Origin of the sequence: Mycobacterium sp. SMC-15 (assembly GCF_045310925.1) — a bacterium.
Classification (GTDB): domain Bacteria; phylum Actinomycetota; class Actinomycetes; order Mycobacteriales; family Mycobacteriaceae; genus Mycobacterium.
On sequence record NZ_JBJIAJ010000003.1, the window covers coordinates 57672 to 169434 of the forward strand.

Annotated in this window: 122 protein-coding genes, 1 tRNA gene and 1 pseudogene (2 of these 124 only partly in view); 88 read left to right on the plus strand and 36 right to left on the minus strand. The window is 66.9% G+C overall.

The window, feature by feature from the left end; translation table 11 throughout:
* Both fadD11 and ACJH71_RS05210 read left to right on the plus strand, forming a co-directional pair.
* Positions 1 to 1017, plus strand: partial view of a fatty acid--CoA ligase FadD11 gene (fadD11, locus tag ACJH71_RS05205; RefSeq protein ID WP_406756965.1) — the 3' portion only. Its footprint begins 819 nt before the window's first position; only the last 1017 of its 1836 coding nucleotides appear in the window; the start codon falls outside the window, past its left edge; the stop codon is at positions 1015 to 1017.
* A gap of 71 nt (positions 1018 to 1088) precedes the next feature.
* Positions 1089 to 1568, plus strand: a complete 480-nt coding sequence (locus ACJH71_RS05210; RefSeq protein WP_406757248.1) for a DUF488 family protein — start codon at positions 1089 to 1091, stop codon at positions 1566 to 1568.
* A gap of 6 nt (positions 1569 to 1574) precedes the next feature.
* Here the strand turns inward: ACJH71_RS05210 and ACJH71_RS05215 are convergent, their stop codons facing one another.
* Complete coding sequence (locus tag ACJH71_RS05215; protein WP_406756966.1) at positions 1575 to 1784, minus strand: hypothetical protein; 210 nt, start codon at positions 1782 to 1784, stop codon at positions 1575 to 1577.
* Positions 1785 to 1874: 90 nt separating this feature from the next.
* On the opposite strand from ACJH71_RS05215, the gene ACJH71_RS05220 reads away from it, so the two are divergent.
* The 3 genes from ACJH71_RS05220 (at position 1875) to ACJH71_RS05230 (ending at position 5085) form a co-directional block, all read left to right on the plus strand.
* The gene (locus ACJH71_RS05220; RefSeq protein ID WP_406756967.1) at positions 1875 to 2312 is read left to right on the plus strand and encodes a nitroreductase family deazaflavin-dependent oxidoreductase; all 438 of its coding nucleotides are present in this window, start codon (positions 1875 to 1877) and stop codon (positions 2310 to 2312) included.
* Positions 2313 to 2340: 28 nt separating this feature from the next.
* Positions 2341 to 3654 carry a threonine ammonia-lyase IlvA gene (ilvA, locus tag ACJH71_RS05225; RefSeq protein WP_406756968.1) on the plus strand — a complete coding sequence of 438 codons (1314 nt, stop codon included), beginning with the start codon at positions 2341 to 2343 and terminating at the stop codon, positions 3652 to 3654.
* Between the two features lie 81 nt (positions 3655 to 3735).
* Positions 3736 to 5085, plus strand: a complete 1350-nt coding sequence (locus ACJH71_RS05230; RefSeq protein WP_406756969.1) for a threonine/serine exporter ThrE family protein — start codon at positions 3736 to 3738, stop codon at positions 5083 to 5085.
* A gap of 1 nt (position 5086) precedes the next feature.
* On the opposite strand, the gene glgX is transcribed toward ACJH71_RS05230, so the two are convergent.
* The 3 genes from glgX to ripD form a co-directional block, all read right to left on the minus strand.
* Positions 5087 to 7255, minus strand: coding sequence for a glycogen debranching protein GlgX (gene glgX, locus ACJH71_RS05235; RefSeq protein ID WP_406756970.1), 2169 nt, complete (start codon positions 7253 to 7255; stop codon positions 5087 to 5089).
* A 50-nt stretch (positions 7256 to 7305) separates the two neighbouring features.
* Positions 7306 to 9516 carry an acyltransferase family protein gene (locus tag ACJH71_RS05240; protein ID WP_406756971.1) on the minus strand — a complete coding sequence of 737 codons (2211 nt, stop codon included), beginning with the start codon at positions 9514 to 9516 and terminating at the stop codon, positions 7306 to 7308.
* Positions 9517 to 9587: 71 nt separating this feature from the next.
* Complete coding sequence (gene ripD / locus ACJH71_RS05245; protein WP_406756972.1) at positions 9588 to 10226, minus strand: NlpC/P60 family peptidoglycan-binding protein RipD; 639 nt, start codon at positions 10224 to 10226, stop codon at positions 9588 to 9590.
* A gap of 157 nt (positions 10227 to 10383) precedes the next feature.
* Between ripD and ACJH71_RS05250 the strand changes: the two genes are divergently transcribed.
* From ACJH71_RS05250 to ACJH71_RS05265, 4 genes are read left to right on the plus strand one after another with little or no spacing between them, the layout of a single operon-like run.
* Complete coding sequence (locus ACJH71_RS05250) at positions 10384 to 11676, plus strand: adenosylmethionine--8-amino-7-oxononanoate transaminase (RefSeq protein WP_406756973.1); 1293 nt, start codon at positions 10384 to 10386, stop codon at positions 11674 to 11676.
* A 41-nt stretch (positions 11677 to 11717) separates the two neighbouring features.
* Positions 11718 to 12875: an 8-amino-7-oxononanoate synthase gene (locus ACJH71_RS05255; RefSeq protein WP_406756974.1), complete on the plus strand. Its 1158-nt coding sequence runs from the start codon at positions 11718 to 11720 to the stop codon at positions 12873 to 12875.
* The gene (bioD, locus tag ACJH71_RS05260) at positions 12872 to 13552 is read left to right on the plus strand and encodes a dethiobiotin synthase (RefSeq protein WP_406756975.1); all 681 of its coding nucleotides are present in this window, start codon (positions 12872 to 12874) and stop codon (positions 13550 to 13552) included. Before ACJH71_RS05255 ends, bioD begins: the two co-directional genes overlap by 4 nt.
* A 2-nt stretch (positions 13553 to 13554) precedes the next feature.
* Positions 13555 to 14061 carry a 2'-5' RNA ligase family protein gene (locus ACJH71_RS05265; protein ID WP_406756976.1) on the plus strand — a complete coding sequence of 169 codons (507 nt, stop codon included), beginning with the start codon at positions 13555 to 13557 and terminating at the stop codon, positions 14059 to 14061.
* Here ACJH71_RS05265 and ACJH71_RS05270 read toward each other — a convergent pair.
* Positions 14054 to 14629 (minus strand): TetR/AcrR family transcriptional regulator C-terminal domain-containing protein, encoded by a 576-nt coding sequence (locus ACJH71_RS05270; RefSeq protein WP_406756977.1) that lies wholly within the window; start codon positions 14627 to 14629, stop codon positions 14054 to 14056. The genes ACJH71_RS05265 and ACJH71_RS05270 overlap by 8 nt on opposite strands.
* A gap of 100 nt (positions 14630 to 14729) precedes the next feature.
* Between ACJH71_RS05270 and bioB the strand changes: the two genes are divergently transcribed.
* The 3 genes from bioB to ACJH71_RS05285 are packed head-to-tail and all read left to right on the plus strand — an operon-like array spanning position 14730 to position 16596.
* Positions 14730 to 15728: a biotin synthase BioB gene (gene bioB, locus ACJH71_RS05275; protein ID WP_406756978.1), complete on the plus strand. Its 999-nt coding sequence runs from the start codon at positions 14730 to 14732 to the stop codon at positions 15726 to 15728.
* Positions 15728 to 15967, plus strand: a complete 240-nt coding sequence (locus tag ACJH71_RS05280; protein WP_406757249.1) for a hypothetical protein — start codon at positions 15728 to 15730, stop codon at positions 15965 to 15967. Before bioB ends, ACJH71_RS05280 begins: the two co-directional genes overlap by 1 nt.
* Complete coding sequence (locus ACJH71_RS05285; RefSeq protein ID WP_406756979.1) at positions 15964 to 16596, plus strand: DUF2567 domain-containing protein; 633 nt, start codon at positions 15964 to 15966, stop codon at positions 16594 to 16596. Before ACJH71_RS05280 ends, ACJH71_RS05285 begins: the two co-directional genes overlap by 4 nt.
* Here the strand turns inward: ACJH71_RS05285 and ACJH71_RS05290 are convergent.
* Both ACJH71_RS05290 and ACJH71_RS05295 read right to left on the minus strand, forming a co-directional pair.
* Entirely contained in the window at positions 16562 to 17899 is a 1338-nt protein-coding gene (locus tag ACJH71_RS05290; protein ID WP_406756980.1) for a lipase family protein, read from the minus strand. The two genes, ACJH71_RS05285 and ACJH71_RS05290, sit on opposite strands and share 35 nt — an antisense overlap.
* Before the next feature lie 42 nt (positions 17900 to 17941).
* Positions 17942 to 18634: an NUDIX domain-containing protein gene (locus ACJH71_RS05295; RefSeq protein WP_406756981.1), complete on the minus strand. Its 693-nt coding sequence runs from the start codon at positions 18632 to 18634 to the stop codon at positions 17942 to 17944.
* Positions 18635 to 18679: 45 nt separating this feature from the next.
* Here ACJH71_RS05295 and nadA point away from each other — a divergent pair, with 45 nt between their 5' ends.
* The 3 genes from nadA to nadC are packed head-to-tail and all read left to right on the plus strand — an operon-like array spanning position 18680 to position 22172.
* Entirely contained in the window at positions 18680 to 19732 is a 1053-nt protein-coding gene (gene nadA / locus ACJH71_RS05300; RefSeq protein WP_406756982.1) for a quinolinate synthase NadA, read from the plus strand.
* Positions 19729 to 21318: an L-aspartate oxidase gene (locus ACJH71_RS05305; RefSeq protein ID WP_406756983.1), complete on the plus strand. Its 1590-nt coding sequence runs from the start codon at positions 19729 to 19731 to the stop codon at positions 21316 to 21318. The genes nadA and ACJH71_RS05305 overlap by 4 nt, the downstream gene beginning before the upstream one ends.
* The gene (gene nadC, locus ACJH71_RS05310) at positions 21315 to 22172 is read left to right on the plus strand and encodes a carboxylating nicotinate-nucleotide diphosphorylase (RefSeq protein ID WP_406756984.1); all 858 of its coding nucleotides are present in this window, start codon (positions 21315 to 21317) and stop codon (positions 22170 to 22172) included. Before ACJH71_RS05305 ends, nadC begins: the two co-directional genes overlap by 4 nt.
* Positions 22173 to 22193: 21 nt before the next feature.
* Here nadC and ACJH71_RS05315 read toward each other — a convergent pair whose 3' ends face one another.
* The gene (locus ACJH71_RS05315; RefSeq protein WP_406756985.1) at positions 22194 to 22604 is read right to left on the minus strand and encodes a nitroreductase family deazaflavin-dependent oxidoreductase; all 411 of its coding nucleotides are present in this window, start codon (positions 22602 to 22604) and stop codon (positions 22194 to 22196) included.
* Positions 22605 to 22768: 164 nt separating this feature from the next.
* On the opposite strand from ACJH71_RS05315, the gene hisD reads away from it, so the two are divergent.
* The 11 genes from hisD to ACJH71_RS05370 all read left to right on the plus strand — a co-directional run bounded on the left by hisD (position 22769) and on the right by ACJH71_RS05370 (position 32237).
* Positions 22769 to 24094: a histidinol dehydrogenase gene (gene hisD / locus ACJH71_RS05320; RefSeq protein ID WP_406757250.1), complete on the plus strand. Its 1326-nt coding sequence runs from the start codon at positions 22769 to 22771 to the stop codon at positions 24092 to 24094.
* Positions 24091 to 25239, plus strand: coding sequence for a histidinol-phosphate transaminase (locus tag ACJH71_RS05325; RefSeq protein WP_406756986.1), 1149 nt, complete (start codon positions 24091 to 24093; stop codon positions 25237 to 25239). Before hisD ends, ACJH71_RS05325 begins: the two co-directional genes overlap by 4 nt.
* Positions 25236 to 25844: an imidazoleglycerol-phosphate dehydratase HisB gene (gene hisB / locus ACJH71_RS05330; protein ID WP_406756987.1), complete on the plus strand. Its 609-nt coding sequence runs from the start codon at positions 25236 to 25238 to the stop codon at positions 25842 to 25844. The genes ACJH71_RS05325 and hisB overlap by 4 nt, the downstream gene beginning before the upstream one ends.
* The gene (gene hisH, locus ACJH71_RS05335; RefSeq protein ID WP_406756988.1) at positions 25841 to 26464 is read left to right on the plus strand and encodes an imidazole glycerol phosphate synthase subunit HisH; all 624 of its coding nucleotides are present in this window, start codon (positions 25841 to 25843) and stop codon (positions 26462 to 26464) included. The genes hisB and hisH overlap by 4 nt, the downstream gene beginning before the upstream one ends.
* A 20-nt stretch (positions 26465 to 26484) precedes the next feature.
* Positions 26485 to 27225 carry a bifunctional 1-(5-phosphoribosyl)-5-((5-phosphoribosylamino)methylideneamino)imidazole-4-carboxamide isomerase/phosphoribosylanthranilate isomerase PriA gene (gene priA / locus ACJH71_RS05340; RefSeq protein ID WP_406757251.1) on the plus strand — a complete coding sequence of 247 codons (741 nt, stop codon included), beginning with the start codon at positions 26485 to 26487 and terminating at the stop codon, positions 27223 to 27225.
* A gap of 6 nt (positions 27226 to 27231) precedes the next feature.
* Positions 27232 to 28047 carry an inositol monophosphatase family protein gene (locus ACJH71_RS05345; protein ID WP_406756989.1) on the plus strand — a complete coding sequence of 272 codons (816 nt, stop codon included), beginning with the start codon at positions 27232 to 27234 and terminating at the stop codon, positions 28045 to 28047.
* Between the two features lies 1 nt (position 28048).
* On the plus strand, positions 28049 to 28834 hold the full coding sequence (hisF, locus tag ACJH71_RS05350; protein ID WP_406756990.1) for an imidazole glycerol phosphate synthase subunit HisF: 786 nt from the start codon (positions 28049 to 28051) through the stop codon (positions 28832 to 28834).
* A complete protein-coding gene (gene hisI, locus ACJH71_RS05355) occupies positions 28831 to 29187 on the plus strand; it encodes a phosphoribosyl-AMP cyclohydrolase (protein ID WP_406756991.1) in 357 nt (118 codons plus the stop codon). Before hisF ends, hisI begins: the two co-directional genes overlap by 4 nt.
* A 320-nt stretch (positions 29188 to 29507) precedes the next feature.
* On the plus strand, positions 29508 to 30338 hold the full coding sequence (locus ACJH71_RS05360; protein ID WP_406756992.1) for a hypothetical protein: 831 nt from the start codon (positions 29508 to 29510) through the stop codon (positions 30336 to 30338).
* A 9-nt stretch (positions 30339 to 30347) separates the two neighbouring features.
* Positions 30348 to 31259, plus strand: a complete 912-nt coding sequence (locus ACJH71_RS05365; RefSeq protein ID WP_406756993.1) for a hypothetical protein — start codon at positions 30348 to 30350, stop codon at positions 31257 to 31259.
* A gap of 144 nt (positions 31260 to 31403) precedes the next feature.
* Positions 31404 to 32237, plus strand: coding sequence for a methyltransferase domain-containing protein (locus ACJH71_RS05370; RefSeq protein ID WP_406756994.1), 834 nt, complete (start codon positions 31404 to 31406; stop codon positions 32235 to 32237).
* A gap of 22 nt (positions 32238 to 32259) precedes the next feature.
* Here the strand turns inward: ACJH71_RS05370 and ACJH71_RS05375 are convergent, their stop codons facing one another.
* A complete protein-coding gene (locus ACJH71_RS05375) occupies positions 32260 to 32724 on the minus strand; it encodes a peroxiredoxin (RefSeq protein ID WP_406756995.1) in 465 nt (154 codons plus the stop codon).
* A gap of 107 nt (positions 32725 to 32831) precedes the next feature.
* Between ACJH71_RS05375 and ACJH71_RS05380 the strand changes: the two genes are divergently transcribed.
* The 9 genes from ACJH71_RS05380 to ACJH71_RS05420 all read left to right on the plus strand — a co-directional run bounded on the left by ACJH71_RS05380 (position 32832) and on the right by ACJH71_RS05420 (position 42353).
* Positions 32832 to 34367: an anthranilate synthase component I gene (locus ACJH71_RS05380; protein ID WP_406757252.1), complete on the plus strand. Its 1536-nt coding sequence runs from the start codon at positions 32832 to 32834 to the stop codon at positions 34365 to 34367.
* The gene (locus ACJH71_RS05385) at positions 34360 to 35031 is read left to right on the plus strand and encodes a TIGR02234 family membrane protein (protein WP_406756996.1); all 672 of its coding nucleotides are present in this window, start codon (positions 34360 to 34362) and stop codon (positions 35029 to 35031) included. Before ACJH71_RS05380 ends, ACJH71_RS05385 begins: the two co-directional genes overlap by 8 nt.
* A gap of 82 nt (positions 35032 to 35113) precedes the next feature.
* Positions 35114 to 35932 carry an indole-3-glycerol phosphate synthase TrpC gene (trpC, locus tag ACJH71_RS05390; RefSeq protein ID WP_406756997.1) on the plus strand — a complete coding sequence of 273 codons (819 nt, stop codon included), beginning with the start codon at positions 35114 to 35116 and terminating at the stop codon, positions 35930 to 35932.
* The gene (gene trpB, locus ACJH71_RS05395; RefSeq protein ID WP_406756998.1) at positions 35933 to 37201 is read left to right on the plus strand and encodes a tryptophan synthase subunit beta; all 1269 of its coding nucleotides are present in this window, start codon (positions 35933 to 35935) and stop codon (positions 37199 to 37201) included.
* Between the two features lie 29 nt (positions 37202 to 37230).
* Positions 37231 to 38004: a tryptophan synthase subunit alpha gene (gene trpA / locus ACJH71_RS05400; protein WP_406757253.1), complete on the plus strand. Its 774-nt coding sequence runs from the start codon at positions 37231 to 37233 to the stop codon at positions 38002 to 38004.
* A complete protein-coding gene (gene lgt / locus ACJH71_RS05405) occupies positions 38001 to 39548 on the plus strand; it encodes a prolipoprotein diacylglyceryl transferase (protein ID WP_406756999.1) in 1548 nt (515 codons plus the stop codon). Before trpA ends, lgt begins: the two co-directional genes overlap by 4 nt.
* A gap of 42 nt (positions 39549 to 39590) precedes the next feature.
* Positions 39591 to 39965, plus strand: coding sequence for an NINE protein (locus ACJH71_RS05410; protein ID WP_406757000.1), 375 nt, complete (start codon positions 39591 to 39593; stop codon positions 39963 to 39965).
* 91 nt (positions 39966 to 40056) lie between these two features.
* Positions 40057 to 41475 (plus strand): pyruvate kinase, encoded by a 1419-nt coding sequence (gene pyk / locus ACJH71_RS05415; RefSeq protein ID WP_406757001.1) that lies wholly within the window; start codon positions 40057 to 40059, stop codon positions 41473 to 41475.
* Positions 41475 to 42353 (plus strand): acyl-CoA thioesterase II, encoded by an 879-nt coding sequence (locus ACJH71_RS05420; protein WP_406757002.1) that lies wholly within the window; start codon positions 41475 to 41477, stop codon positions 42351 to 42353. Before pyk ends, ACJH71_RS05420 begins: the two co-directional genes overlap by 1 nt.
* 26 nt (positions 42354 to 42379) lie before the next feature.
* Here ACJH71_RS05420 and ACJH71_RS05425 read toward each other — a convergent pair whose 3' ends face one another.
* The 4 genes from ACJH71_RS05425 to ACJH71_RS05440 all read right to left on the minus strand — a co-directional run bounded on the left by ACJH71_RS05425 (position 42380) and on the right by ACJH71_RS05440 (position 46328).
* Positions 42380 to 42946 (minus strand): DUF4190 domain-containing protein, encoded by a 567-nt coding sequence (locus ACJH71_RS05425; RefSeq protein ID WP_406757003.1) that lies wholly within the window; start codon positions 42944 to 42946, stop codon positions 42380 to 42382.
* A gap of 100 nt (positions 42947 to 43046) precedes the next feature.
* Positions 43047 to 43655 carry an HdeD family acid-resistance protein gene (locus ACJH71_RS05430; RefSeq protein WP_406757254.1) on the minus strand — a complete coding sequence of 203 codons (609 nt, stop codon included), beginning with the start codon at positions 43653 to 43655 and terminating at the stop codon, positions 43047 to 43049.
* Positions 43656 to 43687: 32 nt separating this feature from the next.
* Entirely contained in the window at positions 43688 to 44941 is a 1254-nt protein-coding gene (locus ACJH71_RS05435) for an alpha/beta hydrolase fold domain-containing protein (protein ID WP_406757004.1), read from the minus strand.
* A gap of 76 nt (positions 44942 to 45017) precedes the next feature.
* Positions 45018 to 46328: an adenylate/guanylate cyclase domain-containing protein gene (locus tag ACJH71_RS05440; protein WP_406757005.1), complete on the minus strand. Its 1311-nt coding sequence runs from the start codon at positions 46326 to 46328 to the stop codon at positions 45018 to 45020.
* Positions 46329 to 46404: 76 nt separating this feature from the next.
* Here ACJH71_RS05440 and ACJH71_RS05445 point away from each other — a divergent pair, with 76 nt between their 5' ends.
* On the plus strand, positions 46405 to 46731 hold the full coding sequence (locus ACJH71_RS05445; protein ID WP_406757006.1) for a YnfA family protein: 327 nt from the start codon (positions 46405 to 46407) through the stop codon (positions 46729 to 46731).
* A gap of 6 nt (positions 46732 to 46737) precedes the next feature.
* On the opposite strand, the gene ACJH71_RS05450 is transcribed toward ACJH71_RS05445, so the two are convergent.
* The gene (locus tag ACJH71_RS05450; protein ID WP_406757007.1) at positions 46738 to 47301 is read right to left on the minus strand and encodes a hypothetical protein; all 564 of its coding nucleotides are present in this window, start codon (positions 47299 to 47301) and stop codon (positions 46738 to 46740) included.
* A 280-nt stretch (positions 47302 to 47581) separates the two neighbouring features.
* Between ACJH71_RS05450 and ACJH71_RS05455 the strand changes: the two genes are divergently transcribed.
* The 3 genes from ACJH71_RS05455 (at position 47582) to ACJH71_RS05465 (ending at position 48893) form a co-directional block, all read left to right on the plus strand.
* Positions 47582 to 47896 carry a hypothetical protein gene (locus ACJH71_RS05455; RefSeq protein ID WP_406757008.1) on the plus strand — a complete coding sequence of 105 codons (315 nt, stop codon included), beginning with the start codon at positions 47582 to 47584 and terminating at the stop codon, positions 47894 to 47896.
* A gap of 25 nt (positions 47897 to 47921) precedes the next feature.
* On the plus strand, positions 47922 to 48329 hold the full coding sequence (locus tag ACJH71_RS05460) for a PASTA domain-containing protein (RefSeq protein ID WP_406757009.1): 408 nt from the start codon (positions 47922 to 47924) through the stop codon (positions 48327 to 48329).
* Positions 48330 to 48431: 102 nt separating this feature from the next.
* The gene (locus tag ACJH71_RS05465) at positions 48432 to 48893 is read left to right on the plus strand and encodes a hypothetical protein (protein ID WP_406757010.1); all 462 of its coding nucleotides are present in this window, start codon (positions 48432 to 48434) and stop codon (positions 48891 to 48893) included.
* 360 nt (positions 48894 to 49253) lie between these two features.
* Here the strand turns inward: ACJH71_RS05465 and ACJH71_RS05470 are convergent.
* A tRNA-Leu gene (locus ACJH71_RS05470) sits at positions 49254 to 49330 on the minus strand.
* Positions 49331 to 49410: 80 nt separating this feature from the next.
* Between ACJH71_RS05470 and ACJH71_RS05475 the strand changes: the two genes are divergently transcribed.
* The 10 genes from ACJH71_RS05475 (at position 49411) to ACJH71_RS05520 (ending at position 59132) form a co-directional block, all read left to right on the plus strand.
* On the plus strand, positions 49411 to 50034 hold the full coding sequence (locus tag ACJH71_RS05475; protein WP_406757011.1) for an ANTAR domain-containing response regulator: 624 nt from the start codon (positions 49411 to 49413) through the stop codon (positions 50032 to 50034).
* A gap of 61 nt (positions 50035 to 50095) precedes the next feature.
* A complete protein-coding gene (gene pafA / locus ACJH71_RS05480) occupies positions 50096 to 51454 on the plus strand; it encodes a Pup--protein ligase (RefSeq protein WP_406757012.1) in 1359 nt (452 codons plus the stop codon).
* Positions 51455 to 51464: 10 nt separating this feature from the next.
* Positions 51465 to 51956, plus strand: a complete 492-nt coding sequence (locus tag ACJH71_RS05485; RefSeq protein WP_406757013.1) for a hypothetical protein — start codon at positions 51465 to 51467, stop codon at positions 51954 to 51956.
* A gap of 37 nt (positions 51957 to 51993) precedes the next feature.
* On the plus strand, positions 51994 to 52989 hold the full coding sequence (locus ACJH71_RS05490; RefSeq protein ID WP_406757014.1) for a helix-turn-helix transcriptional regulator: 996 nt from the start codon (positions 51994 to 51996) through the stop codon (positions 52987 to 52989).
* Entirely contained in the window at positions 52986 to 53936 is a 951-nt protein-coding gene (locus ACJH71_RS05495; protein ID WP_406757015.1) for a helix-turn-helix transcriptional regulator, read from the plus strand. The genes ACJH71_RS05490 and ACJH71_RS05495 overlap by 4 nt, the downstream gene beginning before the upstream one ends.
* On the plus strand, positions 53933 to 54163 hold the full coding sequence (locus tag ACJH71_RS05500; protein WP_406757016.1) for a DUF2510 domain-containing protein: 231 nt from the start codon (positions 53933 to 53935) through the stop codon (positions 54161 to 54163). Before ACJH71_RS05495 ends, ACJH71_RS05500 begins: the two co-directional genes overlap by 4 nt.
* A 99-nt stretch (positions 54164 to 54262) precedes the next feature.
* Entirely contained in the window at positions 54263 to 54493 is a 231-nt protein-coding gene (tatA, locus tag ACJH71_RS05505) for a Sec-independent protein translocase subunit TatA (protein WP_406757017.1), read from the plus strand.
* A 39-nt stretch (positions 54494 to 54532) separates the two neighbouring features.
* Positions 54533 to 55441, plus strand: a complete 909-nt coding sequence (gene tatC / locus ACJH71_RS05510) for a twin-arginine translocase subunit TatC (protein ID WP_406757018.1) — start codon at positions 54533 to 54535, stop codon at positions 55439 to 55441.
* A gap of 135 nt (positions 55442 to 55576) precedes the next feature.
* A complete protein-coding gene (locus ACJH71_RS05515; protein WP_406757019.1) occupies positions 55577 to 58342 on the plus strand; it encodes a DEAD/DEAH box helicase in 2766 nt (921 codons plus the stop codon).
* 73 nt (positions 58343 to 58415) lie between these two features.
* Positions 58416 to 59132, plus strand: a complete 717-nt coding sequence (locus tag ACJH71_RS05520; RefSeq protein ID WP_406757020.1) for a DUF4333 domain-containing protein — start codon at positions 58416 to 58418, stop codon at positions 59130 to 59132.
* An 11-nt stretch (positions 59133 to 59143) separates the two neighbouring features.
* Here the strand turns inward: ACJH71_RS05520 and ACJH71_RS05525 are convergent, their stop codons facing one another.
* On the minus strand, positions 59144 to 60097 hold the full coding sequence (locus tag ACJH71_RS05525; protein WP_406757021.1) for a 5'-3' exonuclease H3TH domain-containing protein: 954 nt from the start codon (positions 60095 to 60097) through the stop codon (positions 59144 to 59146).
* A 32-nt stretch (positions 60098 to 60129) separates the two neighbouring features.
* On the opposite strand from ACJH71_RS05525, the gene ACJH71_RS05530 reads away from it, so the two are divergent.
* Entirely contained in the window at positions 60130 to 61263 is a 1134-nt protein-coding gene (locus ACJH71_RS05530) for a M24 family metallopeptidase (protein ID WP_406757255.1), read from the plus strand.
* Here the strand turns inward: ACJH71_RS05530 and ACJH71_RS05535 are convergent, their stop codons facing one another.
* Complete coding sequence (locus ACJH71_RS05535) at positions 61264 to 61677, minus strand: F420-dependent biliverdin reductase (RefSeq protein ID WP_406757022.1); 414 nt, start codon at positions 61675 to 61677, stop codon at positions 61264 to 61266. It abuts the gene before it with no gap.
* Positions 61678 to 61712: 35 nt separating this feature from the next.
* Here ACJH71_RS05535 and ACJH71_RS05540 point away from each other — a divergent pair, with 35 nt between their 5' ends.
* The 4 genes from ACJH71_RS05540 (at position 61713) to ric (ending at position 64176) form a co-directional block, all read left to right on the plus strand.
* Positions 61713 to 62462: an SDR family NAD(P)-dependent oxidoreductase gene (locus ACJH71_RS05540; protein ID WP_406757023.1), complete on the plus strand. Its 750-nt coding sequence runs from the start codon at positions 61713 to 61715 to the stop codon at positions 62460 to 62462.
* 143 nt (positions 62463 to 62605) lie between these two features.
* On the plus strand, positions 62606 to 62923 hold the full coding sequence (locus ACJH71_RS05545) for a hypothetical protein (RefSeq protein WP_406757024.1): 318 nt from the start codon (positions 62606 to 62608) through the stop codon (positions 62921 to 62923).
* Between the two features lie 75 nt (positions 62924 to 62998).
* Positions 62999 to 63397, plus strand: coding sequence for a PPOX class F420-dependent oxidoreductase (locus ACJH71_RS05550; RefSeq protein WP_406757025.1), 399 nt, complete (start codon positions 62999 to 63001; stop codon positions 63395 to 63397).
* An 80-nt stretch (positions 63398 to 63477) separates the two neighbouring features.
* Complete coding sequence (gene ric / locus ACJH71_RS05555; protein ID WP_406757026.1) at positions 63478 to 64176, plus strand: iron-sulfur cluster repair di-iron protein; 699 nt, start codon at positions 63478 to 63480, stop codon at positions 64174 to 64176.
* 4 nt (positions 64177 to 64180) lie between these two features.
* Here the strand turns inward: ric and ACJH71_RS05560 are convergent, their stop codons facing one another.
* Entirely contained in the window at positions 64181 to 64882 is a 702-nt protein-coding gene (locus ACJH71_RS05560; RefSeq protein WP_406757256.1) for a dienelactone hydrolase family protein, read from the minus strand.
* Positions 64883 to 64958: 76 nt separating this feature from the next.
* On the opposite strand from ACJH71_RS05560, the gene ACJH71_RS05565 reads away from it, so the two are divergent.
* The 4 genes from ACJH71_RS05565 to ACJH71_RS05580 all read left to right on the plus strand — a co-directional run bounded on the left by ACJH71_RS05565 (position 64959) and on the right by ACJH71_RS05580 (position 69650).
* Complete coding sequence (locus ACJH71_RS05565; protein ID WP_406757027.1) at positions 64959 to 65459, plus strand: FxsA family protein; 501 nt, start codon at positions 64959 to 64961, stop codon at positions 65457 to 65459.
* Between the two features lie 115 nt (positions 65460 to 65574).
* The gene (locus ACJH71_RS05570; RefSeq protein WP_406757257.1) at positions 65575 to 67107 is read left to right on the plus strand and encodes an amidohydrolase; all 1533 of its coding nucleotides are present in this window, start codon (positions 65575 to 65577) and stop codon (positions 67105 to 67107) included.
* Positions 67100 to 68905 (plus strand): apolipoprotein N-acyltransferase, encoded by a 1806-nt coding sequence (gene lnt / locus ACJH71_RS05575; protein WP_406757028.1) that lies wholly within the window; start codon positions 67100 to 67102, stop codon positions 68903 to 68905. Before ACJH71_RS05570 ends, lnt begins: the two co-directional genes overlap by 8 nt.
* Positions 68898 to 69650 carry a polyprenol monophosphomannose synthase gene (locus ACJH71_RS05580; protein WP_406757029.1) on the plus strand — a complete coding sequence of 251 codons (753 nt, stop codon included), beginning with the start codon at positions 68898 to 68900 and terminating at the stop codon, positions 69648 to 69650. The genes lnt and ACJH71_RS05580 overlap by 8 nt, the downstream gene beginning before the upstream one ends.
* A 51-nt stretch (positions 69651 to 69701) precedes the next feature.
* Here ACJH71_RS05580 and ACJH71_RS05585 read toward each other — a convergent pair whose 3' ends face one another.
* Positions 69702 to 70037, minus strand: coding sequence for an RNA polymerase-binding protein RbpA (locus tag ACJH71_RS05585; protein ID WP_046284032.1), 336 nt, complete (start codon positions 70035 to 70037; stop codon positions 69702 to 69704).
* 140 nt (positions 70038 to 70177) lie between these two features.
* Here ACJH71_RS05585 and ACJH71_RS05590 point away from each other — a divergent pair, with 140 nt between their 5' ends.
* On the plus strand, positions 70178 to 70516 hold the full coding sequence (locus tag ACJH71_RS05590) for a hypothetical protein (protein WP_406757030.1): 339 nt from the start codon (positions 70178 to 70180) through the stop codon (positions 70514 to 70516).
* A 3-nt stretch (positions 70517 to 70519) separates the two neighbouring features.
* Here the strand turns inward: ACJH71_RS05590 and ACJH71_RS05595 are convergent, their stop codons facing one another.
* Positions 70520 to 71227: a hypothetical protein gene (locus ACJH71_RS05595; RefSeq protein WP_406757031.1), complete on the minus strand. Its 708-nt coding sequence runs from the start codon at positions 71225 to 71227 to the stop codon at positions 70520 to 70522.
* Positions 71228 to 71380: 153 nt separating this feature from the next.
* On the opposite strand from ACJH71_RS05595, the gene ACJH71_RS05600 reads away from it, so the two are divergent.
* Complete coding sequence (locus ACJH71_RS05600; protein ID WP_406757032.1) at positions 71381 to 72889, plus strand: carboxylesterase/lipase family protein; 1509 nt, start codon at positions 71381 to 71383, stop codon at positions 72887 to 72889.
* Positions 72890 to 72892: 3 nt separating this feature from the next.
* On the opposite strand, the gene ACJH71_RS05605 is transcribed toward ACJH71_RS05600, so the two are convergent.
* Positions 72893 to 73423 (minus strand): RDD family protein, encoded by a 531-nt coding sequence (locus tag ACJH71_RS05605; protein ID WP_406757033.1) that lies wholly within the window; start codon positions 73421 to 73423, stop codon positions 72893 to 72895.
* 92 nt (positions 73424 to 73515) lie between these two features.
* On the opposite strand from ACJH71_RS05605, the pseudogene ACJH71_RS05610 reads away from it, so the two are divergent.
* The 4 genes and pseudogenes from ACJH71_RS05610 to ACJH71_RS05625 all read left to right on the plus strand — a co-directional run.
* A pseudogene (locus ACJH71_RS05610) lies at positions 73516 to 73830 on the plus strand (DUF2784 domain-containing protein); the annotation flags it as partial.
* Positions 73831 to 73884: 54 nt separating this feature from the next.
* Positions 73885 to 74457: an isochorismatase family protein gene (locus ACJH71_RS05615; RefSeq protein WP_406757258.1), complete on the plus strand. Its 573-nt coding sequence runs from the start codon at positions 73885 to 73887 to the stop codon at positions 74455 to 74457.
* On the plus strand, positions 74457 to 75257 hold the full coding sequence (locus tag ACJH71_RS05620) for a nuclear transport factor 2 family protein (RefSeq protein ID WP_406757034.1): 801 nt from the start codon (positions 74457 to 74459) through the stop codon (positions 75255 to 75257). The genes ACJH71_RS05615 and ACJH71_RS05620 overlap by 1 nt, the downstream gene beginning before the upstream one ends.
* Before the next feature lie 32 nt (positions 75258 to 75289).
* The gene (locus ACJH71_RS05625; protein ID WP_406757035.1) at positions 75290 to 75733 is read left to right on the plus strand and encodes a molybdopterin-binding protein; all 444 of its coding nucleotides are present in this window, start codon (positions 75290 to 75292) and stop codon (positions 75731 to 75733) included.
* 1 nt (position 75734) lies between these two features.
* On the opposite strand, the gene ACJH71_RS05630 is transcribed toward ACJH71_RS05625, so the two are convergent.
* Entirely contained in the window at positions 75735 to 76088 is a 354-nt protein-coding gene (locus ACJH71_RS05630; protein WP_406757036.1) for a DoxX family protein, read from the minus strand.
* Between the two features lie 72 nt (positions 76089 to 76160).
* Here ACJH71_RS05630 and ACJH71_RS05635 point away from each other — a divergent pair, with 72 nt between their 5' ends.
* From ACJH71_RS05635 to ACJH71_RS05665, 7 genes are all read left to right on the plus strand, one after another.
* Positions 76161 to 77048: a sigma-70 family RNA polymerase sigma factor gene (locus tag ACJH71_RS05635; RefSeq protein WP_406757037.1), complete on the plus strand. Its 888-nt coding sequence runs from the start codon at positions 76161 to 76163 to the stop codon at positions 77046 to 77048.
* 187 nt (positions 77049 to 77235) lie between these two features.
* Entirely contained in the window at positions 77236 to 77898 is a 663-nt protein-coding gene (locus tag ACJH71_RS05640; RefSeq protein ID WP_406757259.1) for an ATP-binding cassette domain-containing protein, read from the plus strand.
* 2 nt (positions 77899 to 77900) lie between these two features.
* Positions 77901 to 79814: a YhgE/Pip family protein gene (locus ACJH71_RS05645; protein WP_406757038.1), complete on the plus strand. Its 1914-nt coding sequence runs from the start codon at positions 77901 to 77903 to the stop codon at positions 79812 to 79814.
* A gap of 11 nt (positions 79815 to 79825) precedes the next feature.
* Positions 79826 to 81166 (plus strand): ABC transporter substrate-binding protein, encoded by a 1341-nt coding sequence (locus ACJH71_RS05650; protein WP_406757039.1) that lies wholly within the window; start codon positions 79826 to 79828, stop codon positions 81164 to 81166.
* Entirely contained in the window at positions 81163 to 82047 is an 885-nt protein-coding gene (locus tag ACJH71_RS05655) for a carbohydrate ABC transporter permease (RefSeq protein WP_406757040.1), read from the plus strand. Before ACJH71_RS05650 ends, ACJH71_RS05655 begins: the two co-directional genes overlap by 4 nt.
* A complete protein-coding gene (locus tag ACJH71_RS05660) occupies positions 82044 to 82883 on the plus strand; it encodes a carbohydrate ABC transporter permease (protein ID WP_406757041.1) in 840 nt (279 codons plus the stop codon). Before ACJH71_RS05655 ends, ACJH71_RS05660 begins: the two co-directional genes overlap by 4 nt.
* Positions 82884 to 82896: 13 nt before the next feature.
* A complete protein-coding gene (locus ACJH71_RS05665; protein WP_406757042.1) occupies positions 82897 to 83961 on the plus strand; it encodes an ABC transporter ATP-binding protein in 1065 nt (354 codons plus the stop codon).
* On the opposite strand, the gene ACJH71_RS05670 is transcribed toward ACJH71_RS05665, so the two are convergent.
* The 3 genes from ACJH71_RS05670 to ACJH71_RS05680 form a co-directional block, all read right to left on the minus strand.
* On the minus strand, positions 83845 to 84957 hold the full coding sequence (locus ACJH71_RS05670) for a tellurite resistance/C4-dicarboxylate transporter family protein (RefSeq protein ID WP_406757260.1): 1113 nt from the start codon (positions 84955 to 84957) through the stop codon (positions 83845 to 83847). The genes ACJH71_RS05665 and ACJH71_RS05670 overlap by 117 nt on opposite strands.
* Positions 84958 to 85162: 205 nt before the next feature.
* A complete protein-coding gene (acnA, locus tag ACJH71_RS05675) occupies positions 85163 to 87961 on the minus strand; it encodes an aconitate hydratase AcnA (protein WP_406757043.1) in 2799 nt (932 codons plus the stop codon).
* A gap of 83 nt (positions 87962 to 88044) precedes the next feature.
* Positions 88045 to 88377 carry a DUF732 domain-containing protein gene (locus ACJH71_RS05680; RefSeq protein ID WP_065041259.1) on the minus strand — a complete coding sequence of 111 codons (333 nt, stop codon included), beginning with the start codon at positions 88375 to 88377 and terminating at the stop codon, positions 88045 to 88047.
* A 200-nt stretch (positions 88378 to 88577) separates the two neighbouring features.
* Between ACJH71_RS05680 and ACJH71_RS05685 the strand changes: the two genes are divergently transcribed.
* Positions 88578 to 89213, plus strand: a complete 636-nt coding sequence (locus ACJH71_RS05685) for a hypothetical protein (protein WP_406757044.1) — start codon at positions 88578 to 88580, stop codon at positions 89211 to 89213.
* Positions 89210 to 89998 (plus strand): enoyl-CoA hydratase/isomerase family protein, encoded by a 789-nt coding sequence (locus ACJH71_RS05690; protein WP_406757261.1) that lies wholly within the window; start codon positions 89210 to 89212, stop codon positions 89996 to 89998. The genes ACJH71_RS05685 and ACJH71_RS05690 overlap by 4 nt, the downstream gene beginning before the upstream one ends.
* Here ACJH71_RS05690 and ACJH71_RS05695 read toward each other — a convergent pair.
* On the minus strand, positions 89995 to 90819 hold the full coding sequence (locus ACJH71_RS05695) for an SDR family oxidoreductase (RefSeq protein WP_406757262.1): 825 nt from the start codon (positions 90817 to 90819) through the stop codon (positions 89995 to 89997). The genes ACJH71_RS05690 and ACJH71_RS05695 overlap by 4 nt on opposite strands.
* Before the next feature lie 140 nt (positions 90820 to 90959).
* A complete protein-coding gene (locus tag ACJH71_RS05700) occupies positions 90960 to 91589 on the minus strand; it encodes a TetR/AcrR family transcriptional regulator (RefSeq protein WP_406757045.1) in 630 nt (209 codons plus the stop codon).
* A gap of 56 nt (positions 91590 to 91645) precedes the next feature.
* Between ACJH71_RS05700 and ACJH71_RS05705 the strand changes: the two genes are divergently transcribed.
* Positions 91646 to 92854: an oxygenase MpaB family protein gene (locus ACJH71_RS05705; RefSeq protein ID WP_406757046.1), complete on the plus strand. Its 1209-nt coding sequence runs from the start codon at positions 91646 to 91648 to the stop codon at positions 92852 to 92854.
* Here ACJH71_RS05705 and ACJH71_RS05710 read toward each other — a convergent pair.
* From ACJH71_RS05710 to ACJH71_RS05735, 6 genes are all read right to left on the minus strand, one after another.
* Positions 92851 to 95079, minus strand: coding sequence for a heavy metal translocating P-type ATPase (locus ACJH71_RS05710; protein ID WP_406757263.1), 2229 nt, complete (start codon positions 95077 to 95079; stop codon positions 92851 to 92853). The two genes, ACJH71_RS05705 and ACJH71_RS05710, sit on opposite strands and share 4 nt — an antisense overlap.
* Before the next feature lie 82 nt (positions 95080 to 95161).
* Complete coding sequence (locus tag ACJH71_RS05715) at positions 95162 to 95443, minus strand: DUF1490 family protein (RefSeq protein WP_406757047.1); 282 nt, start codon at positions 95441 to 95443, stop codon at positions 95162 to 95164.
* Between the two features lie 51 nt (positions 95444 to 95494).
* The gene (locus ACJH71_RS05720) at positions 95495 to 95851 is read right to left on the minus strand and encodes an ArsR/SmtB family transcription factor (RefSeq protein WP_406757048.1); all 357 of its coding nucleotides are present in this window, start codon (positions 95849 to 95851) and stop codon (positions 95495 to 95497) included.
* A 591-nt stretch (positions 95852 to 96442) separates the two neighbouring features.
* Complete coding sequence (locus ACJH71_RS05725) at positions 96443 to 97411, minus strand: acyl-ACP desaturase (protein WP_406757049.1); 969 nt, start codon at positions 97409 to 97411, stop codon at positions 96443 to 96445.
* Between the two features lie 154 nt (positions 97412 to 97565).
* Positions 97566 to 98318: a class I SAM-dependent methyltransferase gene (locus ACJH71_RS05730; RefSeq protein WP_406757050.1), complete on the minus strand. Its 753-nt coding sequence runs from the start codon at positions 98316 to 98318 to the stop codon at positions 97566 to 97568.
* 294 nt (positions 98319 to 98612) lie between these two features.
* Positions 98613 to 99284, minus strand: coding sequence for a TetR/AcrR family transcriptional regulator (locus ACJH71_RS05735; RefSeq protein ID WP_406757051.1), 672 nt, complete (start codon positions 99282 to 99284; stop codon positions 98613 to 98615).
* Positions 99285 to 99386: 102 nt separating this feature from the next.
* Here ACJH71_RS05735 and ACJH71_RS05740 point away from each other — a divergent pair, with 102 nt between their 5' ends.
* From ACJH71_RS05740 to ACJH71_RS05770, 7 genes are all read left to right on the plus strand, one after another.
* Positions 99387 to 99917 (plus strand): hypothetical protein, encoded by a 531-nt coding sequence (locus ACJH71_RS05740; RefSeq protein ID WP_406757052.1) that lies wholly within the window; start codon positions 99387 to 99389, stop codon positions 99915 to 99917.
* Positions 99918 to 100838: 921 nt separating this feature from the next.
* A complete protein-coding gene (locus ACJH71_RS05745) occupies positions 100839 to 102944 on the plus strand; it encodes a P-loop NTPase fold protein (protein WP_406757264.1) in 2106 nt (701 codons plus the stop codon).
* Between the two features lie 660 nt (positions 102945 to 103604).
* Positions 103605 to 104162 (plus strand): hypothetical protein, encoded by a 558-nt coding sequence (locus tag ACJH71_RS05750; RefSeq protein ID WP_406757053.1) that lies wholly within the window; start codon positions 103605 to 103607, stop codon positions 104160 to 104162.
* A gap of 75 nt (positions 104163 to 104237) precedes the next feature.
* Positions 104238 to 104447, plus strand: coding sequence for a hypothetical protein (locus ACJH71_RS05755; protein WP_406757054.1), 210 nt, complete (start codon positions 104238 to 104240; stop codon positions 104445 to 104447).
* Between the two features lie 128 nt (positions 104448 to 104575).
* A complete protein-coding gene (locus ACJH71_RS05760; protein WP_406757265.1) occupies positions 104576 to 104860 on the plus strand; it encodes an alpha/beta hydrolase fold domain-containing protein in 285 nt (94 codons plus the stop codon).
* A gap of 42 nt (positions 104861 to 104902) precedes the next feature.
* Positions 104903 to 105103 carry a hypothetical protein gene (locus ACJH71_RS05765; RefSeq protein WP_406757055.1) on the plus strand — a complete coding sequence of 67 codons (201 nt, stop codon included), beginning with the start codon at positions 104903 to 104905 and terminating at the stop codon, positions 105101 to 105103.
* Positions 105104 to 105319: 216 nt separating this feature from the next.
* Positions 105320 to 105871: a YaeQ family protein gene (locus tag ACJH71_RS05770; RefSeq protein ID WP_406757056.1), complete on the plus strand. Its 552-nt coding sequence runs from the start codon at positions 105320 to 105322 to the stop codon at positions 105869 to 105871.
* Between the two features lie 24 nt (positions 105872 to 105895).
* On the opposite strand, the gene ACJH71_RS05775 is transcribed toward ACJH71_RS05770, so the two are convergent.
* Positions 105896 to 106042 carry a hypothetical protein gene (locus tag ACJH71_RS05775; RefSeq protein WP_406757057.1) on the minus strand — a complete coding sequence of 49 codons (147 nt, stop codon included), beginning with the start codon at positions 106040 to 106042 and terminating at the stop codon, positions 105896 to 105898.
* 50 nt (positions 106043 to 106092) lie between these two features.
* Here ACJH71_RS05775 and ACJH71_RS05780 point away from each other — a divergent pair, with 50 nt between their 5' ends.
* The gene (locus ACJH71_RS05780; RefSeq protein WP_406757058.1) at positions 106093 to 106659 is read left to right on the plus strand and encodes a dihydrofolate reductase family protein; all 567 of its coding nucleotides are present in this window, start codon (positions 106093 to 106095) and stop codon (positions 106657 to 106659) included.
* Between the two features lie 9 nt (positions 106660 to 106668).
* Here ACJH71_RS05780 and ACJH71_RS05785 read toward each other — a convergent pair whose 3' ends face one another.
* Positions 106669 to 107097 (minus strand): cellulose-binding domain-containing protein, encoded by a 429-nt coding sequence (locus tag ACJH71_RS05785; RefSeq protein WP_406757059.1) that lies wholly within the window; start codon positions 107095 to 107097, stop codon positions 106669 to 106671.
* 213 nt (positions 107098 to 107310) lie between these two features.
* On the opposite strand from ACJH71_RS05785, the gene ACJH71_RS05790 reads away from it, so the two are divergent.
* The 4 genes from ACJH71_RS05790 (at position 107311) to ACJH71_RS05805 (ending at position 110386) form a co-directional block, all read left to right on the plus strand.
* Positions 107311 to 107937: a TetR/AcrR family transcriptional regulator gene (locus tag ACJH71_RS05790; RefSeq protein WP_406757060.1), complete on the plus strand. Its 627-nt coding sequence runs from the start codon at positions 107311 to 107313 to the stop codon at positions 107935 to 107937.
* Positions 107934 to 109178 carry a glycosyltransferase gene (locus tag ACJH71_RS05795; RefSeq protein ID WP_406757061.1) on the plus strand — a complete coding sequence of 415 codons (1245 nt, stop codon included), beginning with the start codon at positions 107934 to 107936 and terminating at the stop codon, positions 109176 to 109178. The genes ACJH71_RS05790 and ACJH71_RS05795 overlap by 4 nt, the downstream gene beginning before the upstream one ends.
* Positions 109179 to 109189: 11 nt before the next feature.
* Entirely contained in the window at positions 109190 to 109438 is a 249-nt protein-coding gene (locus ACJH71_RS05800; protein ID WP_406757062.1) for a F0F1 ATP synthase subunit C, read from the plus strand.
* A gap of 147 nt (positions 109439 to 109585) precedes the next feature.
* The gene (locus ACJH71_RS05805) at positions 109586 to 110386 is read left to right on the plus strand and encodes an alpha/beta fold hydrolase (RefSeq protein ID WP_406757063.1); all 801 of its coding nucleotides are present in this window, start codon (positions 109586 to 109588) and stop codon (positions 110384 to 110386) included.
* Positions 110387 to 110418: 32 nt separating this feature from the next.
* Here the strand turns inward: ACJH71_RS05805 and ACJH71_RS05810 are convergent, their stop codons facing one another.
* Positions 110419 to 111057 (minus strand): O-methyltransferase, encoded by a 639-nt coding sequence (locus tag ACJH71_RS05810; protein ID WP_406757064.1) that lies wholly within the window; start codon positions 111055 to 111057, stop codon positions 110419 to 110421.
* A gap of 60 nt (positions 111058 to 111117) precedes the next feature.
* Between ACJH71_RS05810 and ACJH71_RS05815 the strand changes: the two genes are divergently transcribed.
* Together ACJH71_RS05815 and ACJH71_RS05820 are read left to right on the plus strand one after the other, a co-directional pair.
* A complete protein-coding gene (locus ACJH71_RS05815; RefSeq protein WP_406757065.1) occupies positions 111118 to 111723 on the plus strand; it encodes a TetR/AcrR family transcriptional regulator in 606 nt (201 codons plus the stop codon).
* 24 nt (positions 111724 to 111747) lie between these two features.
* Positions 111748 to 111763 carry the 5' portion of an NAD(P)H-dependent flavin oxidoreductase gene (locus ACJH71_RS05820; protein ID WP_406757066.1) on the plus strand. Its footprint extends 908 nt past the window's final position, so the window shows 16 of its 924 coding nt (coding positions 1–16); the start codon lies at positions 111748 to 111750; its stop codon lies off the right edge, out of view.

A 111763-nucleotide genomic window follows, 5' to 3' on the forward strand; every position in this document is an offset into this window, starting at 1 on the left:
TTTGCTGTCGCGGGGGAGTCGGACGACAATCGTCGCGCCGCTTTGCAGTGGGCGCTGTCAGTCGGCGCGAAACGGTCCGCGGCGCAACTGGCCGGAGAGCGCGTACCCGACGCGCTGGCCGCGGAGTGGGCACAGGCCGACGAGCTGGTGCTCTCGGCGCTTCGGGCCAAGCTGGGCCTGGACGAGCTGCGGTGGGCGGTGTCCGGCGCGGCGCCGATTCCCAAGGAGACCATCGCGTTCTTCGCCGGCCTCGGGATTCCGATCTGCGAGGTCTGGGGCATGTCGGAGCTCAGTTGCGTGGCGTCGACCACCCATCCGCGCGACGCGCGACTCGGTACGGTCGGAAAATTGTTGCCCGGCCTGGAAAGCCGCATCGCCGACGACGGCGAATTTCTGGTCCGGGGGCCCCTGGTGATGCGGGGCTACCGCAAGGAGCCGGCCAAGACCGCCGAGGCGATCGACGCGGACGGATGGCTGCACACCGGGGACATCCTCGAGGAGGATGCGGACGGCTATCTGCGAGTGGTCGACCGCAAGAAAGAGCTGATCATCAACGCCGCGGGCAAGAACATGTCGCCGGCGAACATCGAGAACGCGATCCTGGCGGCATGCCCGATGATCGGGGCGATGGTCACCATTGGCGATTCCCGGCCCTACAACACCGCACTGATGGTCTTCGACGCCGACTCGGTGGCGCCCTACGCCGCTGCCCATGGCCTGTCGACGGCGACGCCGGGGGCACTGGCCGATGACCCGGGGGTGATCGCACAGATTGCGGCGGGCGTGGCTGCGGGCAACACGAAACTGTCACGGGTCGAACAGATCAAGCGCTTCCGGGTCCTGCCCGCGCTCTGGGAACCCGGTGGCGACGAAGTCACCCTGACCATGAAACTCAAGAGGCGGCCGATCGCGGCGAAATACGCCGAAGAGATCGAACGCCTCTACGCCAGTGAGCCCGGGCCCCATGTGCATCAACCCCAAGCTGCCGAACAGCCTGCGCCCAGCTCCGCGGTCTGAAGGAGAACGCTACGTCGCCAACGGTTTTCACGTTCGGCCACGGTACCGCGGACCGGGCCGAAATCACCGCGCTGCTCTCCGGCGCCGGTGTGCAAGGCCTGGTCGACGTACGCAGCGCTCCGGGGAGCCGGCACAATCCCGAGACCGCACGGGAGGAGATGCAGCGCTGGCTGCCGGAGGCCGGGATCGGCTACCGGTGGGAACCGCGACTCGGCGGCTGGCGGCGGGTCGCCGGCCAGAGTCCGGACATCGGGTTGCGCAACGAATCGTTTCGGTCCTACGCCGGCTACATGCGCTCCGCGGACTTCCAGTCCGGAATCGATGAGCTCGTGGCCCAAGCGGACGCTCAACAGGTCGCGGTGATGTGTGCCGAGACCGTTTGGTGGAGATGCCATCGCAAGTTGATCGCCGACTACCTCACACTGGTGCGCGGATTCGAGGTACAGCACCTGATGCACGACGGCAAGCTGCGCGACCACCGGCCGACTGCCGAAGCCCGAGTTGCCGACGATGTCCTGGTCTATGACGGCACGGCCGTCGGGCCCGAATAGCTGCGCTCAGCGGCGCGAAGGACGTTGCGCGCCCAGCACCAGCCACACGGCGGAGCAGAGACCTGCGGCGGTCAGAACCGCGGCTGCGGCGCTGGACGTCACGGCGCCGACGATCAGCAGGGCGACCAACCCCGTGGCCAGCGCAACCAACTTGTAGGCCGGCCAGGGCACGCCGGCGATGGGCACTTGCTGCCCGAGGAGCTCGGCGGTGGTCATGAATTTAACGGTACGCGATAACCAATTGTTAGGCCAGCCGAAATCTGCAGGTCGGATTGTTATGTCGTGTCACGGGACTACGCTGGCTGCATGCCTCTGAGCGGAGAATATGCACCCAGCCCGTTGGATTGGTCACGCGAGAACGCCGAGAAGTACATGGAGTCCGGTGGCACCGAGGGCATCGAGATGAAGGGCAAGCCGGTCGTGCTGTTGACCACGGTCGGCGCTAAGACCGGCAAACTGCGCAAGATCCCACTGATGCGGGTGGAACACGACGGTGAGTACGCGATCGTCGCGTCGCTGGGCGGGGCCCCGCAGAACCCGGTCTGGTACTACAACGTCGCCGCGAACCCGCGCGTCGAGCTGCAGGACGGACCCGTCAGCGGCGACTACGACGCCCGCGAGGTATTCGGCGAGGAGAAGGCGCAATGGTGGGAACGCGCCGTCGACGCCTTCCCGTACTACGCCGAGTATCAGGAGAAGACCGATCGACAGATTCCGGTGTTCGTGCTGACCCCGGTGGGCTGAACACCCTACTGGGTGACACCATATTGCGGTGTCCGCCGAACTGCGCCAGAACCGAAGTGGCTCCCATTCAGGCCCCGCGCAGGGCCCGTTGAAGGGGCCGTTGACCGCGGCCGACATCGACGCGGCGGCCAAGCGGATCGCCGGCGTGGTCGCCCCCACGCCGTTGCAGTACAGCGACCGGCTCTCGGAGCTGACCGGCGCCAACGTCTACCTCAAGCGCGAAGACCTGCAGTCGGTGCGCTCCTACAAGCTGCGTGGTGCCTACAACCTGCTGGTCCAGCTCAGCGAATCCGAGCTCGCCGCCGGCGTGGTGTGTTCGTCGGCCGGTAATCACGCACAGGGCTTCGCCTACGCCTGCCGGTCGCTGGGTGTTCACGGCCGGGTCTATGTGCCGGCCAAGACCCCGAAGCAGAAGCGTGACCGCATCCGCTATCACGGCGGCGAGTTCATCGAGCTGATCGTCGGCGGCGCGACCTACGACCTGGCTGCGGAGGCGGCCCTGGCCGATGTCGCTCGCACCGGCGCGACGCTGGTGCCGCCCTACGACGACCTGCGGACCATGGCGGGCCAGGGCACCATCGCGGTGGAGATACTCGACCAGCTCGAGACCGAACCGGATCTGGTGGTGGTGCCGGTCGGCGGCGGCGGCTGTATCTCGGGTATCACGACCTACCTGGCCGAGCGGACCACCAAGAGCGCCGTTCTGGGCGTGGAGCCGGCCGGAGCCGCCTCGATGATGGCCGCGCTGGCCGCCGGGGAGCTGGTCAGCCTCGATCACGTCGACCAATTCGTCGACGGTGCGGCCGTGCGGCGCGCCGGGGCGTTGCCGTACGAAGTGCTGTCCGGGGCCGGCGACATGGTGTCGGTGACCACCGTCGATGAAGGTGCGGTCTGCACCGCGATGCTCGACCTGTACCAGAACGAGGGGATCATCGCCGAGCCGGCGGGCGCCCTGTCGGTCGCGGCCCTGCTGGAGGCCGAAGTCGCCCCGGGCTCGACGGTGGTGTGCCTGATCTCCGGGGGCAACAACGACGTCTCCCGGTACGGCGAGATCCTGGAGCGCTCGCTGGTGCATCTGGGCCTCAAGCACTACTTCCTGGTCGACTTTCCCCAGGAGCCCGGCGCTCTGCGGCGCTTCCTCGACGAGGTCCTCGGGCCCAGCGACGACGTCACCCTGTTCGAGTACGTCAAACGCAACAACCGCGAGACCGGTGAAGCCCTGGTCGGCGTGCAACTGGGGTCGGCTGCCGATCTCGACGGACTGCTGGACCGCATGCGTACCTCGGAGATCCACGTCGAGCCCCTGGAGCCCGGCTCTCCGGCATATCGCTACCTGCTCTGAAACGCGGGATCCGCCACAGCAGGTGAGCTCCGGGCGCCGAACGGGTAGCCGACGGTCATGCCGTCAACGGAAACACTGCGCATGGATGAAACCGACGTCCGACGAGTTCTCGATGTCGCTCTGCGATTCGGGCAGCTGCTCTTGGGCTCACAGGCGGGCACCGCCGACGTCGCCTCGAGCATGCTCGCCATCGCCACCGCCTACGGGCTGCCGCAGACCCAGGTCGACATCATGGGCAACTCGATCCGCGTCTCGGTGCCCCGCGGCGTTCCGGGCGCCCCGGTCACCGCGATGTATCTGGTGCCGTCGCGTTCACTGGATTACACCCGGCTGCAGCTGGCCACCGATCTCGCCCAGCGCGTCGTGAACACGACGCCCGATCCCGAGTGGGTGCAACAGCAGCTGGACGTCGTGAGTCGGGCCAATCATCCCTATCCCCGCTGGGTGGCCACCGTCGGCTGGGCGGTCATGGCAGGTGGCTTCGCGGTACTGATCGGCGCCGGGCCGCTGGTGGCCCTGATCTCGGCGGTCACCACCGCCTTGATCGACCGGATTGGCCGCGTACTCAACGGATGGCAGCTGCCACTGCTGTTCCAGCAGGTCGTCGCCGCCGCGGTGGCCACCGGGGTCGCGATCGGCGTGCACGCGGTCGGCTGGCTGCCCGCCGGGACCCCGGTATCACCGGTGGTGGCCGCCAACATCGTGGTGTTGTTGTCCGGGTTGGCTACCGTCGGCTCCGTGCAGGACGCCATCACCGGCTACCAACTGACGGCCGTCTCTCGGGGAATGGACATCCTGCTCATGTCGGTCGGCATCCTGGTCGGCGTCTCGATCGCGGTGCGGATCGGCGGGGCGTTCGGTGTGCAAGTTCGGGTCAGTCCCGAAATGCCGGTCGCGGTGCTCAGCGTTCCGGTGTACCTGTTGGCGGGCGCCACCGGCGCCGCGGCCGCCGCGATCGCGGGCTATGCGCAGCTCAAGGCGGCCCTGGCGGCTGGTCTTGCCGGGGCAACCGCCACGCTGCTGTTCTTCGGACTGCAACTGGTGCAAGCCAATCCGATCGTGAGCTCGTTCGTGGCCGCCGCCGCGACCGGCCTGGTGGGCACCCTCCTCGCGCCGCGGCTGCGGGTCACGCCGCTGGTGATCATCATGGCGGGCATCATCCCGCTGGTCCCCGGGCTGACTCTGTTCCGGGGCTTCGTGCAACTGGTCAACGGGCAACCGAATGCCGGAGGTTCACTCGGGCTGGCGGCCGGGCTTGCCCTGGCACTCGGTGCGGGCGCGGTGTTGGGGCCGCTGTTGGCGCCCTCGGTGCGGCGCGAACTGAGTCGCTATCACTCGCGCGGTCGCCCACAGGCGACGCGTCGCATCCGCAGCCCGTACCGCATCCCGCAGCTGGCCGGCATCCGCTACTTCGGGCGCCGGGCGGCCTAGCTCAGCTGCTCTTGCGCAGGATGGTCAGCGAGCGTCCCGTCACCGTCACGGCCTGGCCGGCGTCGACCACCAGGTCGGTGCTGCCGGCCGGATGGGCGGTGTCGATCACCGCGGACCAGACCTGCGCGTAGTCGGTATTGGGCGTGACGAAGTCCACTGGTGCCTCACCGGCGTTGAAGCACAGCAGAAATGAGTCGTCGATGATCCGCTGCCCGCGCTCATCCGGTTCGGGCAGTGCCTCACCGTTGAGGAAAACCATGACACATCTGCCGAATTCGCTGTCCCAGTCCTGCTGCGTCATCTCGTCTCCGGCCGGTGTGAGCCAGGCGATGTCACGCACCTCGTCGCCGCCGCGGATCGGCCGGCCCTCGAAGAAACGGCGCCGGCGGAACACCGGATGCGCGGTGCGCAGCGTGGTCAGTGCCTGGGTGAAGGCGAGCCGGTCAGCGTTGCTCTCAACCAGCGTCCAGTCCATCCAGGACAGCTCGGAGTCCTGACAGTAGGCGTTGTTGTTGCCCTGCTGGGAGCGGCCCATCTCATCGCCGTTCAAGATCATCGGGGTGCCCTGGCTGATCAGCAGGGTGGCCATGATGTTGCGGACCTGGTGGGCCCGCAACGCCAGGATCTCGAGGTCGTCGGTCGGGCCCTCGACACCGCAGTTCCACGACCGGTTGTGGCTCTCGCCGTCGCGGTTGTCCTCGCCGTTGGCTTCGTTGTGTTTCTCGTTGTAGGACACCAGGTCCGCCAGCGTGAAACCATCGTGGCAGGTGACGAAGTTGATGCTCGCGCTGGGACGCCGCCCGGTCGCCTCGTAGAGGTCCGAGGAGCCGGTCAGCCGGGAGGCGAACTCGCCGAGCGTCTCCGGCTCACCACGCCAGTAGTCGCGCACCGTGTCGCGGTACTTGCCATTCCATTCCGTCCACAGCCCGGGGAAGTTGCCCACCTGATAGCCGCCTTCGCCGACGTCCCAGGGCTCGGCAATCAGCTTCACCTGGCTGACCACCGGATCCTGTTGCACCAGATCGAAGAACGCGGACAGCCGGTCGACATCGTGCAGTTCCCGGGCCAGCGTGGAGGCCAGGTCGAAACGGAAGCCGTCCACGTGCATCTCGGTCACCCAGTAGCGCAACGAGTCCATGATCAGCTGCAGGGTGTGCGGATGCCGGGCATTGAGACTGTTGCCGGTGCCGGTGTAGTCGGTGTAGTGCCGCGGATCGTCTTCGTCGAGCCGGTAGTAGGCGGCGTTGTCCATGCCGCGGAAGTTGAGGGTGGGGCCCAGGTGGTTGCCTTCGGCGGTGTGGTTGTAGACCACGTCGAGGATCACCTCGATGCCGGCCTGGTGGAACGCCCGCACCATCGCCTTGAACTCGGCCACCGCCCCGCCGGCCTGGCGATTTGCCGCGTAGTCGTTGTGCGGCGCGAAGAACCCGAAGGTGTTGTACCCCCAGTAGTTCCGCAGCCCCAGCTCCAGCAGTCGCTGGTCGTGCAGGAACTGGTGGACCGGCATCAACTCGATGGCCGTGACGTTCAGCGACTTGAGGTGCTCGATGATCACCGGATGCGCCAGCCCGGCGTAGGTGCCGCGTAGCTCGGCCGGAATGCCCGGATGGGTCGCGGTCATGCCTTTGACGTGCGCCTCGTAGATGATCGTCCGGTGATACGGGGTGCGCGGTGAGCGGTCGGCCGCCCAGTCGAAGTAGGGGTTGATCACCACGCTGGTCATGGTGTGGCCCAACGAGTCGAGTGCCGGGGGATCGGCACCGTTGTCGGGGTCCGCCAGGTCGTAGGAGAACAGCTGCGGACCGAAGTCGAAGGCGCCGTGAAAGGCCTTCCCGTACGGGTCCAGCAACAGCTTGCTGGGGTCGCAGCGCTGGCCTGCGGCGGGGTTGAACGGTCCGTGCACCCGAAAGCCGTAGTGCTGGCCGGGGCCGATACCGGGCAGGTAGGCGTGCCAGACGTAGCCGTCCACCTCATCGAGGCCGATCCGGGTCTCGGTGTGGTTGCCCTCGTCGATCAGGCAGAGTTCGACGCGCTCGGCGACCTCGGAGAACACCGCGAAGTTGGTGCCGGCTCCGTCGTACACCGCGCCCAGCGGATAGCTGTTTCCGGGCCAGACCGCGGGCGCGGACGGCTCCGGTGTGGGCTCGGACCCCGACTCAGCCGACGACACTGCTCGACTTTATCCGCTTTCTCGGCATCCGCCGTCGAGCATGGCCGGGTTCACCACCAGCCGGTGGCCGCACCCATCTGCCGACCGAGCTCGCCGGTCATGGTGCGCATGTAGGTCGCCGACAGGTGATGAGAGTCGTGGTAGACCAGCACGTTCCCTTCGACCGCGCGGCAGATCTCTTTGTCGCAGACGGCGTCGGAGAGGTCCAACGGCTTGAGCAGCGGGAACTTGCCGACGAAGTCCAGGGTGGGATTGCGCTCGACGAGGACTTCGGAACGCTTGATGCCGCAGGATTCCGCGTCACCGCCGGAGGCCAGGCAGTCCGCCGGCTGGAACGGGTCGCCGTCGCGCACCAGCCACGGGGTGTCGCGGACTCCCAGGATGGGAATGTGGTTGTCCGACAGCTGCTTCCAGATCCCGATATAGGTTCCGGGCATCACGTCGCCCGGTTTGATGTTCCACGGCCGGGTGGCGGTGGTGAACACGAAGTCCGGGTGGTCGGCGATCAACTTGTCCATCGTCTTGCCCACCCACTGGTAGCACTGCGGGTAGGGGGCGTTGTTGCCCATGATCAGCGGGACCTTCTCGGTGGACAGCGGACAGCCCATCTTGAGGTAGGTGACCACCTTGAAGTGGTGCCGCTGGCCGAGGATGTCCAACGCGGGCAGCCAGTGTTCGGCGTGCGATCCGCCGGCCAGTGCGACGGTCCGGGTCGCCTCCTGGTCGCCGTAGGTGCAGTTGATCAGGTCCGGATTGGTGAAGGTGCTGATACAACCGTCCCGGGTGGAGCGCGGCAGGTCCTTCTTGGCCTCCAGGATGGTGGGCCGCATCCGAAGTTTGGGCACCCGCTTGTGCTTCAGCAGCGCGCGGGCGCCGGGGTAGTCATCCTTGCTGAGCTTGACCAGCTCGGTGCCGCTGGCACGCTGCACGGTGACATGTTCGCGCCAGGAGAATGACGTCGCCGTCAGTGCCACCCCCAGCAGCACCACCGTCGAGCCCAGCACCGACGTCGGGCGCCGCCACCAGCCGGCCGCGGGCTTGCGCCACCGCGGGCGCACCACCGGCGCAGCGGCCTGGCCGGCCGGCTTGCGGTAGCGCAGCGGATCCTCGACGAACCGCGTGGTCAGATAGGCCAACACGCCCGACACCAACAGGATCACGGCCCCGTCCAGCAGGCTTGCGTGCCGATGCCCGCTGTAGGACAGCCAGAAGATCAGCAGCGGCCAGTGCCACAGGTACAACGAGTAGGCCATCGAGCCGAGCGTCACCAGCGGCGCCGCCGCCAGCCACCGATTGGGCCACGGCAGTTTGGCGCTGGTACTCGAGCGGGCTTGGCGGTTGGCCCCGGCCAGGATGAACGCCACCGTGGCGCCGACCGGGACCAGCGCCCACGGGCCGGGGAACTCCCGCACTCCCTCGATCAGTGCCCCGCAACTCAGGATCGCCGCCAGCGCGACCGTGGCAACGGCGGTTCGCAGCCACATCGGCCAGCGGATGTAGGGGACCAGAGCGCCGACGAGGGCGCCGATCAGCAACTCCCAGGCGCGGGCGAAGCTGTTGTAGTAGGCCAGCGACTGATTGGCCTGGTGCGCGACGATCGCATACCAGAACGAGGCCACCGTCAGCGCCGTGAGCAGCACGACGAACGCGGCCCGCAGGTGCTTGCCGAGCACCTTGCGGAACAGGAATGCGAAGCCGAACACCAGCAGCAGGAAGCTCAAGTAGAACTGGCCCTGTACCGACATCGACCAGATGTGCTGCAGCGGGCTGACTGCCTCACCGGCCTGCAGGTAATCGGCGGCACTGCGCGCCAATTCCCAGTTCTGGTAGTAGCCGAGGCTGGCCAGGCTCTGGTCGGCGAACGTCTCCCACCGGGTCTGCGGCTGAATCCAGATGGTCAGCAACGCGCAGGCGGCCAGCACGACCACCAGCGCGGGGAGCAGACGGCGGACCAGACGGACCAGGTCGGGGATCGGCGAGAGCGACGAGGTCGGGTTCAGCGCGACTCGCAGCAGTTTGCCGCCGAAGAAGAAACCCGAGAGCGCCAGGAAGACGTCCACGCCGCCGGACACCCGCCCGAACCACACGTGGAACACCGCCACCAATGCGATGGCGACCCCGCGTAGGCCATCAAGGTCGTGGCGGTAGAAGCCCTCCTTGCGGGTACCCAACACGGTGGCCGACCCGGAGGTCGGAACCGACCCGGATGCGGGTTCCGCAACAGGTGTTACCGCCGGTCGAGGCGGGGACAGGGCAATCATGATCGCCCGACAATCTACCTAACCTGCCTGGAGAAACCGCATTCTGCGCGTTGTGACGTCGACCGAGTCGGTCAGGAGCTGAGCACCCGGGTCAGGTAGGGGACCATGTTGGAGGTGCGCGCCGGTGAGACCGAGACCGCGGGGCTGGTGCCCTCGATCATCTGGTTGTTGCCCAGGTACAGCGCGACGCTCTGGGTTCCGCCGGGGCCGTAGCACAGCAGGTCGCCGGGACGGGCCTGGGCGGGCGGGACCTTCTGGCCGACGCTGCACTGCTCACCGGAGGTGCGCGGCATCCTGATGCCGGCACCGGCGAACGCGTACTGGATCAGACCGGATGCGTCGAAACCGACGGTGGTGGTGTCGGGGATGCCCTCGGTGGGAGCCAGCGCCGTGCCCGGCAGGCCCGGGGTGACGCTTCCCGGCAGCAGGGGATTGCCGGGGGTGCTCGGGAGGCTGGCGCGGCCGGTGATGTCGGTCAACGAGCTGCGGGTGGTGGCGGCCCGGGCACGCGCGCTGTTGGTGGGCCCGTTGACGTCACCGCCGCCGTAGACGAAGGGCACGCCGCGCTGTGACAGCGCACGCTGAATCACGCGCTCGACGAGCTGGTTCTGACCGGTCTGCGACAGCGGGTCGGCGTAGGCGGGCGCGGCACTCAGCGCCGGGGCCAGGGCCGCCGTCAATGCGATCGCAGTAGCGCAGACGCGTTTCATTGGGACAACCCCCTTCTCAGCCGATATTCACGGCAGTATCACTCGTCACTTCTGTCACAGAGACTACCGGCGCTTACGCCCCGTCAGCCGTCGCGGAAGAGAAATTGCGCAACCTGTGACCCAACGGTTATGCCGGCGGCCACTACTGTCGTCAGGCATGCCCGCGTTGAGTCCCGACCAGATCAGCGCCATCGACGCCGCACACCTGTGGCACCCCTACAGCACGATCGGCGGGCATTCGCTTGCGCCGACGGTTGCGTTGGGCGCCCGGGGTGCGTACCTGACCCTGGCCCGCGACGATGCGCCGGTCGATGTGCTGGACGCGATGAGCTCGTGGTGGGCTGCGATTCACGGGCACGGCCACCCCGATTTGGACGCCGCGCTCACGGCGCAGGTGGGCACCATGAGCCACGTCATGTTCGGCGGGCTCACCCACGAACCCGCCGCACGACTGGCGCAGCTGCTGGTGGAGATCACCCCGGCAGGCCTGGACACGGTGTTCTTCTCCGACTCGGGTTCGGTGTCGGTGGAGGTCGCGGTCAAGATGGCGCTGCAGTACTGGCGCGCTCGCGGCCGCGGCGCCAAACATCGGCTGATGACGTGGCGCGGTGGCTATCACGGCGACACCTTCGCCCCGATGAGCATCTGCGACCCCGACGGGGGCATGCACTCGCTGTGGCGTGACGTCTTGGCGGCCCAGCTGTTCGCCCCGCAGGTGCCCCGCGACTACGACCCGGCCTACAGTGCCGCATTCGAGGCGCAGCTTCGGCAACACCGCGATGAGGTGGCGGCCGTGGTCGTGGAGCCGGTGGTACAGGGCGCCGGGGGTATGCGCTTTCACGATCCCCGTTACCTGGCGGACCTGCGCGAGTCCTGCACCCGCCATGGCGTGCTGCTGATCTTCGACGAGATCGCCACCGGCTTCGGCCGCACCGGTGAGCTCTTCGCCGCCGACCACGTGGGCGTGAGCCCCGACATCATGTGCGTCGGCAAGGCCCTGACCGGCGGCTACCTCAGCCTGGCCGCCACCCTGTGCAGCTCCGAGATCGCCCACACGATCAGCGGCGGCGAGGCCGGTGCACTGATGCACGGGCCGACGTTCATGGCGAACCCGCTGGCCTGCGCGGTCTCGGTTGCCAGCATCGAGCTGTTGCTGAGCCAGGACTGGCGCGCGATGGTCGCTGCGATCGGCGCCGGGTTGACCACGGCACTGGAACCCGCGCGTGAGCTGCCCGGAGTCGCCGATGTCCGGGTCTGCGGCGCCATCGGCGTGATCGAATGCCGCGGGCCGGTCGACATGGCCGTTGCCACGCAAGCCGCGCTGGACCACGGGGTGTGGCTGCGCCCGTTCCGCAACCTGGTCTATGCGATGCCGCCGTATGTCTGCACGCCCGAGGAGATCGACCGGATCGGCGGTGCGATGGTGGGCGTCGTGCATGCCTTAGCCTGAACAGTGTTCAAGTCGACTCGAGACCGCACAGGGAGCGCCGCGTGACCCGCACCGATGTGTCGCCACTGGCCTGGTTGGCCGAGGTGGAGCAGCGGCGCCGTCAGGCCGGCCTGCGCCGTTCCCTGCGGGTGCGGCCCGTCGTGGCCACCGAACTGGACCTGGCGTCCAACGACTACCTCGGCCTGGCCACCCACCCGGCTGTCGTCGCCGGCGGTGTCGAGGCGCTGCAGACCTGGGGCGGCGGCGCCGGGGGATCGCGCCTGGTGACCGGCAACACCGAACTGCATCAGCAGTTCGAACAGAAACTGGCCGACTTCGTCGGTGCGCCAGCGGGTTTGGTGTTCTCCTCCGGCTACACCGCCAACCTCGGCGCGGTGGTGAGCCTGTCCGGGCCCGGTGCACTGCTGGTGTCCGACACCTACTGTCACGCATCGCTGGTGGACGCCTGCCGGCTGTCGCGGGCGCGGGTCGTCGTCACCGAGCACCGCGACGTGGACGCGGTGGCCGCCGCACTGGCCGGCCGAACCGAGGAACGCGCGGTGGTTCTCACCGAGTCGGTGTTCAGTACCGATGGGGCGCTGGCGCCGCTGCGGCAGCTGCACGAGGTGTGCCGCCGCTACGGCGCATTGCTGATCGTCGATGAGGCACACGCGCTGGGCGTGCGCGGCGACGGGGGCCGCGGGCTGGTGCACGAGGTCGGGCTGGCCGGGGCGCCCGATGTGGTGATCACCACGACGTTGTCCAAGGCCCTGGGCAGTCAGGGCGGCGCGGTGCTGGGGCCGGTCGAGGTTCGCGACCATCTCATCGACGCCGCCCGCACATTCATCTTCGACACCGGTCTGGCGCCGGCGGCACTCGGCGCCGCATCGGCCGCCCTGGATGTGCTGGTCGCCGAGCCGTCCCGCGCCGCCGACGTCTTGCGGCACGCCGGCGTGCTGGCGCAGATCTGCGGGCTGGCCCACCAGCCGGAATCCGCGGTGGTCTCGGTCATTCTCGGGGACGCCGAGGTGGCGGTGGCCGCGGCGAGCGACTGCCTGGATGCCGGGGTGCGGGTGGGCTGTTTCCGGCCGCCCACCGTGCCGGCGGGCACGTCGCGGCTGCGGTTGACCGCGCGGGCGTCGCTGACCGCCGACGATCTGGAGCTGGCGCGACGGGTGCTGCGTGACGTGCTTCGCGAGCACCCCGCCCGCTCGTCATGACCGTCCTGGTCATCACCGGCACCGGCACCGGGGTCGGCAAAACAATCGCCACGGCGGCACTGGCCGGCGCCGCCCGGCAGGCCGGCCTGGACGTGGCGGTGTGCAAACCGGTCCAGACCGGCATCGCCGACGGCGACGACGACTTGGCCGAGGTCGGGCGGCTGTCGGGTGTGACCGAACTGTTCGCCGCCGCCCGCTATCCGGCGCCGCTGGCCCCGTTGGCCGCGGCCGCGCAGGCGGGAATGGCGTTGCCGACCCGGGCGGAGCTGTTGGCGATGATCCGGGCCGCTGACCGGCCGGGACGCCTGACCCTGGTCGAAGGTGCCGGTGGCCTGCTGGTTGAGCTCGCTGCCGACGGCGTCACCCTGCGCGATCTGGCTGTCGACCTCGGCGCCGCTGTGCTGGTGGTGGTCGACGCCGGCCTAGGCACCCTCAACCACACCGCGCTGACCCTGGAATCGCTTGCCGGACAAGGGCTGTCGTGCGCCGGATTGGTGATCGGCAGTTGGCCGGCTCAGCCCGACCCGGCTGCCACCAGCAATCGCGGGGCGCTGGCTCGGCAGGCGCCGGTACGCGCCGTGCTACCGGCAGGGTCGGCCAGGCTGGGCGCTGCGGAGTTTGCCGCTATGAGCGCCGCCGCGTTCGACACCGACTGGGTGCGCACCCTGGCGGGGTAGCGATGGTGCACTCGATCGAGCTGGTCTTCGACGCCGACACCGAGTCCGCGGTCCGGCGGATCTGGACCGACCTGGCCGCCGCCGGGGTGCCCAGCCAGGCCCCAGCCGCCCGTCCCCACGTCACCTTGGTGGTCGCCCAGCGCATCGATCCGCAGGTCGACGCCGCGCTGTCCACGGTTGCCAACCGGCTGCCGATCGACTGCACCCTCGGAGCGACGCTGATCTTCGGCCGCTCGCACGGAGTGCTGGCACGGCTGGTGGTGCCGACTTCAGCACTGCTGGAACTGCACGAACAGGTGTATCGGTTGTGTGCACCCCACCTGATACCCGGGCCGATGCCCAACGTGGCGCCCGGCCAGTGGACGGCGCACACCACGCTGGCCCGCCGGGTGGGTCCGGCCCAGCTGGGCCGGACCCAGCGAATCGCCGGCCGGTCCGATATCAGCGGGCGATTTATCGGCTTGCGACGCTGGGATGGCAATGCACGCACCGAGTACCTGATCAGCTGATGGCTAACCCGGCCCGCATGGTCAGCCCGTCGATCAGCAGTCCCAGGCCGAACGCGAACGCGCTGCTCGGGTCGGCGTCGGTCGTGATCTCAGCGGCCCCGGCGGCGTCCCACTGCAGGCGGGACTGTTCGTCGGCGGTGAACCCCAAGACGTAGTAGACGACCGTGCGGGCGACCTGCTCGGCCTGATCGGGATGCACGCCTGCCGCCGTCGCGGACTCTGCCAGCAGCGCCAGAATTCCGGTGGCCGCCTGGGACTGGCCTGCCGCCATGCTGGCCGACACCAGTTCGGCGCCGTCGGTGTGGGACAGCAGCGCATCGCGCAGGCGTTCGCCCACGCATCGGATCCGCCACTGCCAACTGCCCGGACCGGGGTCGGCGCAGGCGGGAGACAACACGCGGTCGGCGACCGCACCCAATAGTTGCTGCTTGTTGGCGAAATGCCAGTACAGCGCGCTGGGGCTGACGTTGAGCTCGCGCGCGAGCCGGCGCATCGACAGGTCGGCGATGCCGTAGTCGTCCAGGATGGTGGTGGCCGCGGCGACCACGTCAGGTTTGTGCAGCTGCACCCCGCTAGCCTAACCTGAACACCGTTCAAGTCTTGAGGGGAGCACGCGTGACCCGCGGCGGCGACGATGCAGAGCGAAGCGATGAGGAGGGGCGGCGCGCATGACCGACGACATTCTGGCATTGGCCCGGGAGCAGGTACTGGAGCGCGGCGAAGCGTTGCGTCAGGATCAGGTTCTCGAGGTGCTGCAGCTGCCCGACGAGCGCCTCGATGAGCTGCTGGCGTTGGCCCACGAAGTGCGGATGCGGTGGTGCGGCCCGGAGATCGAGGTCGAGGGCATCATCAGCCTGAAAACCGGTGGCTGTCCGGAGGATTGCCACTTCTGCTCGCAGTCGGGACTGTTCTCCTCGCCCGTGCGCAGCGCTTGGCTGGACATTCCCAGCCTGGTCGAGGCGGCCAAGCAGACCGCCAAGACCGGCGCCACCGAGTTCTGCATCGTCGCGGCGGTACGCGGGCCCGACGAGCGACTGCTCGCCCAGGTCGCCGCGGGTATCGAAGCCATCCGCAACGAGGTCGACATCCAGATCGCCTGTTCACTGGGCATGCTGACCCAGAGGCACGTGGACAAGCTGGCCGCGATGGGCGTGCACCGCTACAACCACAACTTGGAGACCGCCCGATCGCACTTTCCCAACGTCGTCACCACCCACACCTGGGAGGAGCGCTGGGAGACCCTGCGCATGGTGGCCAAGGCCGGCATGGAGGTCTGCTCCGGCGGCATCCTCGGCATGGGCGAGACGCTGGAGCAGCGCGCGGAGTTCGCCGCCGATCTGGCCGAGCTGAACCCCGACGAAGTCCCGCTGAACTTCCTCAACCCGCGCCCGGGCACCCCGTTCGGTGATCTGGAGGTGCTGCCGGCCGCCGACGCGCTGCGGGCCGTCGCCGCGTTCCGCCTCGCCCTGCCACGCACCATGCTGCGCTTCGCCGGCGGCCGGGAGATCACCCTGGGAGACCTGGGCGCCAAGCAGGGCATCCTGGGCGGCATCAACGCCATCATCGTCGGCAACTACCTGACCACCCTAGGCCGGCCGGCCGAGACCGACCTGGAACTGCTCGACGACCTGCAGATGCCGATCAAGGCACTCAACGCCACCCTGTGATGGTCCGCGACCTGCCCGTTCCGGTGGGAGCCGGCGTCTACAACGTCTACACCGGCGTGCAGATCGATGATCCGGCCGGCGCAACGCTGCCCACCGCCGCCCAGTTGGGTCTGGAGCCGCCGCGATTCTGCGCCTCCTGCGGGCGCCGGATGAAGGTCCAAGTCCGCCCGGACGGCTGGTGGGCCAACTGTTCGCGGCACGGCCTGGTGGATTCGACCGACCTGGACACGCAGCGGTGACGACCTCCGCCGCCCCGCGGATCACCCGGGGACGTGCGTACGTGATCGTCGCCGCCGGACTGACCGCTGTCGGCCTGCCGATCGGCGCCCTGTGGGCGTGGGTCGCCCCGCCCATCAACGGCGTGGTGGCACTCGCCCGCAGCGGGGAGCGGGTGCAGGCCTATCTGGGCAATGAGGCCGAGCACTTCTTCATCGCGCCGTTCCTGCTGCTCGGCCTGTTGGGCGTGGTGGCGGTAGTAGCGGCCACCCTGGCCTGGCAGTGGCGGGCGCATCGGGGTCCGGGCATGATCGCGGGCCTGTCGGTGGGTCTGAGTGCCGGGGCCGCGCTGGCGGTATTGACCGGCACCGTCCTGGTACACCGCCGATACGGCACCATCGACGTCGATGCCGCACCGGTGAGCCCCGAACACCGGGTGCACTACGTCGCCGAGGGGCCGCCGGTGTTCTTCGGGCACACCCCGCTGCAGATCGCGGCCTCACTGCTGTTGCCGGCGGCCACCGCGGCGCTGGTGTACGGCCTGTGCGCCACGTGGAGCACCCGTGACGATCTCGGCGGCTATCCGCCAGAACCCGGGCAGCGACCGCAGCCGGCGGTCACAGCGGAAGGCGTCGCACCGCCCCGCCGGTGATGACCCGGCTCGCGACCACGCCCAGGCGCACTAATCCGAGGTAGGTCTTGGGGTTCAGCAGCGCCGGCCATCCGCTGCTCACCGGGGCCTGCGGCAGCGGCCGGTTGGCGAACCGGTCCCGCAACCAGTCCAGCACCATGGGTGCCGACAGCGGATGCAGCGTCACGTGCTCGCTGAGCCGATCGCGGTGATAGGTGATCCGCACGCCGCCGGCGGCATAGGTCTCGGCGAGCGTGTCGATGTCGTCCACGGAGATCACCTGGTCGTGGATGGCCTGCAACATCAGCACCGGGACGGCCGGGGTCGCGCCACCCAGTCGGGTGTCGTCGAACACGTGCTGCACGACGGGGTGCTCGATCAGCTGCTCCAGCGGCCGGTCGATGAAGGTGTCCAGGGCGCGGTGGTGCAGGCGCAGCACCGCGGTCGCGGTGGTGACCGATTCCAGCGAGTGCAGCAGCGCACGGCCTTCGACGGTGGCGTGCTCCTCAACGACCTTGTCGAGGTCGGGATACACCCGGGCCAGCGCGGAGATCATGATGGCCGGCAGACCGGACCAGAACGAGCCGTTGAGCCGCTGCAGGGTGTTACCCAGGTCGCCCACCGGTGAGCCCAGTGCGGCGCCGACGATGTTGAGGTCGGGGGCGTAGTCGCCGCAGACTTGGGCCGCCCACGCCGTGGACAGGCCGCCGCCGGAATAGCCCCACAAGCCCACCGGGGCGTCGGGGGACAGGCCCAACTGCTCGGTGCCCAGCGCGGCGCGCAGCCCGTCGAGCACGTAGTAGCCGGGTTCGTACGGTGCCCCCCAATGGCCGAAGCGGCCCTCATGGTCGGGGATCGACACCGCCCAGCCCTGGGACAGGATGGCCGCGATCAGCACGAACTCCAGCTGGGTGAAAGACCCATGCGCGCGGGCGCGGCGGCGCAGCGCGAAGGACGGGAAGCACCGGCCGTCCACCGCGTCGATCGCGCACTGGTACGACACGATCGGACACGGCCGGGTCCGATCCCGGTCGGTGGGCACCACCACGGTTGTCACCGCCACCTGCGGGACGTTGTTGCGGTCGACGCTGCGGTAGAGCAGCTGGGTGGCCTGCAGCTGCTGCGGGATCAGGCCTAAAAAGGCCAGCTCAACGTCGCGGGAGCGCAGCACGGTGCCAGGCACGGCGTGCTGGAAGCCCGCCGGTGGCTCATAGAACGGATCCTCGGCCACCGGCAGCGGGCGCTCGCCGGATTGCAGGGGCTGGTGCGGGGCCTGCCCGATCCACTCGACAGAAGTTTCGCGGGCCAGACTGTCGACGTCCATCCCGGCATTGTTGCTTAAGAAGGCGTTAAGATTCCAGTCGACTCACCCGGGCGGGCGCAACGCAGCGAATTCGTCGGTGACCCGAAGTTCGGACTCGGTGAACCGATATCGGGCCGCCGGACGGCCCCCGCTACGCCCGGAACGGGCGGTGGTACCGGTCGGGGTGATCACCCCACGGCGCACCAGCACGCGCTGCAGGTTGGTCGCATCGACCTGGTAACCCAACACGACACTGTAGATGTCCCGCAGTGTCGACAGGATGAATTCCGTTGGCGCCAAACCGAATCCAATATTCGTATAGGACATCTTGGCGACCAGGCGGCTGTGCGCGTGCGCCACCATGGGGCCATGGTCGAAAGCCATCGGCGGCAAGTCGTCGACGGGATGCCAATGCGTGTCGCCCGGAAGTTCCGGGTCGGCGGGGGAGGGCACCAAGCCCAGAAACGTCGAGGCGATGGTGCGCACGCCGGGCACCCGGCCCGGGTCGGAGAACACAGCCAGCTGCTCAAGGTGGGCGATCTCACGCAAATCGACCTTCTCGGCCAGCTGGCGGCGGGCTGATGCCGTGACATCCTCGTCATTGCGCAGCAAGCCCCCGGGCAGCGACCAGCGCCCCGACTGCGGTTCGCGCGCGCGTTCCCACAGCAGCACGTTCAGTCGGGGCCGGCGCTGGTCAAGCTCGCCAACCTGGAAGACCACAGTGAGCACTTCGTGCTCGGTGCTAGTATGGACCACGTTTTCGATTATAAGTCGAAAACCTGTTTTGAGAAGGAGTCACTCATGACCACCCTCACCGACAGCGGTGTACAGGCAGGCAGCCTGGCCGACCGCATCGTGAACTCGCCGGCCGGTTACAGCGGTATCGAACCCGACGAGGAGTGGGTGGCCGAGGTTCTTCGGCTCAAGAAGGAACGCAACGCGACGATCCTCGCCCACAACTACCAACTGCCGGCTATCCAGGACATCGCCGACCACGTCGGGGACTCGCTGGCGCTGGCGCGGATCGCCGCCACCGCGAACGAGGACACCATCGTGTTCTGCGGCGTGCACTTCATGGCCGAGACCGCCAAGATCCTCTCCCCGGACAAGACGGTGCTGCTACCCGACACCCGGGCGGGCTGTTCGCTGGCCGACTCGATCACGGCCGAGGAACTGCGGGCCTGGCGCGACGAATACCCGGACGCGGTCGTGGTGTCCTATGTGAACACCACGGCGGCGGTCAAGGCGCTGACCGACTACTGCTGCACCTCATCGAATGCCGTCGACGTGGTCAATGCCATCGACCCCGACCGTGAGGTGCTGTTTCTGCCCGATCAGTTCCTGGGCCAGCACGTCAAACGGGTCACCGGCCGCGACAACATCCACATCTGGGCCGGCGAATGCCACGTGCACGCCGCCATCAACGGCGACGAGCTCGCCGAGAAGGCCCGGGCCAACCCCGACGCCGAACTGTTCGTGCATCCCGAATGCGGCTGCGCGACGTCGTCGCTGTATCTGGTCGGCGAGGGCCATTTCCCCGAGGAGCAGGTCAAGATCCTGTCGACCGGCGGGATGCTCGAGGAGGCCGCCCGCACCGGAGCCCGCAAGGTGCTGGTCGCCACCGAGATCGGCATGATCCACCAGCTGCGCAAGGCGGCGCCGCAGGTCGACTTCGAGGCGGTCAACCGCAAGGCGGCCTGCAAGTACATGAAGATGATCACCCCGGCGGCCCTGCTGCGCAGCCTGACCGAGGGCGCCGACGAGATCCACGTCGACCCCGAAACGGCGCGCCTGGCAGCCCGCAGCGTGCAGCGGATGATCTCGATCGGACACTCCGTCCCGGTCAGCAAGTGACCCCTGGTCCCAGCTGGCAGCAGCGAGCCGATGTCGTCGTCATCGGCACGGGCGTCGGCGGGCTGGCGGCAGCGCGGGCCGCGCACCGCGCCGGGCGCGCGGTCGTGGTACTGAGCAAATCCGCCGCGGGCTCGGCGGCAACGGCGACGCACTACGCCCAGGGCGGGATCGCAGTGGTGCTGCCGGGCAATGACGATTCGGTCGCGGACCATGTCGCCGACACCCTGGCCGCCGGCGGCGGATTGTGCGACCGCGACGCGGTGACCTCGATCGTGGCTGACGGCTATCGCGCGGTCTCCGACCTTGCCGCCGCGGGGGCGTCGTTCGACCAGGACGCACAGGGGGACTGGGCGCTCACCCGCGAAGGCGGGCACTCCCGGCGCCGCATCATTCATGCCGGCGGCGACGCCACCGGGGCCGAGGTGCAGCGTGCCCTGGACCACGCCGCGGCCGCTTTGGATGTTCGCGTCGGTCAGGTGGTGCTGCAGATCCTGCGTGACGCCGATCGCGTCACCGGGGTGCTGGTGGCCAATGCCGACGGGATCGGGGTGATCCACGCCCCGTCGGTGGTGCTGGCGACCGGCGGTCTGGGTCATCTGTACCGGGCGACCACCAATCCCGGTGGAGCGACGGGAGACGGGGTGGCCCTGGCGCTGTGGGCCGGAGTCGCGGTCAGCGATCTGGAATTCATCCAGTTCCATCCGACGATGCTGTTCTCGGGCGCCGGCAACGGCAGTGCCACCGGTGGGCGCCGGCCGCTGATCACCGAGGCGGTGCGCGGCGAAGGCGCCAAGCTGATCGACGCCCGCGGCGCCTCGATCACCGCAGGGGTGCACCCGATGGGGGATTTGGCTCCGCGCGACGTGGTGGCGGGCGCTATCGACGCGCGCCTGCGCGAAACCGGCGACGCCTGCGCCTATCTCGATGCTCGCGGGATCGATGGCTTCGAAGAGCGCTTCCCGACCGTGACCGCGGCCTGCCGCAACGCCGGCATCGACCCTGTGCGCCAACCGATTCCGGTGGTCCCGGGCGCGCACTACAGCTGTGGTGGAGTGATCACCGACGTCACCGGCCGCACCGAGTTGCCCGGTCTGTTCGCCGCGGGCGAGGTGGCGCGAACCGGGATGCACGGTGCCAATAGATTGGCTTCCAACAGCCTGCTGGAGGGCCTCGTGGTCGGTGACCGCGCGGGCACTGCGGCTGCGGCACACTGCGCCGCGGTGGGTCAGTCCGACGCCGCGGTACCCGAGCCTGTCCGCCGCGCGGCACTGGACCGCCAGACCCTGCAGGAGGCCATGTCGCGCGACGCCTCGGTGGTCCGCGACGCGCACGGGCTTAGCGGACTGCAGGAGCTGCTGGCCGGCGCCAGTGCGCGCCCGGTCGCCGACCGGGCCGGCGTCGAGGACGCTGCGCTGACCCTGGCTGCCCGGGTGGTCGCAGCGGCGGCGTCGGCCCGTGCCGAGAGCCGAGGCTGCCATCACCGGGCTGACCACCCGGCCGCCGACCCCGGTCAGGCCCGCAGTTCCACCATCCGGCTGCGCGACGGGGTGGTCGCGCTCGACACACCCGCGGGAGTCGCATCGTGAAGCTGTCCGAGACCGAACTCGACGAGGCCCGCCAGGTCATCGCCCGCGCGCTCGACGAGGATCTGCGCTACGGGCCCGATGTCACCACCGCTGCGACGGTTCCCGCCGGCGTGATGGCCGAAGCGGCCATGGTCACTCGGGCGCCCGGGGTGATCGCCGGGGTCGATCTGGCTCTTCTGGTGCTCGACGAGGTCCTCGGGGCCGACGGCTACCGGGTGTTGGACCGCGTCACCGACGGTGCACGACTTGCGGCCGGCGCACCGGTGCTGACCCTGAAGGCCGACACCCGTGGCCTTCTGACCGCCGAACGCACCATGCTCAACCTGGTCTGCCACCTATCCGGGATCGCCACCGCCACCGCGGCCTGGGTCGACGCCGTCGACGGCACGTCGGCGCGCATCCGCGACACCCGCAAGACGCTGCCCGGCCTGCGGGTGCTGCAGAAGTACGCGGTACGGGTCGGCGGCGGGGTGAATCACCGGATGGGTCTGGGCGATGCCGCGCTGATCAAGGACAACCATGTGGCCGCGGCGGGTTCGGTGGCTGCGGCGCTGCGGGCGGTCCGAGCCGCGGCGCCCGACGTGCCCTGCGAGGTCGAGGTGGATTCACTCGAGCAGTTCGACGAGGTGCTCGCCGAGGGGCCCGAGCTGGTGTTGCTGGACAACTTCGAGGTCTGGCAGACCCAGATGGCGGCGCAGCGGCGCGACTCCCGGGCACCCGGCGTGCTGCTGGAGTCATCGGGTGGGCTCACCCTGGACTGCGCGGGCGCCTACGCCGCCACCGGGGTCGACTACCTGGCCGTGGGGGGCCTCACCCATTCGGTGCAGGTGCTCGACATCGGCTTAGACATGTAAGACATGTAGCCGCTGAAGGCCTCAGCTGATATCGGTGACGAGCACCGCCACCTTGCGGTTCTGCACCCGCAGCAGGAATGGCAGCGAGGTATCGCCCGAGCCGGCCGGCAGGATCCGCGGATTGACCAGATGCAGTTCACTGCGGGACAGCCGGACGTCGGCCTCTCCGGCGGCCAGCACGTTCTTGACCCAGTCGGTCTTGCCGTGGCCGAGCGCGATCGCCAGCAGGCCGTCTTTGCGGTAGGTGGTCACCACCGTCTCATAGGGCTTGCCGGACTTGCGCCCCCGATGGGTGATCACCGACGTGCCCGGAATGAACTTGGACAGCGGCTTGACCACCGGGTTCACATACTTGATCTGCAGCCGATCCACCCATGCCGGGAACACCGCCGGCAGCGTGGACGGGTCAGCGGCACCCTTGTCGGAAGCCATGGCAACTCCGTTCCTCGTGGGACGTGACGCGCATGTCGGCGATCGGTGTTCGCCGACGTCACACTGCGCACCACCCTAGCCGCGAGCCCCTACGCGGCGGGTCGTCCCGGCGCTGCGATATTGACTTGAGCCCCTCTGGGAGAATGGGCGGTGTGAACACCGGCCTGATGGCACGCATCGACCTGCGCGGCACCGAACAGTCGGACCTATCCAAGGCCGAGCTGCGTGCCGCTCTGCCACGCGGTGGTGTGGACGTGGAGGCGGTGCTGCCGAGGGTGCGCCCGATCGTCGAGGCGGTCGCCGAGCGTGGGGCCGCCGCGGCGCTGGAGTTCGGCGAATCGTTCGACCGGATCCGACCGGCCACGATCCGGGTGCCGGATACGGCGCTGGAGCGTGCGCTAGCCGAGTTGGACCCCGCCGTCCGTGCCGCTCTGGAGGTGGCGATCAGCCGCGCCCGGGCGGTCCACTCCGATCAGCGGCGCACCGACACCACCACCACGCTGGCCCCGGGCGCCACCGTTACCGAACGCTGGCTTCCGGTAGAGCGGGTGGGCCTGTACGTGCCGGGCGGTAACGCGGTCTACCCGTCCAGCGTGGTGATGAACGTCGTCCCGGCCCAGATCGCCGGTGTCGAGTCCCTGGTAATCGCCAGTCCGCCCCAGGCCGCCTTCGACGGTCTGCCACACCCGACGATCCTGGCCGCGGCGCGGCTGCTCGGCGTCGACGAGGTCTGGGCGGTCGGCGGTGCCCAGGCGGTGGCATTGCTGGCCTACGGCGGCACCGACACCGATGGGGGTGAACTGGCGCCGGTCGACATGGTCACCGGCCCCGGCAACATCTACGTCACCGCCGCCAAGCGGTTGTGCCGCTCGCAGGTGGGGATCGACGCCGAAGCCGGCCCCACCGAGATCGCCATCCTCGCGGACAACACCGCGCACCCGGCGCATCTGGCCGCGGACCTGATCAGCCAGGCCGAGCACGATGAGATGGCCGCCAGCGTGCTGGTCACCACCAGCCCGGAATTGGCCGATGCCACCGACCGCGAGGTGACTGCCCAGCTGCAGACCACCGTGCACCGCGAGCGGGTGACTACGGCACTGTCTGGACCGCAGTCGGCGATCGTGCTGGTCGCCGACCTGGACGCCGGTATCCGCGTGGTGAACGCCTACGCCGCCGAGCACCTGGAGATCCAGACCGCCGATGCCGCCGAGGTGGCAACCCGAATCCGTTCAGCCGGTGCGATTTTCGTCGGACCGTACGCGCCGGTCAGCCTCGGCGACTACTGCGCGGGCTCCAACCACGTGCTGCCCACCGCGGGCAGTGCGCGGCACTCCAGCGGGCTGTCGGTGCAGACGTTCCTGCGCGGAATCCACGTCGTCGACTACACCGAGGCCGCACTCAAGGATGTCAGCGGCCACGTGATCGCACTGGCCACGGCCGAGGACCTTCCCTCACACGGCGAAGCGGTTCGACGGAGGTTCGAGCAGTGAGCGGCACACCAGCCCGCCCGGGCGCGCAGATCACCCTGGCGGATCTCCCGCTGCGCGACGATCTGCGCGGCAAGTCGCCCTATGGTGCGCCGCAACTGGAAGTTCCGGTACGGCTCAACACCAATGAGAATCCGCACCCGCCGAGCCAGGCACTCATCGACGACGTGGCACGTTCGGTGCGCGAAGCCGCCGCGGAGCTGCACCGCTATCCCGATCGCGATGCGGTGGCGCTGCGCACCGACCTGGCCGCCTATCTGACCGCCCAGACCGGCGTTGAGGTGGGGCCGGACAATGTGTGGGCGGCCAACGGCTCCAATGAGATCCTGCAGCAGTTGCTGCAGGCATTCGGTGGTCCGGGCCGTAGCGCCATCGGATTCGTTCCGTCCTACTCCATGCACCCGATCATCTCCGACGGCACCCAAACGCGGTGGCTGGCCGCCAACCGGACCTCCGACTTCGGGCTGGACGTCGATGTGGCCGGCGCTGCCATCGCCGAGCACCACCCCGACGTGGTTTTCGTCGCGTCCCCGAACAACCCGTCCGGGCAGAGCATTTCGCTCAAGGATCTGCGCAGCCTGCTCGACGCCGCACCGGGGGTCGTGATCGTCGACGAGGCCTATGGCGAATTCTCGTCGCAGCCCAGCGCGATCGCGCTGATCGACGATTACCCGGCGAAGCTGATCGTCAGCCGCACGATGAGCAAGGCGTTCGCGTTCGCCGGAGGCCGGCTCGGCTACCTGATCGCGGCCCCGGCGGTGATCGACGCGATGTTGCTGGTTCGCCTGCCGTATCACCTGTCGGTGGTCACCCAGGCGGCCGCCCGCGCCGCGCTCCGCCATGCCGACGACACCCTGGGCAGCGTCGCCCAGCTGATCGCCGAACGGGACCGCGTCTCAGCCGAGCTGTCCGCCATGGGGTTTCGGGTCATTCCCAGCGACGCCAACTTCGTGCTGTTCGGCCGGTTCGCCGATGCGCCCGCAACCTGGCAGCGCTACCTGGACGCCGGCATCCTGATCCGTGACGTCGGCATCCCCGGCTACCTGCGGGCCACCACCGGACTTCCGGAGGAGAACGATGCATTGCTCGCCGCCAGCAAGCAGCTAGCGGCCACCGAACTCGCCCAACCGTCATTAGGAGAATCATGACCCGCCGAGCCCGGGTGCAACGCGCCACCCGCGAATCCGACATCACGGTCGAGCTCGACCTGGACGGCACCGGCATCGTCGACATCGAGACCGGTGTGCCGTTCTTCGATCACATGCTGACCGCACTGGGCAGTCACGCCAGCTTCGATCTGACGGTGCGCGCCCGCGGCGACGTCGAGATCGAAGCCCACCACACCGTCGAGGACACCGCGATCGTGCTGGGACAGGCGCTGGGCGAGGCGCTCGGCGACAAGAAGGGCATCCGCCGATTCGGCGACGCCTTCATCCCGATGGACGAGACGCTGGCCCACGCTGCCGTCGATGTGTCGGGCCGGCCCTACTGCGTGCACACCGGGGAACCGGATCACATGACGCACACCACGATTGCCGGAACGCAGGCGCCATATCACACGGTGATCAATCGGCACGTGTTCGAGACGCTGGCGTCGAACGCGCGTATCGCACTGCACGTGCGGGTGCTCTACGGTCGTGACCCGCACCACATCACCGAGGCCCAGTACAAGGCGGTCGCGCGTGCGCTGCGCCAGGCAGTGGAACCCGACCCCCGGGTGACCGGCGTGCCGTCCACCAAGGGAGCCCTGTGAGCGGCTCTGCCCGGGTGGTGATCTTGGACTACGGTTCCGGGAACCTGCGCTCGGCCCAGCGGGCCCTGCAACGGGTCGGTGCCCAAGTCGAGGTGACCGCCGACGCCGACGCCGCCGCCGATGCCGACGGTCTGCTGGTGCCGGGTGTCGGGGCGTACGCGGCGTGCATGACCGGGCTGCGCAAGGTCAACGGCGACAAGATCATCGCCGAACGCCTACAGGCCGGCCGCCCGGTACTCGGAGTGTGCGTCGGGATGCAGATCATGTTCGCGCACGGAGTCGAGTTCGGGGTGGACACCGCCGGCTGCGGCCAGTGGCCCGGTGCCGTCACCCGCCTGGAAGCCCCGGTGATCCCGCACATGGGCTGGAACGTCGTCGATGCCGCACCCGGCAGCACGCTGTTCGCCGGGCTGGACGCCGACACCCGCTTCTATTTCGTGCACTCCTATGCCGCTCAGCGCTGGGAAGGCCGTCCGGAGGCTTTGGTGACCTGGGCGACCCATCAGGTACCGTTCGTGGCGGCTGTCGAGGATGGGCCGTTGGCCGCCACCCAGTTTCACCCCGAAAAGAGTGGGGATGCCGGGGCGACACTATTGAGCAACTGGGTGGAGGCACTGTGAGTACTGCTGTGAACAAGGCACTGGTTCTGTTGCCGGCCGTCGACGTCGTCGACGGCCGCGCGGTGCGCCTGGTGCAGGGCAAGGCCGGCAGTGAGACTGAGTACGGCTCAGCGCTGGACGCCGCGCTGGGTTGGCAGCGCGACGGCGCGGAATGGATCCACCTGGTCGATCTGGACGCCGCGTTCGGCCGCGGATCGAACCGCGAGCTGCTCGCCGATGTCGTTGGGCGCCTTGATGTCAAGGTCGAACTGTCCGGTGGCATCCGTGACGATGAGTCCCTGGCGGCCGCACTGGCCACGGGCTGCGCCCGGGTGAACCTGGGCACGGCCGCCTTGGAGAACCCGCAGTGGTGCGCGCGCGCGATCGCCGAGCACGGCGAAAAAGTCGCGGTCGGGCTGGACGTGCAGATCGACCCCAATCACCCCGATGGCATCCACCGGCTGCGCGGCCGCGGTTGGGAGACCGACGGCGGTGACCTCTGGCCGGTACTGGAACGCCTTGACGCCGAAGGCTGTTCACGCTACGTCGTCACCGACGTGACCAAGGACGGAACGCTGGGCGGCCCCAACCTGGAGCTGCTCGGCGCAGTCGCCGACCGCACCGACGCTCCGGTGATCGCCTCCGGGGGAGTGTCGAGCCTGGATGACCTGCGGGCGATCGCCACGCTGGTCGGCCGCGGCGTCGAAGGCGCCATCGTGGGCAAGGCCCTCTACGCGGGCCGCTTCACGCTGCCCGAGGCGCTGTCCACGGTGCGGGAGTAGGCCGACATGGCGTTGGACACCGCGGATCTGGACGCGCTGGTCGCAGCGGCGTCGGAGATCCTCGATGTCGCCGCCGAGCCTTTCCTGGCCGGCCACCGGGCCGATTCCGCAGTCCGCAAGGGCGCCAACGACTTCGCCACCGAGGTTGACCTGGCCCTGGAACGACAGATCACCGAGGCGTTGGTGGCGGCGACCGGAATCGGCGTGCACGGCGAGGAATTCGGCGGGCCACCGATCGATTCGCCGCTGGTGTGGGTGCTGGACCCGATCGACGGAACGTTCAACTACGCCGCCGGATCACCGATGTCCGCGATCCTGTTGGGCCTGCTGCGCGACGGTGAGCCGGTTGCGGGATTGACCTGGCTGCCGTTCGCCGACCAGCGCTATACCGCGGTGGCCGACGGCCCGCTGATCCGCAACGGGGTGGCGCAGCCGCCACTGAAACCCGTCGACTTGGCCGATTCGTTGGTCGGCATCGGCACCTTCAACGTCGAGTGGCGGGGCCGGTTTCCCGGCCGCTACCGGCTCGCGGTGCTCGAAGGCCTGACCCGGGTGACCTCACGGACGCGGATGCACGGCGCCACCGGAATCGATCTGGCTTACGTCGCCGATGGAACCCTCGGCGGTGCGATCAGTTTCGGCGACCACATCTGGGACCACGCCGCCGGTGTGGCCATGGTGCGCGCGGCCGGAGGCATTGTCACCGACCTGGCCGGCGCACCCTGGACGGCCCAGTCGAACTCGGCGCTGGTCGCCGCACCGGGAGTACACGATCAGATTCTGGACATCCTCAAGCGAGTTGGCCCACCGGGGGACTACTGACATGCATAAGCGCAGTGATGTGGCGGTACGGGTCATTCCGTGTCTGGACGTCGACGGCGGCCGAGTCGTCAAGGGCGTCAACTTCGCGAACCTGCGCGATGCCGGTGACCCGGTCGAGCTGGCCGCAGCCTACGACGCCGAGGGCGCCGACGAACTGACCTTCCTGGACGTGACCGCCTCGTCGTCGGGCCGGGCCACCATGCTCGAGGTCGTCGCGCGCACCGCCGATCAGGTGTTCATCCCGCTCACCGTCGGCGGCGGAGTGCGCACGGTCGCCGACGTCGACGTGTTGCTGCGGGCCGGCGCGGACAAGGTGTCGGTGAACACCGCCGCGATCGCCCGCCCGGAACTGCTGGCCGAGTTGTCCCGCCAGTTCGGCTCCCAGTGCATCGTGCTGTCGGTCGACGCCCGTACCGTCCCGGCCGGTTCGCCACCCACCGCATCCGGATGGGAGGTCACCACCCACGGCGGCCGGCAGGGCACCGGTATCGACGCGGTCGAATGGGCGGTCCGCGGTGTGGAGCTGGGGGTCGGGGAGATCCTGCTGAACTCGATGGATGCCGACGGCACCAAGGCCGGATTCGACCTGTCGATGCTGCGTGCCGTTCGGGCCGCGGTGAGCGTGCCGGTGATCGCCAGCGGGGGAGCCGGCGCGGCAGAGCATTTCGCCCCGGCTGTGGCCGCCGGCGCCGACGCGGTCCTGGCGGCCAGCGTGTTTCACTTCCGGGAACTGACCATCGGCCAGGTCAAGGCCGCGATGGCCGCCGAGGGGATCGTGGTTCGATGACGACAAACCAGCTGGATCCAGCGATCGCAGCCCGGCTCAAGCGCAATGCCGAGGGACTGATCGCGGCGGTTGCACAGGCGCGGGGCACCGGAGAGGTGCTGATGGTCGCTTGGATGGACGACGATGCATTGGCCCGCACGTTGGCAACTCGTGAGGCCACCTATTTTTCCCGCTCCCGGAATCAGCAATGGATCAAGGGGGCCACTACCGGCCACACTCAGTACGTGCATTCGGTGCGGTTGGACTGCGACGGTGACACCGTCCTGCTGGAGGTCGATCAGTCCGGGGCAGCTTGCCATACCGGGGCCCGTACCTGCTTCGACAACGACGTGCTGTTGGAAGCCGCGGATTGAGTGACCGACGGTGACGGGCGGTATGTGCGCCCTCACCGACTGATCTATAAAGTTCTTCTACCTATCCATTGTTTGCACGGTCACCGAGAAATGGTGATTAACAACCGCCAATGGCGATTAACAAATGGAATCGCACCTCGATAAATGGCGGGCTGCCCCACCGGGCTATCCTCGGTTCCGCTCCCAAATAATGGTTAACAAAAGCATCCCGACCTGGGGATTGGCGGTGCATCACGAGCCACCTGCAACATCGCGAGGAAATACTGATTAACAAAATTAGGCTTGCGCAGGCGTCAATATAAGTCGATATAGTGACACGCGTGACGGGAGAGCAGGCGAGGATCATCAGTCAGCGCGTCGACGTCCAAGCCGCTGCCATCTACGCCCGCATTTCTGCAGATATGGAGCGGATGAATTACCGCCATACCGAGGCCCACGACAAGGAGCTCTCGGAGCTGCACACACTGATCCGCCGTAGCGAGACGCGGATCGCCGCACTCGGAGATCAGGTCGACAAGTCTCGGTACGAGCTGGCCACCACCTCGGCGCAGTACACCGAACTGGCCCGGGCAATCCCCGGCGATATCGCCAACCTCAGTGATCAGTTGACCTCGATCCTGTCGTCGGCCACGGCCGAAGCCGATCGAATCCGCACCAGCGCCCACGACCACGCCGCCGAGATCATCGCCGACGCGCAGAAGGAACACGACGCGGTCGTCGCGGTGCGCACCAACCTCGAAGAACAGACCAGCCAATTGCACGCCGGCTTGGCACTGCTTCGCCAGCAGGCCCGCCAGGACGCCGCCGACATCGTGCGCGACGCCGAGAGTGCGGCAGAGGAACTGCTGGCCCAGGTCCGGCTTGACATTGAAGCGCAACAAGCAGCCGCAGAGGCCAAACTGCAGGAACTCCTGGCGGTTCGCGCGATGATCACCGAGCAGCTGCGCGATTTCTACGCCAAGGTCAATGAGCTGGAGCAGGCCGCAGAGCCCATCGACCAGGCTCGCACGGTAACCGTCACCTCGCACCGGGTTCGCAACTCCGATGAGGGCGAGGACTGGGACGCGCTGTTCCAGAAGCCTCCGTCCACGAAGCGGCTGGCGCGGCCGACCCTTGACCCCCAATCCTCCGACGACACACACCTCAACTAGGAGCCCCCGGTGAGCACAGCGATTTCTCTTCTCGAGCCGCAACTGCCCAACTTCACGACGCAACTGCGCGGCCTCGACCGAAGCCAGGTGCTGGAGTACATCCAGAACCTGCACCAGGAGCTCGACTCTCTTCAACAGCGCATCCCAGCGCTCGAAGCTCAGCTCGCCGATGCCCGGCGCGATCTCGCCAACACCGACGATGACCGGACCCGGCTGCGCGGTGAGATCGATGCGCTGCGCGGTGACATCGCTCGGTTGTCCGGTCCTATCGATTCGGTGGAGGGGATGTCGGACCGAATCGCACGGATGATGCGGGTGGCCTCCGATGAGGCCCGGCGCACCAAGGCGATGGCTCAGGAAGAAGCCGAAGCGCTCACCCACGACCTGCGCGACGAGCTTGAGGCAGCCCGCCAGGATCGCGCCGCGGCCGGTGCCGCGTTGGCTGAGCTTCAGGAATCGACGTCGCAACGTCGCGAGCAGATCCTCACCGACGCCAAGACCGAGGCCGAGGAGTTGCTGCGCGCCGCGCAGGCCGAATGCGCTCGCCTGATCAGCGAAACCGAGGAGACCGAGCGCGCCCGCCGCGAGGCGGCGCAGCGAGTCGCCGAGGAGGACGAACGGCGCCGCCGCGAAAGCGAACGCGAGCAGGCTAAGCAGGTCAGTGCGGCGTGGGAGCAGGCACAGATCCAGATCGCAAACATGGAAAAGGACAGCCGCCTCAACGCCGCGGCCCTGATCGCCACTGCTGAGCGTGAAGCCAAGCTCATCATTGAGCGCACCGACGCCGAAGTCATGCAGTTGATTCACGTCCGCGGGGACGTGGTCGGCGCGCTCAGCGAGATCCAGAGCCGGATTGAGTCGGCCATCCGCCGAGACCGGATGAGCGTGGTGAAGCGCTCCGGAGACTCGGAGCAGGCATAACCGGCTCGTTACCGCGGGCGAGTTGAGCCGGGGGACCTGCGCCCGGTTACAGCCCGCGGCTTGGCGATGTTTGCCCGCCATTCGGCGCCACCGCGCCGACGAATGATTCCTGCGCGCGAAACAACGACGTGATAGCGTCCGCGGGTGCCGGACCTGCCATATTTTGACCTCGTCATGGGCGATAGCCAGAACCGCGGCGAACTCGGCCATTTGTGGGGCGACCAGGTGCACTGGGGCTACTGGGAGAACCCGGCAGTGGCCGACGGCACCCAGGCCGACTACATCGCCGCCATGGCACAGATGAACGGCCTGCTGCTCGATGCCGGCAAGGTGGCCGACGGGCAGACGCTGCTGGATGTGGGTTGCGGATTCGGCGGAACCATCCGCCAGGTCAACGCCCGATATTCCGCCATGGGTCTCACGGGGCTCAATATCGACCCCCGCCAGCTCGCGGCCGCCGAGGCTCAGAGCACGCCGGCCGACGACAACTCGATCTCCTGGGTCGAAGCCGACGCCTGTCAGTTGCCGTTCGCGGACAACTCTTTCGACCGCGTCCTGGCCGTCGAATGCATTTTCCACTTCCCCTCCCGTGAGCGTTTCATCGCGGAGGCGGCGCGGGTGCTCCGGCCGGGTGGCTACCTGGCGGTATCCGACTTCGTACCGATCATGATGTTCTTCGGGAAGACCCCGATCTGGATGGCGATCCGCAGCCGGATCGCGAAATCCTACGGAACACTGGGCAATGTCCCCCTGCGGTCCTACAAGGCCATGGGCTCACGCGCGGGACTGCAACTGGAAGCGAAGCGCAATATCCGCAAGCAAACGCTGCCGACGTACCCATTCCTGCTCAAATTCTTCCGCGCACACGAGTCAGCGCAGACCCGGAAGACCATGATCGTGGGGACCCGATGGATGAAGTGGCTGTCGCAGCTCGGACTTCTGCAGTACCAGGTTTACACGTTCCACAAACCCGTCTGACCTCCGCCCGCAACGCCCAGCGCTAGGCCGACGAGCGTGCCCGCAGCACCTCCAGCGCCTTGTCGGCGTGGGTGTCCATGGAGAATTCGCTGGCGATCACATCCAGCACGGTGCGGTCGGTGTCGATCACGAACGTGGTCCGCTTCACCGGGATCAGCCTGCCCAGCATGCCGCGCTTGACGCCGAACTGGGTGGCCACCGTCCCGGCCGTGTCGGACAGCAGCGGGTAGTCGAAGCCCTGCTGGTCGGCGAACTTGGCTTGCTTGTCCACCGCATCGGCGCTGATGCCCACCCGGGTGGCCCCGACGGCGGCGAACTCGCCGGCCAGATCGCGGAAGTGGCAGGCTTCCTTGGTGCACCCCGGCGTCATGGCGGCCGGGTAGAAGAACAGCACCACCGGCCCGTTGGCCAGCAGGTCGCTGAGTTTGCGCGGCGCCCCGGTCTGGTCGGGGAGTTCGAAGTCGGCCACGGTGTCACCGGTTTTCATGGCGGTCACGCTACTCCGGGTGCGACCGTGGCGGCGGCGATAGCGGTGGGCGGACTGGTGCGCGATGCCGGCGACAGGCCGGGGTCTGGGAAGATGGGCGCGTGCAAATCACGAGCACTTCTAGGGCCGGCGTCACTTCCCGGGCGGACTTCCGGGCGCTGGCGGCTGAGCACCGCGTGGTCCCGGTGACCCGCAAGGTGCTGGCCGACGCCGAAACACCGCTGTCGGCCTACCGCAAACTGGCTGCCAACCGTCCTGGCACCTTCCTGCTGGAGTCGGCCGAAAACGGCCGATCGTGGTCGCGCTGGTCGTTCATCGGTGCGGGTACGACCTCGGCGCTGACAGTGCGGGACGGCGAAGCGGTGTGGCTGGGTGCCGCACCGCAGGACGCACCCACCGGCGGTGACCCGTTGCAGGCCCTGCGCCAGACGCTGACGCTGCTGGAGACGGCCGCCATCCCCGGGCTGCCGCCGCTGTCGAGCGGCCTGGTGGGCTTTTTCACCTACGACCTGGTGCGCAGGCTGGAGCGCCTGCCCGAGCTGGCCGTCGACGACCTTCAGCTGCCCGACATGCTGCTGCTGCTGGCCACCGACATGGCCGCCGTCGACCACCACGAGGGCACCATCACGTTGATCGCCAACGCGGTCAACTGGAACGGCACCGATGAGCGCGTCGACGAGGCCTACGACGACGCGATCGCGCGCCTCGATGTGATGACCGCGGCGTTGAGTCAGCCGCTGGAGTCCAGCGTCGCCACCTTCGACCGGCCCGACCCGGTCTACCGCGGTCAGCGCACCCCCGAGGAGTACGGGGCGATCGTCGAGCGGTTGGTCGGCGAGATCGAGGCCGGCGAGGCGTTCCAGGTGGTTCCGTCGCAGCGTTTCGAGATGACCACGCCGGCAGACCCGCTCGATGTCTACCGGATGCTGCGGGTGTCCAACCCGAGCCCGTACATGTACCTGCTGCAGGTGCCCGACGCCGACGGGGGACTGGCCTTTTCGATCGTCGGCTCCAGCCCCGAGGCGCTGGTGACCGTTCAAGACGGCCGCGCTACCACGCACCCGATCGCCGGGACCCGGTGGCGCGGGGCGACGGAGGACGAAGATCAGCTGCTGGCCAAGGATCTGCTGAACGACGAGAAGGAGCTCGCCGAGCATCTGATGCTGGTCGACCTGGGCCGTAACGACCTGGGCCGGGTGTGTGTTCCGGGGACGGTGCGGGTCTCCGACTACAGCCACATCGAGCGCTACAGCCACGTCATGCACCTGGTGTCCACCGTCACCGGAGACCTCGCCGAGGATCGGACGGCGCTGGACGCGGTGACGGCGTGCTTCCCGGCGGGCACCTTGTCCGGGGCGCCCAAAGTGCGCGCGATGGAACTCATCGAGGAGGTCGAAAAGACCCGGCGCGGCCTCTACGGCGGCGTCGTCGGCTATCTGGACTTCGCCGGCAACGCCGACTTCGCGATCGCGATCCGCACGGCATTGATGCGCGACGGCACCGCCTACGTGCAGGCGGGCGGCGGAGTGGTCGCCGACTCCAACGGCCCCTACGAGTACACCGAGGCATCAAACAAGGCCCGGGCAGTACTGGCCGCGATCGCCGCCGCCGAGACCCTGGCGGCGCCCGGGACCGATGGCTGACGGACGCGCACGCACCGACGCCCGCGCGCTGCGCGGGGCACAACTGCTGCTGGTAGCGGCCGCCGGCGGGCTCTGGGGCGCCGCACGGCTGCCGTGGGTTCTGATCCGCTCGTTCGACGGGCTCGGGCAGCCCAAGGAGATCACCCTCACCGGCGCGTCCTGGTCGACGGCGCTGTTGCCCCTGGCGCTGCTGTGTCTGGCCGCTGCCGTCGCCGCGATGGCGGTGCGCGGGTGGCAGCTGCGGGTGTTGGCGGTGGTGTTGGCCGCAGTGAGTCTGGCCTGCGGATATTTGGCCACCAGCATGTGGGTGGCCCGGGACATCACCCTGCGGGCCCTGGACATCGCCGAGATTCCGTTGACCTCGCTGGTGGGCACCGAGCGCCGGCTTACCGGCGCCGTCTTGAGCCTGGTCGCGGCCCTGGGTGTGCTGGCCGCGGCGGTGCTGTTGATGCGGGTCGCCGCGCACACTGCCGGCCGCGTCACCAAGTATTCGGCTCCCGCGGAGCGCCGCGCGGTCGCGCGTGATCTAAAGGCGGGCACTCCTACCGGCCAGGGTGATTCACCGCTGTCGGAACGCATGATGTGGGACGCGCTCGACGAGGGGCGAGACCCCACCGGGGACCCCGATGACCGGGCCCCCGGCCCGGACGTCGAGGGCCGGTGACACCGCGGGCAACGACGGTCGTTACCCTTCGATAAAGGTCTTCGACGAAGGTCCACAGGACGCGGGAGAGGAAGCGGCAGTCATGACTTCGGCATCCGTTCTCGACTCCATCATTGAGGGAGTCTGCGCCGACCTTGCCGCCCGTGAGGCCCTGGTCCCGCTCGCCGAAGTCAAGGCAGCGGCCGAGGCCATGCCCCCGCCACGCGACGTGATGGCGGCGCTGCGTGAGCCCGGCATCGCGGTCATCGCTGAGGTGAAGCGCGCGAGCCCCTCCAAGGGCCAACTGGCGCCCATCGCCGATCCGGCGGATCTGGCCAGCTCCTACGCCGACGGCGGGGCCCGCGCCATCAGCGTGCTGACCGAACAGCGCCGCTTCAACGGTTCGCTGGCCGACCTGGACGCGGTGCGCGCCGCGGTCTCAGTTCCGGTGCTGCGCAAGGACTTCATCGTGCGGCCGTACCAGATTCACGAGGCCCGCGCCCACGGCGCCGACATGCTGCTGCTGATCGTGGCGGCACTCGAACAACAGGCACTGGAATCCATGCTGGACCGCACCGAGTCGCTTGGCATGACCGCACTGGTCGAGGTGCACACCGAAGAAGAAGCCGACCGCGCCCTGACCGCCGGCGCCAAGGTGATCGGCGTCAACGCGCGCGACCTGACCACGTTGGAGGTCGACCGCGACTGCTTCGCGCGGATCGCGCCCGGACTGCCCACCGAGGTGGTCAAGATCGCCGAGTCCGGGGTGCGGGGCACCGCGGACCTGCTGGCCTACGCCGGTGCCGGTGCGGACGCCGTCCTGGTCGGCGAGGGACTCGTCACCAGTGGCGACCCGCGGGCGGCCGTTGCCGATTTGGTCAGTGCGGGTAAGCATCCGTCCTGCCCGAAGTCGGCCCGCTAAATGTCAGACACCTCGCAACCGAGTCTTCCGCGCGCCAGCGCCGGAGTGGCCGAGCCGACCCCGCACGATCCCGACGCCCGCGGGCACTTCGGGGCCTTCGGCGGCCGCTACGTCGCCGAAGCACTGATGGCGGTCATCGAAGAGGTCACCGCCGCCTACGACAAGGTGCGCAACGACCCGGAGTTCCTCGACACCCTCGATAACCTGCAGACGCACTACACCGGCCGGCCCTCGCCGCTGTATGACGCGGAGCGCCTGACCGCACATGCCGGCGGGGCCCGGATCTTCTTGAAGCGAGAGGACCTGAACCACACCGGTTCTCACAAGATCAACAACGTGCTCGGCCAGGCACTGCTGGCGCGGCACATGGGCAAGACCCGGGTGATCGCCGAGACCGGGGCCGGCCAGCACGGGGTCGCCACCGCCACCGCCTGCGCCTTGCTGGGCCTGGAATGCGTGATCTACATGGGTGCCGTCGACACGCGCCGGCAGGCGCTCAACGTGGCGCGGATGCGGCTGCTGGGCGCCGAGGTGGTCTCGGTCGAGTCGGGTTCGCAGACCCTCAAGGACGCCATCAACGAGGCCTTCCGGGACTGGGTCACCAACGCTGACCGCACCTACTACTGCTTCGGCACCGCGGCCGGGCCGCACCCGTTCCCGACCATGGTGCGCGACTTCCAGCGGATCGTCGGCCTGGAGACCCGCGTTCAGATCCAACAGATGGCGGGCCGGCTTCCCGACGCAGTAGTGGCGTGTGTGGGCGGCGGGTCGAACGCCATCGGCATCTTCCACGCGTTCCTCGACGATCCCGCGGTCCGCCTGATCGGTTTCGAAGCCGGCGGCGACGGCGTCGACACCGGGCGGCACGCCGCGACATTCGCCGGCGGAACACCGGGTGCGTTCCAGGGATCGTTCTCCTACCTGCTGCAGGACGACGACGGTCAGACCATCGAGTCGCACTCGATCTCGGCCGGCCTGGATTACCCGGGTGTGGGTCCGGAGCACGCCTGGCTGCGTGAGACCGGACGCGCCGAGTACCGGCCGATCACCGATACCGAAGCGATGGACGCTTTCGGAATCCTTTGCCGCACTGAGGGAATCATTCCGGCGATCGAATCGGCACACGCGGTGGCCGGTGCGCTCAAACTGGCGGCCGAGCTGGGACCCGGCAAGGTCATCGTGGTCAACGTGTCCGGTCGCGGCGACAAGGACGTGGAGACCGCCGCCAAGTGGTTCGGTCTGTTCGACGAGGCAGGAGACGCGTCGTGAGCGACCACGCCGGCGACCGGCTCGCCCCGATGTTCGCCGCGTGCCGAGCCGAGGGCCGCGCCGCACTGATCGGCTATCTGCCCACCGGCTACCCGGATGTGCCGGGTTCCATCGCCGCGCTGACCGCACTGGTCGAATCCGGTTGTGACCTCATCGAAGTCGGCGTGCCCTATTCCGACCCGGGAATGGACGGCCCGACCATTGCACGCGCCACCGAGACCGCCTTGCAGGGCGGGGTAAGGGTGCGCGACACGCTGACCGCGGTCGAGGCGATCACCAAGGCCGGTGGGCGTGCCGTGGTGATGACCTACTGGAATCCGGTGCTGCGCTACGGCGTCGACGCGTTCGCCCGCGACCTGGCGTCAGCCGGCGGACTGGGTCTGATCACCCCCGACTTGATCGTCGACGAAGCCGATGACTGGATGGCCGCGTCGCAACAGCATGCGCTGGATCGGATTTTCCTGGTGGCGCCTTCGTCGACGCCGCAGCGGCTGTCCGAGACCGTCAAAGCGACCCGCGGATTCGTCTACGCCGCCTCCACCATGGGCGTCACCGGCGCCCGCAACACGGTGTCGAACGCGGCGCCGGAGCTGGTGGCCAGGGTGCGCGGAGTCTCCGACATCCCCGTCGGCGTGGGGCTGGGCGTGCGATCGGGCGCGCAGGCCGCCGAAATCGGTGCCTACACCGACGGTGTCATCGTCGGTTCGGCGCTGGTCACCGCGCTCGCCGACGGCTTGACCGAGCTGCGGACGTTGACGCGAGAGCTTGCTTCCGGCGTGCGTCAAAGGATTTCAACGCAATGACGTTGGATTGGCTGACCTATTTTCCCAGTCCTGCGCGCGGAGTCTGGCACCTCGGTCCGGTGCCGATTCGGGCCTATGCCTTGTGCATCATCATCGGGATCGTCGCCGCCCTGCTGCTCGGTGATCGCCGGTGGCGGGCCCGTGGCGGAGAGCCGGGCGTCATCTATGACATCGCGTTGTGGGCGGTGCCGTTCGGGCTGATCGGTGGGCGGCTGTATCACCTGATGACCGACTGGCGTACCTACTTCGGTGAGGGCGGCGTCGGATGGGAAGCGACGCCGCGGATCTGGGACGGCGGTCTGGGGATCTGGGGCGCGGTGGCGCTCGGTGGGGTCGGCGCGTGGATCGGCTGCCGCCGCCGCGGGATCTCCCTGCCCGCCTTCGGTGACGCCGTCGCGCCCGGGATCGTGTTGGCCCAGGCGATCGGGCGCATCGGGAACTACTTCAACCAGGAGCTCTACGGCCGGGAGACAACGCTGCCGTGGGGCCTGGAGATCTTCTGGCGCGAGGACGCCGCCGGGGTCCGGGATCCGCACCTGCTCGACGGCGTATCGACCGGCGAGCTCTACAAGATCGTCCAACCCACGTTCTTGTACGAATTGTTGTGGAACCTCGTGGTGTTCCTGGTGTTGATCTACGCCGACCGACGGTTCCGCATGGGGCACGGACGGCTGTTCGCGCTCTACGTCGCGGGCTACTGCATCGGCCGGTTCGGTATCGAGTTGCTGCGCGACGATGCCGCGACCCATATCGCCGGGATCCGGGTCAACTCCTTCACGTCGACGTTCGTCTTCATCGGCGCGGTGGTGTACATCCTGCTCGCGACCAAGGGGCGGGAAGATCCCGAAGCGATCCGTCGAGCATGGCAACCCGAGGGAGTCGACGAGCCGGACGCTGCCGAGGCGGAGCCGCAGGAAGAGCACGACGAGGCCGAGGACGCCGAGCTGGTGGCGGCCGGCGTCTCCAACGGTGTCGGCTCCGTGGTTCGAGTGCCGAAAAGACTTACCGGCGAAGCCGAATCGGCAGATGCGCAGACCGCCGACGAATCCGAGGCGTCCGACGAGGATGAGCCGGAAACGTCCGAGGCGTCCGAGGAGGAAGAGCCGGAAGCCGAGCGGGACACCGACGCTGACGACGAAGCCCCGGCTGAGGACGCGGACGAAACCGGCGAGGCCGTTGAGGACGAGGCCGTTGAGGAAGATGACGCCGAGTTCACCGAAGACCAGCCGGCTCAGGACACTGACAACTCCGAGGAGCCAGAGCTAGTCCAGGAGGACGCAGCCGAGGAGCCCGCCGAGGACGCAGCAGAGCCCGAGCCCGAGCCGGAAGCGGCGGCGGACGACGGCGAAGACGAAGCGGCCGATTCCGAACCGGACAGCGCCGAGAGCGCGGAGTCGGAAGATTCGGAGAACGACGGCGCCGACGACGCCGAACTTCCCGACGATCCCGTTGACGAGGTCGCCGAGGAACCCGAAGCCGTCGAGGCCGAACCGGACGACACCGACGACACCGACGATTCGGACGACGCCGACCAGGACCGATAGCGGACCAGCCGTCGTATCCGGCATTTCTGGCATGCTGCAGACATGACCGATCCGTCGTGGCCTCCAGCAGGTCCGTACGGCCGGTGGCAGCCCTACCCGCCACCGCCGGGCTATCCGGACATGTGGGCGCCCTACGGCCGCCATCCGAGGACGGGACAGCCCTACTCACCGAAGTCGAAAGTCACTGCCGCACTGCTACAGCTGCTGGGGTTCTTCGGATTCCTCGGCTTCGGCCGCATGTACTTGGGCCAAACCGGTCTGGGCTTGGTGCAACTGGCGATCGGTGTACTGGCCACCATCACCACATACGGGCTCGGGATCGTCGTGCCGTTCGTCTGGGGTGTCATCGACGCGATCCTGATACTGAGCGGCCGAGTGCGCGATAAACAGGGCCGACCGCTGCGCGACGTCAGCTGATCAACCGGCGCACCCGTGCGTCACATGGTTTTTCGCTGCCGGCAACCATTCCTGAGGGAGGTAGCTCAGCCGGCCCGACTATGCTGGCGCCGTGAATAGACGCGGAAAGATCGTCTGCACTCTTGGTCCTGCGACCCGCTCCGCGGAGATGGTCCGGGCACTGGTTGACGCGGGCATGGATGTGGCCCGCCTGAACTTCAGTCACGGTGAGCACGCAGACCACCAGGCGTCCTACGAATGGGTGCGCGCCGCCTCGGATGCGACCGGGCGGGCTGTCGGGGTACTCGCCGACCTTCAGGGCCCCAAGATCCGATTGGGGCGTTTCGCCGACGGCCCCACCTACTGGGCCAACGGCGAGACGGTGCGCATCACCGTCGCCGACTGCCCCGGCGACCACGACCGGGTGTCCACCACCTACAAGAAGTTGGCCGCCGACGCCGCCCCGGGAGACCGGGTACTGGTCGACGACGGCAAGGTCGGGCTGGTGGTGGATCACATCGACGGTGACGACGTGGTCTGCACGGTCACCGAGGGTGGCCCGGTCAGCAACCACAAGGGCATGTCACTGCCGGGCATGAACGTCTCCGCACCGGCGCTGTCGGAGAAGGACATCGACGACCTGGAGTTCGCGCTGAAGCTCGGCGTCGACATCGTGGCGCTGTCGTTCGTGCGCTCACCGTCGGACGTGGAGCTGGTGCACGAAGTGATGGACCGGGTCGGCCGACGGGTTCCGGTGGTCGCCAAGATGGAGAAGCCCGAAGCGATCGAGAACCTCGAGGCCGTGGTTCTGGCCTTCGATGCGGTCATGGTGGCCCGCGGTGACCTGGGCGTGGAACTGGCCCTCGAAGAGGTGCCGCTGGTGCAGAAGCGGGTCATCCAGGTGGCCCGCGAGAACGCGCGCCCGGTGATCGTGGCGACTCAGATGCTGGAGTCGATGATCGAGAACTTCCGGCCCACCCGGGCGGAGGCGTCCGACGTGGCCAACGCGGTGCTCGACGGCGCCGACGCGTTGATGCTGTCCGGGGAGACCGCGGTGGGCAAGCACGCCCTTGATGCCGTACGGACCATGGGCCGGATCATCTGCGCGGTGGAGCAGAACTCCACGGCGGCACCGCCGTTGACGCACGTGCCGCGCACCAAGCGCGGCGTCATCTCGTTTGCCGCACGCGAGATCGGTGAACGCCTGGACGCCAAGGCACTGGTGGCGTTCACCCAGTCCGGTGACACCGTGCGGCGGCTGGCCCGGTTGCACACCCCGCTGCCGCTGTTGGCGTTCACCGCACTCCCGGAGATCCGTAGCCAGTTGGCGATGACCTGGGGGACCGAGACGTTCATCGTTCCGCAGGCTGACTCGACCGACGGGATGATCCGCCAGGTGGACAAGGCGCTGCTCGATCTGGGTCGCTACGAGCGCGGTGATCTGATGGTCATCGTCGCGGGGGCTCCGCCGGGAACCACAGGCTCCACCAACATGATTCACGTGCACCGGATCGGGGAGGACGACATCTAGTGTCGTCCGAGCCGAATACGGATCTCGAGGAGCTGCTGGCCGTACTGGATCTCAAGAGTGTTGATGACGATGTCTTCGTCGGATCGCACCCCAGCAAGACGCCCTTGCGCACCTTCGGCGGCCAACTGATGGCACAGTCGTTCGTCGCCGCGAGCCGCACCGTGGCCGCGCACCTACCGCCCGGTGCGCTGTCGGTCCACTTCATCAACGGTGGCGATCCGGCCCGCGACATCGAATTCCGGGTGCACCGACTGCGCGACGAACGCCGATTCGCCAATCGCCGGGTCGACGCGCTGCAGGGTGACACCTTGATCGCCACGTCGATGGTCTCGTACCTGTCCGGGGGGAGCGGGCTGGAACACAGCATTGAGGCGCCCACGGTCGCCGAGCCCGAGACGTTGCCCCGGCTGCGCGAACTGCTCAACGGCTACGAGGAAGTCGTCCCGGGCTTCGTCAAAGCACCGCACCCGATCGAGTGGCGCTACACCAACGACCCGGCCTGGGTGATGCGGGACAAGGGTGGCCAACTGGGCCACAACCGGGTCTGGGTCAAGGCCGGCGGGGTGATCCCCGAGGACCCGGTGCTGCACACCGCGATGATGGTCTACTCGTCGGACACCACGGTGCTCGACTCCATCATCACCACCCACGGGCTGTCCTGGGGCTTCGACCGGATCTTCGCGGCCAGCGCCAACCACACGGTGTGGTTTCACCGGCCGGTGCGGTTCGACGACTGGGTGCTGTATGCGACGTCGTCACCGGTGGCGGCGGACTCCCGCGGGCTGGGCACCGGACACTTCTTCGACCGATCCGGGCAACTGCTGGCCACCGTCACGCAAGAAGGCGTGCTGAAGTACTTCCCGAACTCGAAGCGCTAGGCCGATGGCGGGAAGCTGCTAGGCCACTAGGCCGGCATCAGCGCGGAGTCCGATTCCTCCTGCACCATGGGGGCGTCGGGACCGCTGCCAAAGGTGTTCTCGAAGTGCTCACGGAACCGTTCGGTGCACTGCTGCTGGGCGTCCGTGTCCGATCCGGCTTTGCTCATGCACGCCACGTAGTCGCCGGCGCCGGCGGTCCGCCAGATGCCGACATAGACGAAGATGCAGCCGATACCGGCGATCACCGCCAGCGCACCCAAGACGATCCCGGCGAGAGCGACACCGCCGTTGTCGGCTTCCCCGCGCTTGGCGCGGCCACGCCCGATGATGCCGAGCACGATGGCTGCCAGGCCCAGTCCCACGCCGCCGATCACCGACAACGCGGTCACGATGCCCGCGATCGCAACGATCAGGGCTGCGATGCCCGCACCGTTCCTGAGCGCGGGAGGCGCCGCAGGTGGGGGATAGCCGGGGTACTGCCCGGGCGCCGGATACGGGTACGGATAACCCGGCGGCGGGGGATAGCTGGGACCGGGCGACGGCCAGGATTGCTGAGGCTCAGGCGACAGCGAGGGCATGCCGGACTCGGGCATTGAGCAGACTCCAGATCAGAGCTTCAGGCAGGTGTCAAAACAGGTCAGAACCCAAGGGTACCCGCGACTGGGCGAACAGGCCGCGGACCGTCTGGCGCCGCTACCCGGCCGACAGCGCCGCAGCGACGTCGTGGGATGCGCTCCGAATCTTGAGCGCGGTGACGATCTCGACGATGCCGATGACGATCAGCCAGCTGCCGACGACCAGGGCCAGCACCCACAGCGAGGCGAACGGCGACGCCAGCGTCACCAGACCGGCCAGCAGACTGACGACGCCCATGAAGATCTGCCAACCCCGGCCCGGCAGCGCCGGATCGCTGATGGCCGCCACGGCGGTCGCCACTCCGCGGAAGATGAAGCCGACCGCGACCCAGATGGCCAGCAGCAACACCGCCAGGGCTTCCTCGTCGGAGTTGAAGTGCCGGAAACACAGGACCGCCAGAATCACCGACGCGGTGCCGCTGAGGAACAGCAACACCCGTCCGCCGGCGGACATGACGGGCAGGCTGAAAGCGAAGATCAACTGCGCGATTCCGGTGACGACCAGGTACACGCCGAACAGCACAGCAGCGGCAATGATGGACCGGCCCGGCCAGACCAAGACCAGCACGCCCAAGACGAGGGCCAAGACACCAGAGACCAGTGTCGACTTCCACAGATTCGGCAGCAGGCTTGAAACCGATGTTTCCATGGCCGCAGTCTGGCACAGATACCGCGTTCCGGCCGGGTATTGGATGCCGTTCAGCTACCGGTGATGACCTGCATAGTCTGCCGGGCGTAGATCTCTGCAAGGAACTGTTCTACGGCTACCGCCGTGTGCGCAGCGCGGGGCGAGCCGAAGATGTCGAAAGCGTGCTGCGCCACCGGCAACTCGGCATAGACCACCGGGCTCGTGCTGGCCTCTCGCAGCCGGTCGGCGAACGCGCGGCCCTGTTCCACCGGCACCAACGAATCATTGCGTCCGTGCAGCACGAAAAACGGTGGGGCGTCAGCGGATAGATAGGTCATCGGGGAGGCGTCACGGTAGGTGTCCGGGAAACGCCGCCGGCTCTGCTTGAACACATAGGCCCCCAATGCCGGGGTCAGCAGCGGGTGCAGCCCGGTCTCACCGGTGAAGTCGTAGATCCCGTAGAACGGCACCGCTGCGCGCACGCTGGTGTCGGCGTCGGCGAAACCCGGCTGAAAACGAGGATCGTTCGCGGTCAGCGCGGTCAACGCGCACAGGTGACCACCCGCTGAGCCACCGGTCACCGCGACCCAGTCCGGGTCGCCGCCGTAGTCGGCGATGTGCGCTTTGGTCCACGCCAAAGCCCGCTTGACGTCGATGATGTGGTCTGGCCAGGTGGAACGTGGACTGAGCCGGTAGTTGATCGATACACACACCCAACCGCGTTCCACCAGGTGGGCCATCAGCGGATGCGCTTGGCCGCGTTTGCTTCCCACCATCCAGGCGCCGCCGGGTATCTGCAGCAGAACCGGAGCGCGGCCGTCGCGGGGGAGGTCGCGGTGCCGCCACACATCGAGGGTGTTGCGGCCGCCGTATTCGCCGTAGGGGATGTCGGAGTCGGTGGCGTAGTCCTGGTAGACCCGCATCATCCGCACCACGCCGGGTGCCTTGGCGATTTCCGCGTCGGGGCCCGGCCGCTTCCACAGGTCCCGGCTTTCGGTGCGTCGTCCCGCACCGAGTTCGGCGTCCAGTGCCTCGGTCAGCGGTCTATTGGCGGTACGCCCGGCATAGTTCAGCCCCAACAGGCCCAGCCAGGAGAGCGCCGACAGCAGCCAGCTGGTCCGCCGAGCCCGCGGTGAGAGCCGCCGGCTCACCGCCGCCAACGCCGCGGACTGACCGGCGATCAGCTGCAACGGCAGCTCCGAGGCGAACAGGCCGAACGCGAACGCGTACAGCGACGGATAACCGCGCTTGGTCAGCGGGCGATACCCGTTGACGGTGGTGGCCAGACCGGCCAGCGAACCGAGCACGGCCAAAAGCCTTCGCATTGCGCTCCTCAGCGTTGTGGGACGACCTGATTCGGCACCCTACCGAAGCCGGCCGAACCACCCCGGTCTGTGCGGGTCAGCCCGCTGGGGTCGCCGACAGCGATCGCGGCGCCGGGCCGTGCGACGCCGGGGGACGGGCGTTGACCAGAAACCAGGTGCGCATGACGCCCTTGCCTTTGACGTCGACGTCGCCGCGCTCCTCGAACACGAAGTCATCGTTGAGTCGCTCGTGCACCGTCTGCGGCACCTGGATGCGGTCCTGCGCGCCCGTCGACTCCATCCGGGAGGCGAGGTTCACCGCGTCGCCCCACACGTCGTAGAAGAACCGGCGGTTGCCCACGACTCCGGCCACCACCGGCCCGGTGGCCAGGCCGATCCGCAGCGACACCGGCCGGCCCAGCGGGTCGCGCAGGTCGGCGACGGTCGCCGCGATGTCGAGCGCCAGGCGCGCCAGCGCATGCAGATGATCGGGTCTCGGGTCGGGAACGCCGCTGACCACCATGTAGGAGTCGCCGCTGGTCTTGATCTTCTCCAGACCGTGTTGATCGACGAGCCGATCCAGGTCGCTGTAGAGGTCGTTGAGGAACCCAACCAGCTGGCCGGGGTCGGTCTGACTGGCCCGGCGGGTGAAGTCGGCGATGTCAGCGAACAGCACCGAGGCGTCGGTGTAGCTATCGGCGATCACGTCCACAGCCGGGTTCTTGAGTCGGTCGGCCACCGCGGTGGGCAAGATGTTGGCCAGCAGGGCTTCGGAGCGTTCGTATTCGGCCTCCATCGCCGCTTCGGCCTGGGAGATCTCGCGCAGCGCGAACCAGACCGTGGCGACCACCATGAAGCACGCCGAGACCACCACCAGCACGTAGGAAAAGTTGTGCAGCCACTCGGGTTGGTGCAGGTTGTCGGCCGGGACCAGGAACTGCAGTGCGATGGTCAGCGCCGCACCGATGCCGGCCACGACGGCGGCCAGCTTGATCCGGTCCACGCCCAGAATCAGCACGCTGATCGATGCCGAGGCCAGAAAATAGAACTGGATGCCCGACCCGGTGCCCACCACCCAGCAGACGATGGCGGTCGTCGAGTAGGCGATGGCGACGAAGGCCAGGGGCGCGATGAGTTCGCCGTAGCGGTAGAGCAGCGGGGTCAGGGCCAGCGCGGCGGCGGCGACGAGATTGATCGCGCCGATCCACCAGTAGGCCGGGTCAACCCAGATCTCCAGCAGTCCCCAGCCCGCGCTGATCAGCGCCGCCAGTCCGGCAGACAGCTTGAGGATCCGCAGCCGTTGCGATAGCCGCGCCGCGTAATGCCGGGTACGGGCCGGTATGCAGTGTGTGCGCCGGTAGGGGCTTTGAGCCTCGGCCGGCACCGCGAGGAACCGCTTGACGGACACAAGCGACAGCCTAATCCGGGGAGCAGGGCCGTTGGTGGTTTCACCAGGTCGAGGGCTGCGTCTAGGGTCAGCGCTCATGGTCATGCGTTCCATCGCGCTGTTCGTGTTGGCTGCCATCGCAGAGATCGGCGGGGCCTGGCTGGTGTGGCAGGGAGTGCGGGAGCACCGCGGCCTGCTGTGGGCCGGCGCCGGGGTGATCGCCCTGGGCTTGTACGGCTTCGTGGCCACCCTGCAACCCGACGCCCAATTCGGCCGGATCCTGGCCGCCTACGGCGGGGTGTTCGTCGCCGGTTCGCTGGCGTGGGGCATGGCGTTCGACGGTTTCCGGCCCGACCGTGCCGACGTCCTGGGTGCGCTGATCTGTCTGATCGGGGTGGGCGTGATCATGTATTCGCCGCGCTGACGGGCCTCAGCCGACTGCTTCGATCCCCGAACTTGAGATCACGAAGCCGCGCCCTGATGAATTGACGGTGCAGGTCACCCCGGCGGCTTCCGATTGGCAGGTGAACGGTCCGGCACCCGCGCTCTGGCCAAACGGGAGAATCGGCTGATCGAACGGGGGATTGGACAAGCAATTGACGCTGTCACGGCAAACCGATAACTCCCCGTCGGTATCCATCGATACGTGCTGCGGCGGATTGACCGACATGCAGTAAGCCGCATCGGGCAGTTCTGCTCGCCGGTAATTGATTTCGCAGTTGAACCCGGCCCGCGTCCCGAAAAACGGCACAAACGGCAGGTGGCACGATTCGCAGTCGTCATAACTGGGCTCGCGAGCAAGCTCCTGTAGGGGGTCGCGTTGCAGGAGGTTGCCGCCGATGCCGCCGTCATGGCCAGATGATGCGTCTTCGAATTGCCCGCGAGCCTTGGCCGGCACGTGCTTGGTCTGGTGCGCATGGTTCGACGTCCACACCAGAAAGCCGACCGACACGCCCAACAGCAGCACCAGAACGCTCAGCACCGATTTCCTCAACGGCCCTCCTCGGCTGCCCAGTCGCGGCCCGAGTCTAAGTTCGGCAGTGCCGGTAGGGGGCGACAATGACGAACGGCGCCTGACCGATGCAACCGTAGGGAGGCCGGGAAGCCCCGAGCTGGTCCCGAGCGGCAAGCACCGACGCGCGGCCACATCGTCCGGCGGGCGTCGCTTTCCTCCCGAATATCTGCCTACGGATGTCAACAGTGCTCCCTAGCGGGTAGTGTGCATCCGCACGAATGTCTATGTTTATGACCGAATCGACTCTATTGGAGGTGGAGTGTTCTCTCGAACGGCCATGAGTTTCATTGGCGCAAGCAGCGCAGGAATCGGGATACTGCTCGCCGCGCCGTGCAACGCCGTGCCATCAACCGGTGCACTTCTGGTTCCGGACGACATCACGCCCGGCTACTACTGGGCAAACCCAACGGACTCGACGGGAGGCTACGTCGAGGTTTGTGCCGACTACACCTGCGATATCGGCGGCGGAATGATCGAGAATTACTCAGTCGACGGTCGGACGATGATCCCGATTCCCGACCACGCGAGAATGGTCAACGTCCACTACGCCACGCTGTCACCCGCTGGTGTCTAGAGCATCAGCAGCGGCCTCCAGGTCCGTGAAAACAAAAGGCGGTGGCGCTGCGGCGGTTGTTGTCGCCGCGGCCCTCCTCGCGGGCTGCGGCAGCCAAGCAGAAAGCTCGACCCCGACCGCGACGATCACACAAAGCGTGACCATTACTCAGGCTCCCGTCACGTCCGATTGGGCGGAAACCACGCCAGCTACCAGCAGGCCCGCGCCCGTCGCAATAGAGGTCACGATTCCTGAGGTGCAAGGCCAGAATGCCCGGATTGCGCGTAGGACTCTCGAACAACTCGGCCTTACCGACGTGTCGCTCTCGTCAGCGAATCCCAAATACCAGAACGTGTTCAACGCGGCAAACTGGACAGTTGTAAGCATCGAGCCTCCACCCGGGAGCGTTGTCGACGCTAATGCGCCGGTAATCATGAAGGTATACAAGGACTGACCAATGCGGCCCAACCGCGTCATACCGCCGTTACGCCTCGGCGCCGATTGGGTTGTCGCTCGGAGGAGAAGTCACCTTGTCTCAACTGAGGGGAATTGGATCATGGCGCTGTTTAGCATGAAGACCGACGAGCAGCGCGCAGCAGACGCCGCAAAAAAGGCCGAGGCCGCGTATTGGGCGTCCCCACAAGGCAAGGCCGCACAAGCGTTTGCGCGAGGCGATGAGTTCTTCCAGATCGAGATACCCCACTCATCGGTCACCGGCTTCACCAATGCGGCGTTCAACTCCGCCACCCAGGGAACGATTCGCCGGAAACTGAGCCGAACTGACCTGCTGGGTCAGATCGAAGAGACTGGCTGGCACCTTCTGCACGCCGACTGGGTCTACATCCAGACCGGACAGAACAGCCGCGACAAATTCCTTGCGTCTGGTCAACACGTGGTTGTGACCGGCGAAGTGATCGGCATATACCTGTTCCGGCGCGACGAGAAACGAGTCGACCGCACCACCTCACCAATGACGCCGGAGCCGCGCATCAGCGACCGCGATGACCTCGGAAGATGACAACGTAGTGCTGCTGAAGTGTTTCAAATGCCAATACTCGCAGGACATTCCCGTTGCGCAGCACTCCTTTGTCTGCGAGCCATGCGGCGAGAGGCTCAAGCGGAAGGTCGTCCCGACCTAGAATTGCGCTCCGCGCTTGTGAGCCTTGCGGAACGGAGCCAATCCTGACGTGCCGATATTCATGTCTGTAGCCCGGCTAGCTCGCTTGCCCAGATTTGTAGGCAGGCGCCAACGGTCCTTGATTCCTGCACGAACCCTGCGTTTACGTGAGCCCAGCCTCCACAGCAAAGGCTCCTGCGGACTTTTGGCGCCGAGTGGGTTGGCCGAGTTGAGCTCAAAATCAATCTGACCTGCTACTGGTGGTGCCCTCGGTGAGATTCGAACTCACACTGCACGGGTTTTGAATCCGTTTCCTCTGCCAGTTGGGATACGAGGGCCCAGCGCTGACGCGCGGCTTCCTACCTTAGACGATGCCCCTCGGGGTTGCCCCAGCCGGCAGCCACGACAGAATAGGGGGATGACCGAGCCCACGTCCGACAGCAGCCCACGCCCAGCCCGACGGGTGCTGATCGCCGAGGATGAGGCGCTGATCCGCCTGGATCTCGCCGAGATGCTGCGCGAAGAGGGCTATGAAGTGGTGGGCGAGGCCGGCGACGGACAAGAAGCCGTCGAGCTGGCCGAGCTGCTGCGACCGGACCTGGTGATCCTGGATGTGAAGATGCCGCGCCGCGACGGCATCGACGCGGCCTCGGAGATTGCCGCCAAGCGGATCGCACCGATCGTCATCCTGACCGCGTTCAGCCAGCGCGATCTGGTGGAACGCGCCCGCGACGCCGGGGCGATGGCCTACCTGGTCAAGCCGTTCACCGCCGGTGACCTGGTCCCAGCGATCGAGCTGGCGCTCAGCCGGGCCGACGAGATCACCGCCCTGGAGCGCGAGGTCAGCAACCTGTCCGACCAGCTGGAAACCCGCAAGCTCGTCGAGCGGGCCAAGGGCGTGCTGCAGACCGCGCACGGCTTCACCGAGCCCGAGGCCTTCAAGTGGATTCAGCGCGCGGCGATGGATAAGCGGACCACCATGCGGCAGGTGGCCGAAGTGGTGCTGGAAAACGTCGAGGCCCCGGTCAACCCACCGGCCTGACCGCCGCGCCACCAGCGCAGCTGAGCCCCGTTGCGCTGGTTCAACCAGTACGCTCGATGACGTGCAGCGCAGAATCATGGGCATTGAGACTGAGTTCGGTGTCACCTGCACCTTCCACGGCCATCGGAGGCTGTCGCCCGACGAGGTGGCGCGCTATCTGTTTCGCCGGGTGGTGTCGTGGGGGCGTAGCTCGAATGTGTTCCTGCGCAACGGCGCTCGGTTGTATCTCGATGTCGGCAGCCATCCCGAGTACGCCACCGCCGAGTGCGACAACCTGATTCAGCTGGTCACCCACGACCGGGCCGGTGAACGCGTACTCGAAGACCTGCTGATCGACGCCGAGCAGCGGCTGGCCGATGAGGGCATCGGCGGCGACATCTACTTGTTCAAGAACAACACCGATTCGGCCGGCAACTCCTACGGCTGCCACGAGAACTACCTGATCGTGCGCGCCGGGGAATTCTCCCGGATCTCCGACGTGCTGCTGCCGTTCCTGGTCACCCGCCAGCTGATCTGCGGCGCCGGCAAGGTGCTGCAGACCCCCAAGGCCGCCACGTTCTGCCTGTCCCAGCGCGCCGAGCACATCTGGGAAGGCGTCTCGAGCGCCACCACCCGGTCCCGGCCGATCATCAACACCCGCGACGAACCGCACGCCGACGCCGAGAAGTACCGGCGCCTGCACGTCATCGTCGGCGACTCCAACATGTCCGAGACCTCGACCCTGCTCAAGGTGGGCAGCGCGGCGCTGGTGCTGGAGATGATCGAGGCCGGGGTGTCCTTCCGGGACTTCTCGCTGGACAATCCGATCCGGGCGATCCGCGAGGTCAGCCACGACGTCACCGGTCGGCGGCCGGTGCGCCTGGCCGGCGGCCGGCAGGCCGGTGCCCTGGACATCCAGCGCGAGTACTACGGGCGGGCCGTGGAGTACGTGCAGACCCGGGCCAGCAATCCGCAACTCGAGCAGGTCATCGATTTGTGGGGCCGCCAACTCGACGCCGTCGAAACCCAGGACTTCGCCAAGGTGGACACCGAGATCGACTGGGTGATCAAGCGAAAGCTGTTCCAGCGCTACCAGGATCGCTACAACATGGAGCTGTCCGATCCCAAGATTGCCCAGTTGGACCTGGCCTATCACGACATCAAGCGCGGGCGCGGGGTGTTCGATCTGCTGCAACGTAAAGGCTTGGCCACCCGCATCACCACCGACGAGGACGTCGACGAAGCCGTCGACACCCCGCCGCAGACCACCCGCGCCAAACTGCGCGGCGAATTCATCAGTGCCGCACAGGCAGCCGGCCGTGACTTCACCGTCGACTGGGTGCACCTCAAGCTCAACGACCAGGCCCAGCGCACCGTGCTGTGCAAGGACCCCTTCCGGTCGGTCGACGAGCGGGTCAAGCGCCTGATCGCCAGCATGTAGCGCACCGGCGATGACTCGGCTCAGTGGCTTGGCCGCGCTTATCGGACTAGGCATCGCGCTGGCCGGGGCACCGGCCGCGCACGCAGACACCGTCGTCATCTGCCAGTTCAGCGTGGCCAAGCCGTTCGTCTACTCGGTCAACGGGGCCGACTACATGGGCAGCCGCGTCGACGTCAGCGATTGCCGGACCGATCTTCCCGGCACGCCATTGACCCTGCAGATGCACCTGACCGCCTCTGGCGCGCCGCTGGAGCTGGCCGGCCCGTCGCACACCCTCACCTACACCGAGACTCGTGCGGTGCACACCGAGGACAGCTTCTCAGTCGCGTTTCCCAACGACGACCGGCTGATGCCGCTGTACCCGGGCGTCTACGGCGCGAAGATGTCGGCGCGCACCGATCTTTCGGGCCAGCCACGCGCCGAAGACCCGGAATTCTCGGACTACCAGTGCAGCACCTGGGACTTCCCGGGGATGACATGCGCGCCGGCGACCCACATCTGAACAAACCCGCAACCTGCGAGCCTTATCCTGTCTTGTCATGGCGACCGCGAAAGTCGAGCGACTACTCAATCTCGTCATCGCGTTGCTGGCCACCCGCAGCTACCTCACCTCCGAGAAGATCCGGACCACCGTTGTCGGCTACGGCGACAGCCCCAGTGACGACGCGTTCTCGCGGATGTTCGAGCGCGACAAGAACGAGCTCCGTGACCTGGGCATTCCGCTGGAGACCGGCAAAGTATCGGGGTTCGACACGGTGGAGGGCTACCGGATCAATCCCGACACCTACGCCCTGCCGGCCATCGACCTGACCCGCGAAGAGGCCGCCGCGGTCGCGGTGGCGGTCCAGCTGTGGCAGTCCCCGGAATTGCGCGCCAACGCCGAGGGCGCGGTCGCCAAACTGCATGCCGCCGGTGTCGAGGTAGACCCGAATCAGGCCGATGTCCTGGTGGCGCCGCCGACGGCGCTGCCGGGCATGCACCGCGCCGAACCGGCGCTGGGTGCCTTGATGGATGCCGTGCAGGCGGGGCAGGCCGTGCAATTCGAGCACCGCCCCTCGCCGGTCGAGCCGTATGTCACCCGCACCATCGAGCCATGGGGAGTGGTCACGCACGCCGGACGCTGGTATGTGGTGGGCCACGATCGCGACCGCAACGCGGTACGCACCTTCCGGATATCGAGGATCGCGCCGCAGGTTCGTCCGATCGGCCCGACCGACGCCGTCACCCGCCCCGACACCGCCGATCTGCGCGCGATCGTCGCCGACGCCGTCGGCGATGCGCCCAGCGGAGTGCAGGCCCGCATCTGGGTCGCCGACGGCCGCGCGGTGGCGCTGCGCCGGGCCGGCACGGTACTGAGCCGAGAGACCCTGGCCGGCCGTGACGGCGACATCATCGGCGTCGACATGGGAACTCATGACCGGCTGGCCCGCGAGATCGCCGGCTACGGGGCCGATGCCGTCGTCGTAGACCCGCCGTCGCTGCGCGACGACGTGGTGGCGCGGCTGAGTGCTCGTGTGGGGGAGGTGCCGGTGTGACGCAGCTGTCGAAACGCCTGGTCCGGCTGCTGAACATGGTGCCGTATCTGAAGGCCCGGCCCGGGATCAGCAAGGAACAGGCCGCCGCCGAGCTCGGCGTGAGCCTGAGCCAGTTGCAGAACGATCTGGAACAGCTGGTGATGTGCGGCCTGCCGGGCTACGGGCCCGGCGAGCTGATCGACGTGACGTTCTACGAAGACCGCCTGGACGTGTTCGAGTCCGCCGGAGTGGATCGGCCGCTGCGCCTGACGTCGCGGGAGGCCACGGCCATGCTGATGGCGTTGCGCACCCTGGTCGATATGCCCGGCATCGTCGACCCGCGGGCCGCCCGCAGCGCGATCGCCAAGGTCGAGGAGGCCGCCGGAGCCGCGGCACCGGCGGCGCCCGCCTCCGCCACGCACGACGAGTCGGCCGCCGACGTGGTCCGCGACGGCGTCCAGCGACACCGCGCGCTGGCCATCGACTACTACGCCGCTTCGCGGGACAGCGTGTCGCAGCGGATCGTCGATCCGATCCGGGTGGTGTTGATCGGCGCGCACAGCTACCTGGAGGCGTGGAGCCGCGAGTCCGAGGGGGTGCGACTGTTCCGGTTCGACCGCATCGACGGCGCCCAGCTGCTCGACGAGCCGTCGGCGCCGCCGGAGCCGGCACGCCAGGCCGAAACCGACACCTCGCTGTTCGACGCCGACCCGTCGCTGCCGGTCGCCATCGTGCGGGTGGCGCCCTCGGCGGCGTGGATGTTCGAGTACTACCCGATGCAGGCCCTCGGCGAGCTGGCCGACGGCTGGCGTGAAGCCCAGTTGACGTACGCCTCGGAGGAGTGGCTGATCCGACTGCTGCTGGGCATGGGCGACGAGGTGCAGGTCATGGCGCCCGAATCGGTGGTGGCCGGGGTACGCCAGGCCTCGATAGCCGCGCTGGCGATGTATGAGCAGGTACGCCCTTGACGCTGTACAGCGTCGGAGCCCTGGTCGCCGACATCGCCTTCCTGGCCCTGATGGCAGGAGTGGTGGTGGGTATCGTTTTCCTGCTCAAGGCCAAGGCGAAGTCCGCTGGTCAATCACCGATCGCGCCGAACTGGTATCCCGACCCGGCTGACCCGGAGCGGCTGCGCTATTTCGATGGGCACAGCTGGACGGGGGCCACCCGGCCACGGGATGAACCGCCGGGTTGATGCGGCGGTTCCAGCTTCGCCTCTCCTTCGTCGAGCCTCGCTGAACCGCCGGGCTAAGGAGCTGCGGTAGCATCGTGGCGACGTCTGGAGGTAACCAAAGTGAACGCTTTAGGACCGTCGCACCTGGCGATCCTCGCCGTCGCCGTGATCATTCTCTTCGGCGCCAAGCGACTGCCCGATGCAGCACGCTCGCTCGGTAAGTCGCTGCGCATCTTCAAGTCCGAGGTCCGCGAGCTGCAGAGCGAGAGCAAGCCGGATTCGACTGCCACCTCGACCACCGTCCAGTCCGAGCGGGTCGATCCGCCGGCGGCCGGCGGCCAGTCGGCGTAACCCGGTCCCGCCGTCGCGGCGACCGCGCCCCATTCGACTGTGCGCACGTTCGGAGTTCTGCGGCGGCTGGATCCCCGTCAGCGGCGCAGCCGCACCAATCCCGACGGGACGATGTCTCTTGTCGATCACCTGCGGGAGTTACGTACCCGGCTGCTGATCTCGATGGCGGCGATCGTGCTGACCACGATCGTCGGCTTCGTCTGGTACACCCAGCCGCTCTTTGGGCTGGAAAGCCTTGGCGAGTGGCTGCGGCACCCCTACTGCGAGCTGCCGGCCTCGGCGCGTGCGTCGATCGCGCCCGACGGGCAGTGCCGGCTGCTGGCCACTGCGCCGTTCGACCAGTTCATGCTGCGGCTCAAGGTGGGGTTGGCCGCCGGAATCGTGCTGGCCTGCCCGGTCTGGTTCTACCAACTGTGGGCGTTCATCACTCCCGGGCTCTACCGCAAGGAACGGCGATTCGCGGTGGTGTTCGTCGTCTCGGCGGCCGTGCTGTTCGTCACCGGCGCCATCCTGGCCTATTTGGTGTTGGCCAAGGCGCTCGGATTTCTGCTGACAGTCGGCAGCGACGTCCAGGTGACCGCCTTGTCCGGCGATCGCTATTTCGGGTTCCTGTTGAACCTGCTGGTGGTGTTCGGGATCAGCTTCGAGTTCCCGCTGCTGATCGTGATGCTCAACATGGTTGGCGTGATCAGTTACGCCCGGCTCAAGGAATGGCGGCGTGGGCTGATCTTCGCGATGTTCGTGTTCGCCGCGTTCTTCACCCCGGGCTCGGACCCGTTCTCGATGATCGTGCTGGGTAGCACGCTGACGCTGTTGCAGGAGTTCGCCATCCAGATCGCCCGGCTGCATGACAGGCGCAAGGCCAAGCGGGAGGCGGCCACCGCGCTCGGCGACGACGAAGCCTCGCCCATCGAAGCGCCCACACCGGTTACCGCGCCGCATGATTAGTCCCGTCTTCCCGCGTGGTTGGGGCGCCCCCCGTTTTCCCGCGAGGGAGCGTGTTTGTACGGCGACACACCGGTGTGGCTGTACAACTGTGCACGCTCACCGGACCTCGGCACGCAACCCCGACGGCTCGCCGGCATGACTGAGCTAAGCCGGTTCACCGCGGAACTGCCCTTCGGGCTGGACGGCTTTCAGCGTCGGGCCTGCGAGGCCCTGCAGGACGGCCGGGGAGTGCTGGTGTGTGCTCCCACCGGCGCCGGCAAGACCGTCGTCGGCGAGTTCGCGGTCCACCTGGCGCTGGCCGGCGGCGGAAAATGCTTCTACACCACGCCGATCAAGGCGCTGAGCAACCAGAAGCACACCGATCTGGTGGCCCGCTACGGCAAGGACCGGGTGGGACTGTTGACCGGCGACCTGTCCATCAATTCGAATGCGCCGGTGGTGGTGATGACCACCGAGGTGCTGCGCAACATGTTGTACGCAAATTCTCCTGCATTGCACGGCCTTTCCCACGTCGTCATGGACGAGGTGCACTTCCTGGCGGACCGGATGCGCGGCGCGGTGTGGGAGGAGGTCATCCTGCACCTGCCCGAGGAGGTGCGGCTGGTCAGCCTGTCGGCGACGGTCAGCAACGCCGAGGAATTCGGCGGCTGGATTCAGACGGTGCGCGGCGACACCTCCGTCGTGGTCGACGAACATCGCCCGGTGCCGTTGTGGCAGCACATGATGGTCGGCAAACGGCTCTTCGATCTGTTCGAATCCCGACCAGATTCCGACGCCCGCGCCGCCGGGGGCCGGCCGCGCGTCGCCCCCGAGTTGCTGCGCCACATCGCCCATCGCCGAGAAGCAGACCGGCTTACTGACTGGGGCAGCACCCGGCGACCACGGCACGGTGGCTCCGGCCGGACAGACCGGCCGACGTACCGACCGCCGATGCGTCCGGACGTGATCGCGGTCCTGAACTCCGCGGGTCTGCTGCCGGTGATCACCTTCGTGTTCTCCCGGGCCGGCTGCGACGCCGCGGTCAAGCAGTGTCTGCGCTCCCCGCTGCGGCTGACCACCGAATCCGAACGGGCCCGCATCGCCGAGGTGATCGACCATCGCTGCGGCGACCTGGCCGACGACGATCTGGACGTGCTGGGTTACTACGAATGGCGCGAGGGGCTGCTGCGTGGCCTGGCCGGCCATCACGCCGGCATGCTGCCGGTGTTTCGCCACACCGTCGAAGAGCTGTTCGCCGCGGGTTTGGTCAAGGCCGTGTTCGCCACTGAAACCCTGGCGCTGGGCATCAACATGCCGGCCCGCACGGTGGTGCTCGAACGGCTGGTGAAGTTCAACGGTGAGCAGCACGCCGCGCTGACACCGGGGGAGTACACCCAGCTGACCGGCCGGGCCGGCCGGCGCGGCATCGACGTCGAGGGCCACGCAGTGGTGCTGTGGCACCCCGGAGAGAGCACCGCCGACCCCGACCAGGTAGCCGGGCTGGCATCCACCCGTACGTTCCCGTTGCGCAGTTCCTTCGCGCCCTCGTACAACATGACGATCAACCTGGTTCAGCACATGGGGCCCGAGCAGGCCCACCAGCTGCTGGAGCAGTCATTCGCCCAGTTCCAGGCCGACCGGTCCGTCGTCGGCCTGGTGCGCAGCGCCGAGCGCGGTGAGCGCACCCTCGATGAGATCGCTGCCGACTTCGGCGGACGCGACTCGGCGGTGCTCGACTACGCCAGGCTGCGGGCGAAGATCTCCGAACGCGAACGCGCCCAGGCCCGAGCCTCGCGCCTGCAGCGGCGGCGGGCGGCCAGTGATGCGTTGGCTGCGCTGCGCCGAGGCGACATCATCAACCTCAGCCACGGCCGCCGTGGAGGATTGGCGGTGGTGCTGCAGGCCGACCGGGACTCCGATGAACCGCGGCCGCTGGTGCTCACCGAGCATCGCTGGGCCGGCCGCATCTCCTCGGCCGACTACTCGGGCGCTGTTCCGCCGATCGGCACCATGAGCTTGCCCAAGCGGGTGGAGCACCGCCAGCCGCGGGTGCGCCGCGACCTGGCCTCGGCACTGCGATCGGCCGCCGCGGGCCTCGATGTACCCAGCTCACGCAAGCGCCGCGGCGACGCAGAAGACGGACCGGTGGATCCGGAGCTGGCGGCACTGCGCCAGCACATGCGCGACCACCCCGTTCACGATGCGCCGGATCGCGAAGCCCAGGTGCGGGTCGCCGAGCGCTACCTGCGGGTGGAGAACGACAACGCACTGTTGCGCAGAAAGGTCGAGGCCGCCACCAATTCGCTGGCGCGTACCTTCGACCGGATCGTCGGGCTGCTGTCTGAACGCGGCTTCATCGCAGACGCCGCGGGCGAGGGCGATCCCAAGGTCACCGACGACGGCCGGATGTTGGCCCGGATCTACAGCGAGAGCGACCTTTTGGTTGCCGAGTGCCTGCGTACTGGGGCGTGGCAGAACCTCAAGCCTCCGGAACTGGCTGCGGTGGTCTCCGCGGTGCTCTACGAGACGCGCGGTGCTGACGGCCCCGGCGGACCGCCGACCCTGCAGGCGCCCACTGAGGCGGTGCGCCGGGCACTGCAACAGACCCGCAAACTCTCGGCGGCATTGCGGGCCGACGAGCGCCGGCATGGCATCAACCCGACCCGGGAACCCGACGATGGGTTCGTCGCCGCGGTCTACCGATGGGCCCGCAGCGGCGACCTGGCTTCGGCACTGGCCGCATCGGACGCCGCCGGCGGGGGCACGCCGCTGTCGGCGGGTGATTTCGTGCGCTGGTGCCGACAGGTACTCGACCTGCTGGATCAGCTGCGCAACGCGGCGCCCAGTCCGGAGTTGCGGGCCACAGCAAAACAGGCGATCGACACGGTTTTGCGCGGGGTCGTTGCCGTAGACGCCGGGTAGGCTGGTCCGGGCGCTACGGTGGAGAGCCGGCGGTGATCAGCACCCGCTACGTGAGAGGACTTGAGGAACAACGATGAGCGGACCGCAGGGATACGACCCGACGCAGCCGTGGCAGCCTCAGCAGCCCGGACAGCCCGAGGACCAGGGCACCGGACAGGGTCCCGCAACCGGCGCTGAGCAGCAGTGGCAGCCTCCGGCCTACACGCCGCAGCAGTACCCTCAGTACCCCCAGCAGGGCGCGTATCCGTCGGCGCCGCAGCAGTATCCCGGCTACCCGCAGCCCGAGCAGTACGGCCAGCCGGGCCAATACGGTCAGCCCGGCCAGTACGGTCAGCCGTCGCCGTATGGTCAGCCCGGCCAGTATGGCCAGCCGGGGCAGTACGGTCAGCCGGGACAGTACGGCCAGTACCCGCAGCAGCCGGGCCAGTACCCGGCGCCGGGCACCGCGACCAAGCGTCCTTCCGGAATGGTCAGTACGGTGCTCGCCGGGTGCGTGGGCATTGCGGTCCTGGTGCTGCTGGTGCTGGGATTCTGGAAGCCTGGCTTCTTCGTGACCACCAAGCTCGACATCGACAAGGCCCAGGAAGGCGTGCAGCAGATCCTGGCCGACCAGACCAATGGCTACGGCGCCAAGAACGTCAAGGACGTCCGCTGCAACAACGGACAGAGCCCGGTGGTCAAGCAGGGCGACACCTTCAACTGCGAGGTCAGCATCGACGGGACCAAGCGTCAGGTGACCGTCACCTTCCAGGACAACTCGGGCACCTACGAGGTCGGCCGGCCCAAGTAGGCCGGGCTGGCCTAATCCGGCAGGGCGTCGAGCGCCCGCTGGAGCCGCGTGATCGAAGAGCCGACGCCCAGGCGCTGCGCCAGTTCGGCGACCCGCGCCGGGTCGGCGGCCACCCGCGGCAGGGTGTCCGACGGTGTCGACAGGGTGACCGGTGCGTCGGTGGCCACGCGTACCACCGGACCGGCAGCCTTGATGTAGTCCTGCCCGGCCTGCAGTTTGGCCCGAACTCCCTTAGCCATAGGCGATCCCGGGTCAGCGGCCGCGGCCAGCGCCGCCGCCAGCGAGCCATACTGGGTCAACAGGCCGGCCGCCGTCTTCTCGCCGATGCCGGCAACCCCGGGCAACCCATCGGAGGGGTCGCCGCGCAGCAACGCCATTTCTGCGTAGGCAGCGCCGGCCCGCTCCGGCGGCAGGCTGTAGCGTTCGGCCACTTCGTCCGGGCCGAACAGCGTCGCTTTGGCCAGGCCCTGGCCCAGGTAAAGCACCGACACCGGGACCGGCTGGTCTGTGACCACCTGAAGCAGGTCGCGGTCGCCGCTGACGACGATCACCGGGTCCTGACGCTCGGCGGCGGCCAAGGTGCCCAGCACGTCGTCGGCCTCGAAGTCGGGCGCCCCGCCCGTGGCGATCCCGAACGCGTCGAGCAACTCGGCGATCATCTCGACCTGCGGACTCAGCTCGTCGGGCACCTCTTCGACATCGGAGTCGTCGGGTACTTCTTCGGCCACCCGGTGGGCCTTGTAGGACGGGATCAGCGCCACGCGCCACTGCGGCCGCCAGTCCAGATCCAGGCAGACCACCAGTCGTCCGGGGCTCTGACGGGTGATCAGGGTGGCCACCGAGTCGAAGAACCCGCGCACCGCGTTCACCGGCCGGCCGTCGGGTGCGGTGATCGAGGACGGCACCCCGAAGTACGAGCGAAACCACATACTGGCACCGTCGAGCAGCAACACGGGAGCAGTCATGGGTGCCAGCCTATTTCCCGCCCGATAGCCTGATGTGCGTGACTTCCCGGTTCGAAAGCAGTGTCTACTCTCACCGATTGAGCGCCGCGGCCGCAGCCGCCGCGAATGCCGGCCTGGCCGGCCTGGTGATCACGCCCGGCTACGACCTGCGCTACCTGATCGGGTCGCGGGCCCAGACTTTCGAGCGCCTCACCGCGCTGGTGCTGCCGGTCACGGGTGCGCCCACCATGGTGGTCCCGCGGCTGGAGCTGGCGGCGCTGCGCGAATCCGCGGTGGCCGACCTGGGGGTGGCGGTGCGCGACTGGGTCGACGGCGAGGACCCCTATCGCATGGTGGGCGAGGCCCTGGGCGGTGCAGCTTCGTCGGCGGTCGCTGTCACCGACTCGATGCCCGCTCTGCACCTCTTACCGCTGGTCGATGTGCTCGGAACAACGCCCGTGTTGGCGACCGGAGTGCTTCGTGATCTGCGAATGATCAAGGACCCCAGCGAGATCGATGCCCTCCGCAAGGCCGGCGCCGCGATAGACCGGGTGCACGCCCGGGTGCCGGAGTTCTTGATCCCGGGCCGCACCGAAGCCGACGTCGCCGCCGATATCGCCGAAGCGATCGTGGCCGAAGGACATTCGGAGGTGGCCTTCATCATCGTGGGTTCGGGGCCACACGGCGCCGACCCGCACCACGAGTGCTCCGAGCGAGTGCTGCAAGCCGGAGACATCGTGGTCGTCGACATCGGCGGCCCGGTCGAGCCCGGATACAATTCCGACTCGACCAGAACCTACAGCCTGGGGGAGCCCAATCCCGAGGTAGCACAACATTATTCGGTGCTGCAGAAGGCGCAGCGCGCCGCGGTTGCCAGTGTTCGCCCGGGCGTGACGGCGCAACAGGTCGATGCGGCGGCGCGCGATGTGCTGGCCGAGGCCGGCCTGGCCGAATACTTTGTGCACCGCACCGGGCACGGCATCGGCCTGTCGGTGCACGAGGAGCCCTATATCGTTGCCGGCAATGACGAGGCGCTCCGCGCGGGGATGGCGTTCTCGGTCGAGCCCGGTATCTACTTCCCCGGCAAGTGGGGCGCCCGGATCGAAGACATCGTGATCGTCACCGCCGACGGCGCGGAGTCACTGAACGACCAGCCGCACGACCTGGTGGTGGTACCGGTCGGCTGACTACCGGTTGCCGCGGTCGAGCAGATCGGCAGAGCCCAGCACGCGTTCCACCTGCACTTCGATCACCACACGCTGCGGATTCACCCGCGGTGTGCGGTAGCGCTGGGCGTAACGCAGCTCGGCGTCACGAACCGCTGCGGGGGTGTCGTTGACGGTGGCGCTGCCTTCCAGCGAGAGCCAGCGCGCCCCGTCGACTTGGCTCAGCACGGCGACCCCGGCTCGTTCGGCGTTGACCGCCTTCTGCGAACCGCCGGTGGTGATCACGCGGGCGATATGGGTCTTCGGGTCGAAGGTGAAACCCACGGCGACCACGTGCGGCGAATTATCGGCCCGCAGCGTGGTCAGCATCGCCAGGTGGCGTTCGGTGAGAAACGCCAACGCGTCACTGGTCAGTCGAGTCGTCGCGTTCGCCATCACCGCCCACGCTAGCGCAGGCGATAATCTCAGCCGTGAACGACACGGTTGACGGGCCGGTAGTGATTTTCGGCGGACGCAGTGAGATCGGCCTCGAACTGGCGCGGCAGCTCGCGCCGGGGGCGACGGTGGTACTGGCGGCACGCTCCGCCGATCGGCTCGACGCCGAGGTCGCCGCGGTGCGCGCCGCGGGCGCTGTCGCGGTGCACGCGAAAGAGTTCGATGCCGACGACTTGGCCGGCCACGGCCCTCTGGTGGCGGCACTGATCGCCGAGCATGGCCCGATAGGTATCGCCGTGTTGGCGTTCGGCGTCCTGGGCGATCAGACCCGCGCGGAGTCGGATGCGGCGCACGCGGTGGCCATCGTGCACACCGACTACGTCGCCCAGATCAGTTTGCTCACTCACCTGGCGGCGGCCATGCGCACCGCCGGCCGGGGCCACATGGTGGTGTTCTCCTCGGTGGCTGGAGTGCGGGTGCGACGGGCCAACTACGTCTACGGTTCGGCCAAGGCCGGTCTCGAGGGTTTCGCCAGCGGACTTGCCGACGCGCTGCACGGCACGGGTGTGGGTCTGCTGATCGTGCGGCCCGGTTTCGTCGTTGGCCGGATGACCACCGGCATGGACCCCGCGCCGCTGGCGAGCACCCCGCAGCAGGTGGCGCTGGCGGCGTCCCGGGCCCTGCGCAAGGGCAGCCGCACGGTGTGGGTGCCGTGGGCCCTGCGCCCGTTGTTCGCCACGCTGAGACTGTTGCCGCAAGCCGTCTGGCGCCGGATGCCGCGTTAACAAGCCAGAGCCCGGCGCAAAGCCACTACGGGGCTTACGTAGGATGTCACGCAACAGGAGATTCCCAGGTTGTGGGAATATCCGAAGAATTTCTGTACAGTTTTCTAACGCCTTCCCGCCCGACAGGACTAGAGTCTAAAACCATGGACGATCGTAAAAAGGATCCGTCGGTCGTGCTGCCCTACCTGGTCGGTAGGCCACTTCCGGCGACCGAGGTATACGAGGCCTTCGGCTACCGAAAGTCGGCCTATTACAAGGCTGCACATGAGGGACGCTTGATCACCGCCGACAACCTGATCCGGGTGGCCACCCACTTCGGCTTGAACGCGGTTGATCTGCTGGTCCGCTACGGCCTGATCACCGTCGATGCCGTGGCCGCCTTCGTCGATGCCGAGCAGCCGAAATCCGAGCTGCCCAAGCTCGCCGACTTGCATCCCATCGCGAGCCGCCCACCGCTGTAGCCGTTCGGCTGTTCGGCGGGCGCACGTTGTGCAGGTACGCAGGCTCCGGGGCTCGGGGCGGGTAGGTTCGCGGTCATGGCCCCCACTTTCGCCCAGATCGCCAAGTCCGACTATTTGCTGCTGACCACGTTCACCAAAGATGGCCGGCCCAAGCCGACACCGGTGTGGGCCGCGGCCGACGGTGACCGACTGCTGGTGATCACCCAGGAGTCGTCCTGGAAGGTCAAGCGAATTCGCAATACCCCGCGGGTGACGCTGGCGGTCTGCGATGTGCGGGGACGCCCCAAAGGCGAGGCGATCGAGGCCGTCGCCACGGTGTTGGACAAGTCGCACAACGGCGCCGTCTACGCGGCGATCGGCAAGCGCTACAAGCTCATTGGCCCGGTGTTCAACTTCTTCAGCAAGCTGCGCGGCGGCATGCGCACCAATGTCGGGCTGGCGTTGACCCCGGCCGACGACGCTGCCGGGGTGTGATCGACTGGGTCACATATAATGGACTTTGCTCATTGAAATGAGCATTGTTGGATCGGAACCTCGACCTCTTAGGAGCCACCATGGCCACCGTCACTTCCGATCAGATCCTGGGTGACATCGTCACCGCCGACCCGTCGTCCACTCGCATCCTGAGCCGGTTCGGGATCGATTTCTGCTGCCACGGTCAACGCACCCTGGGCGCGGCGTGCGCCGCCGACGGCGTCGACGCCGACGAACTGCTGGCCGCGCTCAACGCCACCGCACCCGGCCGGCCGGCCGACTGGGCCGAGTACGACGACACCTCGCTGATCGCCCACATTGTCAGCACCCACCACCGATTCCTGTGGGACGAGTTCCCGCGGTTGGCGGAGTTGGTGGACAAGGTGGCGCGGGTGCACGGTCCCAACCACGCCGAGCTGCTGCGGGTCCGCGACGTGTTCCATCAGCTCCGCGGCGGCATGGAGCCACACCTGCGCACCGAAGAGACGCTGTTGTTCCCCGAGATCAGCCTGCACGCGGGGCGCCCGGACCGCCCGCTGCCCGACGAGGTGCGCACCGAACTGGCCGAGAACCAGCAGGAGCACGACAACGCCGGTCATCTGCTGGCCGAACTGCGTGAGCTCACCGACGGTTACACCGTCCCGGCGGACGCCTGCGCCAGCTACACCGCGATGCTGGCCGGCCTGGCGGACCTGGAGTCCGACATCCATCTGCACGTGCACAAGGAGAACAACGTGCTGTTCCCGCGGGTGCTCGCGGCGGCCGGCGGTCCGGGCTGACCTTTCACGATTCGGCGCGCAAATGCTCGCCGAAGAAGCCGAAGACGCGTTGCCAGGCATCGTCGGTCGCCGCCTCGTTGTAGCCGAAGCCGGCGATGCGGATCAGCGGCTGTGCCGGCAGCTCGTTGGCGAAGCTGTGGCCCGCTCCGGGGTAGACCTTGATGTCGTGTGCGATGGCCTTGTCCTCGACCACCCGGCGTAGCCGGTCGGCGGCACCGCGGCCCATCGGGTCGCGGCCCCCGAAACTGGCCACGATCGGGCAGGCGCCGTCGAGGGTCTGCTCGAGGTGGCGGGGCAGCGGCACACCGTAGAACGGCGCGGAGGCCCCGAATCCCTTGGGCGCCAGGATCAACGCAAATTGGCCGCCCATGCAGAAGCCGGCGATACCGACCGCACCCGAGCACTCCGGCATGCCCAGCAGGTGGTCACGAGCGGCCAGGATGTCATCGAGAGCGCGACCGCGCTGGGTGAGCAGCTCGCGGAACACCCTGGTGATACAGCGCGCCCGGCCGCCCCGGGAGTACAGGTTCGGTGACAGGGCCAGATAGCCCGCTCCCGCGACACGTTCGGAGATGGCCTGCATGTCCCTGCCGTAGCCGATCGCGTCGTGAATCACCACCACTCCGGGCCACGGCCCTGGTCCAGCCGGAACATCGAGAAGCGCATCGATGGGGCCGGCGGGTGCCTCGAGGTGGATCGTCGTCATCGCCTCAGTATTGCCGTTTCGGCACATCACCGCGACGGGCTGGAACCACATCACCGGCCCGAGCGTTGGAGATGGCATGGTGAGCGGTGTGCTGCGGATCTTCGGTCTCTACGCCCTGGTCGAGGTGGCGGCGGTTGCCGCGTTGATCTGGACGATCGGATTCGGCTGGACGACGTTGTTGCTGCTGGGCACCTTCCTGGCCGGACTGGTGCTGGCGAGCGGACAGATCAGGCGCCAGATCCGCCGCCTGCGCAAGCCCGCAGACCCGGGTGTTCTGGCCGACAGCGGGCTGGTCACGGCCGGCACCGTGCTGGTACTCGTTCCGGGACCGGTGACCTCGATGGTGGGTCTGCTGCTGTTGGCGCCCCCGACCCGGGCCGCCGCCCGCCCGCTGCTGGCGGCGGTGGCGGCCACCGCGCTGGGCAGGCATGCCCCGCTGGTGGCTGCGGCGTCGGTCGGCCGGCAGTGGTACACCACCCGACGCGCGCCCGGGAGCGCAGCCGAGTACATCGACGCCGAGTTCATGGATGTCACCGACGTCGGTGACGCAGGGCAGCGCGCTCTTCCGGTCGGCTGACCCGCAGTCTGCGCCAACCCGTACTTTCTACGACGTGACCGTTGTGACCGGCAGGCCTGCCTCCTTACTGTTCGGCGGGCGAATCCACAGCCCGAGTCATCCCGACGCCACCGCGATGGCGGTCCGGGACGGCGTGGTGGCCTGGCTGGGCAGCGACGACGTCGGCCGTGAGCAGTTCCCGCAGGCCGAGGTGGTCGAACTCGACGGCGCGCTGGTGACACCGGCATTCGTGGACAGCCATGTCCACCTCACCGAGACCGGGCTGTGCCGCATCGGGCTGGACCTTCGGCCGGCGACCTCGGCGCAGCACTGCCTGCAACTGATCGCCGACTACGCCGCAGCCCATCCCGGCGAGCCGATCCGCGGACACGGCTGGGATGAATCCGGCTGGCCCGACGGCCGTGCCCCCGACACCGCGGCCATCGACGCTGTGGTGGGGGATCGACCCGCATACCTCTCTCGCGCCGACGTCCACTCCGCGCTGGTCTCGACCGCGTTGCGCAAGCTGGTGCCGGAATTACCGGCCGGAATCGACGCTGCCGCCCCGCTGTCCGGCGACGCCCACCACCGGGTCCGTGCCGTGGCCGGCGGCCTGCTCACCGCCGCGCAGCGCGCCGAGGCCCGGGTGGCTGCGCTGGATGCCGCCGCCGCTGCCGGGATCGTCGCGGTCCACGAATGCGCCGGCCCCGACATCGGGGGCCTCGACGACTGGCGCGAGCTACGAGCCCTCAGCGAAGGCGGTCACGGCGTCGAGATCGTCGGCTACTGGGGCGAAGCGGTCACCAGCGCCGCCCAGGCCCGCGAGTTGATCGCCGACACCGGCGCGCGCGGGCTCGGCGGCGATCTGTTCGTCGATGGGGCGTTGGGTTCGCACACCGCCTGGCTTCACGAGCCCTACGCCGACGCAGCCGGCTGTACCGGGGTGTGCCACTTGGACGTCGACGCGGTCACCGCCCACCTATGGGCCTGCACCGAGGCGGAGGTGACCGCCGGATTCCACGTGATCGGCGACGCCGCGGTCGCTGCGGTGGTTGCGGCACTGGAACAGGTGGTGGAGAGGTTCGGGGTGCCCGCGGTGGCCCGCTGCGGGCACCGGCTGGAGCACGTGGAGATGGTCAGCGCCGAACAGGCCGCCAAGCTGGGCTCGTGGGGCGTGATCGCCAGCATGCAGCCGGCTTTCGATGCGCTGTGGGGCGGCGAAAACGGCATGTACGCCCAGCGCCTGGGCGCCGAGCGAGCCGCCGGGCTGAACCCGTTCGCGCTGTTAGCATCCCAAGGCGTGCCTCTCGCGTTCGGTTCCGACAGTCCGGTGACCGCACTGGATCCGTGGGCTGCCGTGCGCGCAGCCGCACACCACCGCACCCCGGGCAGTGCGATATCGATGCGCGCGGCTTTCGCCGCATCGACGCGCGGTGGCTGGCGAGCCGCGGGTATCAACGACGGCCTCACCGGGACTCTGGTGGCCGGTGCCCCCGCGTCCTACGCGGTCTGGGAGACCAGCACGCTGGCCGTCGAGGCGCCGCGCGACACCGTTCAGCGGTGGTCGACCGATCCGCGGGCACGGGTGCCCGCGCTGCCGGTGCTCGAGCCGGGCGCCGGCCCCCGCTGCCGTCGCACGGTGCACCGTGGGGAGGTCCTGCATGGCTGAGACCACGGACGAACCGGCTGCCGAGACCCCCGCGGACCTGGCCGGCGACCTTCCCACCGAACCGGCCGGTGACGTTCCCACCGACCCGGAGGGTGACGTTCCCACCCACCCGTCCCGCACCGGGCCGAATCGGCTGGAACGGTTGGGCATCGCCGCGGCCGATCGCTGGGCGCAGCTGGCCGCATCGGTGGCTGCGGGCATGTTGTTGCGTTCTAGCTTCCCCCCGCTGAACTGGTGGTGGGCCGCGATTGTGGCGTTCGCGCTGCTGGGCTGGGTGCTCGTTCGCCGAGAGACCACCGTCGCCGGGGGTTTCGGATACGGCCTGCTGTGCGGCCTGGCGTTCTATCTCCCGCTGCTGCCGTGGGTGGGCGGGCTGGTGGGCCCGCTGCCCTGGCTGATGCTGGCGTTGATGTGTGCGCTGTTTCCCGCCCTGTTCGGGTCGGCGGCGGTCGCAGTGCGCTCCTTGGCCGGCTGGCCGATCTGGTTCGCGCTGCTGTGGGCAGCCCAGGAATGGGCCAAATCGGTGTTCCCGTTCGGTGGGTTCCCTTGGGGGGCGGTGGGGTACGGCCAGACCGCTGGACCGTTGCTGCCGTTGGTCGCACTCGGGGGTGTTCCGCTGTTGTCGACCGGAGTCGCACTGATCGGTTTCGCCGGCACCGCTCTGACGATCGAGATCGTGCGGTGGCTGCGGAAACCACCTGCCTCCGACTCAACCGACGGCCCGCCGGCGGTGCTGGTGCCCGGACTCTGTATCTGCCTGGTGATGTTGACCGCGGTCATGGTGTGGCCGGGGGTGCGCCGTTCCGGCGTGGGCGCCGGCAACGAACCGTCGATCACGGTGGCCGCGGTCCAGGGCAATGTGCCGCGTCTCGGGCTCGACTTCAACGCCCAGCGCCGGGAGGTACTGGACTATCACGTCCGCGAAACCCTGCGGTTGGCAGAGGACGTCGCGGCCGGACGCGTCCCGCAACCACTGTTCGTGGTCTGGCCGGAGAACGCCTCGGACATCGACCCGTTGACCAACATCGATGCCGCCCAGCAGATCACCGTCGCCGCACAAGCAGTCGACGCCCCGATCCTGGTGGGCACGGTGCGCGCCGCGCCCGGCTGGAGCCGGGACAATCCGGTCGCCTCGAATTCGGTGCTGGTGTGGGATCCGCGCACCGGGCCGGGGGAGAGCCACGACAAGCGGATCGTGCAACCGTTCGGTGAGTATCTGCCGTGGCGCGACTTCTTCCGCCACCTGTCCGGTTATGCCGACCGGGCCGGGTATTTCGTTCCCGGGCACGGCAACGGGGTGGTTCATGTCGCCGGCGTCCCGGTCGGGGTGACCACCTGCTGGGAAGTGATCTTCGACCGCGCCCCGCGCCAGTCGGTGCTCGCCGGCGCCCAGATGCTGGCGGTGCCGACCAACAACGCCACCTTCGATCAGACGATGAGCGACCAGCAGCTGGCGTTCGCCAAGGTGCGCGCCGTCGAGCACGACCGCTACGTCGTCGTCGCCGGGACCACCGGGATCAGTGCGGTGATCGCCCCCGACGGCCGTGAACTGGCCCGTACCGCCTTCTTCGAGCCCGCCTACCTCGACAGTCACGTACGGCTCAAGACCGCGCTGACACCGGCGACCCGGTGGGCGCCCATCCTGCAGTGGGTGCTGCTGGGAGCGGCCGTTGCGTCCCTGCTGGCCGCCATACGGCAAAATGGAAACTTCATGCGCGGTCCGATTACGCGACGTCATTTCAAGCGGGGCCGCACCGGCGCCGATGCGGAGAATGGGAGGAGCGGCGCCGATGAGTGAGCGTCCCAGCCTGCACACTCTGGTGGTCATCCCCACCTACAACGAGTTGGAAAACCTGCCGATCATCCTGGACCGGTTACAGCAGGCCCGTGCGGGAGTCCACGTCCTCGTCGTCGACGACGGCAGCCCGGACGGTACCGGAAAGCTGGCTGACGAGCGGGCCGCTGCCGATCCCGCGCACATTCACGTGATGCACCGGACCTCCAAGGCCGGACTGGGCGCGGCCTACCTGGCCGGTTTTGCGTGGGGCCTGGAGCGCAACTACGAGGTGATCGTGGAGATGGATGCCGACGGCAGCCACGCGCCCGAACAGCTCTACCGGTTGCTGGATGCCATCGACGCGGGTGCCGATCTGGCGATCGGATCGCGCTACGTCGATGGCGGGACGGTGCGAAATTGGCCGGTGCGCCGGCTGGTGCTGTCCAAGACCGCCAACACCTATGCGCGCCTGCTTCTGGGCGTCGGAATCCACGACATCACCGCCGGCTACCGCGCCTACCGGCGCGGAGTGCTGGAGAAGATCGGCCTGGACGCGGTCGACTCGAAGGGATACTGCTTCCAGGTCGACCTCACTTGGCGGGCGGTCAACAGCGGATTCACCATCACCGAGGTGCCGATCACGTTCACCGAACGTGAGCTGGGCGTGTCGAAGATGAGCGGCTCCAACATCCGCGAAGCGATGGTCAAGGTCGCGCGGTGGGGGATCGGCGGCCGGGTGAACCGGCTCCGGGGCGCCCGCAGCTAAAACACCGCGGCGCCTCCAGTGAGACGCCGCGGTGAAGACAAGCCCGCGGGTTTAGCCGCGCCGCTTCGTCTTGATCAGCTCCAGGCGCTCCTTGAGCAGCTCCTCGAGCTCTTCGACCGAACGGCGCTCCAGCAGCATGTCCCAGTGGGTGCGCGGCGGCTTGACCTTCTTCGGCTCGGGCAGGTCGCCCTCGAGCAGGGTGCCTTCCAGGCCGTTACGGCACATCCAGGTGCCGGGGATCTCCGCGTCGTCGGCGAAGGGCACCTCGAACTCTTCACCGTTGTCGGTGCGGTAGCGCGCCATCCGGCGCGGCGCCAGGTCGTGGTTGCGGTCGGTCTCGTAGCTCACGGCTCCCAGCCGACTGCCCCGCAGAACACGATCAGCCATGACCCACTCTCCTTATGCCTATTGGTGAAAAATGCCTCGCGAGTGTCAACGCGAGCGAACCCTCTGAAGTTCCCGGCGCATATGGCGCGACCTCTCATGATACCGGGAACGTCGCGGTCCTCGGACTAAGGTGTTCAGACGTGCCTCGCAGTCCCCGCCCTCAACCGTGCCGATGGTGCGGTCGTGACGTCGGCGATGCCGGGATCGGTCGGCGGCGGCAATACTGCCGGCAGTCCTGCCGCCAGCGCGCCTACGAGCAGCGCGCCCTGATCAGCAGCGGGAAGACAACCGCGCTGACGCCGGACTCCGTGGTGCTCTCCGCCGACGAAGCGACCGCCCTGTCCGACCGGGTCTATCAGGTGCGATGTGCGGCCGAGGACATCGCGACCGCCCTGTCCGAAGAAGCTCCCCACGATGAGCTGCGGAAGCTGTGCGACACGCTGCTGCAGGCCGTCGATTCGGCCGACCGCTGGCGCTGATCGTCAGCTGGCGCAGCTGAACTGTTCGCCGGCGTCGGCGGGCGGCGGCACCGGGTGCAGGCAGCCGAAAGTCCCGATGCCCGCCGGGCTGAATAGCACCGCCGACCGGTGGGCGTAGTTCACGCAGATCAGCCCCACTTGATCCGCCCGACAGCGGTAGTCGCCGAACGACAAGGCAGACCCGTCCGTCAGCTGCGCCCCGTCGCCGTGCACAAACCGACCCGGATCGCCGTGGGCGGAGCCCACCCGCAGCGTGTTGCCGCCGAAGTCGACCCAGCCGCCCTTCCATTCGCCATAGATGTCGGCGGGCTGCGCGGGCGGGTTCGCCAGATCCACCACGCAGGCCAGGGCGCTGTCGGGGGAACTGGAATCGCTGATGCAAGTGGTGGCGCGGCGGGGCGCAGCCGCCACCGTGAAAGCGACATCATCGATGAGGTCGGTGACTTCGCCGTCACGGGTGGCCTTGTGGTACTCGGCGACGTCGACGGGTTGGCCGGCTTCTATCCAGGCAATGACATCGGCGATCGCTGCGCCCTCAGCAGGGGGAGCGGGCGGCCCCGACGGCTTCGCCGCCGTTGACGTCACCGACGCCGACGGCGGGGCCGTGCTGGCGGGAGACGACCCAGTCGAAGTCGGCTCCGGCGCTTCGACCTTGGCCCCCGAACATCCGGCGATCAACAGCAATACGGCGATCAGCCCGGTGAGACGCATGCCGTTAGGCTAACCGGCCCTGTCTAAGCGGCGGTCCAGCCTCACCTCTCCTTCGTCGAGGTTCGCTAACCACCGGGCCTAAGCGGCGGTCCAGCCTCACCTCTCCTTCGTCGAGGTTCGCTAACCACCGGGTCATTCGCTACCGTTCGCCTCATGCATAACCACCCTGTGCAGGCCCGCATCGCCACCGGCGTTGTGGAGGGTTTCGTCCGCGACGGGGTGCGCAGATGGCGATCCATTCCCTTTGCCCGACCACCGATCGGGCCGCTGCGGTTTCGGGCGCCCCAGCCGGCCGAATCGTGGTCGGGTGTGCGCCATTGCCACGGATTCACCAATTGCGCGCCGCAGGAACGGCTCTACACCGTCCTGGGCCCCGGTCGGTTCCAGCCGACCAGCGAAGACTGCCTGACGCTCAACGTGGTGGCCCCGGAGGACGCCGACGCCGGCCCGCTGCCGGTCATGGTGTTCATCCACGGTGGCGGCTACATCATGGGCAGCTCGGCCACCCCCATCTATGACGGCGCGGCGCTGGCCAGGCGCGGCTGTGTGTACGTGTCGGTCAATTACCGGCTCGGTGCGCTGGGGTGTCTGGACCTGTCGTCGCTGTCGACGTCCGACGTCACCCTGGACAGCAACCTGTACCTGCGCGACCTGGTGCTCGCCCTGCGCTGGGTCCAGGAGAACGTCGCGACGTTCGGTGGCGACCCCGACAACGTCACCATCTTCGGGGAAAGCGCGGGCGCGCACGCGGTGGCCACCCTGTTGGCGGTGCCCGCCGCGCAAGGTCTGTTCACCCGGGCGATCGCCGAAAGCCCGGCCGCCGGGCTGGTGCGCAACACCGACATCGCCGCCGCCTTCGCCGAGCGATTCGCCGCGCTGCTCGGGGTGCGGCCATCCGACGGCGCCCAGACGCTGCTGCGCGTGACGCCGTCGGAGCTGCTGGCCGCCCAGGACCGATTGATCGCCGACGGCAACCGGGACATGCTGGGCGCGTTCCCCATCGGCCCGGTCTGCGGCGACGACGTGCTGCCGGTGGACCCGGTTGAGGCGATGCGGCAGGGCTCAGCCCACCGTGTTCCGCTCATCGTGGGCAGCAACGCCGATGAGGGGCGCCTGTTCACCCGGTTCTTGAGGATGCTGCCGGTCGACGAGCCGATGGTGGAGGCGGTACTGGCCGGCACCGAGGCGGGTGTGCGTGATCGCATCATCGCCGCCTATCCGGACTACCCGAAGCGGGCGGCCTGCGTCCGGCTCGGCGGCGATTTCGCCTTCAACGCTGCGGTGTGGCAGATCGCCGAAGCCCACGGCACCCATGCACCCACCTACGTCTACCGCTACGACTACGCGCCGCGGATGCTGCGCTGGTCGGGCATGGGTGCCACCCACGCGACCGAATTGTTCGCCGTGTTCGATGTGTACCGCAGTGGCGGGTTTGGCCGGCTGTTGACCGCCGGCGCGGACCGCCGGACGGCGTTGCAGGTCAGCAAGCAGGTGCAGCGCCGCTGGGGCGCGTTCAGCCGGGCGGGGGTCCCGGGCGAGGACTGGCCGGCCTACACCGCCGACGATCGCGCCGTCATGGTGTTCGACCGCAAGACCCGTCTGGAGTATGACCCGGCCCCCGAGCGCCGGAAGGCCTGGCAGGGCTTCTCACTAGCCCACTGACGGTCAGGCGCGGGTCACCCGGGTACCGCCGGCCAGCTCGTCATGCTTGCCCTGCTTGGTCGGGCTGCCGCTGATCGTCACGGCGATCACGACGTAGGCCACGAAGGCCAGCAGCGCACCCAGATAGGGGACCACGGCCAGCAAGGTGAACGAGTTGCGGATGGCCGACTGCGAAGCCGTCGGCTTCGACACCCCGTCGGGCCCGTGCACCGCCAGCCCGAGTAGGCGCTTGCCCGGGGTGGCCCCCTGAGTCACCTCGAACAGCACGAAGTAGCCGAACGTCAGCGCCCCGGAGAACAGGCCGGTCACCAGGAACGGGTAATCGTCGGAGAACAGGAAAACCGACAGGAAGAACGCCACGATGCCGACCAGCACACCGTCGAGCACGCGGGCCCAAAAGCGCCTGCCCAGCCCGCCCGGTTGCTGTCCCCATCCGGGCTGCGGACCCCAGCCCTGCGGCGGCGGGTAGCCCCCGGGCTGACCGTATCCGGGTCCATATCCGGGACCGTTCGGGCCGAAATCGCCGGTTGTCATCAGATTTGCTCCTGACCACGTTGGATGTTCGCCAATGTACCGTGACCAACAGGGGCGGAAGCGGCTTCTGCGGAGGGCGAAACGGCGCGCTGATGTACCAGATCTCGGTGGCGCTCATCGTCGCGTCGCACCTTGCGTTCGTCGGCTACGTCGTGGTCGGCGGCTTTCTCGCCGTGCGGTGGCCACGCACCCGGTGGCTGCATGTAGCGGCAGTATTCTGGGCGGTGCTGATAGTCGTAGCGCATCTGGACTGCCCGCTGACCTGGCTGGAGCGCCGGGCTCGCGCCGCCGCCGGAATGGCCGCGCTGCCGGCGGACGGATTCATCGCCCACTATCTGACCGGTGTGCTTTACCCGCCGGCGTGGACCACCGCAGTCGAGGTCGCGGTGCTGGTAACGGTCCTCGCGTCCTGGGCGCTGTGTGGCCGAGAAGCGCTGCGGCGCCGACGATACTGTGGACGGATGCGGGCGCTGGTCATCGTCGATGTGCAGAACGATTTCTGCGATGGGGGAGCGATCCCGGTGGCCGGCGCCGTGGCCGTCGCACAGGAGATCAGCCGCTACCTGGACAGCCCCGCCGGCAAGACCCGCTACGCGCACGTGGTGGCCACAAAGGATTGGCACATCGACCCCGGAGCGCATTTCTCCGAGCATCCGGACTGCCAGACGTCCTGGCCGCCGCACTGCGTCGCGGGCAGCCCCGGTGCGCAATTTCATCCCGCACTGAGCACCGACCGGATCGAAGCGGTCTTCAAAAAGGGCGCTTACGACGCCGGATACAGCGGCTTCGAGGGTGTCGATGACCAGGGCACCTCGCTGGGCGATTGGCTGCATCATCGCAAGGTGCGAGATGTCGACGTGGTCGGTGTCGCAACCGATCACTGCGTGGGCGCTACCGCCAAAGACGCTGTGCGCGCGGGGTTTTCCACCTCCGTGTTGTCGCGCCTGACCGCGGGCACCTCCGCCGAGTCGACCGTCGCCGCGCTGGCGGCAATGCGCGGCGCCGGAGTCACTGTGATGGAGGAGGCGATCTGATGACCGACACCCAGGCCACGGAGCTGCTGGCCGCAGTCGAGCAATCGCCGGCCGCGGCGGCCGCCCACGATAGGGCCGGTTGGGCAGGGCTGTTCACTGCCGACGGCCGTGTGGAGGATCCGGTGGGTTCGCGCCCGCACGTCGGCCCCGAGCAGATCGGCCGGTTCTACGACACGTTCATCGGTCCGCGCGACATCACCTTCCATCGTGATCTGGACATTGTGCGCGGGACGACGGTCGTTCGGGATCTGCAGCTCGAAGTCGCGATGGGACCGTCGGTCACCATGCACATTCCCGCGATTCTGCGCTATGACCTGCACGAATCGGCCGGCGGCTGGGAGCTGCAGCGCCTGCGTGCCTACTGGGAACTGCCGGCCATGGTGGGGCAATTCCTCGGCAACGGTGTCGCCGCACTGCCCGCCGGGATCGGGTTGTCCCGGTCGCTGCTGCGCAATCAGCGACTGGCCGGCGCCGCCGGATTCGTTTCCGGGTTCCGCCGTCCGGGCAGCAGGGGTAAGAAGTCGGTAGAAACATTCCTGTCGGCGATCGCAGCGGGCAACACCGCTACCGCCAGGGGTCTGCTATCACCCAGTGCCACAGTCACTTACGGTGACGACACCGCTGTGGACCTGGCCGAGCTCGGCACGCAGATCGCCGGCGCACGCCTGACCAAGATGCTGGCCGCCGGCAGCACCGTGGCGGTGTCGATCACCTCGGCGCAGCGACGCGCCGTGCTGTTCTTCGACGTCATCGGCCGCGGCGCGCCGATCAGCAAGGTCCGGTATTTCCCAGGAGCCTGATGAGGCGCGACAGCGGCGATAAACTCACCTACGTGCCGAGCTTTCGAATTGCCGAAGTCGCCGAGCTCCTCGGGGTCAGCGACGACACCGTTCGCCGATGGATCGACTCTGGTCGCCTGTCGCTGACGACGGGCAGTGGGCCCCGCATGGTCGACGGTGCCGAGCTGGCTCGGTTCGCCCAGGAGCGCGCTGCCGTCGAACCGGTGTCACGCAATCCCGTGGTCGGCCAGTCGGCGCGCAACCGGATGGTCGGGTTGGTCACCAAGGTCACCCGCGACACGGTGATGGCACAGGTCGAGGTTCAGGCCGGCCCGTTCCGGTTGGTCTCGCTGGTCAGCAGGGAGGCCGCCGACGAACTGCAGCTGCAGCCCGGCAGCCTGGTCGTCGCCTCGGTCAAGGCCACCAACGTCGTCGTCGAACTGCCACGACGCGCCGGCGCGGCCAGCCACACCGACCCGGCGTCGGAATTCGGATAGGTCACGCCAGCAGGATCGCCAGCGACGCCGTCGACAGCGCCAGGTAGGCGGCCGGGAATCCGATGTTGGACAGCACCCCGGCCCGAATGTGGGTCACGACGGCCCCGATGAAGTAGGCGACCAGCCCGGCCGCGGCGGCGACACCGAGCAGCGGGATTCCTGCCAGGCCGACGAGCAGGCCGGCGCCGCCGGCCAGTTTCAGTCCGCCCAACAGCGGCAACCAGGACCGCGGCACACCCACCCGCGCGGAATTGGCCAGGACGAACTGCGCCGGAATGAAGTCGGGTACGGCAATGGCGATGGTGGTGACCGCGGTGACCACGATGGTCACCAGATAGATCGTCTGTACGCTCATGGTGTTGCTCTTCCTGTCGTCGGTGGATCTGGCTCTATCCCTGTGACGACTCCCGAACGGGAAAGGTGACCCATGGGCAACACCGACGTTTTGGCCCTGCGGTTCGAGGACAACCGCCGACATCTGCATTCGGTGGCGTTTCATCTGCTCGGCTCGGCGGCAGACGCCGACGACGCCGTCCAATCCGCCTGGCTGAAGGCCAGCAGTGCCGACTTCGCCGCGGTGGACAATCTGCCTGGATGGCTCACCACGATCACCGCACGCACCGCGATCGACCAGTTGCGGGCACGCTCACGCCGCATTGAGCAATCACTGTCGGATGCACCCGAGTGGGACAGCGCCCCAGCCTTGGCCGTACCGGCCGCCGACGAGGAGGTGCTGCGTGCCGAGGAGGTCAGCCGCGCGCTGCTGGTGGTGCTGGACCGGCTGTCACCGGCACAGCGCGTTGCCTTCGTGCTGCACGACGTGTTCGACGTGCCGTTCGAGCAGATCGCCGGATTACTCGACCGCTCACCGGATGCCGCCAAGAAACTGGCCAGCCGTGCCCGGGCCCGATTGCAGGCCGGCCCGGCTGAGCAACCGCGACACCGCACCGAACATCTCGAGGTCGTGAGCGCCTTCCTGGCCGCCTCGCGCGGTGGCGACATCCCGGCCCTGTTGGAGTTGTTGGCGCCCGACGTCGTGCGGCGTGTCGACCCGGTGCTGATACCTGCCGGCGCGCCCATCGAGATGCGCGGCGCCGGGGATGTCGCCACCGAGACCCGGCAGTTCACCCGGCGGGCACGAGCCGGTGCCGTGCTGCTCATCGATGGTGCTCCGGGCATCGCGATCGCGCCCGGTGGTCGCCTGCTGGCCCTGTTGCGCATTGGAATCGGCGCCGACGGGCGCATCCACACCATTGATATCGCCGGCGATCCGGAGCGGTTACGCGCCGCGACGCTGCAACTCCCGCAGACCTGATCCGCTGCAAGAACACGTGACGGCCGCCCATGGCGGCGGGTTCTGCTTTGATGGGTCACGCGAACCGATGTGAGGGGGACGTCCGGTGCCAGACGAAACGACGGCCGCAGGGCAGACAACGGCTGCGGGTGAGACAGCAGCAGCGGCGCAGCCACCGGCCGCGGCGGTAGTGGCGCGCGGCATCACGATGACCGGGCCGTGGGGGCGCGTCTTCGGACCGCTCGATTTGGACGTCCCGGCCGGCGGCACCACCGTGCTGGTCGGACCTCCGGGGTCGGGTCGCACCGCCCTGATGATGAACCTGGCCGGCCGGATGAAACCGTCGTCGGGCACGCTCACCGTCCTCGGGCGCAGCAAAGCCCGCGACATCTTCGACGTCGCTGCCCTGGCCGGGATCGAACAGCTCGACGCGATTTTCGAGTCGGTGACGGTCGCGGACCTGATCACCGAACAGATCCGCTGGGATGCACCCTGGTATCAGTTGGTCCGCCGTGCCGGGGATGCCGAACGCGACGCGATCTGCGGCCCGGTCTTCGGCGACCTGCCGGTACCCCAACTGCACGATTACGTCGAGCATCTCGACGAAATGACCGGGCTGTTGTTGCGCATCGCACTGGCCAACACCGCACGTCCACCACTGCTGGTGGTCGGCAGCATCGATGAGATCAAAAACAGCCGCGATCGCGCCATCCTGCTTACGCGGCTGGTCGCGCTGGGGGAGAAGCAGACCGTGATCACCTCGTCGGCCAATCCGATTCCAGACGGGTTCGGGCTCGCCGGGCAGATCACCGTCGACCGTCTGGAGCGCGCGGAGCTCGTTCCCGGCCGACACGAGAAGGGGAACCGCTGACCATGCTCGCCGGAATGTCATTGGGCACCGACCTCAAACGCTATTCGCGCGGCACCATGCCGCGGCTGGCCCTGATCACCATCATTGTGCTGCCGCTGCTCTACGGCGCGATGTATCTGTGGGCGTTCTGGAATCCGTTCGCCGCCATCGACAAGATCCCGGTCGCCCTGGTCAATGAGGACACCGGCGCCGTGGTCTCGGGTGAACAGTTGCATGCCGGTGACGAGGTCACCCGGGCGCTGATCGACTCCAAGCAGCTCGATCTGCATCAGGTGTCGGAAAGCGAGGCCGTCAAAGGAGTTTCCGACGGAACCTATTACTTCTCGATCACCTTGCCGTCCGACTTCAGCACGGCGGTGGTGTCCCCGGCGGGCCCGAACCCGCAGAAAGCGCAGATCCAGTTCCGCTTCAACGACGCCAACAACTACCTGGCCTCGGTCATGGGGCAGAACGCCGCCCGCGAGGTGCTCAACGAGGTGAGCGCCAAGGTCGGCCAACAGGTGATCGGTACCGCGCTGACCCAGGTGACCGAGGAGGTCAAGAAGGCCGCCGACGGCGCGGGCCAACTCGCTGACGGCTCAAAGACGTTGGCCGACAACATGGGAACGGCCCGTGACGGTTCGGCCGCGCTCGCCGACGGAATCCGTCAGCTGTCGAGCGGTGTTCACAACGCCACCGATCCGCTGCTCAAGATGACCGATGACCTGGCCGCTATGGGCTTCGACCCGAACGCCGCCGGCGCGGCCGCCGCCAGCCTCAGCGGCAACCTCAAGACGGTGAGTGACCGGATCGCGTCGCTCAACGTCAACTACCAACAGGCCGCCGGAATCGTCAACCAGGTGGTGGACGGGCTGCGCGCCAACCCCGACCCGGCGGTGCGCGGACTCGGTGACACCCTTGCCGGCGCGCAGCGCCTGCTCGACGTGCAGGGCCTGGACCCGGCCACCGACGAGGGCCTGGCCAACCTCCGCGCCGATACCCAACAGCTGGAGAACGATCTGGCCAATCCCAGCAGCGGACTGCGCACCTTCATGACCCACGCCCTCGACGGCGGCCTCAAAACGGATGTGCTCGCGCTGCGTGACGGGGCCACCGCGCTGGTAGCCGGTGCGAACCAGCTCAGCGACGGCCTGGGCCAATTGACCGACGGCAGTAATCAGCTCAAGGACGGTGCTGGGCAGCTGGCGTCGGGACTGGGCGAGGCCGACCAGCGTGCGTCCACCATCACCGACCAGCAGCGTGTCGAGGTGTCGGCAATCCTGGCCAGCCCGGTCGGGGTGGACATGGACTTCACCCATCACGCCGCCACGTTCGGCACCGGGTTCGCCCCGTTCTTCTTGCCGCTGGCGCTGTTCATCGGCTCGCTGATTGTGTGGATGTTGTTGACTCCGCTGCAGACTCGCGCCATCGTCAACGGTCTTGGAGCGCTGCGGGTGGTGCTCGCGTCCTACTGGCCGGCCCTGCTGCTGGGCGTATGCCAGGTCTTGCTGATGTACACGGTGGTGCACTTCGGGGTGGGGTTGCAGGCCCGGCACGCCCTGGGCATGGTCGCCTTCCTGGCGTTGATCGCCGCGTCATTCCTGGCGATGATCCAGGCGTTCAACGCCGTACTCGGTGTGGCCGTGGGCCGGGTGTTCACCCTGGCCTTCCTGATGTTCCAGCTGGTGTCGTCCGGCGGGGTGTATCCGGTGGAGACGACGGCGAAACCGTTCCAGATACTGCATCCCTACGACCCGATGACCTACGCCGTCAACGGGCTGCGCCAGCTGACCGTCGGCGGCATCGACGAACGACTGTGGACGTCGGTGGCCGTACTGGCGGGGATCCTGGTGGTGTCACTGGTTGCCAGCTCCTGGGCCGCGCGCCGAGATCGCCAGTTCACCCTCGAACGCCTCTACCCGCCGATCGAAGTCTGACGGTTTCGCGGGTGCCGCCCTCCGGTGCACGATCGCTCACGCGACGCAGCCTGCTGCGCGGCGCCGGAGCGATCGGGGCCGCAGCGCTGCTGCCCGCAACGTCGGCCTGCGGCAGCGACGACGACGCACTGACCTTCTTTTTCGCGGCCAACCCCGAAGAGGCCGACGCCCGGATGCGGATCGTCAACGCGTTCGGACGCGAGCACCCCGATATCCGGGTGCGCACGATCCTGGCCGGCGGCGACCCGACCCAACAGATGTCGACGTTCTGCGCCGGTGGGAAATGCCCGGACGTGCTGATGGCCTGGGAGTTCAACTACGCCGGACTTGCCGACCGCGGCGTGCTGGCAGACCTGAACACCCTGCTGGATCGGGATCGGCAGTTCGCGGCGGCGTTGCGCGCCGACAGCATCCCCGCGCTGTATGAGACGTTCGGCTTCAACGGCGGCCAGTACGCGTTCCCGGAGCAGTGGTCGGGTGCGTTCCTGTTCTACAACACCAGGATCTTCGCCGAGGCCGGTGTGCCGCCACCGCCGGGCCGCTGGGACACGCCCTGGACGTTCGACGAGTTCCTGACCACCGCTGCCGCACTCACCGAACGGTCCGGTAATGGCCGAGTCACCCAGTGGGGCTTCGTCGACACCTGGTCGCCGCCGTATTCGGCAGCGCTGTTCGGCATGAACAACGGAGTGCCGTGGGCGGTGCCGCGAGTCAACCCGACCCACCTGAACTTCGACAACGATGACTTTCTCGCCGGGATCCAGTTCTACGCAGACTTATCCAACGTGCATCGCGTGGCGCCCGCCGCCGCGGACACCCAGTCGATCTCCACCATGGGCCTGTTCACCGCGGGCAACGCGGCGATGGCGCTCGGCGGACACTGGCGCTACCAGACCTTTGCGCAAGCCGACGACCTGGATTTCGACGTGGCGGTGCTGCCGACCGGCCCGGCTGCCGCGGCCAAGGGCATCGCGGCCCGATCCGCCATCGGCAGCACCGGTCTGGCCATCGCCGCCGACAGCCGCCACCGGGAACAGGCCTGGGAATTCGTCAAATTCGCGGCGGGGCCGATAGGGCAGTCGCTGATCGGGGAGTCCGGACTGTTCGTACCGGTGCTGCGATCGGCGATCGACTCACCCGGATTCACCGCCGCCCACACCGGAATCCGCAACCTTGCGGTGCTGACCGGCGGCCCGGCGCATTCGGAAGGACTGCCGATCTCCCCGGACTGGCAGAAAGTTCACGCCCTGATGGACCGTGCCATCGGGCCGGTACTGCGCGGCAAGCGGCCCGCGACTTCTCTGAAACGAGGGCTTACGCCGCAGATCGACGAAGTGCTGGCCACCGCATGAACCCCACCCGCAGACGAGCACGCGCAGCACGCTGGTTCATCGCCCCGAACCTCGCGGCGGTGGCGGTGTTCATGGCGTTCCCACTGGCGTTCTCGCTCTACATGAGCTTCCAGCGTTGGGATCTGTTCACTCCGCCGAGCTTTGTCGGCGCCACCAACTACCGCGACCTGTTCACCGGTGATCCGTTGTTCGGCATCGCGGTGCGCAACACGACGGTGTTCACCCTGGGCACCGTGATTCCCACAGTGCTGATCAGTCTGGCAGTGGCGGGACTGCTGAACCGGAAGATCAAGGGTATCGGTCTGTTTCGGGCCATCGCCTTTCTCCCGTTGGCGGTGTCCTCTGTGGTGATCGCGGTGGTGTGGCAGTTCGTGTTCAACACCGACAGTGGACTGCTCAACATCATGCTCAGCTGGTTCGGCATCGCACCGGTGCCGTGGCTGACCGAACCGCACTGGGCGATGGCCTCGTTGTGTCTGGTGAGCATCTGGAAGAGCGTGCCGTTCGCGACGGTGATCCTGTTGGCGGCCATGCAAGGTGTGCCCGACTCCCTGCACGAGGCGGCGCGTATTGACGGCGCCGGGGAGGTGCGGCGCTTCGTGTCGATCACCGTGCCGATGATCCGCGGGGCGGTGTGGTTCGTGGTGGTGATCTCGGTGATCAACGCATTCCAGGCCTTCGATCTGGTCTACGTGCTCACCGGCAGCAGCGGCGGGCCCGAGACCGGCACCTACGTGTTGGCCATCATGTTGTTCCAGCAGGCCTTTGCCTTCCTGGACTTCGGGTACGCGTCCGCGCTGGCCTGGGTGATGTTTGCCGTACTGCTGGTCCTGACCGTCGTCCAGCTGCGCTTGTCGCGACGGAATGCGGTGGACCAGTGACCCGCCCACCGGCGCGGCACCGCATCGCCGGACTGCTGGGCGTCTACGCCGGGTTGGGCGCGGTCACCGCCTGCGCGTTGTTCCCGATCCTGTGGGCGTTGTCGGGCTCCCTGAAGCGCCAGGCTGAGATCAGCCAGCCGCTGTTGTTGCCGGCCCATCCGCAGTGGTCGAACTACGTCGAGGTGTTCACCCGAATGCCGTTCTGGCGGATGCTGTTCAACACCATCCTCTACGCCGGTTGTGTGACGGCCGGACAGGTCTTCTTCTGTTCGCTGGCCGGTTATGCCTTCGCCCGGCTGCCCTTCACCGGCCGTGACACCCTCTTCGTGCTCTATCTGGCGACGCTGATGGTCCCGTTGACGGTCACGGTGATTCCGCAGTTCATCTTGATGCGCGTGTTCGGGTGGACCGACACGATGTGGGCGATGATCATCCCCGGGCTGTTCGGCAGCGCGTTCGGCACCTACCTGATGCGGCAGTTCTTCGCCACCCTGCCCATCGACCTGGAGGAGGCCGCGATCTTGGACGGCTGCTCGCCGTGGACGATCTATCGGCGGATTCTGTTGCCGCACGCCAAACCTGCGGTGATGGTGCTGGCGGTGCTGACCTGGATCAATGTCTGGAATGACTTCCTGTGGCCGCTGCTGATGATTCAGCGCAAGGGCATCGCCACCCTGACCCTCGGATTGGTGTGGATGCAGGGGGAGTATGTCGCCGAATGGCCGGTGCTGATGGCGGCATCCATGCTGATGCTGGCCCCGCTGGTGATCATCTACGCGATCGCCCAGCGGGCCTTCGTCAGCGGGATCGCGGCCACCGGCTTCGGTGGACGGTAGTCAGGAGAACGCATTGGCTTCAGTGACCTTCGACGCGGTGACCCGACGCTACCCGGGTGCCGACCGCCCCGCCCTCGACGCGTTGAGCCTCACGGTCGAAGACGGTGAGTTCATGGTGCTGGTCGGGCCGTCCGGGTGCGGCAAGACGACGACGCTGCGGATGTTGGCCGGCCTGGAACCCGTTGACGCCGGTCAGATCTACATCGGCGATCACGACGTCACCGCCACCGACCCTGGCCATCGCGACATCGCCATGGTGTTCCAGAACTATGCCCTGTATCCGCACATGACTGTGGCGCAGAACATGGGTTTCGCCCTCAAAGTCGCCAAAACCCCCAAGGCCGAGATCCGCGCCCGGGTGGCCGAAGCCGCCCAACTGCTGGGCCTGGCAGAACTTTTGGGGCGCAAGCCCAAGGACCTCTCCGGCGGCGAACGCCAACGAGTCGCGATGGGCCGAGCGATCGTGCGACGGCCGCAGGTCTTCTTGATGGACGAGCCACTGTCGAACCTGGACGCCATGTTGCGGGTGCAGACCCGCAACCAAATCGCCGAGCTGCAGCGGCGGCTGGGGATCACCACGGTCTATGTCACCCACGATCAGGTGGAGGCCATGACGATGGGCGATCGGGTCGCGGTATTGCGCGACGGGGTACTGCAGCAATGCGCGCCGCCGCGTGAGCTCTACCGGACCCCGGCCAACGTGTTCGTCGCCGGATTCATCGGGTCTCCCGCGATGAACCTGTTCACCGTTCCCGTCGTCAACGGCGCGGTGTCGCTGAGCGAGTGTCAGATCGACATTCCGGCGGAGATATTTTCTGCTGCACAACAGGTGGTCGTCGGTATTCGACCCGAGCACCTGCAGATCGCCGATCGCGGGATCGGCGTCGACGTGGACTTCGTCGAAGAACTGGGCGCCGACACCTACCTGTACGGCGCGACGGATGACCCGCAATCCCCGCAATCAGTGGTCGCCCGGGTTCCCGGTAACACCGAGGTGCGGCGAGGCGCCCGGTTGTCGCTGGGCTTCGACGTGACCGATCTGCACTTCTTCGGCACCGACGGCGCCCGGCTCGGGTGAGCGACCGTCCATCAGCTTGACGCCGCGACCGGGCCCGAGGGTGATCACCAGGTGGTGCAGCATCAGGATGAACGTAATGCTCCAGGCGGCCAGCGCGATCCAGCTCTCGACCGATCCGATGTAGTAGACGATCGGTAGATGGTCCGCCTGCCCCAGGTAGTGGCTGCCCACCCCGTACATGCCCAGCGGGAAGATCACGCTCCACCACGGCGCTTCGTAGCGCAGTGGAACCCGATGCACGACGTGGCGCCACACTCCGGCGGCGATCATCGGCGGGATCAGCCAGGTGCCGAACGCCCAGAAGACCACGGACGTGCCAGCGATCAGACCGCGAGTGGCGTGCACCATCGGCGCCTCGGCCATCTCGACGATGTGGGCACCGGCCAGCACGGTGATCGCGGTGGCGCCCATCGCCACCCAGTACTGCGGAACGAGGTCTTCGGGAAGCAGCGGGTAGAGCAGCAGTCGCAGGGCCACAAAGATTCCGGCGGCGCCGTAGAGGAATACGCCGACCGACCAGGACGTCACGGCGAGCAGCGCCAGGCTTTGGCGCCACGGCTCGGACACCTCCACCTCGAGCACCGCGGCCAACACCGCGATGGACTGGCTGGCCACCACCCAGATGAACCAGGTGCCGTTGGCCCGGCGCACCACCGGCCGCTCCGCGGTCCCCAGCACCGCTGTCCACGGAATGAGATAACCCAGCACCAGCCAGGCCAGCGTGCTGACCACCAGCAGGCCGACCGCGACACTGCTGTGTCCGTCGATGACCAGCCGGGCTCCCAGCACATTGGTGGCGGACACGAACGTGAAGAAGCCGAACGCGCGGCCGGAATCGTAGAGATCGGCCAGGAATTCGCGACGGAAGCAGGCGACGCGCACTGTCGATACCACGATCAACACCAGGTAGGAGGCCACTGTCACCCACAGCAGCAGCACCGAAACCCCGTGGGATTTCTGGTGGTACATCGCTGTCGACACCATGCCGCTGGCCATCACCAGTGCGAAGTAGCCCGGGTTGAGCGTGCGGACCGCCTCACGGGTCCCGGTTGTCTGCCCCGTCGTCACTGCGCCACCGGTCCCAGTCCCTCACGTTGCCCACCGAAATCGTGTCTCGGTATACCACCGGGCCAATCCCACGTTGGCGGATTACGGGCAACCAACACCGATCTCTACGCTGCCCAACAGTGGAAGCCCGGCGTCAATCGAGCAATTGCCGCAGCACGTATTGCATGATGCCGCCGTGCCGGTAGTAGTCGGCTTCGCCGGGGGTGTCGATGCGCACCGTCGCATCGAATTCGATATCACCGGCCTGGACATGCACGGTGTCGGGGATGGTGTCGCTCAGTGCGGTGACCCCGGTGATGTCGAAGGTCTCTTCACCGGATAGGCCCAGCGAATCCGCGTCGGCGCCGTCGGGGAACTGCAGGGGGAGCACCCCCATCCCGATCAGGTTGGATCGGTGGATGCGCTCGTAGGACACCGCCAGCACCGCCCGCACGCCGAGCAGCACGGTGCCCTTGGCGGCCCAGTCACGCGAGGAGCCGGATCCGTATTCCTTACCGGCCAGAATCACCAGGGGAGTGCCGGCTCCGAGGTAGTTCACCGACGCGTCGTAGATGGTGCTGACGGGGCCGTCGGCCCGCGTGAAGTCGCGGGTGAAGCCCCCTTCGGTACCGGGCGCCAATTCGTTGCGCAGCCGTACATTGGCGAACGTGCCGCGGATCATCACCTCGTGGTTGCCGCGCCGCGAGCCGTAGGAGTTGAAGTCCTTGCGTTCGATTCCATGCTCCGACAGGTATTTTCCGGCGGGCGAGTCGTAGCGGATGGATCCGGCCGGGCTGATGTGGTCGGTGGTGACCGAGTCACCGAGCTTGGCCAGCACCCGGGCGCCGGTGATATCGGTGAGCGGCGCCGGGTCGCGGGTCATGCCGTCGAAGTACGGGGGCTGGCGCACGTAGGTGGAATCCGGTGCCCAAGAGAAGGTGTCGGTGTCGGGGACGTCCAGGGAACGCCAGCGCTCGTCGCCGGTGAAAACGTCGGCGTAGCTGGAGGTGAACATCTCGGCCTGCAGGTTGTCGTCGACCACGGCGGCAATCTCGTCGGTGGTGGGCCAGATGTCGCGCAGGTACACCGGTTCCCCGTCACTGCCGGTGCCCAGCGGATCGGTCAGCAGGTTGACGCGCAGTGTTCCGGCCAGGGCGTAGGCGACCACCAGGGGCGGGGAGGCCAGGAAGTTCATTCGGACCTCGGGGTGGATGCGGCCCTCGAAGTTGCGGTTTCCCGACAGCACCGAGCACACGGTCAGGTCGTTGTCGATGACGGCCTTACTCACCTCGGGGATCAGCGGTCCTGAATTGCCGATGCAGGTGGTGCAGCCGTAGCCGACCAGGTTGAAACCGAGCTTGTCCAGGTAGGGGGTCAGGCCCGCCCGCTCGTAGTAGTCGGTGACCACCCGCGACCCGGGCGCCAGGGTGGTCTTCACCCACGGCTTACGCGACAGCCCCTTGTCGACGGCGTTGCGCGCCAGCAGTGCCGCGCCGACCATCACCGAGGGGTTCGAGGTGTTGGTGCACGAGGTGATCGCGGCGATCACCACGTCACCGTTGTCGATCTCGGTGCGGGTGCCGTCGGCGAGTTCGATCGGCTTGGCATCGGTCCGCCAGGGGAGCTTGTCGCCACCGGCCCACTGCTCCCGCGGCTTGCCTTCGGATTGCGATTCACCGAACGCGATTGGGTCGCTGGCCGGGAACGACGCCGCCGACGCCTTGTCCAGGTCGGACAGGGCCTGAGCGGTGGTTTCGGCGCCGTCGAGCAGCGCAGCGACGGTGTGCGGGGCCAACCGCAGCGGAATGCGGTCCTGTGGGCGTTTGGGGCCGGCGATCGACGGCTCAACACTGCTCAGATCCAGTTCCAGCGTCTGCGAATAGACCGGTTCGCGATCCGGGTCATGCCACATGCCCTGCTCTTTGGTGTAGGCCTCCACCAGCTTGATCTGATGCTCGGAGCGGCCGGTCAGGCGCAGGTAATCGCAGGTGACGCGGTCGACCGGGAAGATCGCGCAGGTGGCCCCGTACTCCGGGCTCATATTGCCGATCGTGGCCCGATTCGCCAGCGGGACATTGGCCACGCCAGGGCCGAAGAACTCGACGAACTTACCGACCACCCCGGTGGCGCGCAGCAGCTCTGCGACCGTCAAGACCAGGTCGGTGGCGGTGGTGCCGGGCTGCAGTTCCCCGGAAAGTTTCAGTCCGACCACCGGTGGGATCAGCATGCTCATCGGTTGGCCGAGCATGGCCGCTTCGGCCTCGATCCCGCCCACACCCCAACCCAGCACGCCAAGGCCGTTGACCATCGGGGTGTGCGAGTCGGTGCCGACCAGGGTGTCCGGGTAAGCCAGCGGCCCGTCGGCACTGTCGCGAGTGAAGACCACCCGCGCCAGGTACTCCAGATTCACCTGATGGCAGATACCGGTGTCGGGTGGAACCACGGAGAAGTCATCGAACGCCTGCTGGCCCCAGCGCAGCAGCTGATAGCGCTCGGCATTGCGCTCGAACTCCAGCTCGGCATTGATCGCGAACGCGTCGGTGCGGCCGAAGACGTCGGCGATTACCGAGTGGTCGATCACCAGCTCGGTGGGGCACAGCGGGTTGATACGGGTGGTCTTGCCGCCCAGCTCGGCGATCGCGTCGCGCATCGCGACCAGGTCGACCACACACGGCACCCCGGTGAAGTCCTGCATCAACACCCGCGCCGGCGTGTAGGCGATCTCGCGGCCGTGCGCGGCGCTCGGGTCCCAGGCGGCCATCGCGCTGACCTGCTCGGCCGTCACCAGCCGGCCGTCTTCGTTGCGCAGCAGGTTCTCCAGCAGAACCTTGAGACTGTAGGGAAGTCGCGCCGAGCCATCGACGCGATCGAGCCGCCGGATCTGATAGGCGGTGTCGTTAACGGTCAGCCGGCCTCGGGTTCCGAAGCTGTCGAGGTTACGGTCTGCGGCCATCGTGGGCCCCTCTCACCAGGCGGATCGGTTACCACCGACCCTAGTCCGCATTACCGCCGGGACCAGGGGGAGAGGGCTCTCAATCAGCCTTGCTGTGCCGCACGCTCCAACACCGGCCGCTTGTCCGGGCAGTAGGTGTTGACCGAGGCGCCGAGGAACTGCCAGGCCTGCGCCTGGTTGGTCCCCTTCTGGAGGTTGGGAGTGATGAAGCGGACCGACTTGGCCGCGTCGCCGTCGACGCCCTTGTCCAACCGCTCGCAGACGATCTTGCCCAGCCAGGCGTTGTAGTCCCGCGGGCCGTAGATGCCATAGGTGTGCAGTTCTCGGGCGAAATCGGTGTCGGGGTCGGCGTGGGCGGGTGCTGCCAGGGTCACGGCCAAGCCCAAGACCGCTGCGGCGAGGGTCGTCGATTTCATGAGATGCAGTGTAGACCCATCTGCTTAGGTGGTCTTCCTTTGCAAGCGGGGGAGGCCGGCGCCAGGCCGCGCTCACCTGCGCGAATCATGCGCAATGTGGCGCCCGTCGCCCATTCAGATGTGACGAGCAAGACAATAAGGAATTTATGAGGTTTATAAATTTGTGACTATTAGCCAAATTTCTCGTATTGTGTCTCCCCGTGGGCCGACACGAGTTAGCCAGCCAGCGCAAACGATCATCGGTATTGATGGCTGCAGTCCTCGCACCAGCTGCATTGTTCTTTGCTGTGGGAGGTAGCGCCAATCCTGCGGTGCCGAAAGAATCCATTGCCGTGGTTGCTGAAGACAATTCACCAGGCGGTTTGCAGCTGGTAGCCGCACCCGTAGCGAACCCGGAAGCGGGCCCGCCCGCGCGGTTTGCCGTGGCATCACGAACGAGGGCCGTACCGCGGTTTCTGCCCGCGGGAGTCGCCCCGGAGCGGGGCCTGCAGGTTCGCACGATCCAGGCCGCTCGCAGCATCAGCGACGCCTTTCCTCAGATCATGCAGATCGGTGGCGTACGGGCCGACGCGCTGCGCTGGCACCCCAACGGGCTGGCGCTCGATGTGATGGTCCCCAACCCGGGCAGCGCCGAGGGCATCGCGCTCGGCGATTCGATCGTGGCCTACGTCATGGAGAACGCCGGCCGCTTCGGCCTGCAGGACGCCATCTGGCGCGGCGTCTACTACACGCCCGGCGGCGGGGCTCAGCGCGGCGGCTACGGCCACTACGACCACGTCCATGTCACCACCACCGGTGGCGGATATCCCAGCGGCAGCGAGGTTTACCTGCGCTGACGACCGACCTGACGGTCAGCGTCGCGGACGGCGTCGCGCTGCTCACGCTGAATCGGCCACAGGCCCGCAACGCCTACACCGCACAGATGGGGCAGCTACTGAGCCAGGCCTACCTCGACTGCGACGCTGACAACGCAGTTCGCGCGATCGTGCTGACCGGCTCCGGCGACGCCTTCTGCGCCGGAGCCGACCTGTCATCACCGACAAGTCCGTTCGATGCACCCGAGGACGAGGACGCGTTCACCGCCTCGCCGATAAGCCCGGCGGCATTTGAGTTGAACACACCCGTCATTGCTGCAGTCAATGGTCACGCAATCGGAATCGGGTTGACCATCGCTTTGCAGACCGATATCCGGATCATGGCCACAGACGCAAAATACGCTGTGCCGCAGGTCCGCCGAGGCGTCGTTCCGGACTGCATGGCGCATTGGACGCTGCCCCGACTGGCGGGCACCGCCGTCGCCGCCGACGTGCTGCTGACCGGGCGCACGTTCGACGGGCACGAGGCCGCTCAGATGGGCATTGCCAGCCGCTGCCTGCCGGCCGCGGAAGTCCTCGACCATGCGCTGACGATCGCCCGCGACATTGCCGTCAATGTGGCACCCACGTCGGCGGCGTTGAGCAAGCGGTTGCTGTGGGACACGGTGATCAACGGCTATGGCCCGCGGCAGGTCGCCGAGCTGGAAACCGAACTTCATCACCAGGTGATGGGGAGCCCCGACGCGCGCGAAGGCGTCGAGGCGTATCTCCAACGTCGCGCACCCCGCTGGAGCACAACGCCTTAGCGCGCGTCGACCCCGGCGCCCAGCGGCCGGTCGACGAAGAAGTCCATCAGCGGTTCTGGTCCACCCCCGTAGCTGGAGAAGTCCGTCACGCCGGCCTCCGCCAATACGTCGGCGTCGATGTAGCACTGACCGCTGGCCTCGGCGGCCGGGCGCCGCAGAATCTCCACGGCAGCATCCGCCATGATCTGCGGGCTGCGCGCCTTCTCCAGTAACTCGCCGCCATCGGGGGAGTTGGCCACCGCAGAGGTCGAGATGTAGGTCTCCGGCCACAGGCAGTTGCACGCGATTCCGGCGTCGGCGTATTCAGCGGCCCACCCCAGCGTCAACAACGTCATCCCGTATTTGGACAGCGTGTAGGACGGGTGCACGCCCAGCCAGTACGGGTTCATGTTGATCGGGGGAGCGATCGTCAGCACGTGCGGCGCCGCGGACTTGCGAAGGTACGGCAGGCACGCCTTGGTCAGCAGGAACGTCCCGCGCACGTTGATGTCCTGCATGAGGTCAAACTTCTTGGCGGACAAATGTTCTGACGGGTCGGTCGCGATGGAGCTGGCATTGTTGACGCAGATATCGATGCCGCCGAATCGGTCCACCGCGGCGTCGACGGCGCGCTGCACGTCCTCCTCGCTGCGCACGTCGCCCACGACTGCCAGAGCCTTACCGCCGGCTTCCTCGATCTCGGCGGCCGCGGTGTGCACGGTGCCGGGCAGGCGTGGATGCGGCTCGGCAGTCTTGGCCAGCAGTACGACGTTGGCGCCCAGTCGTGCCGCACCCAGTCCGATGGCCAGTCCGATACCGCGGCTTGCGCCGGACACCACCATGGTGCGGCCGGAGAATTCGGTGCCTGCCACCTGCTGACTCCTCGTCGTCGATGCGGGGGAGTAGCGGACCTTCCGATTGGATTCGGCCACCCCACGTCCGGCCGCAAGCGTGACAGTTCAGGGCATATTTGTAAAGCCGATCAGGCGGCCCCGGGAGCCTTGAGTGCGGCGGCCAGCATGGTCGCGGTCAGCCGGACCATCACGTCGCGATCCGCGGTGGCGGGCCGCTGCAATGCGATGCGCAGGCATGCGCTCGACGTCACGCCCATGGTCACGAACACCAGATCGTCCAACTCTGCGGGCGACAGGTCCGGGCGGGATCTGCTCGGGATCACGCTGCCCAGCGGCAGCAGGCTGCGTTCGATCTCATCCATCGCAGTGTGGTTGAGGTAGGGCGGCAGGTCGAAAGATGAGGATGTCAGCGCTGCCAGCAGGATCGGGGCGTGCTGCTCATAGGCGGTCGTCAGGGTGTCGATCACCAACAGGGCCGCTTGATCCACCTCGAGGTCGATGGCCTGTCCGACGCTGCGCACCAGCTGGAACGAGATATCGCGGGTCGCGGCATCCACCAACTCGGCGATGATGGCGGCGCGGTCCGGAAAGTACCGATAGACAGTGCCGATACTGACGTGCGCGGCGTCGGCGATGGTCTGCGTGGTCAGCGATTCCACACCGCGGCGCGCGATCAGCTGACGGGCGGTCTCGAGCAGGCGGCTGCGCATCTCGCGGGCTCGCTGCTGCTGCGGCCGCGACCGTGCCTGCGTGGGCATGGCACCCCCTATGAAAGTGAGTAGTAAGTGAGGCATTCTCATGTTTCCATATCTGTATGGCAAATGTGCCCACTACCCCCAATACCGACCTGGCCGTCGCGCGATACGGCCAAGCCGGCCGCGACTGGATCGCCGGGACGCAGATCGGCGATCCGTTGGCCGACGCCGTCGTCGCCGACTTCGCCACGTTGCCTCGCGGCGCGGGGATGGCCATGCTGCGGACCGCGGTCCAGCACGGCATCGACGCTGTCGAGTCGCCGCCGGAGTCGTTGCGGGCCTTGTTCGCCGAGGTCGACCACGAGCCCGACTGGCTCGACCACGACCGCCTGGACCGTGCTGCGGGTCATATCGTGCGCCACACCGCGTCCTACGGCATCGTCTTGGGTGCGGCCTCGTTGACGGCCGGCGCCATGAACGCCGTCGCCGGGATGCCGTTGGTGCTGACCGGTCGCTACACCAGCCAGGCGGCGGTACGGTCCATCGAGGTCGGCGCGTGGCTGGAGGAGATCCTGACTCCCGGCGGGCTGCGGCGCGACGGCGCCGGCCTGGCGACGACGTTGCGGGTCCGAATGATTCACGCGTTCGTCCGGCGTCACCTGCTGACCGACGGCGACTGGGACAGCGACGCGTGGGGTGCACCCATTCCGCAGAGCTACATGGCGTTCACCATCGTCGAGTTCGGTCGGATCGCCCTGGCGGCGATGCACCAACTGGGCGTTCGTTATACCCGAGCCGAACTCGATGACATCTACCACTTCTGGCGCTATGTGGGCCGGCTCAACGGTGTTACGGATGAACTGAACCCGGCCACCGAAGCCGATCAGATCCGCATCGCCGAGCTGTATGCGCTGACCGCGGTGGAACCCGACGACGGCGACCGTGACTTCGTCCGCGCGTTGACGCACGACTATCTGGCGCGCGAGATCGCCGAGCTGATGCCCTTCGGCGGCTCCTGGAAGCACCGGGTGGGCGTGAACATCATCAACGGCATGACCCGGGCATTTCTCGGTGATGCCGACGCCAGCCGGCTCGGCGTGGCGGACACACCGTTCAAATACCTGCCGCGGGTGATCGGCCCGGCCATCGGCGGCGTCAACGAGGTGCTTGCGCGCATTCCCGGCGTGAACGAACGGCGGACCCGACGCGCCTTGGCCAACTATCCGCGCCTGATGGCCGAGCAACGGCAGCGCTACGGGGTGCACCACGACTTGGTGGATGCCGCGCCGGACAGTGGTGGCCATCCGGCGGCGGTGCACGCCGTCTAGGGAAGCGTGCCCAGCGCGGCGGGACTAATGCGTCCGGCACGCACACCATTGGCAATGACGACCACTTCAGCAAGTTCGTGAACCACTACCACCGCGGTCAGCCCGAGAGTCCCGAAGACTGCTAGCGGCATCAGCACCGTGATGATGCCCAGCGACAGACCGACGTTTTGCAGCATGATCTGCCGGGAGCGACGGGCATGGCGCAGTGCGTGGGGGAGATGGCGCAGGTCTTGGCCCATCAGGGCAACATCGGCGGTCTCAATCGCGACGTCGGTTCCCATGGCGCCCATCGCGATTCCCAGGTCCGCGGCGGCCAGGGCCGGAGCGTCGTTGACGCCGTCACCGACCATCGCCGTCGGGCGGTCGGCGCGCATTTGTGCGATCAAGCGGGCTTTGTCTTCGGGTCGCAGTTCGGCGAAAACGTACCCAATTCCGGCTTGATCAGCCAGCGCCGCGGCAGTGGCGTGGTTGTCACCGGTGAGCATCGATACCCGGTAGCCGCCGTCGTGTAGCGCGGAGATGACCTCGGCGGCCTCAGGGCGCAGTTCGTCGCGCACAGCGATAGCACCCAGTAACTGATCGTCACGTTCGACCAGAACCGCGGTGGCCCCGCCCTTTTGCATACGTGCCACCCGTTCTCCGAGCTCGCCCGCCTCGAGCCAGCCGGGCCGGCCTAGGCGAACGGCGTGGCCATCCAGAGTGCCGGTCAGCCCGGCCCCAGGGAAAGCCTGCACATCGCTGGCGACGGGCCCGCCCGGTTCCGACGCAGCGAGAATCGCTGCCGCCAGCGGATGCTCACTGCGCGCTTCCAGTGCAGCGGCGACCACGAGCACGTCGCCTTGGGAAACGCCGTTGGCGGTGGCAACTTCGATGACCGCGGGCCGGTTCGCTGTCAAGGTCCCGGTCTTGTCCAGGGCAATCCCGCCGATGGTGCCGAGGGCTTCGAGCGCGGCTCCGCCCTTGATCAGGACACCGATCTTGGCTGCCGCGCCGATAGCCGCCACCACGGTCACCGGTACCGCGATGGCGAGCGCACAGGGCGAGGCCGCCACCAGCACAACCAGTGCGCGCTCGATCCATACCGCCGGGCTGCCCAGGATGCTGCCTACACCGGCGATCAGCGCTCCACCAATCATGATGCTGGGCACCAAGGGTCGCGCAATGCGGTCGGCCAGCCGCTGACTCGCGCCCTTGCGGGCTTGCTCGGCTTCCACGATATGCACGATGCGGGCCAGTGAGTTGTTGTCGGCAGTCGCGGTGACCTGAATCTGCAAGACGCCGGTGCCGTTGATCGATCCGGCAAACACCTCGTCGCCACGGCCGGCCTCGACCGGAACGGACTCGCCGGTAATCGCGGACATGTCGAGCGCAGTGCGGCCGGCAACGATGATGCCGTCTGTGGCCAGTCGCTCGCCGGGTTTGACGATCATCAGATCACCGACACGAAGCTCATGTGCGGCCACCACCGTTTCAGTGCCGGAGCGCACGACGGTAGCCTGCTCCGGGACCAGCGAGAGCAGAGCGCGCAGGCCGCGGCGGGTACGAGCCACCGCGTATTCTTCCAAACCCTCGCTGATCGAGAACAGGAACGCCAGCGCCGCGGCCTCGCCGACCTGCCCCAGTCCGACTGCCCCGGCCGCGGCGATGGTCATCAGCGAGCCCACGCCGATACGGCCCTGCGCCAGGTGCTTGAGGCTGGAAGGCACAAATGTCGAGGCCCCTACTGCCAGCGCGGTGACTTTGAGCCCGAAGGCAATCGGGCCCAGGGGAGTGACCCAGGCGCTGATCGCCGAGGCTGTCAGCAGCGCTCCCGACAGCGCTGCCCGCCGCACCTTCACGACGTCCCAAAGCCGGTGCGGTTCGGGTCCATTGGCGTCGTGATCACAACAGCCGTCGTTCACCAGCTGCCTGGGTGACGCGTCGCTGCCAGCGCCTGACCGGATCCGGGCGCTCCAGTCAATAACCCGCTGCCCAAGACTGCCCTCGCGCCTTTCGGTCCAATGCGGGGCCCGAGCGGGCACAGCTGCTACCGGGGTTCGCTGGGCGGTGGCGATGGCCGACAGTATTGCTGGGCGGTCGCATTGCTCGACTGAATACCAGATCACCACCGATGCGGTGCGTGGATAGGCATGCACCGCACGTACCCCAGGCACTTGAGACACCGCGTCCTCAATCGCCACAGCCGTCAGGGGGCCATTGCGAAAGCTGCTGGCCTGAACTCGCATTCGGCCGGCGGCAGCAGAGATGACGACCGGTGCGTGTTCTCGATCGGCGCAGATAGCTGCGGTCACCCTTAGCCCTTTCAGTTCAGCAGCAGTCGTCGCTTTCAGTGGTGGCGACCGGCAGCGGAACTTCTTCACCGAGGCGGTCACGCGCTTCTGCGACCACATCAGCGACTCTCAGCCGAGCCGCCTCGGCCGCCACCTCGGCTCGTCGGGTGCCACGCAGCCCCCACTCCGTGGCGGTTACCGCGGCGCGGTGAACCGGAGCCGCACCCGCCGCCCTGCGTAGCAATTCAAAGGCGCTCACCCCGACCAGACCGGTGACCACCGTTTCGGCCGCTTTGACCAAAAATGCCTGCGGAACCACTGCGACATCTCCTCATTGTTGTTTTATGCCAAGACAGCTCGGAGCGTCTGGCTATGTTTCAGCCGCTACGTCGACTGCCCTGGAGGTCAGGCAGTCGTCGATGCAGGGTTCGTCGGTGTCGACCGCCAGAACCACCTGGACCAGCTCACCCAACGCGCGTGCCAGATGCGGGTCCGCCAACCCGTAGCGAACTTGGCGACCTTCATACGTTGCGATCACCAGACCGCATCCGCGCAGACACGACAGGTGGTTGGAGACGTTCGACCGCGTCAGCCCCAGATGCGATGCCAGCTGCCCGGGATAGGCGACACCGTCCAGGAGAGCCACCAGGATTCGGCATCGCGTTGGATCAGCCAGCGCTCGACCGAGCCGCGCAAGGGCCGACTCTCGCATCTCACACGTCAGCATTTGCTGAACAGTACAGTAGTTGCTGACCTATTATCAACAGCTGGCCGATTCGGCGAATCCCGCAAGCGGTCTCAGGGGGCACCGCCGGTGCATCACTTCATCACAGCGACATACTGTTTCGCGCCTGTGATTGCGAGACCGCCGGAAGGGGTAGTGCTAGTAGATCGACACCCAGCCTGAGGGTCTGGGCACTTCCGAAGGAGGGACCGATGAACGTGTTCCTACGCCGCATGACATGCGCCGTCGCGATTGCCTTGGCGCCCATGTCGTACGTGGCAGCAGTATCGCCTGGCGTGGCCGTGGCTCAGCCCCCTGATTGCGGCCCAGGTAACTGGTGGAACCCGGGCGCCAATGCGTGCCAACCCACCGCACCGCCGAACTGCGGCCCCGGTAACTGGTGGAATCCGGCAGTCAATGCGTGCCAGCCGGTAGCGCCGCCACCGCCCGGCTAGCGGCGGGTCAAGCGGCCATGGCGGTCAGCTGCCCCCAGCGGTGGCCGCCATGGCTCGATAGCGTTGTCGCACACTTCGAAAGCGACTCTCACTCTCACTGTATGGCCAACAGGGCCGCAACGGCCCTAGACGCCGGGGCCTAACCGGCTTTCGCTTCCTGGTTGCGGGCGTCCCGGGCCAGACGACGGTCGCGTTGTTCCTCGAACCTGATCACCTGGCGCTCAAGACTTTCGAGGTACTTTGCAAGCTGTTCCCGGCGTTGTTCTCCGCGCGAAGTGAAGTCATCGCGCTCGAAGATCCGCCACTTACGCAAATTCGGCCGCACGACTTCGTCCAGATGCTGCCGCGGGTCGTAGATCCCGTGTTTAGCCATCAACACCCCGTTGCGCCGAAAGTTCGGCATGCCCTGGCCGGGCATCCGGAAATTCTCCACGACGTCGGCGACCGCTTCCAGTGCTTGATCAGGAACCAGATCCAATGCTGCACCGCACATGTTGCGGTAGAAGATCATGTGCAGGTTCTCGTCGGCAGCAACGCGCTGCAGCATCCGGTCGGCAACCGGGTCATTGCACACCTTGCCGGTGTTTCGGTGACTGATACGCGTGGCCAATTCCTGAAAGGTCACATAGGCGACCGACAGCAGGAAGTCGGTCTTGTGTTGCGACTCCTCCTCAGCGGTGGCTCCGAAGCCGTTGCTCACGTGCTGCATTCGTGCTTGTTCCAGCGCCACCGGGTCGACTCCGCGGGTCACCAGGAGATAGTCGCGGATCACGATGCCATGGCGGTTTTCCTCGGCGGTCCACCGGCCCACCCACGCCGCCCAGGCGCCATCATGGGAAAAATACTTGGCCGCCTGACGATGGTAGGACGGCAAATTGTCCTCGGTAAGCAGGTTAGTGATCATCGCCGCCTTCGCGACATCACTGAGTTGCGACTGCTCCGGTGACCAGTCGAGGCCGCCGATCCGCGCGAAATCACGGCCACGGTCCCAGGGCACATAGTCATGGGGATTCCACTCGGCCGCCACCAACTCGTGCCTATTTACATTGGTTGCCGCAACTGGCTCCAACTCGCGCAGTATCTCCAGATCGGTCAACTGCCTCGGCATCGCATCCCCTTCTACGGCTCTCGGGATGGCCCCCCCAGCCCGACGAACCATACCCCGCCCGGACACTGCAAGCCGACGCCGACAGACCAGTTGGGCGAAATCACAGGCAGAACATCAGTGGGACACAGAGTCGCGCCAATACATCACGTGCATGTTATTCGGCGACGTCGACAACCAGGAGTCGGTATCCAAGGTCACGTTGTGTCGATCGGAGCAGCTCGGCGTGTCGCCGCTGCCATGCGCCAGTTGCGATATCAGCGCGCAGGCGGGACAAGCCTTCCTCCAGTTGACTTTTCGACGTCAGCGTGAACAACGACATTCCGTTCCGCACGGCAGCATCGAGGTACAACTCCGGGCGGCACCAGTAGGCCCCTCCGAACCCGTCCCGACAGTCGTGCGGCACAGGTACGGGCACCACTGAGACTCGTTCCCCGCCAAGGCGTTCGATCAACATGTCCATAGGGACAGCCAGCCGGGCATCGGTCTCCGCGGCAGCCGGAAGATAGTCGCGCAACAGCCAGAACTGACCAAAAATGACATGATCCCAGGTGAATACGACTACGCGTCGACGCGCGATACGAATCATCTCAGCCAGGCCGGCCGCGAGGTCGGTCCAGTGATGAACCGTCAGCAGAGCCATCGCGGCATCGACGGCACCCGTCCTGATAGGCAGGTTTTCAGCGGCTGCCTGAACCGCCGGAGCGCCAAACGAGGGCCTTTGGTTGATCATCACCCGGCTGGGTTCGACGGCCACAACGGTGGATGCCGTCTCGTAGGACCCAGTGCCGGCACCGATGTTCGCCACCGATGCCGCGCCACGCAGAGCCTCGTCGATGACTGCCGCAATACGGGGATCGGCGACACGGGTCACCGAGTAGGCGGCTCCAGTTCGGTCGTAAGTGCTCATGCCATGCCCAACTCGTCAACGTCGGTAGGCCAATCAGAGTAGGCCAGCGCGTGCTCGAGCGGCCCCTCATCCGGTGTCCATTCTCATCCGGCCTGGCGTAGCCGCAGCCCGCTCAAACGGCTGGAGTCACCCGACGTCGTCGAATCGCTGGCCGGAAGGGGGATCGTCTCAATTCGTCACCCTGACGTATCTATTGGATGGCGAGAGGGGAGTAGCGAAGAGCGCAGCGCTTCTGCCCACAGCTGATTCTCCACTTGGAGAACCGATTTCGGATCGATTTCCGTTTGGGACATCTCACCCGGTGCTGCCGGTCAGGTAGCTGCAGAGCATCACGACAATCGCGTCTTCGGTCACGTCTGCGGCAACCGGCGTGGGTGTCGCGATAAGTCGGTGGACGAGCGATTCGATGGTCGCGACGATGATCTGTGCGGCGGTCGCGGAATCGCTGACATTCACTTCTGGGTACTGAGCCAGTAGCTTTGCGGTCGACGCAACTGCCATGCGTTCGAGTTGATGTAGGTGGTTGAGGAATTCGGGGGATCGCGGAGCTTCTTCGAAGAGCACACGATGCAGCCCAGGGTCTTCGCGATGGTTGTCGATCGCCGATCGGACGAAGATTCGGAGCGTGTCCTCAAGGCGGTCGGGCAGACCATCGGCGGTACGTCGGACCAACAGCGCCATACCGGCCTCGACGTGCTGGTCCATCAGGGCCCGCAGGATCGCATCCTTGTTAGGGAAGTACTGATACAGCGAGCCGATGGACAGCTCCGCATATTCAGCGATGCGGTTCGTGCTCGCCGAATACCCCCGCTCGGAGAAAACTTGAGCGGCAGCATCGAGCACCCGTTGCCGAGTCTCCTTGGCACGGTCCTGTTTCGGCTGCTTACGGGGGCGATACCGGTCTGGTGGAGCGATTGCTGAACTCCTGCCGAAATGCGAGTAGTCAAACCAAGGAATTCCCCTCATATTGAGGTGATCCTAACAACGGCGAGGGTTGCTCAAGCGTCTACAACAGCCCTGTGTGCATCCCAGATCAAACCAGCCAACCAAGCCAATCAAGGGAACGACATGAGATCGGTCCGTACCGATGAACAGGTAATCCGCAAAGCCAGCGTGATCGACGCTCCGATTGACTCGGTGTGGCGGCGGATCACCTCGCAAGACGGGATCAACGACGAGATGGGTCCGTATCTCAAGATGACCATGCCGCGCAGCTTCCGCGGCAGGTCCATAGGCGACGTGACACCTGGCACCCGGATCGGCAAAAGCTACCTGTTGCTCTTCGGGGTCATCCCGGTCGGTTTCGACGACATCACCATCGCCAAGATCGAGCCGGGCCGGATGTTCCGCGAAGAGTCCCGAATGACGGGGATGCGCATCTGGGTTCATCACCGCACCTTGGAACCCACGAACGGTACCGCTGGTGAGCAGACCCTCGTCACCGACGAGATCACGGTAGCCCCGCGGGCGCTGCTTGGACTCATCCCTGGAGCCAGGACACTGGTGAGCACCATCCTTGGGCACTTCTTCGCTCATCGTCACCGGCGGCTGGCGCGGACGATGCGTACCCTTAGTGGCACTATGCCACCTCAGAGCTGATTCGCCACTCCGAGAAGCGATTTCGCGTCGACAGGCCCATCCGGGCGTGCGCAGTCATTTCGTCACTGTGACGTATTGCCTTTGCGCAGTGTGAGGTGAGGCAGGGGCGACTCGGGGTCAGTCACGGCCGGCGCCGCGCCGTGAATAGCGGCGAGCGTACCGGAGGCGACGACGTACCTGCACGGGATCCTTGCCGGCGCGGCCGGCGCCGCGAACGCCTGCGCGGTTTGCACACCGGGCAACCGCGCCAGGACCGAGACGGGTGATGGTTGGTGATGGTGCCACTCCGGGGGCCGACTCCGCATACCAGGCGAAGGAAACGTTGATACAGATCCGGCCCGGCCCACTTCCAGCAGGTATCGCTAACGCCGATAACGTACATTATGTCAGATAGTAACTTGGCTATTCGCATGGGATGCGAGTACGCCCACTCCTGATACTGCCCGCCATAACGCGAAATCAACTGCACGCAAGGACCATTCGATGCGTTGCGCTTCCCGACAGTCATGCCGCGGCCCGGTTACGCCATGCAGCACTGCGGAGTCGGCCTGACCTGCGCATTTGGTTGACGTTATTGCAGGATCCGCAGTTGGAATGCAGGATCAGCACTCAAGGAGGCTTGTGTGGACCTAGTCAAATATTGCTGGGCTGAGTTCGCCGTGCGTTCGAACAATTCAACGAAGAGGCAGGGAGATTAGAATCAGGTTTTGGAGAAGTAGGCCGGTCCCGTCAGTCAGCGACGCCCCTGAGCAAGATCCACAAATCGAACATGCGGTTCCTGCGGGCCCAACGCTCGACTGTGATAGGCACGTCGCCCCCGAGGGCGTTGCCCCACGCAGCTTCGACCCAAGGGCCAACACCGATGCTGAAATCCGTTGGCTCGGCGAGGACAGACTCGACAGGGCGGACTTCTCAATACGTATCGCGAACAGGATCGCTGCGGCTGGCGACCGAAACAGCATCGTCTACGGATTGGCCGGCCCGTGGGGCGGCGGTAAGTCGTCGGTATTGAACATGATCGTCGAGGCGCTAACACTGACACACAAGGATGCCTGGAACGTCGTACGGTTCACTCCCTGGTCTGCCGCCGACTCAGTTGCCATCACAGACGAGTTCTACAGAGCGATCGCCGAAGCGATGCCGAAGACAACCAAAGAAGGGCAGAAAGCGCGACTCCTGCTTGCTGCGGCGCCGGTGGCCGCAGCGGCAGGTAAAGCGGCCTTGACGTCCCTTATCGAGAGCAAACTTGGCGAAGGCGCCGTCGGCGACACGGTTAAGGCAGGCGCCGAGGCATTCGCGGACAAGGTTGGTGCGATTCAAGGACCAGATCCAGATCCGTTCGTCCTTCGCTTCGAGAAGATGTCGAACGCAATCGAGGCGGTCGGCATCAAGGTTCTCGTAATCGTCGACGATATAGATCGACTCGACACCACGGAATTACTAAGTGTCATGCGAGCCGTCAGATTGCTTGGGCGATTCAAAAACGTCCACTATCTCTTGTCCTACGACGAAAACACCGTTATAGAGGTCCTCAAGCAGACAGAACTAGCTAGTAACAGCAGCAGGCGCGCGCGCCACTATCTCGAAAAAATTGTGCAATATCCGTTCGTCCTGCCGCCTCTCGATCCGGCTTATCTGGAATCTGAACTGTTCGAAGCACTTCAAGAGGTTGCGACTGTGCAGCAGGTACAACTGCGGCAAGACGCACAAAATCAGCCTGGTTCCATCTCCAGAATCATCCAAGCCCTTCCGTTGTCCGACCCACGCCAACTAACTTTGCGAGCGATATACAGATACGCAAGTCAGGTCGATATACTTCTTACCCTGGTCGGGAGCAGCGAGATCGATTTCGAAGATGCCGCGCTAATCACCTTTCTCCGTTTGCGATACCAATCAGTTTACGACGAGGTCCCCCAGTGGCGATCCGAACTAACTGGGACGCCGGTCATCAGCTTCAACAGCCGCGAGCCAACTCGCGACCAGTGGTTGGTGCGCATCGCTGCAGTTGTTGATGAGGAGATCGAAGACGAAGCAGAGCGGAACGCAGCCGCTGAACTAATCGCGAGACTGCTGGCCGCTATGTTCCCACGCTTACAACACCTGGGAGGCCGTGAACAAGGCATTCGCAAGCACAAGATCAGCGATGCCGACTACTTCAACCGTTACTTCGCATACCGGATTCCTGCGAATGACGTGTCAGATTCAAGGATTCGCCGGGAACTTGCAGTCCTGCTTTCAACGGGAGTCCTACCGGACGACTCGATCATCGCAGCGAACGTCGATAGCTTCTTAGGGCGCGGTTTAGTACGCCGCAAGATGCTGCACCACTTGGAACTAGTCAAAGAGGCCACCTTTGAACGCGCCATAGCTGCTGCCCATCACTTGATGGGCATCCTCGATCCCAGCGACCTCGACCGTGGAGGATGGGCCGCATTTATCTATCCCCTGCTAGCGCAAGCGATAGTGGAGGCAGGCTCCGACGAGAACGCTCGGCTTGTCGTCGACGACTTCGTCGAACGATACGGTGTCCTAACGACCGCCAATGTGCTTGTTTGTCAGCGCAAAGGACCCATGGACGATTCGCCGCAGGAAAGAATCGGCATCGCAAGCTCTGGCCTCCGGGACAACATCGTTCGGGTATGCGAGTTAGACCTGAGCACCGATGTAAAAAGTGTTGATCCTGATGCTTTGACGTTGTTGCACTTCCTCTTCTATCTCGACCTCGACCTCTTGCATCGGATCAGAGAGTTCGCCAAGCAGCTGATCGCAGCGGGCCAAGCGAAACCGTACGAGCTTGCCGGACGATTTGTGCAGATAAGGGTGTGGCCAGATGGCTCGAACGAGCATGCGGAGTACTGGAAGTTCTTTGAAGAAATAGTCCCTATGAGTGACTGGGAGATTGAGTCGATACCGCCTTACTCACACGACAACGTGGTTGATGGTGACACTTCGCTGGAAAATAGAATCCGGCTCGCTGCCGTACTGATGAAAGAAATATTGTCGGGCTCTGAGGACGGTTCCGGCTGAGCACAAGTTGCGGCCGTACCGCCTGAAATCGACCAGATGCCGTGTTGCTGGGGTGTGCGCCACCTTCGCTACCCGTCGCCTATCCCCGGAGAGGCCAGTCGGTGGAGAACCTGAGGTGAGCCCGTCGTAGTGGTCCAGTCGTTGTTGATTCTTCCTTGCCCGCCGACCGAGTAACAGAGTCCCACAACGACTGGACAACAACGAAGGCTCACCTCGGAACACCGACTTCCAACCAACCACGGGTAAATCGATTATTGAAATAATGCCGGGCAACTATCGTCAACACCCACCGAGCCAAATCTGGACGTTTCACACATCCCTAACACACCGAATGACACAGGTGTAAGATTCCAGCGACGGTGCAGCTAATCGGAGGGATTATGGCCACAGAACGAGGCGATCAGGACGCGCAGTCGCAGGGCTCAGGATCGGAGCTGCAGACCAGTCAAACCGAGAACACCATGGTGGACTGGGGCACTAGCAGCATTCATACCAGCAGCAAGCCACCCGCTTCGGAGACACGTCAGCACCCCTAGCAGCGCGCACTACAACAGGGAGCACGGATGACCAACGGACGCCAAGACGGTTCGTCAGACAGCGACGAGTCTGACGACAAGGAGGACGAGCTCGAAGACTGGGGTTCCAGCCGAAGTCTGACCGGTGGCGGAGGCTGGGAATCTCACGGGCCTGGAAGCGTTGAGTAACGAGTCTAAGACCGGCCAGGTCTTCAGCGATTACATCTCACGGCTTCGTGAGCTTGAGTTTCAGAGGATGCAGATTCTGGAAACCCGGGGCGCCAGGATCAGCCAGACCAACCTAGCGATCCTCACGGCTGTACTTGCTATCGCTACTCTCCTAGCGGAGAAGTTCAAGCCGAGTGATGCTACTCCCGGATCACTAACTCTTCTCGCAGCCGGCGGTTTTGCATTGATCGCTTCACTCATCTACGCATCACTTGTACACGCTGGGACAAGCAAGGTTGCGCTGACAGATAACGCCACGCTCGACAGGATGGCCGGCGAGAAGTTCAAGTGCCCTACCGTCGAAGCGAGGTTTATTACGGCCAATCGCGACGCAGATACCGTCAAAAGCCTTTACGCCGCAAACGAGAAGCGTGGCGCGCATTTGAAGGCCGCCCTGACCCTGCAGGTTCTGTTCGTAATCTTCCTCGTGCTGGCAATCACACTGGAAGCGGTTGCGCGGACGTTCACTTGCTAGATTAAGGGCGCCTCTACTTGGTCCCTCCGACGTGACCAACGGCGAGATGCTTCCGTTCCCCCGTAGGCTCACCGCATGCACGAAGTGACCCTGGCCAGCACCGGTGAAGCGGCGATGCTGACAGTCGGACTGTCGATCTATCCAGCGTTGATCCTCGTGATCATCGCCGTGGCGATCGACAGCGCCCGCCGACACCGACGCCGCCGCGCGATCTACGCCACGGTCATGGTTGGCGTGCTGACCTTGGGCGGGCTGGTTGCGGCAGTATTCAGCAGCATCGCGTGAACCTGCCTGAACCCACGTCGCACCGCGCGAGTCTACGGCTGGTCGCTCTGCAAAAGCTCGTGCTGTTGGCGGCATCGCATACAGGCGGCGCTCACGACGTGGGCAGAACACGCAAGATCACCCAATCGATGGAGTCGCGCCAGCGGAGGGTGCGCGGCGTCCAGGAGACCACCGCCACGGTGGCCGGCGTACCCGTGCGGTGGTTCCGTCCCGCCAGGGCCGGCGCTGGGCTGATCTTCCACGTACACGGTGGGGCATTCGTTGCCGGTAGTTCTCTGGCGGCCCGTGCCCACAGCGGGCTGGCCCAGTCCAGCAGTGCGGAACTGGTGAGTGTCGATTACCGACTTGCACCAGAACATCCCTTCCCCGCGGCCCTCGATGATGTGTGGGCGGTTTACTCGGAGGTGAGGTAGCACCTGACCGTCCCACGGTCATTGTTGGGGAGTCTGCCGGAGGTGGACTTCGATGACTCCCGCAATGTCTCGACCCGCATGCGCTCCGCCGGTGTAGACGCGACGCTTGTCGAGATAGCCGGCGGGTTCCACGGTTTCATCCTTTTACCCGCTCCAGATTCGAAGGAAGCCAGGCGGCGAATATCGTCCTTTGTGGCGCAGCCTTCATCAATTGATGAGGGGCTCGCTCTCTACGCCGCGTGATGCTCCGCGTGCCGTATCCCCGGTGGACAGGTAGCCAGCGGCCGGCCGTCAACGACTCAACCGCGGGACGAAGTCTTCGAGCTGGCTCCGCGGTCCGGAGCGTCTCGACGCCTTCCGAGCGTTGGCCGGGACCTTCAAGCCGCTGGCCTGACGGCAAGCGCAACGCTCAAAGCGGGCCGACTGCGCTGGCGATACCACCTGGGTGGACACTATGACGTGGCCCTTTCTGCAACGGTATTCAAAGTCGAACTTGGCGTCTCCGATATCGATCACGGTTACTACGCCGATCACACGCTGACCGTGGCCCGTCATCCCAGTGAGAACGATGAGCGGATGGTCGTGCGATTGTTGACTTTTGGGCTTCGCGCGCACCGACTCAGCGATATCGACGGTGAGTTGGCGTTCGGGCCGGGCCTGTCCACCCCTGGCGCACCGGACTTGGCGCTCACCGACTACACCGGCCGGATCCTCGAGTGGATCAACGTCGGCCAGCCCGACGAACGCGCCTTGGGCAAGGCCGCCAGCCAGGCCGACCAGGTGCTGCTCTTCCCGTTCGCCGCCGGCGTGGCCACCTGGTGGCGCACTGTCGGACCCAAAGTGGCGGGGCTACCGAATCTGTCGGTGGTGCAGATACCGCACGGATCGGTGCAGCAACTGGCCCGGACTGTCGATCGACGGGTCTCGGCACAGGTGATGGTGATCGAAGGTCAGGTGACGATGACCGTAGGCGGAGTCGACGTCACCTTCACGCCCGAGCCATTGCAGTGAGCATCTGAGCCCCTCTATCGCTGACTACTCGTCCTCGGCGTCATCGCGGTGCGCGGCCTCGATCACCTCAGGCGGCACCGGCCTCTGTAACCACACCCGCATCCGCATGAGCCCGCCGGTGATCGTCCCGACGGCGAGCACGGCAGCGATGATCCATAGCGCGAGCGACATGCCCCAATTCTCCCCTTGCCCCGGGCGGTGTCCAGTGCACACTGATCTCCATGGGCAAGCTCATCTACGGCTTCACCGTGTCGGTGGACGGTTACATCGCCGACGCACAAGGCAGCATCGACTGGAGCGAGCCGAGCGACGAACTGCACCAGTACTGGAACGACTTCGAGCGCGAGACCGCGCTGTCGTTCTACGGTCGGCGGCTCTACGAACTGATGTCGGCATACTGGCCGACGGCCGATGAGGACCCGGATGCTCCCCCGTTGATCGTCGACTTCGCCCGCATCTGGCGCGCCATGCCCAAGGTCGTCTTCTCACGCACCCTGGAGTCGGTCGGCTGGAACTCCCGACTGGAACGCGGCGACCCGGTCGAGGTAGTGCGGAAGTTGAAGGCCGAAACCGACGGCAACCTGGAGGTGGCCGGCGCGGCACTGGCCGCACCGATTGTGCAGGCCGGACTGGTAGATGAGTTTCGGATGGTGATCGCCCCCACCGCCGTCGGCGGCGGCACCCCGTTCTTCCCGAGCCTGCCGTCATGGATCTCGCTGCGGCTATTGGAGAACCGCACATTCCCCGGCGACACGGTGCTACTGCGCTACGCAGCGAAGCAGGACTGAGCGGGCCCGCTAGCTGCAGAGAAGCTGCCTGTTGAGCATGCAGTTCACCGGTGGCGAGTACGTCCCGGACAACACCCCCCGGAAGCCACCCGTGGCGGAACCGCCCGGCGCGATGATCCGATTCCAGTTCGCCGGGGCCAGCACATAGTGCGTGCCTGATCGGCCGACGCTGCTGTTCCACGCGTGCGAGATGGATTCATTCGCCGGCAGGTCGAATTCAAGGCGCCAATCAGTCATCGGCACACTGCTCCAGTTGGTGATGGTGAAGCGCGCGATGAAGCCGGTCTGCCACGTCGAGGTCACCGACAACGTCGCGGTGGCCGCGGCCGCATGAGCTACGGCGGTGGTCGCGAATCCGAGGATGACAACCAGCGCTGCCGCGACAGCGACGTGAAGCGCTGCACGGCAGCGTTTCACGCAACTGTGGATCCCCGCCATGGCAGCCAACACTAAGGCCGAACGCGCGATATCGACCCTGTCACCGCCGCTCCCCTGCAGGACCTTTGCCCAACTGAAACCGTCACGTGACGTCAGTCGGCGTCATCGCGAAGTTGGCGAATCGGTGACCAGCGAGGTCGGATGCCAGCCGTGTCCCTCCATCCGCGCCAGGAATATCTTCCGATTACTGATCACTTGATCTAATATGAGGTCATGCGATCTGAGCCGCGAAAGGTCACCTTCACCCAGTCGGCGCGACGAGCCCAGATCGTGAATGCGGCGATAGACGTGATCGCGGAGCTTGGCTGGGCGCAGACGTCGATACGCAAGATCGCGGAACGCGTGGATTTGGCAATGAGCGCGGTCCTCTACCACTTCGGCAGCAAGGACAACCTGGTCGATGCGGTCGTCGAGGAGATGTACCGAACAGCGATTGCCGCGGTGTCTCCGGCATTGCAGGCAGAGAGCACATCGGAAGGCAAGCTGGCCGCCTACATCAGGGCGAATATTGCCTACTTCAGCAGTCAGCGGAACCAGTTGGCGGCCTTGGCGCAGTTGGGCGCGAGCTATCAGCCCACCGACGGTCGGCGCTTCGATGAGCTGGGCATGACCGACGAACTTAGAGAAGAACTCACCGTGCTGGATCCGACCACGATACTGATTGCGGGGCAACGCGATCACGAGTTCGGACAGTTCCCCGTCGGGTCGATGTCGATGGCGCTACGAGGTGCCGTCAATGCAGTCGTCGAAAAGATTCTGCGCGAGCCGGACTTCGATGCCCGCACCTACGCCGAGGATCTGGTCGAGATCTTCGGCAGCGCGGTGGCGGTACAGCGGTGAGTCGCGTCGTCATCGTGGCTGTCGGCAGCCGCGGCGATGTCGCTCCACTGACCGGGTTGGGTGTCGCCCTGCGACAGGCCGGACACCGGGTGAGCATCGCTGCCTACACGCCATTCGCTGACATGATCACTAAGTGCAGCCTGGCTTTTCGTGAGTTGCCAGCTGATTTGCACCTCGCCGCGGACGGTGCCGAGGTACAGCAGTTGAAGGAGCTGGCGGCGTTCTTCTCGCCAAGCGGGATGCGGACATTGGGCCACGACATCTTCGCCGCGCTCGAAGCCGAACCAGCCGACGTCGCGCTGCTGTCACCATTCGCAGAGATGTCCGGCCACCAATGGGCTGAATCACGAGGCATTCCCTCCGCAGGTGTTCGACTGCAGCCCTTGTCAGCCACGGCACTGTATCCACCGACTGTTCTGGGCACATGGTCGGCCGGAGCAGCCGGAAACCGTGCAGCTGCGCGGGTGGGTGCATGGTTGGTCGACCGTGCCTACGGACGCGTGATGGCCGATTTCCGCCGCGGACTCGGCCTGCCAAGTGCATCAACCCGAGTTCTGCGCAAGCAACGGACGTCGGCTAATTGGCCTATTCTGCATGGCTATTCGCCACGGGTAGCGCCGCCCCCATACGACTGGCGGTCCGGTCTGCAGGTCACCGGATACTGGTGGCCAGCCAACTCTGGCGAGTGGATCCCACCAGCTGAACTGACCCACTTCCTATCCGAGGGCCCAGCACCGGTGTTCGTCGGATTCGGCAGCATGATGACCACCCCCGCCCGCGCCGCCCAGCTCTCCGACCTCATCCGACAGTCCGCCGCGCAGGCCGGAGTCCGCGTCCTCGTACAGGCTGGCTGGACCGGCCTCAACGCTGTCAGTGACACCGTCATGACCATCGGCGACACCCCGCACGACTGGCTGTTCCCCCGGGTCGCCGCTGTCGCGCACCACTGCGGAGCGGGCACTACCGCGGCGGGACTGCGCGCCGGCATCCCCGCCATCGCCTTGCCCGCATACGGTGACGGTCCATTCTGGGCCGCCCGACTCAACGCTCTCGGCGTCTCCGCAGCCACCATCAACCAACGTCATGTCACCGTCGACCGCCTCGCCGCTGCCATGAGCACCGCCGTCAACGATCAGCACCTGCGCGACAACGCGCGTCGACTCAGTGCAGATATTGCCGCCGAAGACGGCGCCGCCGCGGCGGTAGCCGCTGTCGAGTCCCTGCTGCAACACACAACCTAGGAGGATCCATCATGCCTACTGACCCCGTCGTGGGCGACGCACTCCTGGCTGGTGCCATCATTCTGGCCGGTGGTGCCATCGGCGCGGGAATCGGCGACGGGCTGGCCGGATCTCAGTTCATCGCCGGCGTCGCCCGCCAACCCGAAGCCCAATCACGTTTGTTTACACCGTTTCTAATCACCGTCGGCCTGGTCGAAGCGGTCTACTTCATCAACATCGCCTTCATGGCACTTTTCGTGTTCGCCACACCTGGGAAGTAGCGCATCGGCGGCCACGCGCCAATCCTCCCGAGTCGAACACGCCCGAGGACGGATCGAGGCCCCCGTGCCACCCCACGGCCCCCGCCCGATCACCAGCAGGGCTACCGTTGCCCAAGGGCGAGATCATGTCCGCGAAGGAGCACCCACATGCTGAAGTACGAGATCCATGGAACCGGTGAGCCCTTGGTGCTCGTCCACGGGATCACCCACCGCAGGCAGGCCTGGTACCCGGTGCTCGAGCACCTGACCGATCACCGCACCGTGGTGCTCTTCGATCTGCCCGGCCACGGCGAATCGCATGACTTCGTGGTCCGCAACGGTGACGTGCAGGGAACGCTGCGCGACGAACTGGTCGGGCTGTTGGACCAGCTCGGCCTTGACCGCCCGCACATCGGCGGCAACTCTTTGGGCGGCCGGATCGCGATGGAGGCCGCCGCCGACAATCTGGTCGCGAGCGCGACGGTGCTGTCCCCCGCCGCCTACTGGCACAACTCCCTCGATTTCGCCTACGTTCGGATGATCTTCCGGTTGCTCACCACCAGCGCCCGGATGCTGGCCCCCGTGGTGCCGCGCCTTGCTCGTTCGCCACGGGCACGGCACATGATGGGCTCGGTGGTCTCGGCGCACCCCGAGCGGATCCCGGCCGAGGAGTTCGTGGCCGACCTCAACGGCATGCGGCGGGCCATTCCCGCGATGAAGAAGATCTTCCCGGCCGCCGAAGTCTTCGACCGGGAGATCCCCGCGGACATTCCGGTGACCATCGCATGGGCCGCGCGTGATCGGATCCTGCTGCCCTACCAAGCGAAGATCGCCGAACAACGGCTCCCCCAGGCCCGCCACATCCGCCTGCCCGGCTGCGGCCATGTGCCGATGGCCGACGATCCCGAGCTCGTCGCACGCGTACTACTCGACGGCAGCGCTCCCAGCGCGCGGGCCGAGGCTTCGTAGCGAAGCCCCGGGCCAGCAGCTGGTAGCCAAAGCTACACGCGGACAGCCAGTTCCAATCCCGTGTCAAGAGCCAGCGGGCTGCTCACGTAGCCGTTCTCCGGTGCGCGCACGTAGTCGAGATAGGCGTGAGCCGGGTCCAGGTTCACGTTGTCGCCGACAATCAGTGCGCCTGTTGCCAGCACCGGCTCCAGGATCTTGATCACCGTCAGATCGAGGTCGGGCCAGCCATCGAGCAGCACGAACTGCACGGGTTCACTGATGGACCTGAGGGTGGTGCGAGCGTCGCCTTCGAGGATGGTGATCAGGTCACTGACCCCTGCTTCGGCGAACGTCGCCTGGGCTGCGGCCAGCTTCCGCGAGCTCATCTCGGTGGTGATGATGTGGCCCGTGCCGTTGTCGCGGACCGCGGCGGCCAGATGCAGCGTCGAGATCCCATAGGACATGCCGTATTCCACGATCGTCGTCGGCTTCAACGCGCGAACGAGGCTGTACAGCAGCCGGCCCGAGTCGGGCGCCACGGACAGGTAGACGTCCTGAAAGGCCTCTGCCCGATCTTCGATGGTGTAGTCGCTGGGCGAGATGCCCTGTCGGCGATCGGCATCGCGCTGCGCATCAGCGAAAAGCCGGTCGATGATCGAGGTGTATTCCGGATGGTTCAAGGTTGCAGTCATATCTCTACACTAGACGCTACGTTGCGTCTTGTCTAGATTGAGGTGGTGTTAGATCGAGCTGTGGCAAGCGCACAGCCGCATCGCGGCAATCGGCACGGACGCAGCGAAGCGGCCCGCGAGGCCATCCTGCATGCGGCCGACGACCTGCTGGCGGAGAAGGGTTTCGCCGGCGTCACCGTCGAGGGCATCGCCAAGGCGGCGGGGGTGGCAAAGCAGACGGTCTACCGCTGGTGGAGCTCCAAAACGGATGTCCTGATGGACGCCTTCCTCGAAGATGCGGCCGCCGAACTCGAACCTCCCGATACCGGCTCCCTGGAGTCCGATCTGCACGCCCATCTGCGCGCTACCGCCCACCTCCTCACCGTCGACGATGCGGGCGCCGTCTATCGCGCACTGGTAGGGCAGATCCAGCACGATCGCGAGCTTGCCCAGATCTTTCGGGCTCGCTACCTCGATGATCAGCGGGTTCGCGACCAGAAACCGTTCGTTCGGGCAATCGCCCGTGGTGACCTGACGCCCGATGCCGACGTGGCCGCGCTTGCCGAGTGCCTTGTCGGCCGAATGCACTACCGGGTGATCGTGACGGGTGAACCCGTTGATGACACCTTCATCGACGAAGTCGTCGACGGCGCTCTGTCGATGTGCCGCCGCTGGTCAAAGCTGTAGGCAGCCACGGTGCTTGAATAAGCCGTGACCAACCGCATCC

Coding starts and splice junctions, on each gene's coding strand:
- ripD (WP_406756972.1), bottom strand. CDS start 10,226: ATGAAACGCGTCTGCGCTACTGCGATCGCATTGACGGCGGCCCTGGCC.
- ACJH71_RS05385 (WP_406756996.1), top strand. CDS start 34,360: ATGGCTGACGGACGCGCACGCACCGACGCCCGCGCGCTGCGCGGGGCA.
- ACJH71_RS05375 (WP_406756995.1), bottom strand. CDS start 32,724: ATGAAAACCGGTGACACCGTGGCCGACTTCGAACTCCCCGACCAGACC.
- ACJH71_RS05410 (WP_406757000.1), top strand. CDS start 39,591: ATGACCGATCCGTCGTGGCCTCCAGCAGGTCCGTACGGCCGGTGGCAG.
- ACJH71_RS05345 (WP_406756989.1), top strand. CDS start 27,232: ATGGCGTTGGACACCGCGGATCTGGACGCGCTGGTCGCAGCGGCGTCG.
- ACJH71_RS05290 (WP_406756980.1), bottom strand. CDS start 17,899: ATGGACGTCGACAGTCTGGCCCGCGAAACTTCTGTCGAGTGGATCGGG.
- ACJH71_RS05730 (WP_406757050.1), bottom strand. CDS start 98,318: ATGAGCACTTACGACCGAACTGGAGCCGCCTACTCGGTGACCCGTGTC.
- ACJH71_RS05215 (WP_406756966.1), bottom strand. CDS start 1,784: ATGACCACCGCCGAGCTCCTCGGGCAGCAAGTGCCCATCGCCGGCGTG.
- ACJH71_RS05605 (WP_406757033.1), bottom strand. CDS start 73,423: ATGACAACCGGCGATTTCGGCCCGAACGGTCCCGGATATGGACCCGGA.
- ACJH71_RS05550 (WP_406757025.1), top strand. CDS start 62,999: ATGGCCCCCACTTTCGCCCAGATCGCCAAGTCCGACTATTTGCTGCTG.
- ACJH71_RS05435 (WP_406757004.1), bottom strand. CDS start 44,941: ATGCGAAGGCTTTTGGCCGTGCTCGGTTCGCTGGCCGGTCTGGCCACC.
- ACJH71_RS05695 (WP_406757262.1), bottom strand. CDS start 90,819: ATGGTGGTGTCCGGCGCAAGCCGCGGTATCGGACTGGCCATCGGACTG.
- ACJH71_RS05710 (WP_406757263.1), bottom strand. CDS start 95,079: ATGCGAGTTCAGGCCAGCAGCTTTCGCAATGGCCCCCTGACGGCTGTG.
- ACJH71_RS05755 (WP_406757054.1), top strand. CDS start 104,238: ATGCACGAAGTGACCCTGGCCAGCACCGGTGAAGCGGCGATGCTGACA.
- trpB (WP_406756998.1), top strand. CDS start 35,933: ATGTCAGACACCTCGCAACCGAGTCTTCCGCGCGCCAGCGCCGGAGTG.
- ACJH71_RS05250 (WP_406756973.1), top strand. CDS start 10,384: ATGCCCGCGTTGAGTCCCGACCAGATCAGCGCCATCGACGCCGCACAC.
- ACJH71_RS05615 (WP_406757258.1), top strand. CDS start 73,885: ATGCGGGCGCTGGTCATCGTCGATGTGCAGAACGATTTCTGCGATGGG.
- ACJH71_RS05545 (WP_406757024.1), top strand. CDS start 62,606: ATGGACGATCGTAAAAAGGATCCGTCGGTCGTGCTGCCCTACCTGGTC.
- ACJH71_RS05490 (WP_406757014.1), top strand. CDS start 51,994: ATGGCGACCGCGAAAGTCGAGCGACTACTCAATCTCGTCATCGCGTTG.
- ACJH71_RS05560 (WP_406757256.1), bottom strand. CDS start 64,882: ATGACGACGATCCACCTCGAGGCACCCGCCGGCCCCATCGATGCGCTT.
- ACJH71_RS05475 (WP_406757011.1), top strand. CDS start 49,411: ATGACCGAGCCCACGTCCGACAGCAGCCCACGCCCAGCCCGACGGGTG.
- ACJH71_RS05230 (WP_406756969.1), top strand. CDS start 3,736: ATGGATGAAACCGACGTCCGACGAGTTCTCGATGTCGCTCTGCGATTC.
- ACJH71_RS05680 (WP_065041259.1), bottom strand. CDS start 88,377: ATGAAATCGACGACCCTCGCCGCAGCGGTCTTGGGCTTGGCCGTGACC.
- ACJH71_RS05585 (WP_046284032.1), bottom strand. CDS start 70,037: ATGGCTGATCGTGTTCTGCGGGGCAGTCGGCTGGGAGCCGTGAGCTAC.
- ACJH71_RS05705 (WP_406757046.1), top strand. CDS start 91,646: ATGGCAAATGTGCCCACTACCCCCAATACCGACCTGGCCGTCGCGCGA.
- ACJH71_RS05530 (WP_406757255.1), top strand. CDS start 60,130: ATGTGCGTGACTTCCCGGTTCGAAAGCAGTGTCTACTCTCACCGATTG.
- ACJH71_RS05635 (WP_406757037.1), top strand. CDS start 76,161: ATGGGCAACACCGACGTTTTGGCCCTGCGGTTCGAGGACAACCGCCGA.
- ACJH71_RS05265 (WP_406756976.1), top strand. CDS start 13,555: ATGGTGCACTCGATCGAGCTGGTCTTCGACGCCGACACCGAGTCCGCG.
- ACJH71_RS05520 (WP_406757020.1), top strand. CDS start 58,416: ATGAGCGGACCGCAGGGATACGACCCGACGCAGCCGTGGCAGCCTCAG.
- ACJH71_RS05425 (WP_406757003.1), bottom strand. CDS start 42,946: ATGCCCGAGTCCGGCATGCCCTCGCTGTCGCCTGAGCCTCAGCAATCC.
- hisI (WP_406756991.1), top strand. CDS start 28,831: ATGACGACAAACCAGCTGGATCCAGCGATCGCAGCCCGGCTCAAGCGC.
- ACJH71_RS05595 (WP_406757031.1), bottom strand. CDS start 71,227: ATGCGTCTCACCGGGCTGATCGCCGTATTGCTGTTGATCGCCGGATGT.
- ACJH71_RS05515 (WP_406757019.1), top strand. CDS start 55,577: ATGACTGAGCTAAGCCGGTTCACCGCGGAACTGCCCTTCGGGCTGGAC.
- ACJH71_RS05670 (WP_406757260.1), bottom strand. CDS start 84,957: ATGGCCAGCGGCATGGTGTCGACAGCGATGTACCACCAGAAATCCCAC.
- hisB (WP_406756987.1), top strand. CDS start 25,236: ATGACCCGCCGAGCCCGGGTGCAACGCGCCACCCGCGAATCCGACATC.
- ACJH71_RS05640 (WP_406757259.1), top strand. CDS start 77,236: ATGACCGGGCCGTGGGGGCGCGTCTTCGGACCGCTCGATTTGGACGTC.
- ACJH71_RS05565 (WP_406757027.1), top strand. CDS start 64,959: ATGGTGAGCGGTGTGCTGCGGATCTTCGGTCTCTACGCCCTGGTCGAG.
- ACJH71_RS05525 (WP_406757021.1), bottom strand. CDS start 60,097: ATGACTGCTCCCGTGTTGCTGCTCGACGGTGCCAGTATGTGGTTTCGC.
- ACJH71_RS05485 (WP_406757013.1), top strand. CDS start 51,465: ATGACTCGGCTCAGTGGCTTGGCCGCGCTTATCGGACTAGGCATCGCG.
- ACJH71_RS05725 (WP_406757049.1), bottom strand. CDS start 97,411: ATGCCGAGGCAGTTGACCGATCTGGAGATACTGCGCGAGTTGGAGCCA.
- acnA (WP_406757043.1), bottom strand. CDS start 87,961: ATGGCCGCAGACCGTAACCTCGACAGCTTCGGAACCCGAGGCCGGCTG.
- ACJH71_RS05800 (WP_406757062.1), top strand. CDS start 109,190: ATGCCTACTGACCCCGTCGTGGGCGACGCACTCCTGGCTGGTGCCATC.
- ACJH71_RS05735 (WP_406757051.1), bottom strand. CDS start 99,284: ATGAGGGGAATTCCTTGGTTTGACTACTCGCATTTCGGCAGGAGTTCA.
- ACJH71_RS05580 (WP_406757029.1), top strand. CDS start 68,898: ATGAGTGAGCGTCCCAGCCTGCACACTCTGGTGGTCATCCCCACCTAC.
- ric (WP_406757026.1), top strand. CDS start 63,478: ATGGCCACCGTCACTTCCGATCAGATCCTGGGTGACATCGTCACCGCC.
- ACJH71_RS05600 (WP_406757032.1), top strand. CDS start 71,381: ATGCATAACCACCCTGTGCAGGCCCGCATCGCCACCGGCGTTGTGGAG.
- ACJH71_RS05785 (WP_406757059.1), bottom strand. CDS start 107,097: ATGGCGGGGATCCACAGTTGCGTGAAACGCTGCCGTGCAGCGCTTCAC.
- lnt (WP_406757028.1), top strand. CDS start 67,100: ATGGCTGAGACCACGGACGAACCGGCTGCCGAGACCCCCGCGGACCTG.
- ACJH71_RS05465 (WP_406757010.1), top strand. CDS start 48,432: ATGGCGCTGTTTAGCATGAAGACCGACGAGCAGCGCGCAGCAGACGCC.
- trpC (WP_406756997.1), top strand. CDS start 35,114: ATGACTTCGGCATCCGTTCTCGACTCCATCATTGAGGGAGTCTGCGCC.
- ACJH71_RS05570 (WP_406757257.1), top strand. CDS start 65,575: ATGGCGGTCCGGGACGGCGTGGTGGCCTGGCTGGGCAGCGACGACGTC.
- hisF (WP_406756990.1), top strand. CDS start 28,049: ATGCATAAGCGCAGTGATGTGGCGGTACGGGTCATTCCGTGTCTGGAC.
- ACJH71_RS05655 (WP_406757040.1), top strand. CDS start 81,163: ATGAACCCCACCCGCAGACGAGCACGCGCAGCACGCTGGTTCATCGCC.
- lgt (WP_406756999.1), top strand. CDS start 38,001: ATGACGTTGGATTGGCTGACCTATTTTCCCAGTCCTGCGCGCGGAGTC.
- ACJH71_RS05445 (WP_406757006.1), top strand. CDS start 46,405: ATGGTCATGCGTTCCATCGCGCTGTTCGTGTTGGCTGCCATCGCAGAG.
- ACJH71_RS05780 (WP_406757058.1), top strand. CDS start 106,093: ATGGGCAAGCTCATCTACGGCTTCACCGTGTCGGTGGACGGTTACATC.
- ACJH71_RS05700 (WP_406757045.1), bottom strand. CDS start 91,589: ATGCCCACGCAGGCACGGTCGCGGCCGCAGCAGCAGCGAGCCCGCGAG.
- ACJH71_RS05790 (WP_406757060.1), top strand. CDS start 107,311: ATGCGATCTGAGCCGCGAAAGGTCACCTTCACCCAGTCGGCGCGACGA.
- bioD (WP_406756975.1), top strand. CDS start 12,872: ATGACCGTCCTGGTCATCACCGGCACCGGCACCGGGGTCGGCAAAACA.
- ACJH71_RS05720 (WP_406757048.1), bottom strand. CDS start 95,851: ATGCTGACGTGTGAGATGCGAGAGTCGGCCCTTGCGCGGCTCGGTCGA.
- ACJH71_RS05740 (WP_406757052.1), top strand. CDS start 99,387: ATGAGATCGGTCCGTACCGATGAACAGGTAATCCGCAAAGCCAGCGTG.
- ACJH71_RS05805 (WP_406757063.1), top strand. CDS start 109,586: ATGCTGAAGTACGAGATCCATGGAACCGGTGAGCCCTTGGTGCTCGTC.
- ACJH71_RS05620 (WP_406757034.1), top strand. CDS start 74,457: ATGACCGACACCCAGGCCACGGAGCTGCTGGCCGCAGTCGAGCAATCG.
- ACJH71_RS05645 (WP_406757038.1), top strand. CDS start 77,901: ATGCTCGCCGGAATGTCATTGGGCACCGACCTCAAACGCTATTCGCGC.
- ACJH71_RS05810 (WP_406757064.1), bottom strand. CDS start 111,057: ATGACTGCAACCTTGAACCATCCGGAATACACCTCGATCATCGACCGG.
- bioB (WP_406756978.1), top strand. CDS start 14,730: ATGACCGACGACATTCTGGCATTGGCCCGGGAGCAGGTACTGGAGCGC.
- ACJH71_RS05775 (WP_406757057.1), bottom strand. CDS start 106,042: ATGTCGCTCGCGCTATGGATCATCGCTGCCGTGCTCGCCGTCGGGACG.
- nadA (WP_406756982.1), top strand. CDS start 18,680: ATGACCACCCTCACCGACAGCGGTGTACAGGCAGGCAGCCTGGCCGAC.
- trpA (WP_406757253.1), top strand. CDS start 37,231: ATGTTCGCCGCGTGCCGAGCCGAGGGCCGCGCCGCACTGATCGGCTAT.
- ACJH71_RS05240 (WP_406756971.1), bottom strand. CDS start 9,516: ATGATTGCCCTGTCCCCGCCTCGACCGGCGGTAACACCTGTTGCGGAA.
- ACJH71_RS05220 (WP_406756967.1), top strand. CDS start 1,875: ATGCCTCTGAGCGGAGAATATGCACCCAGCCCGTTGGATTGGTCACGC.
- ACJH71_RS05315 (WP_406756985.1), bottom strand. CDS start 22,604: ATGGCTTCCGACAAGGGTGCCGCTGACCCGTCCACGCTGCCGGCGGTG.
- ACJH71_RS05280 (WP_406757249.1), top strand. CDS start 15,728: ATGGTCCGCGACCTGCCCGTTCCGGTGGGAGCCGGCGTCTACAACGTC.
- ACJH71_RS05760 (WP_406757265.1), top strand. CDS start 104,576: ATGGAGTCGCGCCAGCGGAGGGTGCGCGGCGTCCAGGAGACCACCGCC.
- ACJH71_RS05630 (WP_406757036.1), bottom strand. CDS start 76,088: ATGAGCGTACAGACGATCTATCTGGTGACCATCGTGGTCACCGCGGTC.
- ACJH71_RS05535 (WP_406757022.1), bottom strand. CDS start 61,677: ATGGCGAACGCGACGACTCGACTGACCAGTGACGCGTTGGCGTTTCTC.